Below are 115343 nucleotides of genomic sequence, written 5' to 3'. Positions count from 1 at the left end.
CGTTATCCCAGGAATATATAAGTCTTTGGTGTATTCATTACAAAGTCATCATATCAAAGTACATTTCTGCTGTCAATCACCTCTTTGGTGTATTGGCTCAGTCTTCTGCTTCCTGTGCCTTTTGCTGTTTCTTTCGCTTGGTCATCAGGCCGCCGATCCTTCCGGTCTCACTGGCAGAAAGTGCTTTCCAGCCTTCCTCCCTGACCTTGTCAGCCAGTCCGATCTCCACTGCGATCTCGTATTTTAAACGCTCATCTTCCGTCATTTCTTCGTAGGATTTTTCCATAAAATCTTTTTCTTTGGACATCATGTACTCCTTTCTTCTTATCCCTCCGGCTCTATGCCGGTCATATATTAGGATAACCAAAGAAAGGCCTAATCATTCATCTGTTCTATCACAATATGTCCTGATTCATTCTCACTTACTTTTATCTTATCTTTCACTGTTGAGATGTTTGATGTGCCTGCCAGCAACGTTGCGGCCAGGGCAAATGTTAAACTCTTCTTCATCAACTCTTCTACTGAAAGCGTTGCATTCTCTGACATGGTCATCACTCCTTTTCTTCATGTCTGATTCCTTCTTTGCTTTCCATGTCCTAATGATAACAGAGAATTGTGACTTCCCTATGCCCAGTTTCTTAAAATTAGCTGATATTATGTAAAATAATTATAAACTAATAGCCTTCCTCAGAGGAACTGAGTAAATGTAACATTCTTTGACTCTTTTTTGCTCCATCTGTTCCAGGGCTTTTTTATAATACTGCAGCTGCGTGCGGTACCTGGAAACGAGGATTTCTTCCTCTCCCGGCTTTACCCTGTCTGTCTTGTAATCCACCAGGACCAGCTCTTTTCCTTCTTTAAAATATAGGTCGATAATACCCTGAAGCACAACATAGTCATCGCTTTTGGCCTCTGGCTCCATTTCTCGGAACTTGACCCCCATGACAAACTGCGCTTCCTTATAATCTTCCTTTCTTTCCGCTGCCTTTTTGATTCTCTGTCCCAGGTCTGACTTCAAAAATGCCATGATATCATCCCTGGGGATCAAGGTCTCCATACCTTCCTCAAGTTTGCCTTCTAAAGCCCACTGATGGACTTGTTCTTCCAGCAGTTTTGGCGTATATTCCGATGAAAAATCCAGAAGCTCCATGACCTTGTGGACCGCCGTTCCCCGGGAAGCTTTAGAAATCTCTGCTTCTTTTTTTAGGAATTTCGGATAGAGCGGCTCTGTTTCCTGCTGGGGCCGATATGCTTCGGAAGGTTCTGCGGCCTGGGACATTCTCTTGATCTCCGACACAGAGTACTTAAGCCTCCCGTCTCTTTCCAGCTCATATGGATATTGGTAGGCAAAGGCACGTTTCATATCCTGGGCCTCCTCTGTCCCCGCCATGGATTCCAGTGCATCCGTCAGTATTCCCTTGTCTCTGTAGGATGTAAAGACTTCCTCCACGCTGGCCAGTGCCACATCTTCCTCTGATAAAAAGCGGATCTCCAACGGACTTTGATCCATATGTCCGGCAGCCATGAGGAGCCATTCCAGATAAGACCGTGCATTTAAAAGATCCACATAGGAGATGGCGCTCCCCTCTCTGAACTGATGCCGGCTTCCCTGGACCCCTGTCATAATCAGCTTTTCTTTGGCTCTTGTAAGAGCCACATACAGAACCCTCAGTTCTTCCCCTAAAGAATCTTTAATCAGCTGTCTTGAGATCATACCTTTCATAATGGTCGGTTGTTTCGTCCTCTGCCTGATATTTACAAGATCCGGCCCTATAAAATAGTCCGGGTGGAACAAAAGGCTTCCGCTGGTATCCCTTAGATTAAACTTCTTATGGGTTTTGGAAAGAAACACAATAGGATATTCCAGCCCCTTGCTCTTATGGATACTGGTGATGGTGACCAGATTATCATTACCATTCAGCGGATTGGCCTCGCCGAAATCCATGTTGTATTCTTTACACTGTTCCATGTAGCGAATAAAATGAAATACCCCCTTATAACGGCTGGCTTCATAAGACTTAGCCTGTTCCACCAGCATTAAAAGGTTGCCCTGGCGTTTGGCTCCCTGGGGCATAGCGCCGGCATAATGATAATATCCGGTCAAGTCAAAGGCCATCCAAAGCAGCTCATGGAGGGACAGATAGGTTTTTGCCTCCCTGAGTTTTTTAAGCACTGACAATGCCTTTGCGGCCTTTTTATGATCCTCCGGCGTCTCTTTAAGACAGTCATACAGATGTATTTTCTTCCCATCAAGTTTCAGCCTTGCCAGGTCTTCCCCTGTCATACCGATCATCGGCGAACGGAGAAAGGCGGCCATTTCAATATCCGCATACAGATTGTCCACCACTGTGAGCAGACTTAAGACCACACGGACCTCCACTGTATCAAAATATCCACTCTGACTGCTTGAAACAGCCGGGATTCCGGCGTCCATCAATACCTCCTGGATCTTTTCCGCATTTCCCTTGACAGAGCGCAGGAGAATGACAATATCCCTGTACTCTGCTTTCCGGTAGATCTCGTTGCCCTTTTCATCATGATCCAGCACCATCTGGGGTGAAGGTCCGTCCACCAGTTTCCTGATCCGGTCCGCGATCATCCTTGCCTCCAGAACATCTTTATCATCCTCAGAGGCCTCCGCCCAATCCCTGCCCACCAAAAGCAGTTCGGCGTTTCCGCCTGTACCTTCTGCCTCTTCATAAGGGAAACTCGGAACCAGTGCCACATCCTTGGTATATTCGATATTTCCAAGAGTGGTGTGCATAATCTGATAGAAGATATCATTGACGGTGTTAAGAACCTCCCTGCGGCTTCTAAAATTGTTTCTCAGTTCTATGAGCTTTGCATTCTTTCCGTCCCGCTGATAGCCGTGGTATTTTTCAATGAAAAGTTCCGGCCTTGCCAGACGGAAACTGTAAATACTCTGCTTGACATCCCCCACCATAAAGACATTATTTCCGCCAAGACTTTTCATAGACACACTCTGCAGAATCGCGTCCTGAAGAAAGTTGCTGTCCTGGTATTCATCGATATAGATCTCATGGTAATATTCTGCCTTTTCTCTGGCAATAGCGCTGACAGCCGGATTCCCCTTCTCATCAAAGCCTTCTGTCAAAAGTTCCAGAGCCAGGTGTTCCAGATCGCTGAAATCCAGCAGATTATCAAGCTTTTTCCGGTCCATAAAACGTTGGTAAAACCGCTTTGTTAGGTCTATAAAACCTTCCATAGGCTGGCGGACCATACGAATCTGGCGGATGATCTCACTTTCCGGTTTATAAAAATAGCTGCCTCTGATGGAGTCGATCAGATCATACGCCTTCTTTCTCAGTTCCTTACAGTCATCTTGAAGCCGGACGTCAATGACATCGTCCTTTTTCTTTCTCCCGTTCAGACGTGGTTTAGAAAAAGAAAGAAATACATTTCCGAATTCCTCATAAGTCTCTGCCGCCTGAAACTGCTCCATCGCTTCCAGATCTTTAGATAATGTGGGCAGATAAAAGTAAGGGCCCTGTGGTTCCGATGCCGTATCGACTGCCTCTTTTATCACCGCACAGGCAGATGCCGCCACTGCCTTGACATCTTTTAATATCTCCTTCATCCAGACTGCGTGGTGTAGTTCCTCCTTTGTGCGGATCTGAAAACCCTTCTTGGCCTCTGACAGCCAGCCTAAGGGGTCAATGTGGCTTCTGGAGCTCTCATAGAGGCCAAGGACATAGTCCTTGAGCCTGTCATCATTTTTGCCCGGAATATAGCTCTCGATAAACTCTACAAACGCATCACTCTGCTCCTCATAGGCTTCCTCCAGCACATCATCCAGTACCTCCAGCTTCATAAGTTCCATCTGGCCCTGGTCACCGATGGCAAAGTTGGGATCCAGGTCCAGTTTATAATAGTAATCTCTGATCAGGTTCAGGCAGAAGCTGTGGATCGTTGTAATCTGGGCCTTGTGGATCAGGGAAAGCTGACGGATGAGGTGCTCATTTTCCGGCTCCTCCTCCACCTTCTTTTCAATAGCTTTCCGTATTCTTTCCTTCATCTCATTGGCCGCCGCATGAGTGTAAGTTACCACAAGCAGCCGATCCACATCCACCGGATCTTTCTTGGCAGAAATCTTTTCAATGATCCTCTCCACCAGCACCGCCGTCTTTCCAGATCCTGCCGCGGCAGACACTAAAAGGCTGCAATCTCTCTCCGCTATGACCTGCTTTTGTTGTTCAGTCCAAGGCATCGTCTGTCTCCTTTCCTTCCGCTAATATCTGCTTTGCCTCAACAAGCCCAATCTTTGTAAGCTTTCTCGGTTTCGTAAGTTTCGGCTCATATGCGCATATGCTCTTAAACGCACAGTAATCGCAGGGCATTGTCTGGTATTCATAAGGTCTTATAGAAATATCCCCGTCCATCATGGCTTCCCCCATCTGCTTCATCTTTTCTTCCACCTTCTGTCCCAGATTCTTAAATTCAGTGGTATTTAACAGGGCTGAGCCCTTTTTGTAGCCTGTTTTTGTCCTGGTCACTGGCAGGGTTACGATCCCGTACGCATCCTCCTGTTCCAGATGCTCCACAAGCCCGAATTCCTCATTTACCACACCTCTTAACTGAAGATTCTTGAGGACCTCCATCTCCGGCTCCCCGTCCGTCTTCGGTGCGATCACCGGGTCATCCACATGAAAATAAAACATACCGGCCGGTATCATCCGTTTTTCAGGGTGCTTTTTCCCTTCCAGTTCCAGGATCGCATTCATATACACAACCAGCTGTACCTGCAGGCCGTTCAATATCTTGGTAAAATCAAACTGCATATTTCCGGATTTATAATCAATGATCTTCAGATAGAGATTTTCATCATCCTCATAACAGTCCACCCGGTCGATCACCCCAGTAAACTTCATTTTCGTTCCGTCCTTTAAGGCAAGATTTGCGCAGGACAGGCCGTCATCAGCAGAAAATCCCAGTTCATATTCATACGGGGTAAACTCCCCCCTCTTAATCTGCTGCTCTACCGCCCAGACCGCCCTCTTTGCCATCCTCTTGATCCGCTCCTTTGTGTACCGATTCCGGCTGCTGCTCTCAAAGATCTCTTTCTTATCCGGATCTTCATCGAGGGCCCGCTCCACTAAAGAGTCCACAAAACGGTCCCGTTCCTCGTCACTTTCCCAGTCCCAGCTCCCTTCCTCTCCCACAAACTGGAGCGTCCGGTGAAACACCTGTCCCATATCCATGGGAAGGATCTCATGGACCAGCCGTTCTCTGAGTTTCAGCCCGTACTGGAGAAAATGGGCAAAGGCACAGCCTGAAAACTTTTCCACACGGGTCACACTATTTTCCAGCTCTTTTCCATAAAGAAGCGACGTCAGATGCCTGTCCAAGTTTCCTTCCTCATTGTGATAGAAATAGGCGTCCAGATACCGGGCGGCCTGATCCATTTCTTTCAAAACCTCATAGATGGCCGCCATTTCCTGTCCAGGTTCCTGCTCATCTAAATCCTGCAGCAATTCAATAAACCTCTCTTTTGCCTCATTCACAGAATAAACTGCATCCCCGGCTGGATCATCGTCCCTTTTAAGCCTCGGGAATATTTTTTCGATTCTCCCTAAAATATAGGAAGGAGCTTTGCTGTCGCCTGACGGGTCCATGGAGGAATAAGTAAGAAAAAGTTTATCTTCCGGCTTTGCCATGGCAAGATACAGATAATACTGTTCCATATAAGCCTGGTTTGCCGCTCCGGGTGCCAGAGAAATTCCTGCTTTTAATAGCTTTTCTCTCTGGGAATCCGTCACAAGACCGCCGCCGGAGGATGGTTTCGGCACCACCCCCTCATTCACGCCTGCAAAAAATAAAACCTTCACGCCTTCCACTCTGGTCCTCTCGATATCACCTACGATTACCTGATCCAGGCCAGGAGGAATAACACCCACGCTCATCTCCGAAAGCCCAGTCTCTAGAACCGCGCAAAACTCATCAAAAGACAGCTTTTCCTCTCCAAGGATAGCCGCCATCTGGTCCATGATATTTAGGACCTCACCGTAGATCTGTTCGTAAGTTTTCGCCAGTGCCAGAAAACCTGCAAGCTCAAACTCCTCCTTCTTTTTCTCCATCTGTCCCTGGATGTCCAGGGTGAGGAAAAAGTCATGGAGGCAGGTGAGTCTTTCCAGCACCGTGATCCCCCGTATTTTGATTCCTTCCTTTAACGGTCCGGTCTCCTTCATAAAAGCATCCCTGGACTGGTTGATCTGCTTCATCTCCTCCTTGGAAAAAGCCCGGCTCTTAAAGGGCCGGTTCCATCTTGCATAGCCTCTGATGCCTGCGGCCACCACATAATTCTCTAAAAGATCCGTCTCTTCCGGGCCCAGAATAGAAAACCCGGATTTCAAATATCGGAACACCATATCATAGGAATAATCCATCTGGATCATTTTAAGGACCGACAGAATCGTCTCCACACAGGGATTGTTTCGCAGCGCCCTGTTTCCGTCAATAAAATAGGGAATGCCGGAATCGGCAAAGCACTTTTCAAGCTCGGGCTGGTAGGTCTCCATATCACCGGTCAGCACGACCATATCTTTGTACCGGTAACCCTCTTCCCGTACAAGCCGTTCGATCGAACTTAAGATAAACCGGCTTTCCTCTTTCGGATTTTTAAGCCTGCAGATCCTTATGTCCTCTGTCTCTTTTCCGTATACATGGAACGGATACCGGAACAGATTTTGTTCCAGATGGCGCAGTTCTTTAGAGCCCATGGTCTTTGGGGTTCGCACCACATCAGGCAGTACTCTGACTCCCTGCTCCTTTGCCATCTGCTTTAAATGATAGATTTCCTTCTTTGGCAGTGCAAACAGTTCATATTCCCTGTACGGCCCTCTTAATTCTTTTTCATCAATTGTAAACGCCGCCACGACTTTCTTTGCATAAGGCAGCAGCCTTTCTAACACTTTATTTTGTATGGGGGTAAACCCCGTAAATCCGTCAATATAGATCACTGCATTTTTAAGCTTCTTTGATTCAGTGATCTTCTGTGCCAGCACGTCAAGCAGCTGTTCTGACACCAGATACCGATCCTTCATATACTCTTCAAACTTGTTAAGCACCAGGACAATATCTTTCATTTTAAGCGTCAGACTGTCCTGATCCTCAAAGGCTTCCAGTGCCTTTCTAAGCTTTTCCAGAGAAACATCGTACTGATAGGTCTCCGCAAAAAAGGACTTCATCTCGTCAATAAAACCCTGCTTCTCCATGCTGGAGCCGAACACTAAAAGGTCCTTTCTGCATTCCCCCATGACCTTTCTTATGACCATGGATTTCCCCTCATCTGCCAGAAGCTCTTTTGGGATATAAGACAGCTCCTCGAACACCCGGTACGAGAGGCGGTAAAAACCAACCACATCGATGTTCATAGTACCGTGGCTGGGATGTCTTGTGACCAGCTCTCTCTGTGCGTTTAACGTAGACTGGTCCGGGACCAGAAAAAAGAAATTGTCGTTCCTGTTCTCCATGGATTCCTTTATCATCTGTTCGTAGATATAACTTGTTTTTCCTGTCCGGCCTGCGCCCAGAACACATTGCAATGCCATCGGCTACCTCCTGTCTTGTCATCTTTTTGGATGGATTCTATTATACATGAAAAACTCTGCCTGCTCCACAGACAATTCCTTCTGTTTTCTGGCGGCTGAATTCTTAACATACGAAAAATTCATATGCCACTCATAGGAGCAGGCCCGCTGTCATATTCTTATGTATGGACAAAAAAACATCGATCAAAAATATTTTATTTCTTAGATACAAATAGTTCTATTCTGCCTGTCCAGACCATATACTATAATAGAATCTTTTTAGGAGGACCCTATGTCAGCAAAAACGAAAATCGTCGTGTTTAAGGCGAAAGAACTAATCTATACCGGCATCTTTGTCTTGCTTGGAATCTTGCTAATCCTGCTTTTGATTTTTATGTTTGCTCCGTCTAAGGAACATAAGAAGAGCACGGAGACGATGGAGTACATAGAAGGGGTATATTCCTCTCCTCTTACACTGGGAGAAAATGAGCTGGAAGTGGAGGTCACAGTCAAGGACAACAAAGTTAATAATGTCGCTTTAAAGCATTTAAATAAAAGTGTCAAAACCATGTATCCCCTGATCGAGCCGGCCCTCGGTGAGATCAACAAACAGCTTCCCAAGGTAAAATCTGTCGATGACATTCAGTTTGACGACGAGAGCCAGTACACCAACACCATTTTAAAGCAATCCATCAAAAATGCCCTGAAACAGGCACAAAAATAAGGATCTTTGCTCATGGAATCCTTATCATCACATAAAAACAGCCATCACCGCAAAACCGGTCATGGCTGTTTTTACGTCCTTCCTATGTTAGTGCCCTGCGAGATACTGTCCCTTCTCCTGCCAGTGTTCCTCTCCCTTTTCGAGATCAAATACGATGATACCCTCTTCTCCTGCTTCTGATACCTTTGAGTGGTCTTCTCCGGAGCCAAGGCGGATCTCTCTGATATGGACCGTCGCTGCCGCAAGGCCGTTGCAGTCGTAAAGCTCTGCTTCCTCACCTTCTTTATGCACTCCCTTTACAAAGGATACAGACATCAAAAAGCGGCCGTTCTCTCTGTAGATTCCCTCCACATAGGAAAGACTGCCGGCCTCCTGATGGAGCCGGTACACTCTCTCTTTTCCCTCTTCGTATTCACTGGTCGTATGAACTTTGAATCTGTCTAAAAATCCCATGCTGTTCCCCCGTCTTTTTAAGTTGATTATAATACAACCAGTGAAAAACTCAACGCCCTATTTGGTTTTCCTCCAGAAATTCTCTGAAGTCTTCCACATTCCCCCCAAGTTCCTCGATCAATGGGATGATATATGAGAGTCCTGTCTTCCTCCCATGCAGAGCTTCCGAGATCCTTGGGTAGGCAATTCCCATTCTCTCTGCCAGCTGCCTCTGCGTCAACTCCTGACGGATCATCTCAATCTTCACCCATTTTTCAAAATCCCTGTACGACTTTATCATTCGCCTCTCCTTTCCCTTATCTGAATGTAAGAAACTTACATAAATTATATCTCTATACGTAGAGATAGTCAAGAAAATGGTACAATTTTCCACGGTATTTTGGTTACAACTTCGTTTACACTAAATTTTATCTATGCTACAATAGACGAGTAAATTTGTTACATAAACAGAGAGGGGAAATACATGAAGTTTGCAGAAAATTTAAATGAATATCTGGAAAGCCATGATATTTCCAACTACCGGATTTATAAGGACACTGGTCTGTCGGACAGCCTGATCGGATACTGGAGAAAAGGTAAAAAGCAGCCGACGCTAGAGAATCTGGTCATTCTTTGTGATTATCTGGATGTTTCTATCGACTATCTCGTCGGCAACATTTCCGCCAAAGAAGAAAAACTGCTCCGCTATTACCGCGCCCTGTCTCCGGAAGAGAAGGATGAAGTCGATACCTACATGAATAATTCTGCCATTGACACATAGAATGAAGTGTGGTAGATTATCATTATTAATAATTGAAATGCTTTGAAGAGGAATAGTAAGATATAGAAGGCATCCAGAGAACTGCTGTCTGGTGAAAAGCAGCTGCCCGGTATATGTGAACTCGCCTCTGAGCAGCTTGCTGAACTGTTAGTAGGCAACGCCGGTTCCAACCGTTACATTGGGAAGATATCAGTTTTTTTGACTCGTATCGGTAGTGAGTGCACGCGGTTTATGCGTGAATTAGAGTGGTACCACGGAGAGTACATAACCCTTCGTCTCTATCCAGAAATGGACAGAGACGGAGGTTTTTTATTGCATAGGAAAGCCCTGCGATCCCACTTTGTTCTTTCCGCAGCACCGCCGTATGCTGTTTCATTTTTCACATTTTATGAAGGGAGATTTTATATCTATGAATTCTAACAAATATAAACGCCAATACTTTATGCCCCCGGAAGAGTGTCTTGACTGGGCACGAAAAGAGTACATCACAAAAGCACCTGACTGGTGCAGCGTGGATCTAAGAGACGGAAACCAGGCCTTGATCATTCCCATGAGCCTGGACGAAAAGGTAGAGTTCTTTAAGTACCTGGTGAAGGTTGGCTTTAAGGAGATCGAGGTGGGATTCCCTGCTGCTTCTGAGACAGAGTATACCTTCCTGCGCACTTTGATCGAACAGGATCTGATCCCGGATGATGTGACCATCCAGGTACTGACTCAGGCAAGGGAACATATCATCAAACGTACATTTGAAGCTTTGAAAGGTGCAAAGCGCGCCATCGTCCATGTATATAATTCTACATCTCTTGCACAGAGGGAGCAGGTGTTCAAAAAGTCGAAGGATGAGATCTTAAAGATTGCCACAGATGGAGCTGAACTTCTGAAGAAACTGGCCGGAGAGACCGAAGGAAAGTTCCAGTTTGAGTACTCTCCAGAAAGCTTTACCGGGACTGAGGTGGAGTATGCACTGGAAGTGTGCAATGCCGTGCTGGATGTCTGGAAACCGTCTCCGGACTGGAAAGTAATCATCAACCTGCCTGTCACCGTACAGCTTTCCATGCCGCATGTGTACGCCAGCCAGATCGAGTACATGAGCAAACATATGAAGTACCGGGAAAACGTAGTGCTTTCCATCCACCCTCACAATGACAGAGGCTGCGGCGTCGCTGACACGGAACTTGCTCTGCTTGCGGGAGCGGACCGGGTTGAGGGAACTTTGTTCGGCAACGGAGAGAGGACCGGAAATGTGGATATCGTCACTGTGGCACTCAACATGTATTCCCACGGAGTAGATCCGAAGCTGGACTTCTCCAATCTCCCACAGCTTACAAAGACATATGAGCGCCTGACCCGCATGAGTGTCTACGACCGCCAGCCTTATTCCGGCAAGCTTGTATTTGCAGCTTTCTCCGGTTCCCATCAGGATGCCATCGCCAAAGGCATGCACTGGATTGATGACCGGGATCCGGATTACTGGTCAGTGCCTTATCTGCCGATTGATCCGAAAGATATCGGCAGGGAATACGAAAGTGATGTGATACGCATTAACAGCCAGTCCGGCAAGGGAGGCATCGGCTATGTACTGGAAGAGAACTTTGGATTCCATATCCCAGGCAAGATGAGGGAAGACGTAGGTTATACGGTTAAGGATGTATCCGATAAACAGCACCGGGAGCTGGTTCCGAAAGACATTCTGGACGTATTTAAGAAAGTCTATGTGAATATTGATTCTCCTATCGCATTAAAAGAAGTCCACTTTATCCAGAAAGACGGCGGCATTGAAGCAGAGATCTCCCTTGACAAAGCCGGTGTCCACAAGCTGTACCACGGCAAAGGAAACGGGCGCCTGGACGCGGTCAGCAATGCCATACAGCGCCACAGCGACCTGAATTATTCCATCGTAAGCTACCAGGAGCATGCCCTCAATGTAGGTTCTAATTCCAAAGCATGCTCATATGTGGCTCTCCAGCAGCCAAACGGAACTGTCGTATGGGGTGCGGGAATCCATGAGGATATCATCACTGCCTCCGTGCTTGCGCTGATCAGTGCAGTCAACCGTTTATAATACGTTCTTACAAAATAAAAAGAGCATCAGGCTAAGCCCCTGACGCTCTTTTTTCTCATTGGCCACAATGATCACTTGTTTTAGAGTTTCTTAGTTGTCTGTCACAGTATACTCGATTCCTATTTCTTCTATAGAAGCTGTTCCCCCTGACAGATCTGTCAGTTTCTTTTGGATCTGCCCACATCCGGCTTCCGGTACCAGGAACTCCATGGTCACTTTATCCGTATAATCCGTGTTTAAGACCGAAATGTCCTCTGTACCGAGAAGATACTGAATCTTTCCTGCCGTGGAATAATCACAGCTGGTCCTGAGTCTGTGCCCCAATCCCATAGTGACGGTCCCAGCCGCCTCAACTGCTTCCACAGCCGCCTTCGTATAGGCCCTCACAAGGCCTCCGGTACCGAGCAGCGTACCTCCAAAGTAACGTGTCACAACAATGATAACATTGCATAAATTATTGCCTGTGATCACTTCCAGCATGGGCTTTCCTGCCGTCCCGCTTGGTTCTCCGTCGTCGCTGGCTCTTTGAAGCGGCTGTTCAATGCCGACACAAAACGCACTGCAGTGGTGTCTGGCATCCCTGTACCTGCGCTTCTCCTCCGCTATCACAGCCAGTGCCTCTTCCTCGCTGGAAACCGGCACCGCGATCCCAATGAACTTTGATTTTTTCTCTATGACCAGAGATTCCCCAGTCTTATGAATGGTCTGATACTGTTCTTTCAATCGTTTCCCTCCAACTCCATCGCTGCGTCAACCGCCTCATAAAAAGAAATCGGTGTCACTTCATATTTGATCAGCAGCCGGACGATAGCCTCCGCCTGCGCCCTGGAGGCAAATGCCCCTCTTACCTCTTCTACTTCCAGCACCTCCGGCTTCTTGGTGGTCCTCTCCAGGACCGCACCGTAGATATCCTTCACAGAATCGTTCAGCATATAATAGGATACTACAAATCCGTCCCCATTGCCATCCTCCAAATAATTGGTTCCTAATTTCTCCTTCTTCATCTTTTGTTCCTCCTCTTTTGTAAAAATCTATAACTCTCCTTAAACGTGATTCCAATCATATCCCCCCAAAGCGTCCTGCATGACAGAACAAGGCGGAGCCCTATAAGGTATTGTTTACTTGTTATTTTTTATTTGTTATAATGCTAAACATAGGAGGTCTTACATGAACTTTAACAAGCAAAAAACAGAGCGCAAAAGGGAATCCCTGTCTTCGCCGAAATTACGGCGGGGTTCCCACCTTACGCTTTTTTTCTATAAATATGCACTGGTTGTCATCATCGCCCTGATCGTCACGGCTGCAGGCCTGTCCATCGGATTCATCCGCGGGATCCTCAACAATACCCCGAATATATCCCTGGACTCTATCCATTCAAAAGGTTATATCACCATGATCTATGATAACGAAGGCAATGTGACAAGAAAACTGTCCACCAGTGATTCCAACCGTGTCTACGTCTCTTTGGATGATATCCCGGCCAATCTTCAGAATGCGTTTATCTCCATCGAAGATGTCCGGTTCTATAACCACAACGGCATTGATATGCGCGGTATCGCCAGATCCCTTCTGCTGGGGCTGAAAGAACAGACTCTGGACCAGGGAGGCAGCACCATCACACAGCAGTTGATCAAAAATAATGTTTTAGGGATACAGCCTGAAAAAACCACAATCGAACGCATAGAACGCAAGATTAAAGAGCAATCCCTAGCTCTTGAATTAGAAAAGATCACTTCTAAACAAAAGATCCTGGAAGAATATTTAAATGCTATCAATCTAGGGGAAGGAACTTTGGGTGTGCAGACTGCATCTCAAAAATATTTTCATAAAGACGTATCAGATTTGACATTGTCGGAGTGCACCGTTTTAGCCGGTATCACAAAGAATCCAACAAAGATGAATCCGATCACCCATCCGAACAACAATGCGTCCCGGAGGATGACGATTCTCAAAACAATGCTGGAAGAACATTATATCACAAAAAGTGAATATTCGGAAGCAGTGAATGATAATGTTTATGAAAGAATCCAGAAGATCAACGCAAGGCAGCAGAAAGACTCTACCGCCAATTCCTATTTTGATGATGCGCTGATCCTCCAGGTTGTCCATGATCTGAAAGAACAGCTGGGATATGATGAGACAAAGGCCTACAATGCCATTTACAGTGGGGGATTAAAGATTTATTCCACCCAGGATTCCGGGATACAGAAAATCGCCGACAAGGTGACAAACGACCCGGACAACTATCCGGCAGGCACAAAAGTTGCTCTCTCTTATTCTCTATCAGGCACTGACAAACACGGAAAGGAAGTCAGCTACTCTGAAAATGATGTACTCAGCTATATGAAAAAACATAAACTCGGAAGCAGCCTTATATTTAAAAATAAATCTGCCGCTGAGGAGACTGCCCACAAGTACACAAACTCACTGAAGAAACACGGGGTCAATGTGATCAACGAACAAGTGTCCACCGTGATCCAGCCCCAGATTTCTATGACGGTTATGAACCAGAACACTGGCCAGGTGGAGGCTATCGTGGGGGGGCGGGGCATAAAAGCCGAAAACCTTTCCCTGAACCGTGCCACTAAAACGACCAGGCAGCCAGGTTCCACATTTAAGGTTCTTTCTACCTTTCTGCCGGCTCTGGATGCTAAAAAGATGACCCTGGCCACTGTTTATGACGATGCTCCTTATGACTACCTGGATACCGGACGCCCGGTCCGCAACTATTACAAAGGCTACCGGGGATTTTCCACCATTCGGGAGGCCATCACAGATTCCATGAACATTGTCGCCGCTAAGACCATGGCCGACGTGACGCCGGAAGTATCCTACGAATATTTACAGAAGCTTGGTTTTACCACCCTTGTGGACAATAAGATCACTTCAGACGGCAAGACATATTCTGATCTGAACCAGTCCATGGCTTTAGGCGGCCTGACTTACGGTGTGACCAATCTGGAACTCACCGGGGCTTTCTCTGCCATTGCCAACGGAGGAACTTATTACAAACCCTCTCTCTATACAAAGGTTGTGGACCAGTCCGGCAAAGTGCTGCTAAAATCTTCTTCGTCTGGTACGCCGGTGATGAGGGACACCACGTCATTCCTTCTCACGGATGCCATGAAGGATGTAATAAAGAAGGGAACCGGAAAACCTGCGGCGCTCTCATCGGGAATGCCTGCTGCTGGAAAGACCGGCACCACCTCCAACAATTATGATTTCTGGTTTACCGGATACACTCCATACCACACGGCTTCCGTCTGGATGGGCTATGACCGGAATACTTCCTTTTCTTCCGGAAAACAGCACGAAAAGATCTGGAAACTTGTTATGGATCAGGTGGTCCAAGAAAAAAAGGAAACAAAAAAAGATTTTACTCAGCCTAAAAATATAGTAAAAGCACAAATCTGCACTAAATCCGGCAAGCTGGCCGTAAAGGGTGTCTGTGACCATGATCCAAGGGGAAGTACAGTAAAGACAGAATACTTCGCTCTGGGAACGAAACCGACCAAACCATGTGATGTCCATGTGGCCGTGGATATTTGTAAGGAATCCGGTTATCCGGCTAACAGCGCTTGCCCGGCCAATCAGCTGTACCGGAAGATCTATATCACCAGGCCCAAAGGCAGCCGCGGAACAACGGATGACAGCAAATACCAGATCCCGGACCTTTATGTAAAATACATGTGCGGCCTCCATACACCAGAATAACCAAGCAGAATAGTTCAAAAATAAGAGCGTTTCCGATAGCATAACCGTTATCAGAAACGCTCTTTTATATATATAAAAAGCAATCCCGCCGCCTGGGCGGCATTACTTAGTATCAAATTCAGGCATGCGGCTATTTCTTGATCTTAGGCTGAAAGATCAGCGATGCCAGATAAGAAAAGATCAGCGCCGCGGATGTTCCCACCGCTGCTGCCGTAAATCCGCCTTCAAACAGCCCCAGGACTCCGTGTTGGTCGATGGCTTCTTTCATGCCCTTCCACAGGGAAAATCCAAAGCCTGAGAGCGGAACTGTTGCCCCGCATCCTGCAAAATCAGCAATCTTTTCATAGATCCCGAGAGCTCCCAGCACTGCTCCTGATACAACCAGGATGACCATGATCCTACCAGGCTGCAGCTTTGTATTATCCATAAGAATCTGCACCAGAATACAGATGATGCCTCCTACAATAAATGCTTTTACATATTCCATTTACAGTTCCTCTCTTTCCAGCAAAACTCCATGAGCGATCCCCGGCACGGTCTCGCCCTCGTTAAAGCTTGTTTTTGACAGCAGTGCACCTGTAGGCACAAAAAGTACTCTTTTCCAGCCGCCGTTTATCATCTTTCTTGTGATCATGGAGGAAAGCACTACCGCGCTGCAGGCACATCCTGAACCGCCTGCGTGGGTATCCTGGGTCTCGTCCTGATAGATCTCGATCCCGCAGTCCCCGTGTACCTTTGAGATATCATATCCATTGTCTTTCAGAAGTTTGATCAGAATCTCTTTTCCTACCTCCCCTAGATCCCCGGTATAGATGGCATCATAATCATCCGGTGTCATAGCAAAGTCATTAAAGTGCTGATAGATGACTTCAGCAGCAGCCGGTGCCATGCAGGCTCCCATGTTCATAGAGTCTTTTACACCGTAATCCACGATCTTTCCGGTTGTGATCCCCCGGACTTTGATCGGACTCTTTTCCTTGGAGATCACAAAACCACCGGCTCCCGTCACTGTCCAGGTTGCGGACAAAGGTCTCTGGCTTCCGTACTCCAATGGAAAACGGAACTGCTTCTCCGCACTTCCGATATGGCTGGAGGCAAGAGCCAGCGCATGATCCGCATAGCCTGCGGCAACGGTCATGGACGCCAATGAAATGGACTCTCCCGCTGTGGAACACGCGCCGTACAGTCCAAAGAGAGGAATCTCAAGATCTTTGATACCAAAGGATGTGGCCATGATCTGCTCTAAAAGATCTCCAGCGAAGGCGTACCGCACCTGATTTTTTGTGATCTCCGCCTTCTGGATCGCCAGAAGTGCTGCCTGGCGCATAAATCTTCCCTCTGCAAGCTCCCATGTCTCCTCGCCGAACAGGGGATCATCGATAACCTGGTCAAATGCCTGGCCCAGCGGTCCTTCCCCTTCTTTTTCTCCGACAACGGAGGACCATCCTTTCAGATACGGCGGATTTTCAAATTCCAGGCTTTGTTTTCCCTTCATTACTTTCATCACATAACCCCCAATCTGACTAATATCATATAGATCACTCCCAGGATAAAGGAGGATAAAATTCCGTACAGGATCACAGGACCTGCAATGGTAAAGATCTTAACCCCTATTCCGAAAACCTGTCCTTCCTTTTGATATTCAATAGCCGGGGACGCGACTGAATTGGCAAATCCCGTGATCGGTACCAACCCTCCTGCTCCTCCAAATTTTGTAATCTTAGAATACAGGTTAAATCCAGTAAGCAGCACACTCAGCAGTACAAGAGCTAAAGTGACAGTGAGCAGCGCATCTTTTTCTCCTAAATGGAGCCAGTGCATGGCTGCCCGCTTCAGCGCCTGTCCTAACGTGCAGATTGCTCCTCCTACAAAAAACGCGCGGACACAGTTCATGACACAGCTGCTGGCCGGCGTCACCTGTTCCACATATTCATTGTATTGTTCCTTTGACGGTTCATTATGCATAACAGATTTATCTCCTTTCGATATCGGGTCATGTCAAATACGTGAGTTTATACGGATGGGCTTTTTACTCCCATCCGTTTCTGCGGCAGTCGCCGCAGAGAATTTTCGCTATTATATAATCTTTTGGCTATAGTCGCTGAATCTATGCCATACTGCGTATGGCTGTGCGGGCTCGTCCTTTGACCGCTGAAAAAGCTTCCGCCTTTTCAGCGGTCAAACGCCGTTCCCTGTCCATGCATTGCATGGATATTCAGCTCTGAATGAACTGATTAATATACAGTCCCCTCCGCGGCTCGTTGCTAACGCAAAAATTGCATCCAGCATCCTGCTATTTTTCCTAGTGCTATGGAATAGATGATCAGTGGTATTCCGTCTCTTATTTTCAGTCTTCTGGAAAAGACCGGGAGACTTTTGAGCATTTCGGCCAGGGCTCCGATGAGGCAGCCTGTGAAGATCCCTCCGAATAGGCCGAATAGGATCAGCAGCGGGTATCCCAGAGGGATGTGCCAGCGGTATATGAATGCTGCGGTTCCCAATACTCCTCCCAGTGTGATGCAGGTTTCGTAGAGCATGGCGTGGGATATGGTCTTGGTCAGCCCAGCCAGTCTCGGCACGACTCCGATCATACTTAAAAAGGCTAGAAAGCTTCCGGCTATCAGTGCTCCGGCGGATAGTCCGTAGACGATTAAAAGTAAATTACGAAGAAACATCCTGCTCCTCCTTTTTCCGGCCGGCGTCAATCATTAATGTGTCGTTGACATCTCTCTCATACAGTCTCATCTGTACCTCAAACGGCGTTGGGTCGTCTGTGATCTTGATCTTTCCGGCGTGGTTAAAGAATACAATGATACCAATGGCAAGTCCAGCTGTGTATGCCAGATGAAGAACCGTAGGCCCTTTGGGAGGTGTTCCCATAACCAGCTGATAGACAGTTGCAAACAAATCGTCGATCCCCACATCTGTGTTGTAGCTCATGATGGAAAAGCTGGCTCCAAAAAATGCTACCAGGCAGACACCTGCTATCTTCAGGTAATGGGCCCATTTCTTTTCCTGGGTGACTTCCTTTAAGTAAATGATAAAATCTTCCGGTCCCATGTTGACCACTTCCGCAGTTTTATCTATTTCTTTGATGACTTCCACTGCTTTTAAGATCGATACAATCTCTCTTTCATTTCCCCGTTTCTGAAAATGAAAGAGCTTTGCTTCTTTTACTTTCTGCTCCATGTCCTTGTCGGTACAGTAAATGGATGCAACATCTTTTATTTTTACATCCGGATTATGAATACATACGCTGTCTTCCGCTTTGATATATACGGTCATGATGCTCCATCCTTTCCATTACCAAGGTCCCGTCTTTTCTCTGCTCCTCATTTGTGTCACAGAAAAGAATTACGGATAATACTGCAAGAATGACGACTAAAGCAATCACCATCCACTGTTTTCTTTGCTTCATAAATATCACCTCTCCATTTCTATGAGATAAATTAGTTGTAGTATCTGTCTTTTTTTGAATTTCATTCATGGATTCTTTCCTTGCAGGAAAAGTATCCAGATGGTATCATTTAAGAGATGCAAGTTTCATAAGGAAAGGAAGGATTGTATGGAAGAAAACGGCCTGACTTTATATAAATTAATGATTTTATTTTTGATCAAGAAGGTAGATTTCCCGCTGAGCAATTCCCAGATTTCAGAGTTTATCCTGGATAAGGGTTATACAACTTATTTTAAGCTTCAGCAGGCTTTTCACGAACTGGAAGACGAAGATATGCTGAGAACCGAACTTGTGAGAAATGCCAGCCATTATTTTCTGACAGAAGAGGGAAAAGAAGCCATCGACATGTTTGAATACCAGTTGTCAGAACCGATCCGCAACGATATTTTGACATTTTTGGCGACAAAAGAATATCAGCTCAGAGAAGAAACCAATCTGGAGGCAGATTATTTTCCTGCAAAGCGGGATGAGTACACCGTAAGGCTCAGGATCAAAGAAAAGGACAGTATGCTGCTGGAAGTGAACTTGAATGTTGTGTCCAGGGATCAAGCGATCTATATCTGCGATCACTGGAGATCCAACCATTCCGATATCTATGCCTATCTAATCAACCGCCTGCTCTTTCAGGAGCAGACCCACACAGAAGAAAAGGAGACCGATTCCTAACACGGATCGATCTCCTTTTTTGTTCCATAGGAAAGTTCTGCGAACCTCCCTATGGAAGAAAAAGCCCTGCGGGCATTATGCACACAAATGCGTGAGGAAACTATTTGACTGCGTCAAATCGCATTTGGCGCGCAAAGTTGCCAAGCCCCTCATAGAGTGAGGGGTTGGGGTGTTGAAGTGGGCTTGCCCACTTTGTTCTGCTGTTATGACTGCATGTCCTCCGCCTGTTCAGGCATGACTACTTCTTCAATGAAGTCCCAGATCTCTTCTCTTCCCTGTTTTGAGAGAGAAGAAAACGGAAAGACCGGTGTCTCTTTGTTCAGTGACAATTCTTGCCGGATCTCCTTTAAATGCTTGGAGAGCTGACTGCGCTTCAGCTTGTCGCTTTTTGTGGCGATGATAACAGGATAATAGCCGTTATGTACGATCCAGTCATACATCATCACATCGTTCTTGGAAGGCTTATGACGGATGTCAATGAGCAGGAACACAAGCTTCAGCTGTTTTGACGTGTGGAGATACCTCTCGATCATGGCTCCCCACTGCTCTTTTACTGATTCCGTGACCTTGGCATATCCGTATCCCGGCAGATCCACATAGTATAGTTCGTCATTGATATTATAGTAGTTGATGGTCTGGGTCTTTCCCGGCTGGGCTGATACCCTAGCGTAGGATTTCCGGTTCATCAGTGCATTGATCAGGGATGATTTTCCCACATTGGACTTCCCGGCAAATGCCACTTCCGGAAGCTGGTTTTGTGGAAGCTTACTGGTGATCCCGCAGACCGTTTCCAGATTGATTGATTTTATGATCATGGTAATCTCCTTATTTGAGTAATAATTGTGCTAAATAGACCGCAAAGCATACAAGCATGATAAAGCCATTGCCTCTAGTCAGTTTCCGGTCCTTGGACGAGAGCAGCCACAAGAGTAGTGCCGAGAGGATAGCCGCTGCCGCATCCGGGATGAAGCTTGTATCAAACGGAACCGGATGAATGACCGCCACCGTCCCTACGACAAACAGGATGTTAAAGATGTTGCTTCCTACAATATTGCCCACCGCGATATCGGCTTTTCCCTTAAATGCCGCAGTCACCGATGTGACAAGTTCCGGAAGAGATGTGCCGAACGCCACGACTGTCAGGCCGATGATCCGGTCAGAAACGCTTAAGGCTTTGGCGATGGAAGTTGCTGCGTCTACTGTAACATCACTTCCCAGCACAATAGCAATCAGCCCTCCTATGGTAAACACGATCATTTTGAGGAGGGACGCGTTCACTTCCTCTATGCCTTCCTCAATCCCTTCTTTTTTTGTCAGTCGAAACAAGTAGACAAAAAAACCAAAAAACAGTGCCCAGAGGATCACTCCATCCAGACGAGAAAGGCTGCCTCCGGCGATGCCCATGCCGGTGAGTATCACGGTGATCACTACAACAAACGGCATCTCCACCTTCACCGTCCCTTCCTTTATAGCCACTGTGCAGACTACTGCAGTTAAGCCCAGGATCAGCAGAATGTTCATAATATTGCTTCCCAGGATATTACCAACCGTGATTCCCACGTTTCCTTTAAAAGCCGCTGAAATACTGACTGCCGCCTCAGGAGCGCTGGTCCCGCAGGCTACGATGGTAAGTCCTATGACGATCTGCGGGATACCAAACTTAGCCGCGATCATAGAAGCTCCTTCTACAAAATAATCCGCACCCTTCATCAACAGAATAAATCCTGCAACCAGAAAGGCAATGTGTGGCAATAGATTCATATGTGTTCCTCTTTTCTAAAAAAATAAATGCTGTATCAAAATTTTACACCCCAGGACGATCAAAATCAATCCCCCCATGATTTCCGCTTTATCCTTCAGCCGGTCCCCAAACATACTGCCTATGACAACTCCCGCCAAAGATATGGCAAAAGTAATGCAGCCGATGACCGTGACTGCCTCCGCCAGATTTACATTCAAAAATGAGAATGTAACTCCCACCGCCAGGGCATCAATGCTGGTGGCCACTGCCAGTACCAGCAGTTCACGGAAAGAAAAACTGCTTTCACTGTCATCATCATCACTCCCTGAGATACCTTCTTTTAACATGTTAAAGCCGATCATCACAAGAAGGACAAAGGCGATCCAGTGGTCAATCTGCATGATGTTGCCCGCAAACTGCTTTCCAGCCAGATAACCGGCTACAGGCATCAGGGCCTGAAATCCTCCAAAGAACAGCGCGATCCAGAAAGCTTCATTTTTCCGAATCTTGCCCATGCCCAGCCCTTTTCCCACAGATACCGCAAAAGCATCCATGGAAAGTCCAATACCGATCATTACGATTTCAATTATGTTCATATCCTAACCTCATTATGTACATTATCATAACAGATGGACCAAAAGGCCAAAAGCCTTCGGTCCATTTGCCGCACTTGATAATCATTCTAAATTACCGCAATTTATTTGTCAACGGACACATGATGGATTTGCTGCGTATATTTTGTGATTGGAAGGATCTGATAGCCGTCCTTCTTTAATGTCTTGATCAGAGAGTCCAGGCTCTTAACTGTATTCTCCGCTTCTGCCAAGTCGTGCATCAGAACAATGCTAACCTTCTGCTTTTTCACATCATTTAATATATTTTTATTCAACTGCTGAGGGCTTAAATTAAAATTGATGGCATCTCCGCTCAGAGCATTCCAGTCAAAATACAAAAGTCCCTCTTTATTGATATATTCAATATAAGGCTTAATATTTCCGGCACAGGAGTTGCTGCTTCCGCCCGGAAAGCGGTAGATCGTCGGCTTTACATCCGTGATCTCGTACAGCATCTCCTGCAGCTCTTTGATGTCCTTGCCGAACGCATCCACTGAGGAGTATATCTGATCGTAGTTATGGCTGTAAGAATGCATGGCCAGGGTATGTCCTTCCAGCACGATTCTCTGGTACTGTTTTCTGGCTTTCTCCGTCTGTTTTCCAACAACAAAAAATGTTGCTTTGACTTTATTCTTTTTCAGGATATCCAGGATCTCATCGGTGTTCTCCGAAGGCCCGTCATCAAAAGTCAAATATACTTTCTTATTTGTAATTTTGCTGTCGGCCATCAACCCGCTCTCGCCCTCTTTCTGGCTGGCTATAAAAAGTCCATCAGAATGATCTGCCGCGTAACGCAGGATAAAACCGATAAAAAATAATGCACAGACAACTGCAAAATATGTTTTTCGCTTCATAAAATCGCTCCCTCACTTTCAATGATAGGATGTGAGGAAGGCAAAAAAGTATACTGGCATTTTATAGATAATTTCGGTATAATCCTTTCTATACTATATTATCTCTCCCAGTTATTATCAGATTTATACATAATCGAGTAGGAGGAATTTCTCTTAATTGAGAAATTCCGACCTCTCACACCACCGTGCGTACGGTTCCGTACACGGCGGTTCAATCAACTTAACAAAAAAAACACCTTTCAATGTAGTAATCTAACATTGAGACCAATCCAAATGAGGTTAATCTCTTGTTGCTTATTGCTTTCTGTAACCATCCATTATGGGCAGGTCTCGCATATTGATCGCCACAATAAGCGATTTTAAATGCTGCCCATCTTGGCACATCTAGCTTCATCAGATTCTTTGCTCTATTCTGTGGATTTTTCCAGTGTTTCCAAATACACATACGCAATCGGTAACGGATTCTGGAATCCATTTCTTTGCAAAGGGTCTTCATACTGCCTATCTTAAAATAGTTTATCCACCCTCTAACGAGTTCATTGAGTTTCTGTACTTTATAACCGTTACTTACTCCCCAACTTCCACAAGTTAGTTGTTTCATTCTTACTTTGAACTTCACTACTGATTTTGCATCCGGTTTTGCCTTAAACTGATGTGCTCTGCTGTCATAGTAGAAGCCGAATCCAAGATATTTAAGACCTCCTGGTCTATCTACTTTGCTCTTTGTCATATTTACTTTGAGCCCTAGTTTCTCTTCAATAAACTTTGAAAGATTCCTCATTACACGCCTCGCAGACATTTCACTCTGAACCATTATGATACAGTCATCTGCGTATCTGATAAAGTTGAGCCCTCGTTCTTCCATTTTCCCATCGAGTTCATTCAGCATGATGTTTGCTAGAAGTGGCGATAGATTTCCCCCTTGCAGTGTTCCTATTACTGATTCCTTGTATTCATCGTCTACCATAATTCCACTTACCAGAAACTTTCGAATGATTGAGATTACATCTCCATCCTTAATCGTTCTGCCGATGAGTGTCATTAACTTATCATGGTTTACTATGTCAAAGAACTTCTCCAAGTCCATGTTAACTATCCAATCCTTTCCATCATTCATCATATCAAGTGCTATAATGATGGCTTGCTGTGCACATCTGTTCGGTCTAAATCCATAACTGTGTTCATGGAACTGTTCCTCATAGATTGGGGTTAATACCTGTGCAATGGCTTGTTGTACAAATCGATCTGTTACTGTTGGCGCTCCTAGGTTTCTGACACCTCCGTCTGGCTTTGGTATCTCCACTCTCCGTATTGGTTTGAGGGTGTATTTTCTAGACCTCAACTGCTCCTTGATGATTTCGCCGTTCTTTTCAAGATATTCTTTGAGTTCTGTGTACATCATTCCGTCCACACCCTCGGCACCTTTATTCCGTACGACTTGCAGATATGCCGTATTAAGATTATCCTTATTTAATATCTGCTCCATTAGACTACTTGTATCCATGCGTTCGTTCCTTTCTGTCTCGCTTGAATTGACCATCCTTAACCCGATTGGTTACGGCAGATGTTGTCTTTTCTGCAATCGAGACTCTACTAAAACTGATTGATTGTTCCCCCCCCTTCACTCCATTTCCATTACAGAAACTTCTCCACTACTATGGGCTCGGCTGACTTCTCACAGTTCGTTGTTACTCGGCTAATGAAACCGCTGTGAGACCTCCACGCTTAAGGTGCACGCTCTTTCTCTCCATATGTCCGCCGCATTTACTCTGTTTCTACAAATGTGGTAGTTAATAGACTTTGTTGCTTCTAGCCAACTCATCTCTCGAAACCTAGCCTTATATGCGATTTCTGTCCGTCGGACCAGAGATTTGCCTTCGGCTTCCTTCAGATTTCACCTCACGATGGACACCCTTGCCGTTCGGCTATACATTTCCCACTACCTGGGCATGTTTGGGACTTGCACCCGTTAGAGCGCGCCCATGGCGCGCAAACTAAAAACAGAAGTCATACAAATATGTATGACTTCTGCAAGAATTATATGGAGTTTTCTTTTCCTGATAAGCAAATGTACTCAGGAATTGTAAATATCTAAATCTAATTCGTGTTCTTTGTAACATACAATTACGTTGGTTGCCGCATCCCCGACTACATTCAGCGTAATAACTGCCATTCCCGGCAGATAGCTGATTGCAAGAATCAGGGCATATCCCACCATGCAAAGTTCGGAAGTCAGACCGAGGCCTGACATAATAACGAAGATCAAGGTTGTCCCCGCTACCGGAATTGACGGTGTTCCCATTGCCACACAAATAGATAAAAATGCGGCTGTAATCATTTGTGCCGGTGTCAGTGTAATTCCGGCTGCTGTGGCAATAAACATAATGGATACTATATGCATGGCAGTGGTACCGTTCATGTTGATGGTCATCCCTGTAGGAAGCACAAAACTGCTGATGTCCTTGCTGCATCCAAGCTCTTCCACACAGGTCTTTGTATTCAGAGGAAGTGTCGCCGCGGATGATTGTGTCGCCGCCGCAAACATTCCTACTTTAAATATCTTTTTTGCAAACTTGAATGGATTTAATCTGGTTGTCAGGAAAATTCCGATCGGATAGATTGTAACAACCAATACCAGACTCATGATAATTGTCGCAACCATATAGGTAAAGGTTGGTTTTACATACTCAATTCCGTAGATGGCAAAAGTCCTTGCCAGCATACAAAAAATCGCAACCGGGCTGATCTTGTTGATCAGAAAATCCATGTAAATCTGAATAATGCTGCTGAGATCTTCCATCAGCTTTTTCATGGTTGACGCTTTCTCTCCCAGTGCATTCATAGCGATTCCGAGAACAGCGGCAATGACAACAACCGCAATAATACTGTTATTGGAACCAAGCACTTCCACAATGTTTGACGGCACCGCCGCCACAATCGTTGTCAGCGGATTGTATGCCTCGATGGTTGCCACACCGGACGTACTGGCCGCAGGAAGGTTCACATTGAACCATCCCATAGACTTTACGAAAAAGGAGAAACATACACTTAAGAATGCCCCGACACAATAAAAGGCAACAAAATTCAGAATTGTTTTTCCCGCAATCTTTCCAAGTCTTTTCGGATCTGCCATACTGCACATGGCAAGACTCAATGAGGACAATACCAGAGGCACAATGGCCAGCTGCAATCCTCTCATAAACAACTGCTGTATAATATATAACAATCCAAGGGAATAAAATCCCTTCTCTGCACTGATATCCTGGAAGAGAATCCGGTTGATCCATTTCCAGACTTCTTCATTCCCGTTTGCCACCAGCGTCTCACGAAACCAGAGACAAAGGCTTCCTACCAGAATTCCTCCAGCCATCGCAATCATGATCTTTTTCATAATCGGCATTTTCTTTTTTCCGTTTTCACTCATTTGGGTACCTCCGCTTTATCATACAGGGATCTCCTTCATGATGCAAACACAGATTCTTACTAAACGAATTGTTTTCTTCTAATAGATGAGCTGAATTTCATGCTGTCTGCAAAACTCTACCCATTGATCTGATGGCCTCTCATCTGTCACCAGATATGTGACCTTATTCCAGTCCATAAACTGAACAAAGGCTGTCCTGTCAAATTTGGTATGATCTGCAAGAAGAGCTACCTGCGTTGCCTGTTTTATCATCTCTGTCTTTACATCCGCTTCTCTCTCACTGGTATCCATAATGCCGTTTTCCATGTTCAGCCCTTTACAGCTTAAGAGTGCAAGATCCACATGATATCTTCTAATATTTTCCTTGGTCAGATTCCCCTGCAGAGAGAGGGAGCCCTCATTGAACACACCGCCTGCACAAATAATACCAATTTTTGATCCTGCCATCTCCCGGAAAATTTCTGTTGATACGCTAAGCAGCGTCAGATTGCAGTGATTTTTTAAAAGCCTTGTCATTTCCATAACTGTAGTACTCGCATCCGCCGAGATCGACCTCTTCGTACTGACAATGTCATAGAATGCCCGCGCAATCTTTTTCTTTTCTTCCTGCTGGATGGACATTCTTCGGTAAAAGTGAATGTGCTCTTTCTGGGACGTACTGTTGAGCACTGCACCTCCGAATGTCCGAGTCAAAAATCCTTCCGCCTCCAGTTTTTCAAGGTCTCTTCGTATGGTCTCTTCCGTTACCTTATATATTTTACTTAACTGGGATACTGTGACTTTTCTTTCATTTTTTACTTGTTCTCTAATATGTTCTAATCGATTCTTCATCGGGACTCCTCCCCTTTTCTCAATTTCATAGAATAAATACTTTTCCTTTTTTCTTTATTCTATCATTGCGAGCGTGGACTTCAAAGACCTTTTGCTAATTTTTTGCTAAATTTTTTTGATTTTCCACACTTTTTGTCTCAGGGAATCTCTTTTATTTTATTTGGAGAAGATTCCCGCCTGTACGGCGGGAGGCATTGAAACTATTTGTCAATATCTTCTGCCATCTGACGCATATCTGCCACATCGTTTGGATCTAATTCCAATTCCGCAGATTTTATATTTTCTTTGATCTGCTCTACCGTTGTAGAACCACTTAACAGATTCAGGAAGTCTCCCTGAGCAAGAATCCATCCAAGTGCCAGATTGGCAATGGTACAATTATATTTCTCGCACAATGGTTTCCAGGCATCCATCATGTCCATGGCAGCATGCATATTTTCCGGCTGGAACCATTTTTTCGGAATCTGAGCTCCTACCGGCTGGTAATCTCTTGGGAATGTACCGGATAATAATCCCATCTCCAATGGAGAATATGCCTGAATAGTCACTCCATTTTCACGGCAGCAAGGGATGATTTCATCTTCGATTCCACGGTCTAAGATAGAATATTTCGCCTGTACAATGTCCAAATCTCCCCATTTTAAGTACTCCTGAATGTGATTGATGTCCACATTGGCAGCTCCGATTGCCTTAATCTTTCCCTGTGCTTTTAACTCATTTAACACATCCATAGTCTTTTGAATCGGAACGTAATATTCACTTCCCTCGATTGCCTGCCAGTGTGTCATATATACATCAACATAATCTGTGCCAAGGCGCTCAAGAGATTCCTCGATTTCTTTCTTTACAGATTCACTGTTTAAGTTTTTGTATAACTGAATTCCGTTTACTTTGTTAAACAGATCCCCCTTCATTTCTTGATCCCATGTTACACCGCACTTTGTGATGATTACAACATCCTCACGTTTCATGCCTTCCAGTGCTTTTCCAAGGATCTTTTCACTGTTTCCGAAATTATATCCCGGAGCAGTGTCAATCAGATTGACTCCTGCCTTCGGCGCTTCTCTGATCGTATCTACCACGCCCTGAAGCTCATGGTCTCCTCCCCAGGCAGAACCTCCGCCGATGGACCATGTTCCAAGACCGATTCTTGAAATATCAATTCCTGTTTTTCCTAATTTCATTGTTTTCATTACAGATTTCCTTTCTTGATCTCTTTATAAGCCATAATCACTGTGGTATTTTGCAAGCATTTCTTCTACCATTTCCTTGTTTTTGACACCTGTGGTCGCGCCTACATGCTGTACGGATACTGCCGCCGTACAGTTGGCGTAAATTCCACATTCCCGGATATCTTTTCCCTGAAGAACCGCACTGATAAATCCGGAAGCAAAGTTATCTCCGGCTCCGATCGTGTCAATGGCAGTAATTCCTTTTGCCGCCGGCACAATCATGGTTCCTTCTTTATTCTGAATATAACATCCGCGTTTTCCAATTTTTACGATGACATTTTTGACGCCACAGTCAAAGAGTACCTGTGCCACATCTTCCACCTTGTCTTTTCCTGTCATCAAACTGGCTTCGTCAAAGTTCGGGAAGAAATAATCTACATAGCTCAATGCTTCCTTGATATCATCCAGAGTCTCTCCAAGACGAGGTTTGATCATATCGGCGCTGATGATCATTCCTTCTTTTTTCGCTTCTTTAAAAATCTTTACCAGAGCATTCCCGTCTAACAATGGGTTGTTGAAAATACTTGCCAGAGAAAGAATCCTCGCCTGCTTCATTTTGTTAAAATCAACATGATCTATACAGGTTTTCCAGAGACTTCCGTTACGGTTTGTGACAAAGGTTCTCTCCCCGTCTCCGGTTACCAGTCCCACATTCATGGAAGTGTCAATTTTTTCATCTATACAGATTCCTTCTGTGTCAATGTGATCTTTCGCACAGGAACCGAGAATAAAGTGACCTGCCGCATCATCTCCGATACAGCTTATGATTCCTGTCTTGAATCCGAGGCGGCTGATAATCGTCGCCTCGTTCATTGCATCACCGCCTACCGTCATGGCAATGCGGTCTACCGGATAGGATTCAATATCAAAAATATCTCTGGATACCGGCTGAAGAGGAATATCTACAATCGCTGCCCCAAGGCAGACTACATCTAATTTCTTCTCCACTTTATTCATCAGCCCTTCCGTCATCTCCAAATAATTTAATCTTATACATTGCACGTTCTTTCACTGCCTGTCTCACTTCACGTTCCAGCGCTAAGAACGGTTCATCCTTATGTTTGTTAATGGCTTCCATTGCAGCCTGGCAAAGCTCTGTATGTATATTAATCTTTGCGATTCCAAGAGAGATCGCTTTCTTAATATCTTCATCACCGATTCCGGAAGCTCCGTGGAGAACCAAGGGAACATCAACTTCCTCGTGAACCTTCTGTAATACATCAAAGGCAAGTTTTGGCTCAGAAGTATAAACTCCGTGAACATTTCCGATTGCCACTGCCAGAGAGTCACATCCTGTACGCTCTACGAAATCTTTTGCCTGTGCTGGGTCTGTGTAGGCATATTCTGCCAATGCTTCCTCATAGACTGTTTCATTTCCCACATGTCCAAGCTCTGCTTCTACCGGAATGTTATATGCGTGAAAGAAGTCAACACATCTTTTGACTTCCGAAATGTTCTGCTCATAAGGAAGAGCAGAAGCATCTCTCATCACAGAGTTCATACAATGATTTACCGCATTTTGAAGGATCGTCATATTGCGTCCGTGATCCCAGTGAAGAATTACCGGAACGGTTGCCTTCTTTGCCATAGATTCCATCATATAGCAGTAATCTTCAAAGGAAGTGTTTCCTGTAAATCCTGTACCGAAGGAAATAATAATCGGTGCGCGGAGTTCTTCTGCCGCGTCAATGACTCCCATTAACATTTCTGCATTCCATACATTAAAGTGAGGAATTGCGTAATGTCCTTCGGATGCTTTCTGTTCCCAATATCTGATATCTGAAATCATAATTTTCTCCTTTTCCTGTCTTAATTTTTACTCTGCTACCTTTACAACACCTTTGATCATGTCCAGTTTCTTTTCCGGATCAATGGCGTCTGTAAATGCCTGCTGTACGTCTTTGTAATCATAAATATGTGTTACCATGTCTTTGACATTGAACTTTCCTGTTGCAATCGCCTCGATTGTCTGTGGGAAGTTATTGCAGTAACGGAAGGAAGTCTGAATCGTAACTTCACGGTTGATCTTTAAGAAATCAATCGGAACAGGATTCGACTGGGTTCCGACCATCATAATCTTTCCGCCTCTTGCCACAACCTGAACTGCCTGATTTGCCGTAAATGCTGATCCTGCACATTCAAATACAAGTTCTACGCCGTGATCTCCGAATAACTCTTTGGAACGGAGAACTTCTACGGTATCTTCTTTCGCTCCGTTGATTGTTCTCGCTGCTCCCAGTTCCTTTGCAAACTCAAGTCGTTTATCCATAACATCAACTACGGTAATATCGGTTGCTCCCAAGCTTAAACAAGCCTGAAGTACCATCAGTCCGATCGTTCCCGCTCCTAAGATGACAATGCTCTTTCCAAGTCTTGCCTCTCCCATAATTGCCGCATGCATACCAACGGCTGCCGGCTCTACCAATGCAGCTTCCATCGTAGACATTCCTTCTGGAACATGATAGGTCCACTCTGCCGGATGCGTCATATATTCACATAAAGCGCCTTTGTAATTTGGCTGTGTTGCCATAAAATCTACATCAGGGCAGATGTTATATCGCCCGGTACGGCAGTATTCACAGGAATCATCCGGTACTCCCGGCTCGATCAATACCTTATCTCCCGGTTTGAAATCTGTAACCTTGGCTCCAACCTTTACAACCTCTCCTGCCACTTCATGTCCGAGACCGATCTTCTGATTTGGATCTTTCGGAGGGATAAACGGTCCGAATTCGAATCCATGAATATCAGATCCACACATTCCCACATACTCGACTTTCATTAAAATTTCATGTTCTTTCGGATCTGGAACCGGGCATTCTAAAATTTCGAATTGTTTTGGTGTCACCAGAATTGCTTCTGAATTTTTCATTGAAAAACCTCCTATTTTTCGCTTCAGGTACCTCATCGGAGATACCGGAATGTTTCATAATTCTATTCGTACGATTTAATCAATGTTTCCGATGTCCTCTACAGATTCTCCTCTTGTCTCTACACCAAAGATCAGGACGCTGACAGCGATAATTGCCGCCACAATGGAGATTAATACGAAAACTCCGCCTGCTCCCACACTGTTTGCAACATAAGTTACAAGGAATGGGAAGAAGATATTGCTGACACGACCCATGGCATTACTAAATCCAGAACCAGACAGTTTTGCAGAAGTCGGCCACATTTCTGGTACATATACGGCAGATGCGTAACATACATACATGTAAATAGCAGTGTTTAACAGGAAAGTCCAAAGGATCAATCCATTCATTGTCGTCTGCTGTCCTGTGACAATTCCGAGAGCCGCCATCAATACAAGGAGCGCAACACCCATAACTCTTCGAGGGAACTTATCCATAATCAAAGATGCGATAAAGATTCCAAACGGCGCTCCGAACAGACCGAACATCGTCATAAACTGTGACTGTGAAGTATCATAGCCTAAAGAAGATAACATAGAAGGCATCCAGTTCATTAAGGTATACTGAATTGTATTCATACCGATTAATACCAGAGATCCTACGATCGTTCTTCTTAACAATTTTCCTTTGAACAATGCGGAATACGGAAGCTGTTTTACAGCCTTTGGCTCTTCAGTTACCTCTGGAAGAGGTTTTCCGGTTGCCGCCTCGATTTCTTTTTCAATGTTTGTTAAAATTTCATCTGCCTCATCCACTCTTCCCTGAGCTTCCAGCCATCTTGGTGATTCCGGGAATTTTGTGTAAATGAAGATACATGCAAGGATGGATAATACAGAAGGAATGATATACTGTACTCTCCAGTTCATATTCATGCTGATTCCTGTAGATACAATTAAAAGTGCGATACCATTACAAATCGGATGTGCCCAGTTTCCGATGAAGGAATTTCGGCTGGACCATGTACCGCGGTTTCTTCCAGGTACATACTCTGTGAAGCCTGCAAATAATACTACCAGCAGCGCTCCCAGTCCGAATCCCTGAATCAGACGGAATAAATACAATACGTATACATTTGGAGCAGCGGCTCCGCCGATCATTGCAACAATGTGAATTGCTTCATATAATAAAATACTCTTCTTACGACCGATCTTGTCACCGATCGGTCCGCCGATCAATGCTCCGAATAACTGACCAGCTGTGTAGGTCGTTCCCCACATTGCCAGAAGGCTGGACCCAGGCTCAAGCCAGTGAATCTCATTTAACAGGATATTTTGTACCGCTCCTCCAATACCGTTTGACCAGCATACCAATAATGCAAAGGCTGTGATCAGCCACATTTTTACATGCCAGCTTGAATTCGGCAGGCGGTCAAGCCTTGCTCCGATATTTGCACTTGTTCTCTTTGACATTTGTTTTCCCCTTCCTTGTATAAAACTAAGTCTATATAACATCTCTCAATTCGTTTTCCATGATGCTCCATGCTTCCTCAAAGTCATCTGCTTTGTTCCACAGAGCCGGAGGCCCTAAGACAACCATATCTGCCCCTGCTTCATACAGCGGACGGTATACATCACGGTTCATAGATCCATCTGCTTCAATCAGGAAATGAAGTCCTTTTTCCTCCCTTAAACAAACCAGTCTGCGAATCTTATCATAGGTCTGCTCAATGACCTTCTGCCCTGAAATTCCCGCGTCTACAATCATAATGGTAACCTTGTCAAGCAGCGGAAGGTAATATTCTATGGTTTCCAAAGGAACGGATGGATTTAATGCAATTCCCGCCTTGCACCCAAGTTCTTTAATCTTGTTGATTGTCACAAAGGCATCTCCCTCAATGCAGTCTGTGTGGGGCGTAATATAAGCTGCCCCTGCCTGCGCAAAAGTCTCCAGATACTGCTGCGGATGCTTAATCATCAAGTGGGCATCCATCGGTGTTGTCACCTTGTCTTTCAGCGCCGCTAAAAATTCCGGGGCCGATACCAAAACTCGGTACATAAACACCATCTTTGATATCCATATGTAAAAAATCTGATTTTTCATCAATGATACGGACCTGACGTTCCATATCAAACAGATCACAGCATCCCATGGAAGGTGCAATCATTAATTTTCTTTTCATCTGATTTTCCTCTTTATTTGGATTTTTTAGTCTTCGTAGTCATAATGGAAGATAACTTTTACTGCCTGTTTCTTCGCCATTAAATCAAAACCTTTTTCCCACTCTGACAATCCAAGACGATGTGTAATCATCGGTTTTACCTGAATCTGTCCGGATTCTAACAGTCTTAAGCAGTTTCTCCATGTGGTAGAGTCATATGCCATATGCCCGATGATGCTCTTATTCCATGATGTAATGTCATTGATAGAGAATTCCAGAGGTTTGAATCCCATACCTGCACGAACGATCTCAGCGTTTGGTCTTGTCATTTCAATCGCCTGTTTCAGTGCAATGTTTGCTCCTGAGCATTCGATCACCAGTCCTAAATTATCTCTTCCGCAGATCTCTGTACATCTTACCACAACATCTTCTTTAGATCCGTTTACACAGTGTGTTGCTCCGACTTCCATGGCAATCGGGAATCTTGTCTCCACATCTTCTTCCAGACCAACCATAACGATGTTTACCGCACCCATTAAACGCGCTGCCTGTACAGCAAATAATCCGATCGGACCTGTTCCGAATACAACCACATCCTGTCCCGGCATTAAGTGAGCCTGCTGTACTACTGCTTTATAAGAGTTGCAGATCGGGTCCATAACACATGCTTCTTCGTAGCTTACACTTTCAGGAATCTCCCAGATCGCATGTTTATGAATTCTTAAGATCTCTCCCGGAACTTTACAGTATTTTGAAAATCCGCCGCCCCATGTATTGTTGTCTAATCCTAAGTTTACTTTTTCTTCACAGCATAAGAAATCTCCCTGCTCACATGCCGGGCATACACCACAGACATGAGCGCTGTTATCAGACACTACTCTCTGTCCGACTTTCCAGTCTTTTACTTCAGATCCGACTTCTACGATTTCTCCTGCAAATTCATGTCCTCTTACTGACTGCTGCTGATCCGGTGTAATATTTGTGTCATCATATCCATTGTCAACGCCCCAGTGTTTCATATCAGCTCCACAGATGGCTGCCGCCTTGATTTCAATAATAATATCCTCTGGTCCACAGGTCGGCTCCGGATAATTTTCCATCATCTTGTAACCACCAAAAGCTGTTCCAAAACGTTTTAAAGCATGCATAATTTCTCTCCTTTTCTTCACCTATATCCTTGCTTTCCGCAAGTATTTCTTTGTTATATCTTTATTTTAGTACATCATTATCTTTTAATCAATCATATTTTGTTTGTTTCAAAAATTTTATTTCTATTTTACAGATTTTTGGCTTGTATTTCAAAAATTTCATCTGCCTTTTGTGCAGTTTTAACAAAATAAAAAATATCCTTCGCCTATTCAACTCCCCTTTCCATCATTCTTGAGGAGATAGGAGTTTCCTTTTGTTCCTTTTTCCTCCATAATAGACTTATGAATATCTTACAAAGATGGAGAACCATAATAAAACCTGGAGTAAAATTTTTAGATTGATTCATGGTAAAAAACATACGTGAAATCACACTTATGACAGAGGGAAAGAGACAATGAAGAAGCGAACGGTCTTTGAGAAAGTCATCTCGGAGATTTTCATCAACCTTTGGGCGTGACCTCAAATGGAATCCGCATATTCACTGCCTGATTTCCGAAGGCGGTTACAGTGACGATGGTTTTTGTCGCCATATAAAACACTTCAACTACACTTATCTACGTCATTCTTTTCGCACTGCCCTTCTTAATGAATTAGCCTGCAAATAAAAAGTCAATAGAAAAGAGAGAATATTTATTAAAGTTTTATGTAGTGTTTTTTGACATCACAAAAAGACCACCGCATTACGCTGGTCCATGGAATACCAAAATGGTTGTGATTATTCTGGATTACGTAAGACCGTTAAATACTCTTTTACACGGCCATAGTAGATACGCAAAAACTTATTAGCACCGGCAGTCATATAGACATAATAGGGCTTACCTTGGGCACGCTTCTTATCAAGGAACTGATAAACGGCATCATCTTGAGGCATGGATTTAAGAAGAATACTCATAACCTGAAATAATATCTTACGTAATGTTGCTGAGCCTCATTTTGAAGCATGAATACTTTTTTGATCATATGTTCCGGATTGATTCATACCGGGATCAACACCTGCGAAAGCAGTGATGGCACCTTTGTGGGTGAAGCGTGTTACATCTCCGATTTCAGCCATCAATTGAGGGCCTAGGGATTTGCCAACGCCTTTCTTTGCCATAACAACAGGATATTCGGGCAGTTTAGATGCAGTTTCATTCATCAGAGATCGGAGTTCTTCTACAGTCTTGGATACAATATTTAATTGTTCTATGGCCTGTTTGATAAGAAGTTTTGTCAAATCATTCTTTGGAAGTACAGGGATAAGCTCTTTGGCTGTTCCATAGATTTTTTCAGCTTTGGCTTTGCTGAAGTTATACTTCTTTCGTTTACACCATTTTTGATAATGGTCTAAAAAAGCATTTAAAGACATTTTGCGGACACAGTCCACGTGCCAGTATGTAGCAGCGAAATCAACCCATTTCTGACTACCGTCATTGCGGGCGATGCTATCAAAGTAGGTATTTGCACCTGTGTAGGTCTGATCCAGGATACCGATAAGGTTGTTTTTCATAGATGTTTTATGTTTTGTGTAGAAAGTGAATTGTCGGTTCATAGATTTTAACTGATTTCGTATTTTATCCATAAGACCATACTGTTTTAGATCAGTCCAACTGTCAAGAGCATAGCGAGCAATTTTTATAGCATCCGCTTTATCTGATTTAACTTTACGGAGAGAATTATCTCCGAAATCTTTAATGAGTTTTGGATTTATGTCACTTACAAAAAGATTTGCCTGAGAAAGCTCATGAGCCAATGGCTCGTAATAGCGACCAGTATGCTCCATAACGATGCGGGATTCACCGTCGATAGATTTAATCTGCTCAATCAAAGATTGGATGTTACCGGAAATGTGTTTGATTTCAAATGGCGGAGAAACAATCTCCCCATAAGGGCGAAGGATAGCGATAACACTTTTGCTTTTAGAAACATCAATACCTACTGCGTTCATAAAATAATTCTCCTTTGGATTAATACAATGGATCAATACCATTTCTCTCATTGCTTATTCAATCTACTGTGGTGTGACTCGAACGTACTGTAGGAAAGCAGATCAACCTGCATAAAACGAATACTGCGAATGAGGAGCCGGCTGACATTCTAATTTACGGACGCGAAGTCCAAGAATTTAGCCGCCAGACCCACTGCTCCATTCATTCTAACAGTTAAGCAACAAGATGGGTATAGACACGGCTGGTTGTCATGTACTATAACCATAAAACTATTGTAGTAGAATCTAAATTGAAAAGTAAAAGCAAAATGTTATTCCGATCATAAATACGGCTTCTCTGTTTATGCAAAACCTAACAAATGCGACCCCAAACATATGACTAAATAGATTGGACGCTATTTCGGACATCCTGTCATCTCCACTTCTCGCATTGATCAATATGACGGCGAGATGCGATATGGTGGTCTTTATGCAAGACACAAAAAGATCGATTCAAAACTTCAATGTCCTGATCGCGGACATACGATGTTGATTTTGGAACTTTATTATAATCACAACAGCGTATCCCTCGAAGAACTCTATGAGAAAGCAATGCCCAAATCTCTCGGAAAGCGTTCTTCTGCATAACGTCTGTCTGTGATATGATCCTCTAAAAGGAGGAGCTGTACAATGAAACCTGATATCGAGGAATTACCCAAAAGATACACCGATAATCCCCCGGAAGGACTGACATCTAAGGACATTCGCAATATGAGCGAGGATGAACTTCCGGATATGGATTATTTCTTAAACGAAGACGATTTATTTGCCGATGAGGCCGGTGTAAAAGGCTTTTGTATCTTCTAAACAATGTTGTCTTATTCTCATGCCTACCTTTGTACAGGCTTTTTTCATTCAGGAATTCGATAAAAATCGAACTTTCCTATAAAGATTAGGGTGTCAAAAGATCCATTAAAATTAACTTGATTTTTATTTGTACTTTGAAAATTTTACACGATTTGACTTTTTTAAGATCAGAAACAGATATGTACGGTTGCATTGAGAGAGATTCTTGTTTCACTTTTATGCCGCTTTTGTTTTTGGCGCATGTTTCCCTAAACTGTTTGCATCTGTCATTGTGTTCGTCGTAATATGTGCGAATCGGCTTTTTATGATTGGCACACTCCAGCAGTGTCTGACCGGTTTCATCAAAGATGAATCCGGCGAATACATCCGAAGGTTTATATCCTGTAAAATTTGTGGTCACAAGCCGGATGTTATGCTCTTTTGCTTTCGAAACATTTCGTTCGCCGTTGTATGCGCCATCCGCAACTAAGACCGCCGGTTCTTCGTAAACCGTTTGTGCTTCCAAATGATCTTTTAAAAACTGGTTATCACTGTATATGTTCTGTTCATATGCGTAATCCGTGACCAGGCTTCCAGTTTCACCAACACTCTCTGTTATATTTCCGACATAGCCCAAATGCTTTGCTCCTGCTTTTTTGCGGAAAGTAGCTTCGGGATCCGAAGGATTCAGCAGGACTTTGGATGGTTCTTCAACTTCTTCTTTTTTCGAAGTCTCCGAACACCATCATCCCCCAGAATCGTGCGCTCCTTCAGCAGACGAATCAAAAGCTGGTATTCACTTGTGTCATCAAAATCTCCAGTGCTGTCACAAATCCCAACTAGTATTTCGGCATCCTTCATGACCAGGACCGTCTTCTGTGTGGCATCCAGATCCTTCTGGTGATAGACAAAACGATTGCCGTCATCTTTTTCTGTGTAATGCTGCACAGTTTCCGGCAGTTTTGTATCCCGCGCTTTCATGATCTTTACAAGATTGGCTACACAGGTTTAAAAGAGTTCCAGCATTGCAAGATTTCGAATACTGGCTGCGATCATAAAACTGTCCATCCGCTGCATATTTGGCGTGATTCCCATGAATTCTGAGACTTCTTTCGCCAATTTTGTTACACACTCATGGACCAGATCGATTTCTGTTTCGGTTTCATAAGCAAGGCATCTGGCACGAAATCTGCTCAGAGTCCGGTCACTTAACGGCTGTTCTTGAAAACTTGTAGTGTGGAGTGCATACTGGTAGTGGATATCAAACATGAGTGCCTGAACCAGTTCCTCATCTGTATCACCGAGTGCTTCTTTTAGGATCAAAGCTCCCACAATGACATTTACAGGGGTGTTCGGACGTGAAGCCTTGTCACTATAAAGTACGGAAAAAATATTTTCATCAATCGCCGGAAACACATGGTCAGCGAAAGTTTTTGCCCATGATTGATCCAGAAAACGCTGTTCGTGTTCTGTCAGATGAAACAGATGGTCGGTCAGTATCATTTGCTGATTCTTGTTTGGAACAAAAGCCATAGAAACCACCTCCTCTTTTTGATAAGTCCATTATATCAAAAAGGAAGTAGAACTTGAATATCGTGTTAAGCTTTCAAGGTACAAAGTTATATCAAGGATCGATGACCTTTTGACACCCGAATCCTATAAAGAAAAAAATATCCTGCCGGCGTAAATCTCCTCCGGCAGGACATCGTTAAATGTAATTCTTAAACTTCAAAGATCAAATCTCCGTAGCTTGGCATTGGCCAGTCTTCTTTTGCCACAAGCATTTCCAGCTTATCTGCAGGTTCACGGACACTGTCCATGCACGCAAATACTACATCGTGATAATAGCAAGACTGCTCGGCTGCATCTTCCATGGACTGAGCTTTATCTGTCTCTGTTTCTAGCACACCGATGGCTGCATATAATTTTTTCAGATTTTCCGTAATATCATTTAAAAGAGATTCCTGTACCGTTGTGTCCAGTCCTGTCTGTTTTAAGACTGCCACAGAATCTGCCAGAGTCTTCTGATACTTCATAACTGCAGGAACGATCTGTTTCTTGGCGATATCCAGCGTCGCAAGCGCTTCAATGTTAATGGTCTGTGCATACTGCTCATAGAGGATCTCCACACGAGATTCCAACTCTGCCTTTGTGAATACACCGAATTTTTCAAACATTTTAACAGACTTATCCTGGATCAATGCAGGGATGGCCTCAACCATGGACTTGATGTTCGGAAGTCCTCTTCTCTCAGCCTCTTTGACCCATGCGTCAGAGTATCCATCCCCGTTGAAGATGACTCTCTGGTGGTCTGTGAGCATTCTTTTCGTAATCTCATGGGCTTCCATCATCACATCCTGAAGATCTCCGTCTACCTTCTCCAACTCATCGCAGACCTCTGCCAGTGCGTCTGCCACGATGGTATTTAGCACCACGTTCGGATCTGAGATGGACTGGGTGGATCCTACCATGCGGAATTCAAATTTGTTTCCGGTAAATGCAAACGGTGATGTACGGTTACGGTCTGTGGCATCTTTTTCAAAGTCAGGCAAAGTATGTACCCCGGATGCCAGTTTGTCTCCGTGCTTAGATCTTGTAGCCTCTCCTCTTGTCACCAGCTGTTTTACCACATCCTCAAGCTGTTCTCCCAAGAAGATGGAAATGATCGCTGGAGGTGCCTCGTTGGCTCCCAGGCGGTGGTCATTTCCAGGTGTGGAGGCTGCCATACGGAGCAGGTCTGCATGTTCATCCACTGCCTTGATGATCGCTGAAAGAATCAGAAGGAACTGCTGGTTGTCATGAGGTGTTTCTCCCGGCTCCAGAAGATTCTTTCCTGTATTGGTCACAAGAGACCAGTTGTTGTGCTTACCGGAGCCGTTGATACCCTTAAATGGTTTTTCATGGAGCAGGCACTTGAGTCCCTGACGTTCTGCCACACGGCGCATGGTCTCCATCAGAAGCTGGTTGTGGTCGGTAGCGATGTTGTTGGACGCATAGATCGGTGCCAGTTCGTGCTGTGCAGGAGCTACTTCGTTGTGCTGGGTCTTTGCGGTGATTCCCAGCTTCCAGCTCTCTTCATTGAGCTCCTTCATGAACTTTCCGATTCTCTCACGGATAATACCAAAATAGTGGTCATCCATTTCCTGTCCCTTCGGCGGCATCGCCCCGAACAGTGTACGGCCTGTAAAGATCAAGTCTTTTCTCTGTAAATATTTTTCTTTATCTACAAGAAAATACTCCTGTTCCGGTCCTACGGATGTATTGACATTTTTGACATTTTTCTTTCCTAACAGATGGAGCAGTCTTGTCGCCTGGATATCCAGGGCCTGCATGGACCTAAGAAGCGGTGTCTTCTTATCCAATGCCTCTCCTGTATAAGAACAAAAAGCGGTCGGGATACAGAGGATGGTAGAATCCGGTGTCTCTTTGATAAATGCCGGTGAGGTACAATCCCATGCGGTATATCCTCTTGCCTCGAAAGTCGCTCTCAAGCCTCCTGACGGGAAGGAGGATGCATCCGGCTCTCCTTTGATCAGTTCTTTCCCGGAGAACTCAAGAAGCACTTTTCCGTCTTCTGTCGGAGTGATAAAAGCATCATGCTTTTCCGCTGTCACACCGGTCATAGGCTGGAACCAGTGGGTAAAATGGGTCGCACCTTTTTCAAGGGCCCACTCCTTCATCTCGTTGGCAACAACATCTGCGATTTCAGGATTTAGATCTGTTCCTTCTTCGATGGTCTTCTTCAGGTCTTTGTACACTGCCTTTGGAAGCCTCTCCCGCATAACGCAGTCGTTAAACACGTTACATCCGAACATTTCTGAAACACTTCTTTTTTCGCTCATAAGATATTTCTCCCTTTCCTGATATGGACTTCAAATTATACCCACAGGGCACACCGTATTTTATGCCCTTTCAGGGCTTGGCGCGCTCCGCGCGATAAGGTATACGAATGTGCATTCTGCACAGAACGTTCTACACTAGATAAAACCTGCGGTATATAAAAAAATAGACGCCAAACAATCCTCGAATCGTTTGACGCCTTTGTCATTACTCCGCTAGGTATAAGATACAATGATTCTTTTGAAAAATCAAGTATTTTTTTGTATTTTGTCAAATACAAAGCCGCCAGCTATTGTGTTATCTGATAAATGCCGCTCTCGTCTTCCTCGTAAGTGATCTTGATCTTGTCCCCGGCACTCCACTTGATCGCTTTCTCATTTTTAGAAAACTCTTCTTTATAAATATTCCCGTCCTTATCTGTAATATAGACATAGGTATTCCCTTCGATCGGGATGAAATCAATCTTCTTAACCGTGATCTCTTTTGTCGTCACAGACTCTGCGGCTGCGGCTTCTTTGGCAGAAATAATGCCCTGCTCTTTTAAAAGCCTCTTATATTCCTTCTGGACCCCGTTCTGAGTCGTGGAGGTGGCAACGATATTGTACTTTCGTACATTGACCATGGCAAACATCTTCACCAGTCCGCCCTTATCTTTCAGTATCATGACATAGGTTGGCTCTCCGTTTACATTGATCAGCGCAGGGAACGCTGCGGAATATCTAAGGTTCTGCACCTGCCCCTCAGCCGCCTTCATAGCTGACTGCTCATTGGCACCAGAAACCGCGTAATACTTAGACTCGGCCGTTCTCATATTCATGAGTACAAACGCGATATTGGACTGGTCGCCGTTTACCGAAGTGACGCCTGTGTAAGCCCAGATATCACCGTCAATGGATCGATAGCCGTAATCGTCTGTGGCAATCTTACATCCCTTTTTCCCGAATACACTGTTAATATATCCGTTTGACAGCAGTCCTTTCCAGTTATATTTCTGGAGGAGCAGCTTTCCATCATGCACGTGGTCCACCCATCTCGGAATATCCTTGGCATCATAATAGGTGCTTTTTCCGGTAACCGGGTCGCTGATGACTGCACCCTTTACATCCTTGGCACCGAACAATCCCGCGTTTGACTTCAACACCGGCCAGATATAATATGGATTTCCTTGATTGTCGATCTCAAAGTAGTATCCCTGGAAAATCGCAGTAGGATACTGGAATCTCAGATGTCTCTGAAGATTCCTTGAAAAATAAGCGGAAGGCGAATACTTCATAGGCTTTTTGAGCTTCACGTATTTTGCCTCGTTACTGATCGGATCTACCTGGACATAACCCGGGATCCCCGCCTTGCGGTTGTTAATGTACCGTATGAAGCTGGCATAGTTAAGCGGCGCCACCTTCATCGGCTGACCGTTGTAATCAATCTGTGTATAGTCATCGCTGACTTCATACTGGCTCACCACATCGGACAGAGAACCGATGGCACGGTCACCGATAATCCTTGCACCTTCTGTGTCCATCAGGGCAATATCCGTGATCGTTTCCGTCTCTTTCATATCGTTCTCAAACTTCTTATTCTCTACCTTCAGTCTGCTGGCATACTTCTTGGAGGACACCAACTGGCTTGAGAGGATCATTCCCACCACAAATATGAGAATGACGACAACAAGCAGAGTAGAAAACAGCGTAAATACCTTGGACTTCTGACCCAGCCCTTTTACTGCCGCCCACGCCGTCAGCACTCCCAACACAGCGATCAACGCCATCCAGATACCAGTCTCCTGAAAGTTAAGCGCAGGAAGTGCAACGTAAAAATACAGTCCGGCTAAAATAAGTACAGCCAGCACTCCCATGACAATTGTTTTCTTTTTCATCTTTCCGAATTTAAAATTCTTGACCCGATTCAAATCATTCATATCAAACCGAAATACCATCTAAGTCACCTTCTAATCTTGTATTTCACAGTGTTTCTGCGATACCTAGATGTTATCATATTTCACATTAAATTGGTATAAGAATTTATTTTCTGCGCTGTTTGCCCTCCGGGTCAATATAGAAGTTTTTTGTTAAGATCATCTGGGAAACCGGGACAAAACGGTATCCCTCAGACTTCAAACGCTGGATAATAACAGGCAGCGCCTGCTTGGTATAAACCGTACCGGTGTGCATCAGGATGATCGCTCCGTTTTCCATTTTTTTATTATCACATACCCGCTTTATGATATCCTGCTTTGAGATATCTTTCCAATCCAGGCTGTCCACAGACCACTGGATCACTTCATAATTCAGTTCTCTGGCCGTCTTCACCACAGTCTCGTCATAATCCCCATAAGGCGGCCTGAAAAGCACCATCTGTTCCCCTGTGACAGCCTGGACCTTACTGTGTGCCCCCAGGATCTCTTTTTTCTGCTCATCGGAAGACAGCTTGGTCATATATTTGTGGTTATCTCCATGGTTCCCGATGTCATGGCCTGCTTTGGCAATCTTTTTTACGTCTCCCGGAAAACGCTGCACCCAGTCACCGGAGAAGAAAAAAGAAGCCTTTACATTTTCTTTTTTCAGCAGCTTTAAGATCTGGTCTATATCCTCATTTCCCCATGCCGTGTCAAAGGTCAGACTGATTTCCTTTTTCTTCGTATCCACACAGTAAATAGGCAATTCCTTGTTGTCTGAAGGATTTAAGATCCTCACATTTTGATTCCAGACAGAAAGGGCCGCATTGCCTCCACCGAGCAATGACAGCCCTAAAACTATGATACATATAAAACCTGTGATCAGTTTTTTCTTGTTCAATCTGTCCATCCCCTGTTCATCTTCTATGTACTAATTATATGGGAAGAAAGATTGTCTCATGAGTTTTTCTCCATTATCTCCAGTCGACTCTGGAAAGGCCTCCTTCCGACAATGGAGAAAAACTACCGTAGTCTACTGCTTTCTATCTTTCCGTCTAATCCCTCCTGAAATCATTTAGAAAATGTCATTTCAGGCCATCGGGATATCTTCCATTTGATTTGTTATGTAATTATAGTACGAAATCTGCACACTGCATGGTCCCACTGCCGTTGCCGGCTGGAACAGTCCCGGATCATTCCGGCTGCTATACAACATAGCGTTTTCTCCAATGACTGTCATATAGAAGAAAAGTGCATTCTCCGTGTTCTCCAATCCATCTGCCTCTCCCAATGTGTACGTCAACAGATTGCTCACAGCAATACAATCCTGTTCATTGGTTATGACAAATCTTTGACTAGCTCTGTCATAATTACATGCAGACGCATCAAACGCATCCTGAAGGGAACGGTTCCACACGGAGTATCCATAGTCCAGATTTGTCTTTTCATTATAAAGAAGATCTAAAATATGATTCACATAGTATGTACAATGGTGCATATGCGTCTCGATCACCCATTCTGCGGCCTGCTGAGTCTGATCCAGCAATTCCATACTATACATCAGCCCTCTCAGATGGGGACGGTAATCATTCAACAGACTTCCTGTATCCGACTTGATACCGTTCACAACAAAATTCTGAATTTCTTCCTCCTTCATCTTCATGCGCTTAGTACTAATGATCATTCCTATGATAAATCTGAGCGTCATCGCCCGGGTTTCACTGCGTTCATGGTCAGAAGACCGGATATAAAAATTATAAAAATTCATGGCATTGACCAGACCTTGCGCCATACAGTGAAAGCTGATGCCATGGCAGAGATCATTTGCATCTCTGTGTGGAAATGAATTCATCACATCTTTGGTAAAGTCACATTTCCTTCCATTTAGATAAAATCCTATCTCTTGCCTGTAGTCGATACTGTCCATAGAAATACCTCCTTTAATTGAATGATTTTCCAGTATTTATATTATCTCACTTTTTCTGTTTTACTGTCAACTTTCTTCCCTTGTTCTTGACAGTTTTTCCGCGGAAAGGTATCCTGATAAGGATGGTGAAAATCCAAAACTATGATTAAAGAAAGGATGTGAGAGAATGGATTCGCCCCGAAGTCAATACGACATGAATGAAAAATCCAAACCTCCTGCCTTTTGTTTCTTAGATACAGGGAAGGGATTTTCGTTCATGTTTTAATCTTCAAAACTTCAGAAAAGGAGAAAGAAACATGAGAGACCAGAATATCAGAGCTTTGCTCACAGGGCGGGAGTATCCTGCCTTAAAAGTTGTGCTCAATTCTATGAACAACGTAGACTTAGCATCTTTATTAGAAAACTTTACAGAAAAAGAATACACTATTTTATTCCGCCTGATACAAAAAGAAAAAGCAGCGGAAGTCTTTACTGAAATGTCTTCTCACATGCAGGAGACATTGATCAATGCTTTTACCCGGACAGAGATCAAAGAACTGTTTGATGATATGTATATGGATGACACGGTAGATATCATTGAGGAGATGCCTGCCAATGTAGTGGAACAGATTCTGGATGTAACAGACAAGGAGACCCGCCAGACCATCAACCGGCTTTTAAAATATCCGGAGGACAGTGCCGGAAGCATTATGACGGTGGAATACATTGACCTGAAAAAGGACATGACCGTGGAACAGGCGCTGAAAAAGATCAAGCGGGTGGGAATTGACCAGGAGACCATTTATACCTGTTATGTGATCGAACAAAAGAAACTTCTTGGCATCGTGACTGCCAAAAGTCTTCTACTCAATGAGGAACATGTACTGATTCAGGATATCATGGAGACCAACCTGATCTATGTAAACACCCATGAGGATAAAGAAAATGTCAGCAAACTGTTCCATAAATATGGATTACTGGCCATTCCCGTAGTAGACTGTGAACACTGTATGGTGGGCATCGTGACCTTTGACGATGCGATGGAAGTATGGCAGGACGAAGTGGAAGAAGACATGTCCATCATGGCCGCTATGCAGCCCAATGAGGATTCCTATTTTGGTACCTCTGTCCTAAGCCATGCCAGGCACAGGATTCTATGGCTCCTAGTGCTCATGCTGTCCGCCACCATCACCGGGGCTATCATCACCAAGTATGAAGATGCGTTCCAGACACTTCCCCTGCTGGTATCCTTTATCCCCATGCTGATGGACACCGGAGGCAACTGCGGTTCTCAAAGTTCCACCCTGATCATCCGTGGAATCGCCGTGGATGAAATCCGTTTCCACGATTTCTTCAAGGTCGTATTTAAGGAATTCCGGGTGGCTATCTTAGTCGGTTTTGTGCTGGCTGCAGTCAATGGGCTGCGCATTATGCTCATGTACCACAGCTTAAGGATGGCTGTACTCATCGGCCTTTCCCTGATCGCTACGATCATCCTGGCCAAGATCGTGGGCTGCTGTCTGCCCCTGCTGGCAAAAAAGATCGGGCTGGACCCGGCCATTATGGCGGCGCCGCTTATCACGACGCTGGTGGACACCTGCTCCATCCTGATTTACTTTAATATTGCAACTCATCTATTTTCATTATAAAGGAACAACGTTGTCAAATAGTTTGCTCACGCATTGATGCACACAGTGCCGCAGGGCTTTTAGGTTCCATAGGGAGGTTCGTAGAACTTTCCTATGGGACAAAAAACAGCCATCAGTTCCGATTCTCCTTCTCTTCTGCTTTTTTATATTTTTGTTTTAAAGAGAAACTTAAAACAAGTATTTATCTCTTTATAACTTTTTATATGTCCGTAAAGCCTTATTCTATCGGCTTTACGGGCATTTTTACTATCGGTAGATACTTCACATTTCTTTTCATAAATTCTCATATTTTGCCTTTGGAAAGTGGTAAATAAGTTGTAAATTCCCTAAGCTATCATACTTATCATTTCAGCCTTTGCACCGTCCAGTGACGCATGGGGATACAGATTCAGCGTGATATTGATATTGGAATGACCCATGATGTACTGTAAGCTCTTAGGATTCAAGTTTCCCTTTCGGTACGGTGTCCGTAGCAGTAAGTTTCCATAAGTACACCGATTGCGGTACTCCAAAGGTATCTATATATTTGTATAACTATCTTTCGTCTGTTCTCTGACTCTCTCCGGTCTTTAAAATGCGGCCTTTGTTATCTCTTCTCTTTTCTGACATGCTATCATGCTCCTTTCCGCATGGGAAAGAGCCTGCCTGCATTTCTATTTTCTTCCACCAGTTTCCGCATTTTGTTTTCTCCAATGAGGAAGTAGCGTGACGCTTCTTCTATGGTCAGCGTGTAACGCTCCTATACTGGAATATCCCTGTTGCTTTTTTCTATAAGAACCACCTAATCTTTCTTTATATCATACTGCACATGGGAATATCAATTCTTCATGATCTATCCGCTGTAAATGACCTGTCAGCTTGTTGCCGAGCGCAGAACTGAATCTGACCTGTTTCAGCTTATCTTCCATCCGTTCTAAATCGTCCAACGCCTTGTTGAACTCTAATAAATGAAACGCCTTGACTGCAGATAATACGCCATCCTCTTTGAGCCAGCGCTGGGTTTCCAATAGGGTGTTGTACGGTGTTTCCATATGGAGCTTCAAAGGTTCTACAGCCCCCAAGAAGCGTTTCCAGAAATAAACGAATCCGCATTTGAAGATAAGTAAAAAGAAATTTTTAATATGACTATGATACCATTGCCAGTGTTACATAATAGCTGTATAATATCTCTATAAATTTGAAGTTGAGAAGGGGACAAATAAAATGATTGTGATAATAATTCTTACAGTGGTATTTGCAATAATGGGAATAGTGTTTGCGTTTGGTAAAGGTGGCTATCTTATCGCTGGATATAATACTGCGAGTAATGAAGATAAAGCAAAGTACGATGAAAAAAGATTGAACAGGTGTTTTTCCGTGTTTTGTTTTGGGGTGGCAATAGTGATTGGAATAACGGGATATATTGACACAGAAGCATTTGCTGTTCGTGTAGGATTACCATGTATTCTTATATTATTGCTATTAGTTTTTGTCGCTTCTGGTACATATTGTAGAAGAAATAAACAATAGACAACTTTCAGTTTGTCAGCTAAATATGCAATGTACCACAGCGGTTAGTCTATATGATTGACCGCTTTTCCCAAATAAAAAGACACCAATAAGGTGTCTAATTTGTGTAGTCATATCAAAGTTCTTTCGTAAGTGGTAAATTAGTAGTAAACTAGGCTCTAAAACTCTACATCATTGCTTATAACCCTAGTGTTTAGGCGATAATCAGCGTATCTGTTTTACATTTAAGTTAATCTCAAACAGGACAAGAAGGATACAAATCAGGGTAGCTGCGAAACCTACTTTTGAATCATCTTAAAAAAAGTTAAACAGACTAGATATATCACAGTTTGATTCCGCCTTTAACACTGAAAAAGGGCTGTTACAAAATGTAAGATTTCAACAAGCTCTGATAACCTGTATGAAACATTTCATTTTATAACAGCCTTTCCATCCGCCGCTTATGCTCTGATCGCCTTCATAAAATACTTGTTAAATAACTCCAGCTGATCGTACACAATACCGTGTCCGCTGTCATCCAGCTGTATCAGCTTGGAATCACAGATACTTTCCTGCTGGATCCTTACCAGATCATTTGACACCACAACGTCCTTTTTACCGTGGATAATCCAAGTAGGCACATGAACAGTCTTCAGATCTTCTCTTCCGTCTTCGTCTCTCAAAGAAACTGCCGCTTGAATGGTTCCCAAACCCGATGCGGAGAGAGCGATTTGCTCAAACCAGTTTATGGCAGGATCTGACTGGGGACTTGCAAACAGCTGTTCATGGCTGAAATTATAGCACAGCTGCGGCCGGTCAGTCTCTGCCAGTTCGATTAGCTCGTTGACATATTCTCTGGTCAGCCCATATGGGAAGTCTTTTCTTTTTGTCCAGGACGGTGCCGCCGCTGCCAAGAGAATGAGCTTTTTCACGCCAAAGCTTTTGAATCTTCTCATATAACGAAGGACGATCGCGCCGCCCATGGAGAATCCCACCAGCGTAAAATTCTTTAATTTCAGCCTTCTGACCACCTGGAAAATATCCTGTGACATTTGATCATAGGAGTAGCCAAAGCAGGGAGTATCCGAGTTTCCAAACCCTCTCAGATCCAGAGTTACGACCCGGTAGCCGCATTGGCATAAAAGTTCGATCTGATATTCATACATCAGGTGGGACAAGGGCCATCCGTGGATCAAAACAACAGTTTCCTCACCAAATGGATTATAATCGTAAACTGATATTTTTATTCCGTCCGTTGATCTCACATAAAACAAATCATATCCTCCTTATTTTTTAATGACCAGAGTGTCATATCCTCTTCGCTTCAATTCATTTTCAAGTTGTACTGCTTCATCTAATGTCTTAAATTCTCCCAGCTGTACGGCATAAAAGGGCTCCTGGTACACAATCTCCCCGTCAAATCCCTGGGACAGAGCTTCATTTAACGCATACTGTGCGTTGGAAAGGTTCCGGAACAGTCCGATCTGTACCCGATAGGTGCTGGCAAGCTCCTGCTGCCCTGATCCGATCGTATCAACGATCCCGTCGGCGATGGCATTCGCAATGTCATTGAACCTTGAATCAAACAGTTCATTATCCTTTTCTGTGTTGATGAAACCAACTTCGATCAAAATCGCAGGGATATTCGTCCTTCTGAGCACCGCAAGTCCGGGGCGTTCTTTCACTCCCAAATCATTAAATCCCACCTCACTCAGTCTTCGGTTTACATTCCTGGCCATCTCTGCCTTGATCCCGCTGTCATTGTACACCAACGTCTCCACACCGCTATAAGTATTTGGAAGGGGACTGGAGTTCCTGTGGATAGACACAAAAAAATCCGCTCCGCTCTCATTTCCAATCCTGGCTTTTTCCGTCGGGGACTGATAGATATCGGTCTGCCTGGTATACTGGACCGGAACTCCTCTTTCTCTCAAAGCCTCCCCTACTGCCAGGGTAAGCCTCAATGTATCATCTTTTTCTCTTCTTCCATTAAACTGGGCACCATTGTCAAATCCGCCGTGCCCAGCATCTAAAATTACGCCTGCCATAAAATTCCTCTAATCAACTTCCTTTTGCTAATATATGCAGGCAGTTAAAAAAAGTGTCCTAAAAATCTGGTTAAATTAAAAACAACGTATCCATCACATCGTACTCTATCGCATTATGGATGCGCACGGCAAATTCTTTTCCCTCTTTTTGAAAATAATTCTGCTGTCCTGAAAGTCCTGCCTGCTTGACCATAAAACCGATCATCTCCCGCAATTTATCTTCCATTTGTTCCACGGTGTCATCCAGAAAAAATCTGCGTATTTCTTCGGTGTCTGTTCTTGTCAGGATCAGGTTCGACAGCTGCTTTTTTGTGACAAAACATCCAATGGACTGGAACAGGACCAGAGAACAGATATTGCCCATATAATAGATCTCCTGCTTCTCTTCTAGGTTTCTCATCAGATCTGTTACTGCCCGTCTGTCAAAGCAGTCTAAAAACCGCTTCTCTGCTTCCACATGGCAGAGATACTCATAAATAAGGCGGACCCCGCTGTCCTCCCTGCTGCTGTTCATGGCCGGATAATCCAGTGTCAGGATGTGGTCCTGAGGGCAGAATCTGGCGTCATAGCGAAGAAAGAATTCCGGCATGCCGATGATCAATGTATCCCTGTAATTGCTGCACCCGTAGTCCTCAAAGTCCGCAGTCAGGCGGTCGTAGACAGCCTTCGCTTTCTTTGCTTTTTTTACCACCTTTTCATACCCTATTTGATAGGCTTCCATGGCACGAAGCCCCTTACCGGACCGCAGCGCGAAGCCTCCGTCTCTTTCACATTCGTTGATACAATAAATCACTGCCTCCATCAGCATCTGTGCTGTCTCATAGGTGACAGAACTGCTTTCCTTTGACGTGAACTTTTCGGCCAATCCGGCTGTAACCGGAAGTAATTCTTCCAACTGATATTCCATAGCTGCTCCCTTCCTATATCTTTTCCCCTTATTCCCAGAACATTTCCTTTAGCACATCCATATAGAGTTCACTGTCCCAGCGCTGCTCCTCGCTGAACTGTCCGTATTCACCTTTTCCCCCGCTTTTCCTGCAGCCGTCATATCCTGCCCGTATAGCCCGTGAAAATCTCTCCAGGCAGGTATTTTCCAGATAGTCCAGATCTCCGAAACACACATTCTCGTACTGCTCCCTCATGAATTCCAGCAACTCATCATCTGTCAACCGGTCCATAGATTCATTTTTAAAACGGTAAAAGATATCCTGGAGTCTTTCCAGTACTTGGGCGTAATTCCCCTGGTCTATATACTGGGAATCACAGAATACATACATGAGTTTGTCAAGAATTCCCTTGCCAAACTCCACCCGTTGATACTTTTTAAGACTTGCGTTTCTTCCTGCGATCAATTCTTTTGCCTGTTCTTGTGACAAACTCAGCCCAAATTTCTCATAAGTCTTCTCATTGCAGACTTCCATGGCCCGGAGTTCCTCAGATTCCTTTTTCTTTGTCAGCAGTTCATAAATATTTTCTTCCATAAGGTGCCCCCCTTCCTTTTGCTTGGAGACTTATTATACTGCTGCGGCTATGGGATCACAAGACTTGAAAAAACAGTCATTTTATGGTAATATAACAATAGAAAAAGGGAGCAGATAAACTAATATCTGCTCCCTTTTGGCCGTATCCCCTTGTCACTCCTTCAAAAATTCCTGGCAGAGCTTCTGTGCAAACTCTTTCTGCGGTGCTTTATAAAGAAATACCATCTCCTTTGGATCATTTGTTGTCTTGATCACAATTTTATTTTCATCTTCCAGCCTGACATTCTCAATCTTATCCCGTTTCAGGCATTTTGTCTGACGGACTTCCGGCACAGCACCCCATTCAGAATATCCGATCTGCTCGATCATTAGTTCCTCATCGGTCAAAGTCAATACATAATCATTTGTTATCCGGTCTCCGGCAGGGTCTGCCAACAGATTGGAAAACACATTTGCGATCACCTGTTTGTTTGAAATATCCTGATAGGCTTTTAATATAATTGGCATCTTCTCCCCCTGATTCTATTTTGCTAATTGATTGGAAGCTCGTTAAGTTTCGAAATAGTGTCGTACATAATACTCTGGCATTTTTCAAAATCTTCTTTTGTGACAGTATAAAAATCATCCCCCGGATACCTTGCATCATAATAAAAATCTGTTAAATATGCAAGTCCAACGGTATCGAGACTAAGTTCTGGTTTCCAGCTATTCATTCTGGATGCGATCTTTTTCATATTATGTTTCCTCAATAGATCAGACACATCTTCATCCAAAAAACATGCTTCTAAATATCCTTTTAAATATTTCTCTGCCACCTGTTGGCACTGTACTGCGAGCTGATTATAAAATGTGTTACCGCTGGCAAGAACAGATTCAAGATAAGCCAGATCATTTTTCGCAATGTCCAAATAATTGTTTTTTATCATTTAACCACCTCCAATATTAATTTTTTATCCCTGTTCATAATATTTTTAAAGACTGTATTCTCTTTTATCGATTCCTCATTGGCATAAACTACGTCTGTGGCAACACCTGACATTTCCTCATCCAAAGTCCATCTGATATCAGCAGCCAATGTCCTGTCTTCCAGCTTTTTCTCTGTGAGTATCAGTAAATCCACGTCACTTCCGCTCCGTAAATCTCCACGCGCGCAGCTTCCGAATAAGTAAACAGCTTTTAAACCTGGAATTTGTGACTTTACCAGATACTCAAGATCCATCTCTATCTTATCTACAAACCGTTTCGGCAAATACTCAAAATTTTCTCTGTGAATTTTAATGCGATTTTCCATCATTCATTGCCTCCAACTGTTCTTCTACTGGTAGTATGTCACCTTCTGTTTAACTGTCATCCTTATCCAGCAGACACTACGTCCATGTTCTACATGATTGGAGTGATGCATTCTAAGAACTGAACGGAAATCATGTGGAACATGTCATGAGTTATTCACCACTATTTCCGTTGCGCTTTTGAAATGCGCTCCTCCAATAGTGGTGAATAACTTTCGAAAAGTGGCTCCTTTTTGACAGAAGCCCTTCTCCAGCAGACATTACGTCCATTTTCTACATGATTGGAGTGAGGCATTTTAAGAGCCGAACGGAAATCATGTAGAAAATGTCATACTATAAAGGGCACCTTTTTGTTATTATATCTCGTTTCCAGATCCTTTACAATCTTTTCCTCACTCAACAATTCCTTTTTCCTTCCACTTTCCGCTCCGGTATCTTATGGTTCCGATCATGAACGCAACGACCCATCCGATCGGGATCGACCACCAGATTCCGGATGCCCCCAAAAAGTGGGCCAGAATATATGCAAAAGCCACTCTGCACCCAAAATTACACAGGGTCCCCGCCATAAAAACACCGACATCGCCTGCTCCCCTGAGGACTGCATTGACCACATTCATAAGCCCCATCAGTGCATAGAACACGGAAACCACTCTGAGATAGTCCACGCCCACGGCAATGACTTGGGCATTGACCGCTTTATCCACAAACTGAGCCACCAGCACATCTCCTTTAAAAAACAAAATGGCAGTGATCACAACAGCAATGCCGGCCGCCATCAGTCTTCCGGCTTTCAGCCCTTCTCTGATCCGCTCCGGCTTCTTTGCCCCGATATTCTGTGCTGTAAAGGTGGATACCGCATTTCCCACGTTCACCATCGGCATGATGGCGATGGAATCAATCTTTGTCGCTGCCGTATATCCGGCCAGTACAACAGAGCCGAAGCTGTTGACCAAGCTCTGGACAAACACCATTCCAAAAGAGACAATGGACTGCTGTACCATGGACGGAACTGCAATCCTGCCCATCTGGAGAAGAATCTTATAATTAAAAAGCACCGGCCTTTTTTCCGTTTTCATAGCTTTCAGACGGAACAGAAGATTGATAAAAGAAATGACCGCCGCAAGCCCCTGTGCGATCAGTGTCGCCCATGCAACGCCAGTGACTCCCATTCCAAGCTGAATGACAAAATACAAGTCCAGAACAATATTTAAAACGGAGGATCCTGCTAAAAAATACAGTGGGATCTTTGAGGCACCAAGGGAGTTATAGACCGCATTCAGAGTATTGTACATAAATAAAAATACAAGACCGAACATATAGATCCTCAGATAATCCGCCGCATCCTGATAGATATCTGCCGGTGTCCTCATGAGCACCAGGATTGCTTCTGTTCCAACTGCACCGATGATCATCAATAAAAAGCCCAGCACAAAGGTAGAGATCAGGGCCGTATAGATGGCTGTCATCATTCGGTCATGGTCCTTTGCGCCAAACAGCTGGGATATGACAACCGAATATCCGATGCTTGAGCCCGTAGCCACGGCAACAAATAAAAATACGATCGCAGTGGAGGCACCGACTGCCGCCAGCGCCTGTGCCCCAACAAATCTTCCCACCACCATGGAATCTATGATGTTATACAGCTGCTGAAACAGATTCCCCAGCACAATGGGGACCGCAAAGAAAAACAGCTTCTTTGCAGGATTTCCCACACTCATGTCATTGGTCAGTTGTTCGCTCATATTTTCCCTCAGATATAGCTCCGGTCTACTTTGATCACTGCAAAGTAATTGTCCCGATGCTTCCTGATCTCCTTTCTGATATGCGTCGTGATATCTCCCACTTCCTGGTCGTACTCATACGGCACCACCAGATCAAAAATCAAATTGTTGTGCGTTTTTCCTTCCACCATCCTGAAATCGTGAATGGACAGCTCACTTCCGCACTCATTGACAATCCGCTCCACCAGTTCTCTTGCCTCATTGGTCTCCTTGTCATCGGTGACAATCGGATCCATATGGATCGTGGCATCGCAGTTGAATTTGTGCATCAGGCGGTATTCAATATTGTCGATCACGTCATGGGCCTCCAGAATATCTACATTATAGGGAACCTCCGCATGAAGTGAGATCATCCGGCGGCCCGGGCCGTAGTCATGTACAATGATATCATGAACCCCCACGATCAGCTCATTATTCAGCACTTCATTTTGTATGTCTTCCACCAGTTCAATATCCGGTGCTGTCCCGAGCAGGGGCGAGAGAGTATCCCGGGCTGCTCCGAATCCTGCCCACATGACAAATCCAGCTACAAGGATCCCCACATAACCGTCCACATTGATTCCTGCGAACCGGAAGATGAGCATTCCGCCGAGAACTGCCGTTGTGGCCACGCAGTCACTTAAACTATCTGTGGCTGTAGCCTTCATGGTCTCTGAATCAATCAGATTGCCGACCTTTTTATTGAAACCTGCCATCCAGAACTTCACCAAAATCGACACGACAAGGATCCCTATGGAAAGTGGACGGAACATAATAGCTTCCGGGCTTAAGATCTTCTCTGCAGAGGATTTTAAAAGCTCAAACCCCATCAGGAGGATCGCTAAAGATACAAGCAATCCTGAAATATATTCGATCCTTCCGTGTCCGAATGGGTGGTCCTTGTCTGCGGGGCGTCCTGCCATGCGGAATCCCACCAGTGTAATGATGGAGGATGCCGCGTCAGACAGATTGTTGAACGCATCCGCGACGATAGAAATGGCTCCCGTCAGTATCCCTGCTGTCAGTTTGCCCGAAAATAAAAGAACATTGCAGAAAATTCCGACCGCTCCTCCCATGGTTCCATAGGCCTGGCGGACTTTATGGTTTTTCAGGTCGTCTTTATTTTTAATAAATAATGATATTAATAAGTCTGTCATAATTCCTCATCCCTTTACATGAAATATTCTTCATTGTATCACAAATTACAATTATTTTCATTTCCGTTCAACAAAATATTAATAAATTCTTTCATTGGTTCTGTTCGGTATTTATCCTTGTGGACAACGATATGATTATCGTTCTTCAGCTCGATATCTTTGATCCTGATTTTCTTTAGATTCCCTTTTGAAACTTCGTCCTCCGCCAGGCGTTCCGGCAGTACCGTGATCCCCAGGCCTTCCATGGCTGCCTGCATGAGTACCTGGGAATTAACACTGGTCCAGAATGGCTCAGCTTTCAGATCATGAAGGAGAAGTACACTGTCCAGCACATCTCTGGTCGCACTTCCCTTCTCCCTGAGCAAAAGCGGCTGTTCTAAAAGCTTCGCCAATTCCACTTCTTCCGTGTCCGCCCACGGATGCTTTGAAGAACAAAAGGCAAACAGGCGGAAGGAAGAAAAGACAGTGCTGTCCACCATTCCCTCTGACACAGCACCCTCGATCAATGCCAGATCAATCTCATTATTCTGCAGCATGGACAGTACATCGGATGCCTTGTTTACTTGGACACTCACCGGGGTATCCGGATATTTTTCCTTAAACTGTTTCATGGCTCCCGGCAGCCAGAAGTTCGAGATCGTAATGCTTGAACCCACCCGGAGTACAGCTTGTTTCTCCAAGTCATAGATTCCTTTCTCCAAGTCCTCATATAACTCCAGGATCCTCACTGTCTTTTTCAGGAACAGTTTTCCTGTCTGATTTAAAAATACCTTTTTGGATATGCGGTCAAACAAAACCGTTCCCAGCTCTTCCTCCAGCTCATGGATGACGTGGGATACCGCGGGCTGGGTCATGTAAAGCTTTTTAGCGGCCCTGGTGATACTTCCTTCCTCACATACCGTTTTAAATATATATAACCGTCTTATCGTCATAGAGTCTTCCTCCTATCATTACTATTTTAGCATGTTATCCATAAAATAATATAATTTTATTTATATATGATAAGAACGTATACTATACAAAAGGGGGAATTTCCGTTATGAATAAAAACCTATTAAAACAATACGCCTGGCTGTTCCGGGTCAATCTGACAGTCAGCGCTTTTACGTTTGGCGGCGGCTACGTGGTCGTCCCTATGTTAAAAAAATACTTTGTCACAAAACGGCAACTTATCTCGGAAGAAGAACTTTTTGATATCGCCGCAATCGCACAGTCTTCTCCTGGAGCCATTGCGATCAATCTCTCTGCTCTCACAGGCTATAAGATCGGGAAGCTTCCCGGCGCAGTCATCAGCTGTACCGCCGCGATCCTGCCTCCTTTGATCCTGCTTTCCATTATATCCGCAGGATATGAAGTATTCAGGAGCAGCCATATCGTATCCGCTGTTCTTCTTGGTATGCAGGCCGGCGCGGCGGCTCTGATCATCGACTATATTGTTGATATGAGCAGAATGATACTAAAAAAGAGATCCATCTTTCTCACTTTGATGGTGCCTGCTGCATTTTTGTCTAGTCTTCTGTTCCATATAAATGCCATGCTGATCCTGATCGTTTGTTCCGCACTCTGTCTGTTCAGAGTATGGCTTCATGAGAAAAGGAGGTGTGAAACATGCTCTTAAATATTGCCCGCCTGTTTGCAACCTTCTTTAAGATCGGCCTGTTCAGCATCGGAGGAGGTTATGCCATTCTTCCAATGATCAAGGAACAGGTAGTTCTGGCAAAACATTGGCTCACTGGACAGGAGTTTACCGATATCATTACCATCTCCCAGATGACTCCTGGCCCCATCGCAGTCAACACATCTTCTTTTGTAGGAATCCGTGTGGCAGGAATCCCCGGGGCTGTGGTGGCAACTGTGGGGTGTGTGATCTCAGGTTTTGTCATCTCCATCCTGCTGTACCGGTTCTTCCAGAAAAAGAGCGATTCTTCTTATATGTCTGCTGTACTAGACGGATTGAAGGCTTCTTCCCTGGGTCTTGTGCTGGCAGCCGCCTTTTCCATCCTGCTCTTGACTCTGTTCGGAACTGACGAGCATGTGGTGCTTTCCTCTTTCCAGCTGCCTGCGGCGATTCTATTTGGAGCCGCTGTGGTCCTGCTGAGAAAGTTTAAAAAGCCTCCGGTGTTCGTGATCATATTTACAGGGATCATCGGGCTGCTCATCTATTAGTCATTCCAGACAGAACAAAGTGGGCAAGCCCACTTCAACACCCCAACCCCTCACTCTTTGAGGGGCTTGGCAACTTTGCGCACCAAATGCGATTTGACGCAGTCAAATAGTTTCCTCACGCATTTGTGTGCATAATGCCCGCAGGGCTTTTTTATTCCATAGGGAGGTTCGCAGAACTTTCCTATTGAATAAAAACACTCCTGTAAGGACAGCTAAAATACCGCCGTTCTTACAGGAGCTTTTTGATCTTGGAAGAATAAGGATCTCAATGTTTTCTGCCAGCATAGACTTTATGTATCAACAGACAGCAGACCAAATCCCGTTTAAGATGAGATCTTTTACCAGATAGCCCGCAGAAGATCCCTCCACATAGCCGATAGAACGAAACTGATCTGCCAACACTATTTTGCCGCTACAATCTTTCCCGCAACAGCCGATGCCGCCGCTGTCTTCGGCGATCCAAGATAAATCTCCACCTTGGAAGTCCCCATCCTTCCCAGGAAGTTTCTGTTGTTGGTAGCCAGGATCTTTTCCCCGTCAGTAAGGATTCCGCCGGCTCTGCCGCAGCAGAGACCGCAGCCCGGCTGAGTGATGATCGCCCCGGCTTTGGCCAGAGTTTTCAGATACCCGGCTTTGGATGCCTCCATATAGATCTTTCTGCTGGCAGGTGTGACAATCAGCTTCACATAGTCTGCAACCTTTTTTCCATCAAGGATTTCTGCTGCCGCCTTCAAGTCTTCCAGTCTTCCGTTGGTACAGGAGCCGATAAACACCTGGTCAAGGCTGGTTCCTTCCACTTCAGATACCGGCTTGATCTTATCTACCTGGGACGGACAGGCCACAACAGGTACCAGGTCCTCTGCCTTGTAAACCACTGTCCTGCAGTACTGGGCGTCATCATCTCCGTAAATCCAATCCACATCAGAGAGGTCTACCTCAGAATATTCCGCTGTTTTTTCATCCGAAGCAAAGAGGGCTGCCTTGGCTCCCGCCTCGATGGCCATATTGGAAATGGTCATTCTGGATGCCACGCTCATCTCTTCCACCGTGCTTCCTGAAAACTCAAGGGCCTTATAGGTAGCTCCGTCAGCTCCCAGATCTCCGATGAGCCTTAAAATAATATCCTTGGATGAAACATTTTCCGGCAGTTTACCGTCAATGACAACCTTGATCGTCTCCGGAACTCTCACCCACATCTCTCCGGTACCCAGGATCGCAGCCATCTCTGTATAGCCGATGCCGGATGAGAAACATCCCACACATCCATAGGTTGTCGTATGGGAATCGGTTCCGAATACGATATCCCCCGGCTTTGCGTAACCACACTCTGTCATAAGCTGATGGCAAATCCCGTCGCTTCGATGGATATTCTTAAGACCGTATTTCTTAACAAATGCATCCCCGATCTTAAAATGTCGAATGTCCTCCACTGCGCTGGCCGGAACCAGATGGTCATAGATCAACACAACCTTATCTGGATCCCAAAGCTTCGTAAATCCCATCTCTTCAAACTTTTCAGCGACAAACGGAATAAAAATATCATGGATCATGACACGGTCCACATTTACTGTGACAATCTGTCCCGGAGCAACGGCCTCCGCTTTTGTATTCTTTTTAATGATCTTTTCAATGATTGTATTTCCCATATCTATTTCACCCCGTTCCTTTTCTTCATGGCTTCCACCAGCCCTCCGGCTTCAATGATATCCATCAGATTCTGCGGTAGTGACTGGACCGGATATTCTTTTCCATCATGGATGATCGACTGGCCCAGTGACACATCCAGCATATCCCCTTCCTTCACATGCTCCTGGATCTGATCATTTTCTATGAGCAGGAGTCCGTTGTTGATGGAATTGCGGAAAAAGATCCGTGCAAAAGATTTTGCTATGACACATTTTATTTTTAATGCCTTGATAATCTCCGGCGCCTGCTCTCTGGAAGATCCGCAGCCAAAGTTCTTCCCTGCGACGATGATATCGCCCTCCCCGATCTGTGACGCCAGCTCCGGGCGCAGCGGGGAGAATCCGTACTGTTTCATATCTTCCACCGACGGAAGTGCCAGATATTCTGTGGGGATAATGATATCCGTGTCGATATCGTCTCCAAGGACCCATACTTTCCCAGTAAACTTTTCCATATGTAAACTCCTTTATCTTCTCACGATTTTTCCTGCTATGGCTGATGCGGTCACTGTTGCGGCAGATCCCAGATATACATAAGAATCCGGATGTCCCGCGCGGCCTTTAAAGTTCCTTGTTCCGGTAGAGATCAACACCTCTCCTTCGCCGATGACGCCCTGGCAGCTTCCCCAGCAGACACTGCAGTTGCTGTTCATGACCATAGCCCCGGCATCCATAAATACATCGATCAAACCTTCATCCAGCGCCTGCATGTACACCTCATTGGAAGCAGGAGCAATAAGAAATCTCACATCCTCATGGACCTTTTTCCCTTTCAGGATCTCTGCTGCCAGACGCAGCTCATCGATGCGCCCATTATTGCAGGACCCTAAGAAAGCCTCGTCAATCTTTACATCCTTCACTTCCTCCACAGGAACCACATCATCAATCAAATGCGGTCTTGCCACAACAGGTTCAATCTCATCCAGATTAATGTGGTACACCTTTTCAAAATGGGCATCCTCATCGCTGATAAACAGATTCTCTGCTTTTCTGCCCCTGGATTCCACATATTCCACAACCTTTTCATCCGGCTCCACGATCCCTGTCTTCGCTCCGGCTTCCACTGCCAGGTTACAGAGCACCAGACGTTCGTTGATACTCAGGTTGTGAGCGCCCTCTCCTGCAAATTCCATGATCTTATAATTGCATCCGTTGGCCCCCACCATACCGATGATTGAAAGAATCAGATCCCTGGCATAAACGCCTTCTTTTAAATTTCCAGTCAGTTCAAACCGGATCGTCTCAGGCACCATGACCCAGGAAGTCCCTGTCACCATGCCGTACAAAAAGTCTGTACAGCCGATCCCTGTTCCGAAAGCGCCCAGTGCGCCGTATGTACATGTGTGGGAATCCGCTCCCATAATAAGTTCTCCCGGACAAACATAGTCCTCCACCATGATCTGATGGCAGACCCCCTTGCCCTCATAAAAAGCAATTTTGTGCTCTCTGGCAAAGTTTCTCATTTTCCTATGAGCCTCCGCAGTCTTGGGATTCTCCGCCGGGATGTTGTGGTCGATGATAAAGACCAGCTTATCCTTATCCGCGATCTTTGGATGCTTCAGATCGTTGTGAAACATATCAATGGTCAAGTGTGTAGTTCCGTCATTGCTCATGAGACGGTCCAGTTCCACTGTATGGATCTCCCCCGCCTTGACTTCCGGCACTTTGGCCGCCCTTGCAATAATCTTTTCTCCGATCGTCATTCCCATAGCCTATACCTCGCCTTCATTCAAAAAGTTGATCAATCCGCCGTGGTCCAAAATATTCTGCATATAAGGCGGAAGCTTTGTACAAGGCAATGTCTCATCCTTGGTTATGATCACTCCCTCAGTGAGATTAAGTTCGATCTCATCTAACTGTTCCACTTTGTCATACAGATCCCCGCTCACAACGACCGGAAGACCGATGTTGATGGCATTACGGTAAAAGATCCTGGCAAATGACTTTGCGACAATGGCCTTCACGCCCAGTGCCTTTAAAACACTCGGTGCCTGTTCTCTGGAAGATCCGCAGCCAAAATTCTCACCGGCCACAACAATATCGCCTTCCTGTACCTTATTTGAAAAATCCGGATCAATGGATTCAAACGCATATACTTTCATTTCCTCAATATTCGGCAGAAGCAAATACTGAGATGCTATGATCTGGTCCGTATCCACATCGTTGTGGAACTTAAATACTCGACTCATAATCGACCTCCTTGTATAAATTCTCATTTTAATAAGAATACTATAAAACAGCAAAAAAATCCATGGCGTTTTCAGAAAGGCAGGTTAAAATGAAAAAAACAGACCCCTGCGGGTCCATTCTGATTTCTTTTCTTTTTATGGAGGCTGTGTTTTATCTTACCTTTATAATATTGGATCTTACGTCGTCATTAAACGGCCTGAGCACGGCACTGAAATACTGCTCCGTTTTGCTGTGTTTTGGCTTCAGCCTGATATTTGAAAGATCTCCGGACCGCGTCCTGGTGGCGTCTGCCCTGGGGCTTACCGTCATCGCTGATGCCTTTCTGCTGCTCTTAGACAGACACTATCTGGCCGGCATTCTATGCTTCTTAGGTGTACAGATCTTGTATTATATCCGCCTCCTCAGCGCAGGAGGTTTTACTTTGCTGCCCTTTCTCCCTGTCCGCTTTCTTCTGAGCGGATGCATCTTTCCCATACTGGCAGTCCTCCATATCTGGGACTCTCTCTCGGCAGCAGCCGCCTTTTATTTTCTCCAGCTGTTGTTAAATGCGGCAGAAAGCCTTTTCCTCCGCCGCATAAACCTTCACTATACCTTGTTTTCAGCCGGTCTCCTTTTCTTTGTCTGCTGCGACCTCTGTGTTGGCCTTACCAATCTCCCGTCCCTGGCTGTTCTGTCAGTCCCGGAATCTCTGCTTTCCTTTGCACAGATTGGGATGTGGATCTTTTACCTGCCGTCCCAGGTGATGATCACACTTTCTATATATCCGAAGCCCGTCCCTTATACTTAGGGATTTTCTTAAACACTTTGGTATCTCTCCATGTGATAGGGCTTATGAGCACCAGCATCGGGAACAGCTCCAGCCTTCCAGCCAGCATGTCAAACATCAGGACCACTTTGGAAAAGTCTGAGAACATGCCAAAGTTGCTGGTGGGACCCACCAGCTCAAGTCCCGGACCGATATTATTCAGCGTGGCCGCAACTGCGGTAAAATCTGTAATCAGATCATATCCGTCCAGGGCGATCAGCAGAGTAGAAAACGAAAGGATCATCATATAAGTGATCAGAAAGATATTGATAGATCTCATAACCTCATGCTCCACCACATGCTGGTTAAATTTGATCTTCCGGATGCTCCTTGGATGTATGTAGAAATACATTTCCTTTTTTACGGTCTTTAACATCAGGATCACCCTGGATACCTTAATACCGCCTCCCGTACTTCCTGCACAAGCCCCGATGAACATCAGCATGACAAGGATCACCTTTGAAAACTCCGGCCAGGTGTTAAAATCAACCGAAGAATACCCGGTGGTAGTGATGATGGATCCCACCTGAAAGGAAGCGTGGCGGAAAGCAGATTCCAGTGTAGGAAACAGATCCCTGATATTGTAGGTGATACAGGCAATGGCTGCCGCGATGACAAACAGATAATATTTCAATTCTTCAAACTTGAACGCGTCCTTAAACTTTCTGATCAGTATGAAATAATAGACATTAAAATTTACGCCGAACAGAATCATAAACACCGTCACAGTATATTGGATGAAAGGCGAATAATCCGCAAATCCAGAGTTTAAGATGGAGAAGCCTCCGGTACCCGCGCTTCCGAAAGACAGCAGCATGGAATCAAAGAGGGGAAGGCCTCCGAACATAAGAATTACAATCTCAACCACCGTCATAAAGCAATAGATCCCATACAGGATCTTGGCAGTCTGCCGCACCTTCGGCACCAGTTTTCCTACAGACGGCCCAGGGCTCTCCGCTTTCATCAAATGGAGATTTTGTCCTCCTCCCATGGGAAGGATTGCCAGGATAAAGACCAGCACCCCCATGCCTCCGATCCAATGGCTGAAACTTCTCCAGAAGAGACTGCACTTAGCCAGCACCTCCACATCGTCCAGAATGCTGGCTCCTGTAGTAGTAAATCCAGAGATCATCTCAAACATCGCATTGGTAAAAGACGGAATATCCCCGTTAAATACAAAAGGAAGGCAGCCGAAAAAGCTCATCATGATCCAGCTCAGCGCTACCGCAACAAATCCTTCTTTTGCATAATACTGCATGCTTTTCGGTTTTTTATGGCTCATAAGAAAACCTACGAAGAGGCAGAGCAGCATGACCGCAAAAAACGGGATTCCTCTTGCCTCCCTGTATATTAATGCCACGATACACGGCAGGGAGAGAAACGCTCCCTCAAACAGCATGACCAGTCCCAATATGTACCGGATAACACCATAATTCATATTCTTTTTACTCCCATCATTCTTATTCTTTTCTCAAGATATCACTGATATCATGAAGTCCGGTCTTGGTCGTTACAACGATCACGGTGTCCCCGATCCGTATCGTGTCCTGTCCCTTTGGTATGATCACTGTTCCGTTCCGGTTGATACTGCAGATTAAAATCTGGTCCCGCAGCGGCAATGACTGTAGCGGGATACCGATAACCGGTGCGTGTTCCTCAATATGAAACTCCAGCGCCTCTGCCCGGCCGTCAACGATCTTATACAGATTCTCAATATTGCTCCCGATGGAATTCTGCTTTGCCCTTACATACTGGATGATATACTGGGCCGTGATATATTCCGGGTAGATCAGGCTTCCCAGGTCAAGGCCGTCAATAATATGATTATAGCTGACCCGTTTGACCTTCGTGATCAGCTTCGCCGGCGTCTGTCCCTTTACAAACAGGGAGAGAAATACATTTTCCTCATCAAAATTGGTCAGCGCGACAAAAGCATCTGTCTCCAAAAGGCCTTCTTCCAACAAAACTTCCTGGTCGCTTCCGTTGCCGTGAATGATGACTGCTTTGGGAAGCAGAACACTCAGCTCTTCGCACCGGTCAAAATCTTTGTCAATGATCTTTACGGAGATTCCCATCTTGAGCAGCTTTTTAGCCAGATAGTACGCTGTTTTGCTTCCCCCCACGATCATAACATTCCTGACCGGGTTCATCTGAACACCAATCTTATGAAAAAACCTGCTGGCACTTCCCGGTGAAGCTACAATAGAGATCCTGTCGTTTTCCTGCAGAACAAAGTCCCCAGAAGGTATAAAGACATCATTCTGGCGTTCTACCGCGCACACAAGCACTTCGCCGTGCATTCTCTCACCGATTTCCTTCATTCCCATCCCATTTAAAATGGAATTTTTCCTGAGAACAAACTTGAGGAGTTCCACTTTTCCTTTTGCAAATGAATTGATCTCCATAGCGGTGGGGATCCTCAAAATCCTTGACATCTCCGAAGCCGCGGCAAGCTCCGGATTGATGATCATGGAAATGCCCATCTCTTCCTTGATAAAATTGATCTCCTCAAAGTAAACCGGATTGCTGACTCTGGCGATCGTCGCACATCTGCCCGCCTTTTTTGCGATCAGACAACACAATAGATTTAATTCATCTGAATTGGTCACAGCGATCATAAGATCGGCCTCTTCCACTCCTACTTCCTTCAGAATATTATAGCTGGCCCCATTTCCCACAATGCCAAATACGTCATACATATCGACCAATGACTGGACAACATGAGCCTTTGGATCCACCACTGAAATGTCGTGATTCTCACTGCTTAACTGCTCTACCAGAGAACGGCCGACTTTTCCGCAGCCTACGATAATAATATTCATACTTCCCTCTTCTTTCCCAAAATTCGTTCTATATTTTAATCAGATATCAGTATCGTAACAACAATCGGTTCATTTTACAACATAGAAAATAAGATGTTATCAAAATCAGCTATTTCACGCCCACATATCCTGTTTTTTCCACGATATACTGTCCCTGTTCTGATAACATCCAGTCCACCAGCTTTTTCACGTTCTTCTTGCGATTGCTCTTTAAGGTAGCGGCATATATAGAAACACCCAGAGGATAACTTCCGTCCCTTATGGTCTCCTTAGACGGCTTGATCCCGTCTACAGAGAGAATTTTCACCTGAGGATTTGCAATCATCTCCTCTGTATAATAACGGAAAGAAAAACCTATGGATTTGGTATTGTTTTTATACTTTGCCACCTCCTCTATCATTCCTGACATCAAGTCTTCCACCTGATGAGTGGGCGGTTCCATCACGACCTCATCTTTCATGAACCTGAGGAAAGCAGTCTGGCTGCCGCTGTCTTCATTTCTCTGATAGGCAGTGATCTTCTCATCCTTGCCCCCTGCCTGTTTCCAGTTGGTGATCTTACCGGAATAGATATCTTTGATCTGACGCTGGGTCAGATTGTCCACCGGGTTATCCTTATTTACAAAAAAGATAAAGGCCTCCCTTCCAATCGGGGTCAGTTTACACTCCTTCCCCTCTTCCTTAAATGCAGCGAGCTGGTCCTCTGACGGGCATACACCGAAAAAAATGTCTGTCTCCCCATAAAGCAGATAGTAATATCCCTCCACTGTATTGTTATAAACAAAGGCACAGTTCTTATCGTCGACTTCTTTAAGCCTTGTACCGGATGGGTATACTGCGTTGATTACGGCTGAATAGACCGGAAACAATGCAGCCGCCCCGTCTAGCACAGGCAGATTTTTCTTAAGGCGCAGTGTTGGCTTGTCCACAAGGCGTACGATCTTAGAATTTTCGGAAAAAGGCAGATAATCTTTCGTGTTAAAATTCTTGTTCTCGGAATAGGAAATAACGGTTTCTTTGTGGTTTTTCCATAAAAACCTTCCTGCTGCGGTCACCGCCAGACAAAGGCCTGCCAGCAAAATAAAAACGACAATGTTTCTTCTCCTCTGCTTCTTCATAAGCGCTCTCCTCCCGAATGCGTATGCGTTTACGTTCTATTATTTCTATCATTGTAACATAGAATTTGGGAAAAATGTTTTTCAGAGGAAGTATTTAAAAACCGGCCGCCAGTAAAAGCCGTATAGGGGAGTTTTTCTTCATTGCCGGAAAGAGGCCTAAAGAAAAACTCCCCTATTTTACAAAAGATATCCTATGATCTGCATTAGGCTCTTTGCGGCGAAACAAACCAGGCATCCGGCAGCTGTGGGAATTAAAAATGCCGCCAATGTCCACTTGATGCTTCCTGTTTCTTTTTTAACCGTGAGAAGGGTCGTGGAACACGGCCAATGCATCAAGGAAAACAAAATCATACAAAGGGCTGTGGTCTGGGTCCATCCATTCTGTACCAACAGGCTGCGGATGGTCTCAAGGCTTCCTGGTTCAGCCAGGGTCCCCTGGGAGAGGTACGCCATGATCATCACTGGAACTACAATTTCATTTGCTGGAAAGCCCAGAATAAAGGCTGCAAGGATCACTCCGTCCAGTCCGATCAGCCTTCCGAGCGGGTCCAGCATTGAAGTGAACCCATTTAACAAAGTGACTCCTCCCACAGACACGTTTGCCAGGATCCATATGAGCAGTCCCGCCGGGGCAGCCACTGCCGCTGCCCGGCCCAGAACAAACAGTGTCCTGTCAAATACAGAACGTACGATCACTTTTCCGATCTGAGGTCTCCTAAATGGTGGCAGTTCCAGGGTAAAAGAAGCCGGTATTCCCTTCAGCACAGTTTTTGAAAGCAGTCTTGAAACAATCAGCGTCATAAAAATCCCAAGCAGGATCACGAGGGTCAACAGCAGGGCTGATCCAACGGAAGCTGCCGCTCCCTGCTTTGTTCCAATAAAAAACAGACTGATGAGAAGGATCAGCGTGGGAAACCTTCCGTTGCATGGAACAAAGGCATTGGTAAGGATCGCGATCAGCCTTTCCCTTGGCGAGTCAATGATCCGGCATCCCACGACCCCTGCCGCATTGCATCCGAACCCCATGCACATGGTGAGTGCCTGTTTTCCGCATGTACAGCAGCGCTTAAAATGACGGTCCAGATTATAGGCCACTCTGGGCAGATAACCGGCATCCTCCAAAAGCGTAAACAAAGGAAAAAAGATCGCCATTGGGGGCAGCATCACGGATACGACCCATGCAAGAACCCGGTAAACACCAGACAGCAGCATCCCATTGATCCATCCAGGCACACCTGCGGCCTGAAATACCTCGCTGAGACGGTCCTCGATCCAGAACAGTCCCTTTGAAAGAAGTTCCGACGGGTAATTGGCTCCCACGATGGTCAGCCAGAGGACCACGGCCAGAAGCCCGATCATCACAGGATATCCAGTCCTTTTGCTAGTCAATATGTAATCCAGCTTCCGGTCTTTTTTTGTATAATCTTTTCTGTGGTATACCACCGTATCTGAGCAGATGTCCTGTGCAGTATTTACCAGACCCGACACGATCATATCCTCCAGCTTTTCCGGCGGCCCTCCGTCCTTAAATAGAATGCCGTTTGCCCTGTCGACAGCCCCGGCGACCGCCGGATCCTCTGAGAATGGTCTTCCGCTCCTCTGCTCCATCTCTTTTAAAAGGGATGATGTTCCCTCCAGAAGCTTCATTCCGATCCAGCGGCTTGGGAGGTTCTCGGGAATATGTTCTGCAAGTGCAGGCTCCATCATATCCAAAGCCTCTTCTAGGCAAGGTTCGTATCGTGTCTGAAGGGCTGCCGCTTTCCATCTGCCTTCTGCCATACAGTCCACCGCTTCCATCAGCTCATCCAGTCCCTCCCCACTTCTTGCCGCTGCCGACACCACAGGAATGCCCAGTTTTTCACTCAGTTTTTCAACATCCACGGAGATTCCTTTTTTTCTCGCCTCATCCATCAGATTTACACACACCACTGTCCGGTCTGTGATCTCCAGAATCTGCAGGACCAGGTTCATATTTCTCTCAAGACAACAGGCATCGCAGACGGCGATCACCGCATCGGGCTTCTGAAAACAGAGAAAGTTCCTGGCCACTTCTTCCTCCGCTGAATGTGCCATCAAAGAATAGGTCCCCGGTATGTCAACCATCACATAGGAATTGTTTTGTGTACTACAGTATCCCTGTGCGTTTGCCACTGTTTTTCCGGGCCAGTTCCCTGTATGCTGCCTCATCCCTGTGAGATTGTTAAACACCGTGCTTTTCCCCACGTTGGGATTTCCTGCGATGGCAATGATCCTGTCATTTGGATTCTGTTTTTTCACAGTCAGTTCCATACTCTAAGTCCTCTCTTTTTACCTTCTTACAACGATATCTTTCAGGTCTTCTGAACGGATGGCGATCACTGCCCCCCGGATCAGAAAGGCTGTTGGATCTCCAGCCGGACTCCTGCCCACACATTCCACCATGGTATTCCTCACCAGGCCGATATCCAGAAGTCTCCTTCTGATGCTCCCTTTTGTCTTCAATTCTTCCACCACGGCCGTCTGGCCTGGATTTAATTCATTTAAACTGCAATTCTCACTCATAAACCGATACGCTCCTTAATAGAAATTAGGATAGGGAAACTTTATTTCACAATGCTATTATATTGAGGGACAAAATGAAACGTTACAATAACTAAGAAAAAGGAATGGTCAGATGGAAAAAAAGAAAGGGTTTTATACACTGAAGGGCTATCAAAAGGGAGAACCAGAGAGCATGACAGCCTCCATGGAGGACTATCTGGAAATGATCTGCCGCCTGCTTTTATCAGAGGAAGTCGTGCGGGTCAGCCAGCTGGCCTTAATGCTGCATGTCCAGCCTTCTTCCGCTTCCAAGATGGTTAAAAACCTAAAGGATGACGGCTATCTCTTATCTGAGAGATACGGCTATATCCGTCTGACAGACAAAGGAAAGCATGCAGGAGATTATCTTTTATTCCGGCATGACATCCTAAACCGGTTTTTGTGTCTCATCAATCAAAGTGAAGATGAATTGGAACAGGTGGAAAAAATCGAACACTTTATAAATAAAGAGACCGTATATAACATAGAAAAATTTTTGGAACAACATGAAAAATAAATGCCTTGCATCATACTTTTAACAGAAAAGAAGCGGCAGAAAAATTTTCTGCCGCTTTTTATGAAAATATTGGTTTAACAGTTTGGGCCACAATCAAAAGCAGGGTTAAACGCATAGAAGTTTTTGGAATCCAGACGTTCCTGCACTCTTCTGAGCGACTCGCCGAACCTCTGGTAATGAACGATTTCCCTTTCTCTAAGAAATGCGATCGGATCTCTGACATCTGGATCTTTGATCAGGCGCAACAGGTTATCATACGTTGTTCTGGCTTTTTGCTCCGCAGCCAGGTCCTCATGAAGGTCAGTAATAGGATCTCCTACAGACTGGAAGAAATCAGCAGTAAATCCTACTCCGCTGGCTGCCTGAGGCCAGATACCAGTTGTGTGGTCTACATAGTATTGATCAAATCCAGCCGCCTGAATCTGTTCCGGTGTGAGATCGCAGGTCAGCTGATGGACAATCGAACATACCATTTCCAAATGGGCAAGTTCTTCTGTTCCAATATCTGTGAGCACTCCGCACACTTCTTTATAAGGCATGGCGAATCTCTGGGAAAGGTATCTCATGGATGCGCCAAGCTCACCATTCGGTCCGCCATATTGAGTCATGATGACTTTTGCTATCTTTGGATCACATTTTTTGATGTTGACTTTATATTCCAAACGTTTTTCATAATTCCACATAGTCTAACATCCCCCTCTCTGCCATGGCCAACTGCTGGTTGCCCAGGTAAATGTGTCTGTGATCTCCGCTGAATCAATGGTTAAAGGCTCAAAGTATTGGGAATACTCTTTAACAGCTTTATTTCTTGCACATTGATATTGATTAAAATGACTGATGGCTTCCTGATCATCCGGATGAGTGTCCAGGTACAGCGTTGTGTCGATCAGAGCAAAGCTCACCGCGTCGATATAGCTCAAAAGTTTCTGCTGGTCATATTTGTTCATCGTCTACACCCCGCCTTCCCATAAAATGGTTTTTTTAATTCCGGGAAAATGGTGCCGCATGCTAATCCTTCTTCTGGGCAAAAGACCTGGTCCCAATGCTGCCATGGTACATAGGCCATAGCGATCGGCATGGAGTCAACACCGTCATGACGGTGACCCATATGATCATTTCTTCTCATCTTTGATCTATTACCGCAGGATCGCTCCATCTCAAATGGTGCCGGCTGTCCGCATGAGCATCTCTGCTGATTGTATTTTTCCAACGAAATATCTCCTTTCAATTCTGATAATATCAGTTTATGTGAACAATATTAGAATGTGCAGAGCCGATCCTATTTATATTATGAGATCAGAGTCATGAACGCCAAAAAAAGGATTGCCTAAATATCAGGCAATCCCGGAAATATTTATTGAATTTTAATTTTTATAAAACAGTCAGTGAAGGTGCTGTGTAAACTCTAGTCTGAAGTTCTGCGTCCAGCATATACAAGCCCTTAGGATCTGTTCCGAACATCTCATACTTCTGAACAAGGGAGTCTGTGTTGTTCTCTTCCTCCATCTGTTCTTTCACAAACCAATCCAGGAACTGCATGCTCCTAAAGTCCTTGCACTGATATGCTGCGTCATAGATAGCATTGATCAGCGATGTAACATACTGTTCGTGTTCCAGAGCTGCCTTGAGCGGATCAACCGGCTGTTCAAACACTTTGTCCGGCTGGGCCACAGCACTGAATGTCACCTTGCTGTTGTTGGCCTGGAGATATTCCATAAACAAGATCGCATGGTCTCTTTCTTCCTGAGCCTGAATCTTAAACCAGTTGGCAAATCCATCCAAATTCTTCTCCACATAGTAGTTGGACATATCTAAGTATAGGTAGGAAGAATAAAACTCCTTATTAATCTGGTCGTTCATTAATTCTGCTACTTTTTCATTTAACATATGGCTTCCCCTTTCGTTGCTTCACTTTTTTATAGCATCCCTATCATACCAAAAATATGTAAATTATGAAAGAGGCTTTCTGGCTTCCTCAAATTCTTCCTGCATTTCTTTGGTCGGTTCTTCTGTCAAAAGGCTGACTACAATGATCAGAAGGGAAGAGATGATAAATGCAGGCAAAAGACAATAGATCTCAAAGATGCCTCCAAGTTTTGCAAAGGTATAAGGCCATACAAGCGCGATTGCTCCTCCGCTGACCATTCCTGCGATTGCACCCTTTAAGTTGGTGCGTTTCCAGAACAGAGCAAACAGGATCAACGGGCCGAATGCTCCTCCAAAGCCTGCCCACGCATTTTCCACTAGTTTAAATACAGAGCTGTTTTCGTCAAGCGCCACAAGAACTCCAATGACGGCAATGGCAACGGTCGTGGCTCTTGAAATAACAAGAATCTTTTTCTCAGATGCTTTTCTCTTAAAAAAGCCCTGGTACATATTCTTTGCCACACAGGAAGAGGCGATCAAAAGCTGGGAATCGGATGTACTCATGGTCGCTGCAAGAATTCCGGACAGGATGATACCGGCAAAAAGCAGCGGGATCACTCCCTTAAACAAATGCATGGTCATATAGATAAAAATCCTCTGGTTTCCACTCCCTGCAAGCTCCTGTACATTTGGATAGAGGGCTGCTCCTGTAAATCCAATACATACTGCAACGGTCAGGGAAATGAGAACCCATACCATAGCAATATTTCTTGACTTTTTGATCTCATGGATGTTTCTGATAGCCATAAATCTTACAAGGATATGGGGAACCCCAAAATATCCAAGTCCCCATGCAAGTCCTGATAAGATCGGAATGACACCCTGGGACACCGCATGTCCTGTTGCCGGATCATGATATTTCATGACATCAAAAAAACCTTCCAAAGACTTTCCGTGTTCCACCACGTTTCCGACGCCTCCTACGGCGATGACTCCCACGATCAGTACGGTCACAATGGCAAAGGACATTAAAAGGCCCTGAATCAAATCTGTGGTACTGGCTGCAAGGAAACCTCCGATGGATGTGTAAATCACAATAACGGCTGCACACGCGATCATACTCGCCTGGTAGTTCAGCCCGAAGACTGAATTAAATAAAGTTCCACAGGCCGCAAATCCAGATGCTGTATAAACAGTAAAGCAAATAAGAATCATGACTGATGAGATGAACATTAAAATATTCTTGTCATCCTTAAACCGGTTGCTAAAAAAATCCGGCACCGTGATGGAGTTATTGGAAATCTCCGTATACCGGCGGAGTCGTTTTGCAACGATCTTCCAGTTTAAATAGGTTCCCAGGATCAGGCCGATGGCAGTCCAGCCCGCCTGGCTGAATCCAGAAGCATAGGCAAGCCCAGGAAGTCCCATTAAAAGCCAGCTGCTCATGTCGGATGCCTCTGCGCTCATGGCTGTCACCCAAGGTCCCAGACCCCTTCCCCCAAGAAAGTAGTCCTCAGATGTCTTATTCTTTTTGCTGTAAATCACTCCGATATAGACAACCACTGCCATGTAAGCGATCATGGCGATCAGAATTGGTGTTTTCATATGATTTTCTCCTCTTTGTCAAAATATAAGACCAAGCCTTTTGACTTGGTCTTTTTCGGATAATATTATAGCATAATTTCCATATCAGGCGCAATTACTATTTTCAATACCGCTTCTCTGGAATAATCACTGCCGCCACAATATAAACGACCAGACCGGTTCCGGAACATCCCAGCAACACTGCTCCCAGGCGGACCAAAGTAGGATCCACGTCAAAGTATTCGGCAATCCCTCCGCAAACTCCGCAGATCATTTTGTCATCCCTGGATTTATATAATCTTTTACTGCTCATAACAAGCCCCTCCTTATATATTGTTTAAAAAGTTTATGTCGATGTCCCCGCTTCCGCAGTTCACATCGATTGATTTGGTTCCTTTTCCCCAAGCCCCTCTTTTGTTATCGTGTTCCAGCTCATGTCCATCTAAGACCACATCTCCGCTTCCCACAGTAATATTATATCTGTAATTCTCCCTGCTGTCCCATATATTTGCCCCGATGTCTCCGCTTCCGCATTGAATGTCGATGGTCTCAGACCGGATCCCGTCTAATTTAATATCCCCGCTTCCGCATTGGATGTTCATACTTTTCGATGTGAGTTCCTCCGATGAAAAATCGCCGCTTCCCACGTCCAGGCGGAAAGTATCCAGGTTCACATCTCTTGGTATACTCAAAACAGCACGTTCATAACCATAGTCGTAAAAAAACCAATGGGTTCTTCTCGATATGGATTTGATTGTAAGCTCCTTGTTGTTTGTATCCAGTTCAGACCGGAAAAGCTTCCGTCCTCCCTCCGTTGTCAGTACAATCTGGTCTCCCTGTCCTCTCACGATGGACAAATCCTTGCTGCCCACTGTAATACTTATCCGTTTTACACTCTCTTTCGGAAATTCAAGCTTCTCTTCAACAGAATCTAGATCCCGCCTTGTATAACCATTTATTTTTTCTCTCACATAATTGTAAGAATCCGTGAATGAAAATCCCATGGCTGCCGCCGCTATAATACATCCTGCACCTGCGACAGTAAACACCAGACAAAGGATCAGACAGATTTTATAAAATCGTTTCATGATGTTTCTCCCCCCTTATGAAATATACGCTGGAACAGGTTTACGATTCCCCGGATACAAGGCGGGATCACTTTCACGAGGATCCAGACAAACAAGATGCAGAACAAAAGCCCCACTGCCATCATCAGAAGTCCACCGCCGCTCATCATCAGCCCTGTAGGAAGCTGTGTAAACATCTTTACGATTCCTGCCACAAATATGCCGAAACCTCCAGCCAGCAGCCCGACGCTCACTCCGGCCACCGCAGATACGATGCCAAAAAACACTCCGACGATGCCTATGGCGGTTCCCCCAACAGCTCCGATCAGCGGCAGTCCAAGTATGACTGCCCCGATGATCAAAAGAATGATCAGTACAAGATTCCGGTCCCGGTTCCCCCGAAAATGGAAACCTGATTTCTTTTTTGCCTTTTCAGGCATCTTTGTATTTTCATCATATCTTTGATTATGATATCCATGTTCTGTATATTCATCCTCCCCGGTCGTTCCTTTCAGAGAATCGCGGATCATCACAGCCACCTTTTCGGGACTGCCCAGTTCCTCGATTACCTGCTGTTCTCTTTCCGGTCCTGCCTCCTCAAAATAATCCACATAATATCCAATTGCATCGTCCCGTTCCTCCGGTGAAATGTCCTGAAGCAAATATGCCAGTTGGTCCAGAAATTCTTCTCTACTCATGGACTGCCCCTCCTTCAAATATTTTCGTAATCTTAAATGAGTAAGATTTCCACTCTGTCTTATATAAGTTCAGTTGAATCATACCCTGACTGGTCACTTTATAGTACCTGCGGTTTCTCCCGTCGCACTGCCTGTCGTAAACCTCCATGCAGCCTTCTTTTCTGAGTCTGCGCAACACGGGATACAAAGTAGACTCTGATACATCCAGGACTTTTCTTACATCCTGGGTAATCTTATACCCATAGGATCCTTCTTCTTCTTTTGAGACTACTGCCAGAACAATCGCGTCCAGCAAAGCAGCTCCTGTATTAAATACCATAGACACGCTCCCATATTATAAATTTATTAATACTATATGATATATAATATGCTTTTTTCTATAATAAGTCAATATAAAAACCCGAAAAAGACAAAAACGGAACTGCCACACTAATGATGATTCATTCCATCATTTAGTGCGACAGCCCCGTAACATATCATTATTTGTGTTCCTGAATCTCAAGCAGAACTTCTTTGATCTTGTCTATCGTCTTGTCTTTCCTGATTCCTGTAATAAATGATGTCACATTGATCACAGGACACTTCACCTTTTCACGGTAATTATTTGTCACGAAGATCACATCCATATCATCCTGTTTCAAAGGGATATCCGTGATAGAACATTTTGTAATCCTAACCCTGATCCCCATCTCATCAAAGATTTCCTGAATTTGCTCTGCCGCAACTGTGGAAGTCGCAATTCCGCTTCCGCATGCTACCATGGCTTCTACTGGTCTGTTCAATTCTCTTCCTCCTTTGTGACGGTACGCTGATTGATATTACTATCATAATACAAATTTAACAGCGAAGCCACAGGAGAAATCCCCCTAAACTCAAGATTAGTTCTTTTTTACAGAGCCAGGTCATGGTCTCAGCATAATTTTAAAATCTTCCCTGCTCTCTGCCTTTTGAAATGCATCTCTCCACATTTGCAGCGGATACTCTTTTCCTAAGATCTTCTCAAATTCATCCTGATACTGCTTAAGCATATTGACGGCCTCATGCCAGCCCTTTGGTGTGGAGGAACATGCCGGCAGAATCTTAATCTGCCGACTGAATACTTTCTGCATATTAACAGAATAATCCTTATTTACTTCGTCTGCCGCACCGATGATGACCCTCCCAAGCTTTCTTACCACCTGGAATGCCTGGTGAAAAACCTTTTCACTGCCCACGGCATCCACTGCGGCATCTGCCAGATCTCCAAATATTTCTTTTACCCTGTAAGCTAAGTTTTCATCATTTGTAACACATTGGATCCCTAAATCTGCAAGAATCTTCATACGATGCCCAGAGTGCTCCGTTCCCACCATCATGGGAACAGCTCCGGCTGCTTTCGCAGCCAGTGCACAGCATGCCCCAATAGGACCTGGGCCAAAGATAACGATTGTTTCTCCTCTTCTTATGTTTCCTATTTCTTCTATCATTCTGATCGAACATGCCAATGGTTCTGTCAAAGCTGCTGTCTTTAGAGATAGTTGGTCTGGAATCTTGATAGCATTTTTTGCCGGACAAATCAGATACTCTGCGAAAGCCCCGTTAATGTCGGAACCGATACCCTTTCTTTTGCTGCAGAGTCCCCAGTTTCCTGTCAGACAATATTCGCAGCATCCGCAAGGGTCTGCCATCGTATGACATACCACCCGGTCCCCCGCTTTCACATGATACACTTCACTGCCCGTCTCCCACACAATCCCGCTTGACTCATGTCCCGGGATCACAGGCGGCTTTAATTTGCTGTCAGCTTCGGAACAGTCCTTGTGAAACATTTTAATATCAGAACCACAAATTCCCGCGTAGGCAACCTTGACCTTGATCCAGTCTTTTCTTGGGATCACAGGCTCTGGTATGTCCAAAAACTTCATATCCTGCGGCCTGCTGCTGATTCTCTTTAACACTTTCATCGTGATTCTCCATTACCCTTTTGCAAGCTCGTAAATGTTTCTGATATCCTTTTCCTCAAGTTCTACAAAATGTCCTACCAGCCGGCCTCCACATAGAAAGTCCATATCTTTTTCATTGACACCAAGTTCCTCCAATGTCACCGGCATGCCAAGGGACTGGAAGAACTCTTTGGTTCTTTTGATTCCTTCCAAAGCCACGGCTTCCTGGTCAAACGGATCATTACTCACGTTCCATACTTCTGTCGCATACCGCACAAACCTTGGGATATCATGTGTATATACATACTTCATCCACGCCGGGCACACGGTTGCAAGTCCTGCCCCATGGGCAGAATCATACAATCCTCCGATCACATCCTGTATCATATGGCTTGCCAGATCAATTTCTCTTCCGACTCCACAGATATCATTATGGGCGATGACTCCTGCCCACATGATCTCTGCCCTTGCTTCATAATGATCCGGTTCTCTCAATGCTATTGGACCGTACTTGATCATCGTCCGCAGCACTCCTTCACTTAGCTGGTCGGTAAGTTCTGTTCCTCTTGTATTTGTAAAATAACGTTCAATGACATGCATCATGATATCTGTGATCCCGCACGCCGTCTGATATGATGGGAGACTGTAGGTAAGCTCCGGATTCTCGATGGCATACGTTGGCCGGAACACTTCGCTGTGCAGGCCAACTTTTATATTACGTTCTTCATCTTTTAACAGGCATGCCTCAGACCCTTCACTCCCGGATGCCGCTATGGTAACGATGGCTCCAATGGGAAGCGCTTTGGTGAAAGGAATATTCTGTTTAAAATGGGACCAGAAGTCGTCTTCACATAAAGCTCCTGCTGCAGTGGCTTTGGCCGTGTCAATACAGCTTCCGCCACCTATGGCAAGAACAGAATCAACCTTTTCCCTTTTTGCTGTTTCTATGCACTCCAAGGCATAATCAAGCCTTGGATTTGCCTTTACACCGCCCATTTCAATATAATCAATTCCTTCTCTATCCAGAGTCTCCTTTACTCTTTCAAGAATTCCTGATCTTAATTCTGGTCCGCTCATATGAAAGATCATAACTTTCCTGGACTGGATCCAGTTTAGCAAAGTTCCAAGTTCTCGTTCAGAATTTTTTCCAAAACAAAACTTCGTGGGACCGTAGAATGTAAAATTATCCATGATTCTCCTTTCCTATTTGATCCACTCGCTGCCAAGCACAGCTTCCAGCTCCTCACAGGACATGGTTTTTGCTTTTTGAAGGAATTCCCCATTTTGGACGGTACCAATGATTTTATTCAGCATCCCCAGCTGGTCGTCATTTGATTTCAGTGCCATATTAAATACAAAATCCACTTTGATCTGCCTGGAATCATCCTCCATCAGAGAGAAAGCTACCGGTCTTTTCAGTTTTAATACACAGACTGCCGGAGACTTCACATGAATGGAGTCTGTATGGGGAATCGCCACCGGAATCTCAGTTTCCAATCCTGTAGGGAACTTTTTTTCTCTCTGGATACAGCCTTCATAGAAGCTGTTTTCCACGCAGCCCTCCCCGTATAATTTTTGGAAGGTAAGCATAAGCGCCTCTTCCTTGTTTCCTGCATCTCCTTCTATCACAAACACATTTTCTATCATAAGCATTCCTCATTCTATGTATTTCCCTATTTTGAAATACCGCTGACTTCTTTAAAAATGGAAGAAGAAAACTCCATAAAATCTGCTGGCATAGGTTTTACTTTTCCCACAGAGATAATGTTTAAAAACATCCTGCAGTTTCTTTCAATGTTGTCACTGGCCAGCAGCGCCTCATCCATATTTTTCCCTACGCCGATGGCTCCATGGTTTGCCAGCAGGACACCGCCTTTTTCTCCGATTGCCTGTCTTGCAAATTCTGCCAGTTCGGGGCTCCCCGGAGGGGCGAAGCCAGCAATCTCCATATCACCTCCCAGGCCGAAGGCCGCTTCTATATCAACTGCCGGAATGTGGGTGATCCCTTCTACACTGGCCGCTGTGGTGGCATACGGAGAATGCGAATGGACGATTGCTTTTACATCTCTTCTTTCCAGGTAAATGCCCCGGTGCATGGTAAACTCAATCGACGGTTTCTTATCCCCTTCTACAATATTTCCATCCAGATCCGCCACAACCAGATCCTTTTCCTCCATGATTTGATAAGGATAACTAGATGGCGTGATGACAAACAGGTTTTCCCCTTCTACAATGGAAGATACGTTTCCCGCTGTTCCAAGAACATAACCATTTCCTGAAATGATCTTACAGGCACGGACAACTTGAGCCTTTGCTCTCTTTAATGCTTCAGACATCATTTTCCTCCTTTTCTAATCCCAGTTGATCGCATTTTTGATCCCTTCCTGTCTTCCGTGTGCTTCTACGGCATCAATCAGCTGTTCCCAAGGATATTCACCAGTAACAAAGGTATCCACCGGAATCTCTCCGTTGATGATCATGTCAACCGCCATCTGTACATGTCTTGGTGTGGTATGATAGAAGCCTGTCAAGGTCACTCCGTCATAGTGGATTCTGTGCGTATCAACGGTGATCGTTGTTCCCGCTTTACATCCTCCAAACAGGTTGACAAACCCGGCTTTCCTTACAATATTAATTGCATTTTCCCATGCCGCAGGCTGCCCGGAAGCATCGATGGCAGAATCTGCGCCTCTTCCATCCGGAGTCAAAGCCCTGATCTCTTTCACCGGATCTTCCACACCGTTCAGATCAAATACAATATCAGTTCCCAACGATTTGCTGACTTCCAGGCGTTCTGCGCTATAGTCTGCATGAATGACCTTTGCTCCCTTTTTCTTCATCAGCATTGCGATCATAAGGCCAATTGGCCCTGCTCCTAAGATCACTACATAATCTCCAAAATGCACAGGAGTCATGTCAGCGCCGTAAACTGCACAGGAGAATGGCTCTACCAATGCCGCCGCTTTGTAAGGAACTCCTTCCGGAATATGAAATAGATTCGTTCTTACGATCTGATCCGGCACCGCCACATACTGGGAATGTCCCCCTTTGATCCTCACCAGAGATTCACATTCTCCGTCATTCCTGCCGATCTTACAGTAATAGCAGCTTCCACAAGGTGCTGTATTGTGTGTTACCACACGGTCTCCCACCTTGAATCCAGTTACATCCTTTCCAACCTTTACGATTTCCCCTGAAACTTCATGTCCAAAAGTCGCACCCGGCTTTTCTCCTGGATATCCACGTTTATATGTTTTCACATCAGTTCCGCAAGTTAACGTAACCTTTGTCTTGATCAATACACCTTTATCATCAATCTCCGGTACCGGAACATCCACAAATCTTACATCCAAAGGTGCGTACCATAATGCTGCTTTCATTGTTGCTGGAATTTCGCTCATAACTTAACCTCCTAAAATTTAAATGTTTATTGATAAATATTTATCTGCATACAATAAATAATTGTTGCCTAAATCAACCCTGCAAGTTTTGCAATGATGGCAATGATCACATTATAGATGGTGTCACAGACGGTACCTACGACCTGAGTCCCGCCTGACAAATCCATAGTGCCCGCTGCTTTTACAACAAGCGTCGTCAATCCTGCCATAAAGCTCATAGCGATCATTTCATATACTGTGACTACCACTGCTGAAATTAATGTCTTCAGTACATTCCCTTTTGATGCCCAGGAAGAAACTGTTGTTGTATAGACCATTCCTCCAACCAAACCGATCGGGAAGAAGTTTACTCCCGGAACTATGAATCCTAAGGCTATGGTAATTGGAATCATGATTACGGCTGTCTGGATCGCACAAGTGTCTCCAAGTCCCAGTGCCACATCCATTCCAATATTAATGTCATACTTGTCTCCCAGTTTTTTCTGCATAAATTCAGAGGCAGCCTGTCCGATGGGGCCTAATCCTTCTAACAGTACCGCTACCATTTTCGGAAGTAGTACAATTGCTCCTGCTATAGAAATACTGATGGTCAGTGTGTTTGCCGCAGACTGTTTTGTGATGAGACATAGGATGATCCCAATCACGAAACTCATCACAGCTGTATCTCCGAAAATGCCCAGTTTTTTACTCAATGTATTTAAGTCTAATCTGGAATCTTTCACTTTAGGGATCCGGTCCAGGATCCAGTTTGTGATCTTAGCGATGGGGTATGCCGTTACCATAGCAAATTGTGTGGTAACCGCTGTTCCTTCCTGCCCAAAGTAATCCTGCCAGCTGTCTGCCGTTGCATCGGCAACTTTCAGCACAATGACCGAACATACAAGCGCGACTACCGTCCCTGCAAGCCCCGCGGCAAAAATAGATGCGCCGCCCAGTCTCATGGGATAATAGACCATACATGCAGTGATAAGAAAATGCCAGTAATTCCAAAGATCCACGTTTAATGTTTTGGTAAACCTCAATCTTACAAGGATGAAATTCAAGATAAATCCCAATGGGATCACCAGCATCGCAAATGGAGTAGACCAGCCCGCTGCTCCCAGTGCCGGCCAGCCGCCATCAATGACTGTAAAGCCGCTCCCAAGACTTTGGTAGTATCCTGAGATATTTCCCATAGCGCTGGTGAGTATCCCCAGAGCTGTATTGATGCCTAGAAAACCAATTCCGACCATCAGTCCGTTTCTAACCGCTTTTTTAATCCCTACCCTAAAATAAAGGCCCAGAACTGCGATCACAAACGGCAGCATCGCAGAAGCTCCTACATCTGAAATAAACTTTACTATTGTATTAATCAGTTCCATGTAATCCTCCTTTGTTTTTTAACCTACCCGTTGATCTTTTCATTCAGACTTACAATGATGTTTTTAATTTCTGCAATCTTTTTGTCTTTTTTAATCCCGGTCAGAAATGCTGTCACATTGACCACTGGACATGGTATCTCTTCCCGATAGCAGTTTGTCACAAACACAATATCCATCTCATCTGCCTTTTCAGAAATTTCTGGCACAGTTCCTTTTATGATCTCTACGTCTATTTCCAATTCCTGAAATATTTCATGAATTGCGTTTGCTGCAACTGTAGAAGTCGCAATTCCACTTCCACAGGCAACCATTGCTTTCATTTTTCTAGCCATACATTCACCTCCCATCTTTTTGATACTATTGTTTCATTTCTTTATCATTGATGTCTCCATTATGCTTATACTTCATAATTTTGAAATGTTTTTGTCATTTTAATGACTTGTTTAACTCAATATTACCTTCACAGTCGTACTTTGTCAACTATTTTTAAATAAATTCTTCATTTTTTTGATATTTAGATATCATTCTGAATAAGATATTGACATTTTCGTGTCATTTCATTACTATAGAACTAACATCATCTATACTTTGATCCTTATATATCTTGGGATTTCTTGCTTAGAAAGGAAAGTTTTATGACAAAAAAAGAAAAACGTTTAAATGATTTATTATCTTATATTAAAACCTATGAGTATGTACCGATCACACAGCTGCTGGATGAATTCCACGTCTCAAAATCAACGATGATCCGTGATCTCTCTACTTTAGATGAACAAAAGCTCATCGAACGCATCCATGGAGGTGCCCGTGCCCTTTCGGATGACCGGATCACAAAATTTAATATCCGCGAAAAGATGAACGAGAAAGAAAAAAATGCCATTGTACGTTCTGCAGCTAAGCTGATTAACGACAATGACACAGTATACCTTGATACCGGCTCCACTTGTTTTTTGCTTTATAAAGAGATCACTGCAAAAAATGTAACGGTCTTTACTCCAAATCTGGCAATCATTCACTATGGTCCACGGCCTAATATTTCCCGTGTTTATGCTCTTGAAGGAGAGGTCTCCACCTCCAACTACTCCCTCACCGGAAATCTGACACTGGAAAATATGAAAAGAATTTACCCAGAAAAAATATTTTTTTCTGCATTGGGTCTTCACAATCACAACAATCACGAAATGCAGTGCGCAAATGAAATCCAGATGAGCACAATCAGGATCATCTGCGAAATGGAAGGATACAAGGTTCTCATGCTTGATTCTTCTAAAATCGGCCTTCACAAAGCCTTCCAGGGCAACTCAATCCGAGATATTGACCTGCTGATCACTGATTCTAATATCCGGGAGGAAGATGCCGAAAGCATTCAAAATGATCTAAAAGAACTGCTCATTGCAGAAATATAAGTATGACATGTTCCACATGATTTCCGTTCGGCTCTTAGAATGCCTCACTCCAATCATGTAGAACATGGACGTAGTGTCTGCTGGATAAGGATGACAGTTAAACAGAAGGTGCCATCCTACGATAGTTTTTCTTCATTGTCGGAAGGAGGCCTTGCATTCGAAGGGACGTTAGTTTTTCTTCTTGAAGTAAAGACTCGTAGGCGGTGCGCATTGCGCAGTGAGGCTGCCCCCGCGTCAGCGAGTTCCGAACGGGCCGCCGAAGAGGCTTTGCTGAAAGTTAGAAAATCTTACGTCCTTGAGACAGCAAGCCGGAGAACTGGTGAAAATGGACGTAATGTCTGCTGGAGAAGGGCTTCTGTCAAAAAGGAGGCACTTTTCGAAAGTTATTCACCACTATTGGAGGAGCGCATTTCAAAAGCGCGACGGAAATAGTGGTGAATAACTCATACAAAAACCGCCAGGGTTCTGCTTCTTTATCTGCAGAACCCTGGCGGTTCTTTGGTTTCTTATTTTAAGACTGTTTTCAGCTGGTTCACAGCCTTTCTGCTGGCTTTGCTCTTTAAATCCTGGTAATCAAAGAATGCGAATCCGTCCACCTTGTACTTTCTTGCGTACTGCACCTGCTTTTTCAGCACCTTGGTGTCGCTCTTCCACTCTTTTCTCTCCGCCCGGTTCTGGCCCACATTGTGGCCTGCGCGGTAAACACCGATTCCGATGTAGAGTTTAACTTTCTTCTTTTTCGCTGCTTTTACCCAGCGTCTCGTCACCTTGTCAAAGGCTGCGGTTGGGTGCTTGAATCCCCAATATACTTGTGGACAGATATAATCCACATAAGCCGTGGAATTCAGCCACTTATAAATATCCACATAATATGAATACTTGCTTGTCAGGTTGTCGATATTTCCTGCCGGGCTGATGCCGTAGGTCACATTCGGATCTACCTTCTTAATGGTCTTTTTCATCCTTTTGACCAGATTATTGACCTGGGCCCTGCGGTAGGTATAAATGCTTTTTTTCTTCTTTTTGTAGGAAGACTTATTGTACTCTTTTGCGTCAAATGCTTTCTTTACGTTCTTTTTTGTAAAACTTGGGTAGAAATAATCATCCATATGGATGCCGTCCACATCGTACTTCTGCACGATTTCCTTGGCGCCATTAACGATCAGATTCTGGACTGCTTTTTTGGAGGGATTGTAGTAAAGGTTTCCCCCGTAGGATAACACATTCCTTCTGGTTGACTTTTTGGCATGCCATTTTCTGGCCGGATTGTTCTTGGATAGTTTATTGTAATTGGTACTGCCTTTGGTCACCCGGTATGGATTGACCCATGCCTCGATGGCCATGCCCTTTTGATGAGCCACGGACACCATGATCTTTAACGGATCATATCCTGGACTTCTGCCCTGTTTTCCTGAGATGTATTTGGACCAAGGGAAATACTTGGACTTGTAGATGGCATCGCCGAACGGTCTTACCTGTACAATGACACGGTTCATGCCAAGACTTTTTCCTCTGTTGACCACCTTGGTAAAATACTTTTTGAAGTTTGCCGCGTTGTTCTTTTTATAGGCGTCACGGTACTCATCATAATCGTAAAAAGAAAACCAAAATGCCTTGTATTCGCCTGATACCGTTGTCTTTTTCGCCTGTCTTGCTGTCTCAGTCACCGTGGTCTTTGGCTGAACCTTTGCAACCTGGTTTCTTCTCTGTGCTGCCCGCACCACCGCTTCACTGCTCAGACTGACAAACATGGCGCTGGCAACCAGCCATGCCGTCAGACGGAGTAATCTCACCCTTGTCTCGTTCATGTTCTGCGATCCTTCCCTTCCCATATATGCTTCTCTCATGTTTTGTTCGCTGCTGTCTCCATTGTATGAAGAATTTTCCAGCTTGTCAATGAGAGAATCTTATTGTCCAGACAGCATCTGTAACTGTTCATAAAAGGTTGGATATGATACGTCCACGCACTCTGCATCCTCGATCACCGTCTCTCCGTCTGCGTTAATCCCCGCAATGGAAAATGTCATAGCAATCCGATGGTCATATCTGCAGTGGATGGATGCCCCTTTGAGCGGATTTCCGCCCCGGATGATCATCCCGTCCTCTGTTGCCTCTGCGTCCACACCCATCTTGACCAGATTGTCTACCGTAAGGTCAATCCGGTTGGATTCTTTCACTTTGAGTTCTGCCGCATCCCTGATGACCGTCTCTCCCTGCGCAAACGCAGCCATCAAAGCGATCACCGGGATCTCATCGATCAATGCCGGAATCAAGTCCCCGCCTACCTCAGTTCCTTTTAAATTGCTGGTCTTTACCGTGATATCTGCCGTAGGCTCTCCACTGTCATCTTTTACATTGGACAGTACGAGATCTGCCCCCATAGCTTCACATACCTTTAATATTCCATTTCTCGTTGGATTGATCCCTACCTGCTTTAAGGTAATACAGGAATCCGGAGTCACAAGTCCTGCAGCGATAAAAAATGCAGCAGAAGAAATATCTCCCGGCACAACAATATCAGCAGCGGTCATTTCTGCTGGCGGGGTAACCTCCGCGGTAGTTCCCTGGGATGACACCTGAACTCCAAAAGACTGAAGCATCAGTTCCGTATGATTTCTGGACAAAGCAGGCTCTGTGACACTGGTCTTTCCGTCCGCATAGAGTCCTGCCAGTAAAACGGCGGATTTTACCTGGGCAGATGCCACCGGTGAATCATAGTGAACGGCTTTCAAAGGCTTCCCGATGATTTTAAGCGGAGCGCACCCGTCACCGTTGACACTTTGAATGTCCGCTCCCATCGTTGAGAGGGGCTTCATGATCCGTCCCATGGGACGCTTATTTAAAGACTCATCCCCTGACAGTGTGACATCAAAATCCTGCCCGCTTAATATACCAGAAATCAGACGGGTGGTGGTGCCGCTGTTTCCCACATCCAGCTGCTTTTCCGGTTTTTTCAGCCCATGGAGACCGTTTCCGTGGACTATGACTTCGGTCCCGTCCTGTTCAATCTCAACTCCCATTGCCCTGAAACAGTCAATGGTCGCAAGGCAGTCGGCTCCTGAGAGAAAGTTTGTGATATGGGTGGTGCCTTTTGCCAGAGATCCGAACATCACTGCCCTGTGGCTGATGGATTTATCTCCTGGTATTGCTATGGTGCCATTTAGTCCTTTTACTTTCCTAAGTTTCATTGTCAGTTCCTTTCATATACACTGTAATTTTTATCCTGCAGGATCTCCCTGGCGCGTTTTGCTGAGACATCATCATAGAGCATGATCTTTAGCACTCCCTCTTCAAACTCTCGGTTATGGATAATACCGATATTTTTAATACTGATATTATTTAACGCCAACAGGGTTGTGGTGGTAGACAAGGTTCCCGGCTCATCCGGAATATCCACAAAGATCTCGTAGGATTTCTCCATCAGTCCCACAGCGCTGTCAGGAACCGTTTCCCTGTATTCCCCTGCCTCTTTGAAATACTTGTTTAAATAGCTGTGGTCATCCCTGTCCAGGGCATCGATCATCCCCTCAATACTGCCTTTGATCTGCTCAAGGATCTCTTTTATATTTTCCTTATTGGAAAGGCTGATCTGCTCCCAAACGACAGGAGAAGAGGATGCAATCCGTGTAATATCCTTAAATCCTCCTGCTGCCAGCTGTTTTAATATACCATCCTCCGTGTCCATATCCTTCACTGTATGTACAAGTTCTGCTGCCATAATATGCGGAACATGGCTGATGGCCGCCGTGAATGCATCATGGCGTTTGGCGTCCAGCAAAATCGTCAGTGCCCCCAATTCCTCAATAAAAGCAGTAAATTCCTTTACCTTTTCTTCACTAACCTCCTCGGTTGGCGTAATAAAATAATACGCATTTTCAATCAGACGGTCAGAGCTGTAGGAAAATCCGGCTTTCTCCGATCCCACCATAGGATGTCCCCCGATAAAGCAGGACTCCATATCAAGTTCCTTGACCTTTTTATGGATTCCGCCTTTGACGCTGCCTACATCTGTCAGAATGCAGCCTTCTTTAATATATGGCTTCAGCTGTTCCAAAAACTGAAGATTATGTTGTACCGGTGCACACAAAAAGATATAGCTGCACTCGGCAAAATCACTTTTAAGCTCAGAGGCCGCCCGGTCAAGAATTCCTTCCTCAACTGCTTTCTTAAGCGCTTCTTTGTCTGTGTCATATCCGATCACCGTGTAATTAGGAAATACACGGCGTACATTCTTAGCTATGGAACCGCCGATCAGTCCAAGCCCAATAAAACCGATTGTAAAATTTGTCTCTATTGACATATAGATCTCCTTGTATTAAATGATAACCCGCATTTTATACTCTTCGGGTAAGCGTGCTTCGCACGATAAGGTTCACCCGCAGGGCATCCCGTATTCCATACCCTTCGGGTGGGCGTGCTTCACACGATAAGGTTTATTTTACCGTGCTGTTGGGTAAAAGTCAACACATCGTCACTTTAAAGTAACAAAGTGGAAAATTCCTTCATTGACCAAGAAGTGAAAATGATTTATGATAAGTATGTAAAATTGTCCGCAAAAAAGGAGAAACCCATGTTTGAAAAAGCAATTATCTTTGCAACGAATGCCCATTCCGGCCAGAAGCGTAAGGGAACAAATATTCCATTTATGATCCATCCACTGGAAGTCGCCTCGATCGTTGCCGGTATCACGCCAGATGAAGAGATGATGTGCGCTGCGGTTCTCCATGATGTTATCGAAGACTGCCGGGATGTGACCGGAGAAGATATTCGCAGGGAATTCGGGGATAAAGTAGCGGATTATGTCCTGATGGAAAGTGAAGATAAAAGCAAGTCCTGGATCGAAAGAAAGAGCCATACGATCAATTTCTTAAAACATCGGGCTAAACGCCCCGCCAAAGTTATCGCTCTGGGGGACAAGCTGGCCAATGTCCGCTCACTTGCCCGAGATTATAAACTTCTGGGGGACGAGCTGTGGCAGCGTTTTAATATGAAAGATAAGAATATGCAGGGCTGGTATTACAAGAGTATGATCGAATGTTTCGAAGAATTCTCTGAATTCCATGAATATAATGAATACTGCTATCTTGTGGAGCAGGTATTTAAGGATACCATAGATGTGGATCCGGAAGAATATACAGAAACAGGCGGGAGATAAAATCCCGCCTGTTTTTATTTCACAAGATTTTCTGAAATTCCCTATAAATCAATATCTCACTGAGATATTTTCTCTTTTCCTAAAAGCCAATGCAGACTATCCCAAAGCCACATCCAAGATCATCATGATCAGAAATCCCGCCATAACACCCAATGTCCCTGTATGGGAATGTTCTCCCAAATGGGCCTCCGGGATCAGCTCTTCCACCACCACATAGATCATCGCTCCCGCCGCAAAAGATAAAAGCCACGGCATATAGGTGCCAAGTCTTCCTGCCACAAGAACCGCCAGCACACCGAATATAAATTCCACAATCCCTGACAGTGCTCCATAGACAAAGGACTTAAATCTGGAAAGTCCTTCTCTTCTAAGTGGCAGTGAGATGGCTGCTCCCTCGGGAAAATTCTGAATCCCGATCCCAACGGCTAACGCTACCGCGCCGCTGAATCCCACGCCTCCGTGTCCGCTTGCCACAGCAAAGGCCACACCTACCGCCATACCTTCCGGGATATTGTGCAAGGTGACAGCCAGCACAAGCAGCGTGGTGCGTTTAAAGGATGAGGAAAGACCTTCCGGATTTTTCTCCCCCAGATGCAGATGCGGCATCAGCCGGTCCATCAAAAGCAAAAAAACTCCTCCGAGCGCAAAACCTCCGGCAGCCGGGATCCAGCCGATCTGCCCATTGGCTTTGGCCTCCTCGATGGCTGGGATCAGCAATGACCACACGGAGGCCGCGATCATAACTCCCGCTGCAAATCCAAGAAAAATCCTCTGCATATTTGCGTGAATATCACTTTTTAAGAAAAATACAGTGGCCGCGCCCAGTGCAGTCATCAAAAACGTAAAACCTGTTCCGGCGGCCGCCCATTTTAAAGCTTCCATAATAAGTATTCCTTTCCATAAAACTAAACGTAATAAAATAAGCCATACCCAATAGGGCATCCCTATATAGGCACGACTTATTATTTCATATTCTAGTATTATGTGCAATCCTTAGGAAAACATAAAAGCCTTTATTGGGTCAGTTTTTTCAACAGCTCCTCTAATCCCGACATATTTTGTATCACGTAGTGGGCGCCGGCATTTTTGAATGTTTCCTTCACTTTCCTGCAGGCGTTCTCCCTCTGCGAGTCTGTCATGTCTGTATATTCTTCTTCCGTCAGTCCCATCTCTGAGCTTCCTTCCACAATTCCAACAGAAATGACACCTGCATGCCTCGCCTCTTTTATATCAGAAACAGTATCACCGATCTTAACTACATTTTTCACAGATGAGATCTTTAAGGCTTCCAGATTTTTAAATATCATATATGGATACGGCCGCCCGATCCCTCCTGTTGAATCCGGTGAGAACCATGCGTCTGGCTCATACCCCTGTTCCCTGGCTCCTTTTACTACTACCTCCATCATTTCATCGGTATAACCTGTAGTGGAACCAATCTTGATCTCCTTTTCCCTGAGCATCTCCACCGTCTCCAGCACATATGGCTTGACCTTTGTAAACTGTTCCAAGATTCCCATCAGTTTAGACTCAAAGAGATCATACATCTGTCTTACGTGTTCCTCAGAAGGCTCCGTTTTGTGCTCTTTGACCCACAGATCATGAATCCTGGGCATGGAAAGCATAGTGCGGATATGGTCGATCTTCAGCATCCCCATAGGTTCCCTTACCTCATCCATCGTTGGCTCAATACCAAAATGCCTGAATACCTCCACAAAAGCCTGCACCGGAGCAAAGCACCCATAGTCCACCGTCGTCCCTGCCCAGTCAAATATCACTGCTTCTATACGTCTGTTCATCCTTTTCTCTCCTTTAAAAATTGCTCCATGATCTGAGAAAGTTTCTCAATATCGTCTGGATAGATTTCTCCAATCGTACCGATCCTGAAAGTCTCAGCTTCTGTTACCTTTCCAGGGTAAATCGCATATCCCCGCTCTTTGATATAATGATACATCTCACTGAACGTAAAGTCAGCATCTTCTGGATAATAAAATGTTGTGATAAAAGGTCCTTGGTTCCTGCTGTCAATGTACGGTTTCATTCCCATAGCTCGGAACCGCTCGATCAGGATACGGTTGTTTTCCCTGTAACGCTCTGACCGTTTCCCGATTCCACCCTCCGCCTCAAGCTCCTCCAATGCTTTGGCAAATGCCAGCACCGTATGGGTAGGTGAGGTAAATCTCCACTTTCCGTCCCGGTCCATAGTCTCCCATTGTTCATACAAATCCAGGGATAGGCTTCTGGCCTTCCCCTTGCTGTTGATCAATTTCTTTTTGTTGGCAATGATAAAAGAAAAGCCAGGCACACCTTGGATGCATTTATTTGCGCTGCTGATGAGAAAGTCGATGTTAAGCTTTCCAACCTGGATATCCACGCCTCCGAAACTGCTCATAGCATCCACGATCAATGTCTTTTCGTGTCTTTTCACCACAGAAGCCACTGAGGCGATATCGTTGAGAATCCCTGAGGTTGTCTCGCTGTGTACCATGGCCACATGAGTGATTTTTGGATCCTCTCTCAGCATCCTTTCAACCACTGCCGCAGAAGGCACCTTCCGGTAATCTTCCCTGTAGATCTTATATGAAATATTGGCATGGATCGCGATGCTCTCCATCCGCTCCCCATAAGCACCGTTGGCAACGATCAGAAGCTTACCGTTCTCATCAACCACACTGGTGATAACAGCTTCCACACCAAAGGTCCCGCTGCCCTGCATGAGGACGGCAGTATATCCATCCTCAGAGACATGAGCCAGGGAAAGCAACTGTTTTCTGATCTTCTGTGTAATATTTTTGTAATCGTCATCCCATGTACAGTGGTCAAACAGCATTTCTTTTTTTACGGTATCTGTTGTCGTCAGCGGTCCGGGAGTTAATAACTTATACTGGTTCATCTTGTACCTTCCTCTTATTTTGCACTTTCTGATAATTCCTGATGTTTTTTAAGTAGATCCAAGGTAAGTTTTTCATTAAATACTTTTGGATTTCCTGATTTATTTTCGCTGGATTCTTTCTCGCCGTTGTAGATCGGGATTGGATAAGTCTTGATCAAGTCAGCTCTTCCTTTTTTGATGATGCATTCCGCCATTTCCTGAGCCAGTTTTTTCTTGTCGCTGTCTTTTTTATCTACAACTGCCACACACTCGGTCAGAGAGAAATTTCCTTCTTTCGGATCCACATAGTCGATTGGAAGCCCGTCCTTTTTGTCTGCTACAGCCTGCTGCCTAAGCCCAAATCCGATAGCCACTTCTCCTGCACGTACCTTTTTGATCGGAGCAGACCCTGAATCTTCAATATGGTCTCCCGCGTTCTTGTAAATGTCGTGGAGAATTGATTTTGCCTCTTTTTCTCCGTACTCAGAGACCAGCCCCTGAATTAAAAGCCATGCGGTGGATGAGGCTTTCACATCCGTCACAGAGATATAACCTTTATACACAGGTTTTGCAAGATCCTTAATGGAAGCAGGTTTCGGGAGCTTTTTCTCCTTCATGACTTCTGTATTCAAAATCAAGGTTCCCTCCTGTGCGGTGATCGGTGATTCATACTTCTGGAAGTCATCTTCTTTTTGAAGATTCCGGTCAAATGTAAGATCGGCAAACATCTTATTCTTATCCTGGGCACTTTCAATATAAAAGGTACTCATAGTCACCATATCAGCCTCGATCTTCCCTCCTTCCGCCACCAGCTTCCCTCCGAGTTCGGAGGTGCCGAAGGTCTGAAGAATGTACTTTCCTTCGTATCCATTTCCATCCAGGGCTTTCTTCATTGCTTCCACTGCCTCATCATCTGCGTTGGAATAGATCACAACCTGATCCTCCTGTTTTTTACTGGAACATCCTGAGGCAAAAACTCCCGTCGCTGCCAGCATAGCAGCCATACACATCACGGACGCCCTTTTTAACCATGTCTTTCTCATAAACTTCTCTCCTTATTTTTTCTAATATGTAATTTAAAGAACTGTTTTATTGTGCCTCTTTCTGTCATCCCCGCAAGTTTTGTAAAAATAAATTTTCCTATGATATTGGTAGCGAGGATCAGAAGAGAAAGCACAAACACTTCATTAAATTTGTTATAATACTGCAACTCTTTGATCTTTGTTGTGATCACCATTGTCCTGGCCCCTACGATAAAGATCACAGCGCTGATTGTTACCATTGCGTTAATGAAATAATAGCTGAACACCTCGATGATCGTGCCCAGTGCATTGGGTGTCACGATCCTTAGGATCGTCTTGGCCCAGCTGTCTCCCATGAGCATCGCTGTGGTTTCCCATGACGCATTCATTTTTCCCAGGGAACTTTTCATCATCAAGTACGGTGTGGAAAAAAAGTGGATCACGTTGCAGACGATAATCAGCAAAAATGTATTCTGAAGGCTGGTTCCCGTAAACAGAAACAAAAATGCAAGGCCTAGCACCATTCCAGGGATCGTGTTTGTCACCAACGCAATGCCCTCGATCACGTCTTTTGCTTTGGCGCTTATTTTGCTCCTCGCTGTCACGAGAGCGCTTCCATAAGCGGCCAGGGTACCCAGTGCAGCCGTTGCCGCTGCCACAAATAATGAATTCGTATAGACATTGGAAAGGTTCGGATCCTCAAAAACACTTTTGAAATTATCCAAAGTAAAGCTCAGCCGGTATGGCCATTCCTCCACAAAAGGGATCACAAAGATAACCGCGAATATAGACAGGACACCGATCGTCAGCAGGATACCGGCTCCCCCGCACAGGACGTCCCTGGCTTTGTTTTTCTTTAATTCTATATTTGAAATTTTGTTGTATCTGATCTGATATTTTTCCAAGATCTTTAAAACAGTGATACTGATCACAGACGGAACCAGCATGACAACGGCCACCACTGCCCCATTCTGGAAATTTGGGATGCTCCCGAGCATCTCACTGTACAGCAGCGCCGCAACCGTCTGGAACTTTCCTCCCACTGCCGCCGGGATACCAAAATCCGTAAAGCTTAAAAAGAACGATTGGATCACAGATGCCGCCAGCGTGCCCAAAAGCGGGCGAAGAACAGTCATTTTAAAATTGGCAAACGCGCTGTCCCCCATGACCCTTGAGACGACCATATATTTCTTATCGATATATCCCATAGTATTGTTGATGAGCATAAATGAAATAGGGAGCGTATAAACCACGTAGCCGATCAACAGCCCGTTCAAACCATAAATATTGAACAGCTGATGTCCGAACAGGCGGGTCAGCAGCCCTTGCTTTCCAAAAGAATAAATGATGGCAAACCCGTAGGTGATGGTGGGAAGAAACATGGGAAGAACGGCCGCTGTCTTGATGAACCGTTTGATCTGTTTCGGTATATTGGTATAGTGGATCGTATAAGCCAGAAAAAATGCCAGCAGTGTGGTTAGCACAGCACTAAGCCCTGCCACGCCGAAACTGTTCCTCAGAATTCCAAAGAAGTCTTTTCCTGTGAAGACGGACTTAAAATTCTGCAGAGTCAGAGCACCCTGTTCTGTTGTGACGGACTTCAAAAGAAGCTGAATCATGGGGATTGCCAAAAATGACAGGAAAATGGCCAGGATTCCGGCAAATATTATTTTAATCTCTTTTTCTTTTCTATGTTTCATCTTCGATTTACCGCCTTACGACACAAGGCTTTCCTTTCCAGGCTGAAGATTCAGCTGATTCTTAAACAGGGTAAAGATATTGTTCTTTTTGATCTCCAGCTGGTTTAAAATGAAGTTTTTCACAAAATCATTCTGAGGAGCGTTGACGATCTGCTCCGGTTCACTGTACTGGGAAATCCGTCCCTCGTTTACGATCAGCACCCGGTCTGAAAGCGTCAGCGCCTCCTCGGGATCATGGGTCACGATCACTGTTGTGAGATGGAATTCTTTTGCTATGGTCTTGATCTTATATTTGATGGATTCCTTGATCACTCCGTCCAAGGCACTCAACGGCTCATCCAGAAGAAGAATCTTCGGTTTCATAACCAGAGTTCTTGCCAGGGCAACTCTCTGCTTCTGCCCTCCTGAGAGTTGTTCGATCTTCTTTGGAAGATGCTCCTTCAAGCCGAGCAGGCCGATCAATTCCTCCACTTCCTCCCCGGAAGAAATATCCGGCTTGTTTTTCAGCCCATATGTAATGTTCTGGTATACATTCAGATTCGGAAACAGAGCATAATCCTGGAACACGATATTAAATCCTCTTTTCTCCATCGGAGAGTCTGTGATATCCTCTCCATTAAACTCAATACTTCCGCTGTCCGGTTCTGTGATCCCCAGGATCATATTCAGAAGCGTAGTCTTTCCACAGCCAGAAGGCCCTAAAATTGATACAATCTCTCCATCCGGGATCTCCAGTGATATTCCGTCCAGCACAGTGGTGCCGTCATAAGACTTTTTTATATTTTGTAACTTCAGCATATACTTCCATTCCTTTCTTCATCGACTCAATCTCTTTGAACAAGGCTTAGTCTAGCACCGAAAGTTTGAATTCATTTGAACATCATGTTAAATGTTGGTAAAAAAACAGAAGGAAGCTCCTGTGTTAAGGTTCTTCCTTCTGTTTCATGTATGATTCTATTTTCTGCTCCATATCTTAATGGAGGATTTCATTCAGATCGCTTTCCGGATCAGTAACCGGGTGTATCCGGTATTCCTTTACAAGGATATCCAACACGCCTTCGGACAGGAATGCAGGCAGCTTTGGCCCGAGATAAATATCCTTCATTCCCAGATGCAGGAGGGTCAACAGGATACATACAGCCTTTTGCTCATACCATGATAAGACCAGAGTCAGAGGCAGATCGTTGATGCCGCAGGAAAACGCCTCTGCCAGCGCCTGAGCTGTGCGGATCGCACTGTAGGCGTCATTGCACTGGCCCATATCCATAATCCTGGGCAGTCCCCTGATCTGTCCCAGATCCATATCATGAAAGCGGTATTTCCCGCAGGCTAATGTAAGGATCACACTGTCTTTTGGAGCCTGCTTCACGAAATCTGTGTAATAGCTTCTCTCCTTATGTGCCCCGTCACATCCTCCTACCAAAAAGAAGTGGCTGATATCCCCGTCCTTCACTGCGTTCACAACGGTGTCTGCCGCGGACAATACAGCGTTATGCCCGAAGCCTGTCACTGTACTGTTTCCGCCGTTGATGCCGGTAAATTCTCTGTCCTCGCTGTATCCTCCCAGCTCTAATGCCTTCTTTATCACCGGAGTAAAATCTTTGTCCTCCCCGATGTGGACCATACCCGGATAAGAGACAACCTCTGTGGTAAATACCCGGTCCGCATAAGAAGGCTTCACAGGCATCAGACAGTTGGTGGTAAACAGAACTGGTGCCGGGATACTGTCAAATTCCTTCTGCTGGTTCTGCCAAGCAGTGCCAAAATTCCCTTTCAGGTGAGAGTACTTTTTCAGTTCCGGGTAAGCGTGGGCCGGCAGCATTTCCCCGTGAGTATAAATATGAATCCCTTGATCCTTTGTCTGCTCAAGCAGCAGCTTCAGATCATAAAGATCATGGCCTGTGATGACGATGAACGGTCCCTTTTCCACTTTAAAAGAAACGGTTTCCGGGCTTGGGTGGCCGAAGGTTTCCGTGTTTGCCTGATCCAGAAGCTCCATGCACCTCAAGTTCACTTCCCCCAGCTTCAGGGCCATGGCCAGCAGCTTATCCTGGGGCAGGTCATATCCGATCGATGCCATTCCTTCATAGAAAAATCGATTTACTTCCGGGTCTGAATAGCCGAGCACCATAGCGTGATAGGCGTAGGCCGCCATCCCCCTTAATCCAAATAAGATCAGGGATTTTAAGGAACGGATATCTTCCTGTTCCTCCCATAGGTCTGCCATATCATAGTCATCGTTTCTGCCGCAGGACGATGCACATCCGCTGCACAGAGGAACCAGCGCTTCTCTTTCTCTGTGCACAAGCCCGATCTGTTCCTTTATGGTCTCCGGGTCAAAATTCACATTGGTCACAGTTGTAAAAAGACCTGACAGCATAGCTCTGTCTGTACTTTCTGTTCTCTGGTTTCCTTCAGACGAGCGCGCCAGGCCGATCAGAGCTCCCGTCAGCTGATCCTGAAGCTCTGATGTCTGGGCATCCTTCCCGCAGACTCCGGCAGCGCCTGTACAGCCGCTGCATCCTGCCGTCTGCTCACATTGAAAACAAAACATTTTATGATCCATTGATCTATCCTCCTGATACTGATTTCTGTTGTGTCTCCTTGAGTATACAAGAGTGGATCTTTTTAATCTGTTGGATATTCAACAGATTCTCATTTAATTTTTTTTGTTTCCATGAACATCATAAAAAATACTACCAGCAGCAGCGCGGAACAGATCAGAATCGCATTGTGGGAAAGAATACGCCCCGCCGCCGTACCCAGTGCCGCCCCTATGATAAAGAACAAAATGATCCCAAAATATTTCAGGCTCTTGTTTCTCAGCTCACGGTCCTTCGTCTGGCTGTATTTAAACAGGATTTCCATGCCGCTTCTCAAATTCCCCGTACACATGGTGGTGGCATAGGCATTTCCGTGGACCTTCCTAAAGGTCTCCACCTGCATGGCGCAGACGAAGGAAATGATCACATTGGCCATCATATCCAAGTCCCCCGAAGGAATCAGTGCTACCAGGCAGATCAACACAGCTTCCATCATAACAATGATCTGTCTCCAATGGATCTTTGGGTATTGTTTAAAATACTTTTTAATGATCTCCACGACAATAACCCCTGCGGCAAAGGCAAGGATAGGTATGGCATAGTGGACTGCCCCCTGCCACTTTCCTTTTTGCAGACTGATGCCAAGCAGCACAATATTTCCGGTCTGTGCATTGGCAAATACGCCTCCCCTCAGAAGATAACTGTACGCATCCAGAAAACCGCCGATAACCGCCAGGACCGCTCCCAGCTGAAAGGCCTCAGACATCTGGATCTTGTTATGCTGTTTCACTGAACCAACCTCCCTTAACTGCGGTAAAACTCCTGTAAAACTCTGATCATATATTCCGTATCTTTTGTCCCTGCAGTCTCATACGAAGAATGCATGGCAAGCTGTGCAAGACCGATATCTACGGCCTTTAATGACACCTGACCGGTCAGGATATTTCCAAGGGTGGATCCTCCCGGCAGATCCGAACGGTTATGGAATGTCTGATACGGTACCTCTGCCCTTTCACAGAGATGCTTCATCACTGCTCCAGAATATGCATCTGTTGTATATTTTTGATTGGCGCTGTACTTGATGACGATCCCCCCGTTCATATACGGCCGGTTAGTAAGGTCTGCTTTTGCAGGCAGATTCGGGTGAACGGCATGAGCGTTGTCCGCAGAGATCATAAAGCTGTCCGCGACTGCCATGCGGTACTGCTGTGAAGTCCTCCCCAACGCTTCATTGACGCGGAACAGTACATCCATAAGGAAAGTAGACCCCGCTCCCTGTTTTGTTCCGCTTCCCACCTCTTCATTGTCAAACGCGCAGTACACATTCATATACTCACTACCCTCGCTGTTGACAAAGGCCTGCAGGGATGCGAAAACACACTGCAGGTCATCAAGCCTTGGCGCTGACAGATATTCTCCTTTGGCTCCCCATATGGTGCCCGGCATCCGGTTATATAAATATAAATCCATTCCCAGAATATCCTGCGCTTCCACGCCAGCCGCAGAAGCGGCCTCAGATAGAAATGTGTTCCCGGCATTTTCATCCCCAAACAGCGGAAGCATCTGTATCTGGGCATTTAAGGCCTCATCCTCTGCTCCCCTTTTCATATGAATCGCCAGTCTCGGGATCATAAGAAGGTCCCTGTCAATCTGGACCAGCATTTCTTTCAGATCATCCCCTTCCCTCACAACAAGCTTTCCTGCAACAGACAGAGGACGATCCAGCCAGGAATCCATCAACATTCCCCCGTATTTTTCCGTATTCAGCTTCGTATAGTGCTTTTCTACCTGGATCTCCGTGTGTTCCTTTATCTTAAATGAAGGAGAATCCGTATGGGACGCGGTGATGTGAAACCCTTTGAACTCTTTCTCCGGCACACAAAACGCGATAACGGAAGATCCGTTTCTCTGGGTAAAATACTTTCCTCCCTCCTGGATCCTCCATTCCTCCTTCTCCTTCAGTTCCAGGAACCCGTTCTCCACCAGCTCTCTTCCTATCTGAGCTGCAGCAAAATAGCTGCACGGACTTTTTTCTATAAAACGGAACAGTTGTCCGTTGATTTGATCTGACATGACCTGCCTCCTTTATGATAAACAACACAGTCTGAAATCTATTCTCTGCTATTTTAACAAAACAGAGTGTCAAAAGAAAGTCACGTGCAAATTTCTTTATAAAATTACTTTTATTATGTTTCATTAATAAATAAAGCTACTGATAAATTTATAATACAAATCATAAATAATATAATAGAAACAGGTAAAGCATTCATAACATCAAAATCATTCATGATCCATATTAATAGTATAGAAATTAAAATTAAACTTGGTATGATCAGTCTTTTTATTCCACTTTCATCTTTAGATAATTTTGTCTGGAAATATAAACTGAATATTAGTATCAATATATAAATTGCAGTAAACATAAGATTTATTCTCATATTATTAAATTTTCCTCATTTCATATAAAAATTTATTTTTTTCCTTCTAACCAAATAATTCGATGAAAAAAATAGCAGCAGGAAAGAGTTCTTTCCGCTGCATTTTCTCTTTTAAACTATTCGTTTATTCCAGCCAAATGTCTCAGTGAAGCCTTCAAAGCTTCCTGTTCCTGATGTCCCATATCCTTCAGTACAATCCTGTTAACCTCTTCCACTGTGTCCAGAATCGGTTCTTCCAAGTCATTTCCCTTATCTGTCAGAATGATCTCCACAAAACGCCGGTCTTCCTTGCTGACTTTTCGCTTGATCAGACCCTTTTTTTCCATTCTCTCAAGAACCCCTGAGATCGTAGAGTTCTCCAGTTTCAGCTCCTCCGCAATCTCCTTCGGGCTGTTTTTCTTCTTTACCCAGAGACAGTACATAACGCCGTACTGAACTGGTGTCACGTCATACTTAGCAAGCTGTGAACTCATCTCCTGAAACACCGCATGCTGCGCTGTAGTCAAAAGATAGTTGATACATTGATTCAATTCCATCGGTTCCTTATCCCTCCTACACAAAACTGCATACTGACACCACAAACTGTTAGCATGCTATATATCTCATCATATCTGTTACCCAAACTTCTGTCAAGAAGACAAAGAAATAATTGCCTGACCTAGAACAACGTTGGCAACACAAAAGGGATGCCACAAATGACATCCCCAAAAGATCCAGAGTTTATATTAGGCCTATCTGAAGATAGCTCCGCTTACAACGAGCTTCTGGATTTCATTGGTTCCCTCATAGATCTGAGTGATCTTCGCATCTCTCATCATACGTTCTACATGGTAACCCTTCATATACCCATTTCCACCTAACATCTGTACTGCTTCTGTTGTCACATGCATAGCGGCCTCTGTACAAAGGTATTTTGCCTTTGCTGCCGGGATTGAGTAAGATCTTCCCTCGTGTTTATCTGTAGCCGCTTTGTAAAGCATGTATCTTGCAGCGTCGATCTCCATTTCAAGTTCCGCCATCTTAAATGCAAGATACTGGTTTTTATATAATGGTTTGCCGAACTGTTCTCTGCTCTTTAAGTATTCTTTTGCGATCTCAAATGCGCCCTCCGCGATACCAAGCCCCTGCGCGGCAACGCCGATGCGTCCTCCATCCAAAGTCTTCATGGCCAGCTTAAATCCGTCCCCAGATGGAACGACCATATTCTCTGCAGGTACTCTGACATTTTCCAGGATCATCTCAGAGACCTGCGCAGAGCGGATTCCCATCTTATCCTCCACCTTGCCTACAGAAAATCCAGGAGTTCCTTTTTTTACTACAAAGCAGGAAAGACCCTTTGCTTTCTTCTCAGGTTCTGTCAGGGCATATACCGCTGTATAATCGGCCAAAGGTCCGTTGGTGTTAAAACACTTCATACCATTTAATATGTATTCGTCCCCATCTTTTTCAGCCACAGTGACACATCCGCCTGCGTCTGATCCGGCATTGGGCTCTGTGAGTCCAAAGGATCCGAAATGCTGTCCGGACAGTACCGGTGCTAGAAATTCATTCTTTTTCTCAACGGAAGCATCAGAGTTCATAATGCTTCCGCCATACAGAGAGGTGGAAACAGAATAGGAAATACCCACAGAGGCATCTACTTTTGAGATCTCTTCCACTGCCAGTGCATAAGAAAGATAATCGGCTCCCTGTCCTCCGACTTCTTTCGGATATGGAAGACCGATCAGGCCCATATCCCCCATCTTCTTATAAAGATCTACCGGAAACTCACTGTTTGCATCTCTCTCCAGCACACCTGGCTGCAGTTCTGTCTGAGCAAAGTTCCTTGCTGTTTCCTGAATGGCTGCCTGCTGCTCTGTTAATTCAAAATTCATAGATAGTTACTCCTTTCACCCAAAATAGACTATAAACTTGATATAAATATTATCATTTTATATCCATGTATTTGCACGCTAATATTTTGTAAGCTAAATATATCACTCTTTGTGCATACTGTCAATAAAATTTTATATTTTTTTATACTTATATACAATTTACATAAAACATATTGATAAACCATTGACAACCAGGCGAATATAGTCCATATTATAAGCATAAATAATATTTTGTATCCCAAATATTTGTGCGCCAATATGTTAATTTTCTAACGAGAACTTATCAAATGTAATCTGTATGTTATTCTAGGAGGATTTGTAATGAACAATTTATTAATGGAAGTAGAAAACGAAGTCGCAGTTGTAACAATCAACAGACCAAAATCATTAAACGCTTTAAACAGTGAAACTTTAGCTGAGTTAGACCAGTGCTTTACAGAGATTTCAGGACGCAAGGACATCAGAGTGGTGATCCTCACAGGATCAGGCGAAAAATCCTTTGTAGCTGGTGCTGATATCTCTGAAATGGTCAATGCAACTCCTGCAGAAGGAAGACAGATGGGTCTTTTGGCAAAAGAAGCATTTCTTAAGTTAGAGACAATGCCTCAGGTAACCATCGCTGCCGTCAACGGTTACGCTCTGGGAGGCGGATGCGAGATCTCCATGGCATGTGATATCCGTGTAGCTGCGGAAAACGCAAAATTCGCACAGCCAGAAACAGGACTTGGAATTCTTCCGGGATTCGGCGGAACACAGCGTCTCTCCCGTTTAGTAGGAAAAGGACGCGCAAAGGAATTGATCTTTACATGTGACCAGATCGATGCCGAAGAAGCTTACAGAATTGGTCTTGCAAACAAAGTAGTGCCTCAGGCGGAGCTGATCGATTACTGTAAGAAGATGGCTGCAAAGATCATGTCCAAAGGAAGCTACGCAATTTCCCTTGCAAAAGAAGCGATCAACACAGGAATGGACACAGACTTAAGCAGCGGTCTTACATTAGAAGCTGACTTATTCGGACTTGCATTCTCCACTGCTGACAAAAAAGAGGGTATGACAGCATTCCTTGAAAAACGTAAAGCTGATTTAAAAGATTTCTAGGAATTACATAACACCATTTTATCAAGGAGAAAGACTATGGGAAAAGTTAAAATTATCACAGCAGATCAGGCTGCTGCCCTGGTGGAGGATCATACAACGATCACAACCAGCGGATTTGTTGCCAGCGGAATGCCGGAAGCTCTCACAAAAGCTTTGGAAAAAAGATTCAAAGAAACCGGATCCCCCAAAAACCTGACTTTGTTTTATGCTGCCGCCCAGGGAAACCGTGACGGAAGCGGCGCGGATCATTTTGCCCATGAAGGTATGACAAAACGTGTCATAGGCGGACATTGGAACATGGTTCCTGCACTGGGACAGATGGTTCTGGACAATAAAATCGAAGGCTATAATCTGCCTCAGGGAACACTGGCACAGTTATACCGTGCCATCGCAGGTCACAAACCCGGCGTTATCAGTCATGTAGGATTAAATACATTTGCTGACCCACGCATTGAGGGCGGTAAATTAAATGACATTACAACCGAAGATATCGTCGATGTAGTTGAAATCCTGGGAGAAGAGAAATTATTGTACAAATCGTTCCCGATCAACATCGGATTTATCCGCGGTACATATGCAGATGAACACGGCAACGTAACTCTGTCTCACGAATGTGCCACCACAGAGGTCACAACCATGGCTCAGGCCGTAAAGAACAGCGGCGGAAAGGTCGTTGTACAGGTAGAAAAGGTCGTTTCAGACGGCACCTTAGATCCAAAATTAGTCAAGATCCCTGGAATTTATGTGGATGCCGTTGTGGAAGTAGAAGACATGAAGGATCACGAACAATGCGTGGGCTGTGATTATGATGGTTCCATGACCGGAGACTTCCGGGTTCCGTTAAGCAGTCTTGAGTACCCGCCTCTTTCCGCCAAGAAGATCATTGGACGCAGAGCAGCCATGGAACTGACAGAAAACACGGTTGTAAATCTAGGCATTGGTATTCCAGAGTACATCTCCATGGTAGCCAACGAAGAAGGCATTGGAGATTACATGACTCTGACTGTAGAGGCCGGACCAATCGGCGGTGTACCTCAGGGAGGAGCTAAATTCGGAGGCGCTGTCAATGCTGAATGTATCCTAGATCAGCCGTACCAGTTTGATTTCTATGACGGCGGCGGAGTTGACTATGCATTCTTAGGACTCGCACAGGCAGATAAAGACGGTAATATCAACGTAAGCAAGTTCGGTCCAAGGATTGCGGGCTGCGGCGGTTTCGTCAATATCACCCAGAACGCAAAACGCTGCTACTTCTGCGGAACTTTTACTGCAGGAGGTCTGAAGACATCCGTAAAAGACGGGAAACTTATCATTGACCAGGAAGGAAAATCAAACAAATTCCTGGATACCGTAGAACAGATCACCTTCAGCGGTGAATACGCAAATAAAGTCGGCCAGCCGGTTCTCTATATCACAGAACGTGCTGTATTCGAACTCAGAAAGGACGGCGTCTATCTGACAGAGGTTGCCCCTGGTATCGATATCCAGACACAGATCATCGATCATATGGGATTTGCTCCAAAGATGGAAGGAACGCCAAAGTTCATGGATGAAAGAATCTTCAAAGATGAGCTGATGGGCCTGAAGCACGATTAACGATCCACAAATAAAGGAGGGTTTTTGTGAATTTACAAATCTTAGTCTTAGTCCTGGCGATTGTCCTGTTTGGAGTTCTGGCATTTAAACAGATGAGCGCTTTGATCCTGGCTCCGCTTGTCACGATCTTTGTTGTCATCTGCTCGAAACTCCCAATTCTGGACTCGTTAAAAAATGCGTTCATGCCTGCAGCGTCCGACTACGTGACAAAGTATTTCCTTGTCTTCTTTGTCGGCGCACTGTTTGGTTCTGTTTACCAGTATACTGGAGCCGCAGAATCCATTGCCAGAGCCATCGCAGGTCTCTGCCGCGGAAAGTTCGTGGCACCGATCATCATGATCATCACCGGTCTTTTGACCTTTGGAGGAGTCAGTGGCTTTGTTGTATTCTTTGTTATCTATCCGATCGCTCTGAACTTATTTAAAGAGGCGAACCTTACGAGAAGGCTTATCCCGGCTGCAATCTCTGCCGGATGCTGGACCTGGTCCATGAGCGGCCCTGGTTCTCCTTCCATTCAGAACGTTATTGCTATGGATAACCTTGGTACACCGGCAACTGCCGCATTTGTTCCATCTCTGATCACAACGGTTGCTATGTTTTTAATGATCTTTGTATGGCTGGAAATGCGCGCAAGAAAGTTTACAAAAAAGGGATACCGCTTTATTGACAAATCTTTAAAGTATCAATTAAGTGAAGAGGAGACGGCAATTGATGAAAACAAAGATCTTCCTCATGTTGCCATCGCTATCCTTCCGATCATTGTAATCCTGGTACTCTTTAACATTGTAAAGCTGCCGGTAGAGACATCCGTATTTGCAGGCGTGGCTCTGGCTACAGTTCTGATGTTCAAGAGAGTCAAAGGCATCAACGAATGGATCAATGTCTTTAACAAAGGGGCATCTGATTCCGGTGTCGCTATCCTGAATACTGCCATTGTCGTAGGATTCGGCGGCGTTGTGCAGAAAACACAGGGGTTTACAGATCTGGTCGCTGCTCTCAAAGATATGAGCATGCCGCCTCTGGTATTTGTAATGATCACTGTGGCTGTCTGTGCAGGAGCCTGCGGTTCCGCTTCCGGCGGGATGGGCGTTGCCTTCAATGCACTGAAGTCTACCTATATCAAGATGGGAATTCCTCTGCCTTATGTACATAGGATTTCCGCAATTGCCGCTGGTACATTGGATACCCTTCCTCACCAGGGAGCGCAGATCACTCTGCTCGGCATTTGTAAAATGACCCATAAGGAAGCCTACTGGGATATTGCGGTTACGCAGATTATCATACCATTTATATCCTGCGGAATCTTTATCGTTTTAGCTTCTTTTGGACTATAAACTTATCTATAGAAGATCCGTGAAATACCGGATCTTCTTTCTATTCTCTTAGTAGTTCTCTCAATATTTTTTGGGCATCCCCGACGATCCCATAGTCGCAATAATTAAAAATTGCCGCATTTGGATTGTTATTGACTGCGATCACGGTCTTTGCCCGGACTCCGGTCATATGCTGGATCGCACCGGAAATCCCAAAAGCCAGATAGAGATCCGGTTTGGTTGTGAATCCGGTCTGGCCGATCTGCTGCTCCGGCGAGGTCCATCCTGCATCCACACATGGTCTTGTGCAGCCCACCTGGGCACCGATTTCTCTTGCAAACCGTGTAAGGAGTTCAAATCCTTCAGGCCCTTTCAGTCCCCGTCCGCCGGCTGCGATGATCTTTGAATCTTCCAGAGATATCTTGTTGCCGTCTTCTGTGATCAGCTCCAGCATCTTTTTCCGCTCTTTGATATCTTCCAGCCAGTCAGCCGCCACCATGGTGATACCGCCTCTTTTTCTTTCCGTCCTGCAGGCCTTCTCAAAAATCCCGGGCTTTACAGAAACGATCTGTACGTGGGCCTTTGGCATCGATACTATAGACATTCTTTTTCCGTCAAACGCCGGCTTGCTGATCAGAAGTTTCCCTGTTTCCTTGTCAATCTCCAGGTCAGCCGCGTCTGTCACCACTTCTGTTCCAAGAACCGCAGCCAGCATTGGCAGCAGCACCTTTCCTGACAACGTTGCTCCTCCCAGAATCATATCCGGCTCGTGCTCCCGGATCACGGCCTCCAAAACTCTGGCGTGGGTCTCCGTTTGATCCAATTCCATCCTGGGATGATCCACTGCAATGATCCTGTCTACAGGATACTGCAAAAGCTCACTTAAGATCTCCTGAATACCGCTGCCCGCTACAGCCAGTAAAAGCTTTGCGTTCAGAGAAGAGGCTATCTTCTCTCCCTCCCCTAATAATTCCAGAGTTACCGGGGCTGGCTGTCCATTTTGTATTTCTCCAATAATCAAAATCTTTGATACTCTTTCCATACAGCCTACTCCTATTTTGCTGCCGTGAACTTCGTTAATATCTGCCGGAGTTGTCCCGCCAGTTCCTGTTCATCTTTTCCGGCCAGCATCATTCCCTTCTTGTGTTTTTTGCCGGGCGTATACTGCCCAACCTGTCTAATGATCTTCTCCGGTGTATTTCTCTCTGGTTTTATAACCGGGATCACAGTGCTCCCGGCATAAGCTGACATAATATCACAGACATTGGGGTGCCTTCGTTTGTTGTCTTCCTTCACTGAGAGGACCAGTGCTGGCATACAACACTCTGTCCGTTCTGTCCCATCTTTGGACATACACCAGTTGTACAGCTTTCCGTCCGAGATCTCCATTTTTTTGGAGAAGGCAATAAGCGGGATATTTAAAAAGGACGCCGTCATAGCCGCCATATGGGCCGCATCTCCATCTATCGCCTGTCTTCCGCACAAAATTACATCAAATGTGCCTTCCGCTTCTATGGCTTTTGCTAGCACTCTTGCACTTTCCAGGATATCCCCTGTAGCCTTTCCATCCTTTAAAACCAGGACTGACCTGTCAACTCCCCAGGTCAGCGCCTCCCTTGCTGTCTTCTCTCCTGTGGACGGCCCGATGACCATGACCGTCACAGTTCCGCCTTCCTTGTCCCTCAGATTCAGTGCCTCCATTAAGACATTCTGATCACTGTCATTGATCCCCTCTGTATCCTGGTACAGATCCCGTTCTTCTTCCGGCGGTATTTCTTTTAAATAAACCAAAATTCTCATTCTTCATCCACTCCCCTCACCGTCATGTTTTTATTTTATCCAGAAAAAATTTAAGTTGACTCTTAAAAATTGCTGTGCTATGATACCCATACAAATTAATTCGCATACCATTAGTTCGTATGCTAATTAATTGATACTGTTATATTACCATTATTATTTTTATATGTCAATCATAGAAAGAGAGGATTTCGTTATGCCATTAATTCAAGTAGATCTGTTAAAACAAAATGATAAAGAAAGACTGAGAAACATCCTTGATACGATCCACCAGTGTGCCGTAGAAGCTTTTGATATACCAGAACGGGACCGCTACCAGATTGTGAACCAGCATGATCCTGAAGAAATGATCCTGTTAGACACAGGCCTTGGGTTTGAACGAACAAAGAACCAGATCGTCATCCGGGTCACAAGCAAACAGAGAACTCAGGATAAAAAAGAGCTGCTCTATTCTCTGCTTGGCCAGAGGTTAAAAGACCGATGCCAGATCGAACCCCAGGATCTCTTGGTCTCCATCGTGGAAAATGGGGATGCGGACTGGAGTTTTGGATTCGGAAAGGCCCAGTTTCTGACCGGGGAACTGTAAATTTTGTATATAACAGCGGCAGCTGGTGTTACATGTCACCGGCTGCCGCTTTCCTTCAATCCCCTTAAAGAACGAGCGGCTAGGAGATGAGATGGCTTGCCCGCTTTGTTTGTTGTAAGCTTTAAAGATAGCGCCTTACCTTTTTCATATACTGCCTGTACACTTCCCCAAATTTCTCAATGCACCATCTCTCTTCTGATAGAATGATCCAGTGGGAAGTAATCTGAAAGATAAGGACAAAACCATATAAGATCAGGGAACGCGTCAGCACAGCGCATCCTAAAAAACAAACAAAATAAGATACATACATAGGATTGCGCGAAAAACGGTAAACACCTTTATAATTTAATCCCGTCTCTGAAGGAGCCGAGAAATCCAGCATTGAAACCGCACACAGTACCAGTCCTGCTAAATAGATCACAAGACCTGCAACAAACAGCCATGTACCTTCTATCTTTACTGTGAGAAACCATAAATAGATAAAGATCGCTGCATTTGAAATCTGGTAAATCCAATATGCCGGCACTTCACTTCCGTTCATGGGCGGAAAGTACGCCGCCCGTTTTACCGCCCCTTTGCTCAAAATCGATAAAAAGCCGAATCTGATAAGCAAAAATGGGATCAATAACAAAAACCCATTGATCTTCATTCCAACACTCCTTTTTGCAGCACCTTCTGCATCTGTCTTGACTATCTTTTTACTTTTTTCGCAATGTCACGGTTCAGCTTATCGCGCCAGCGATTCGTGTATGTTTTCACATCTTTCAAAAGCTCATCTACAAACCCTGCAACATCTTCTCCTGTCACATCCAAAACATTTTTACCATCTGCCGCACAATCTTCAAACAAATCGATCAATCCATACTGCAACTCCAGCATATCATATCCATCCCCAGAAGCAAACGACCACATATGTTGTTGTATCTTTTTGAATGTGTACTGGTAGTCTTCAGGCAGCGCTTCGATCCGGGCCATCTGCTGTTTATACGCACGTTTTTCTTCCATTATATTCTTGATATTAAAATATTTATTAAAAAATTCATTCATTATGTTTTCTCCTTTAACTGTTTCATTTTTGATGTAATAAAATCCCACTTTGCCCAGAACAGCTGAAGTTCTTCATACCCTCTGTCATTTAACGAGTAAAACTTTCTGGGCGGTCCCATAGTAGAGGGCTTCTTTTCTATGCTCACCAATTTATTTTTTTCCAGCCGCACTAAAATGGTATAGACCGTACCTTCCACTACGTCTGTGAACCCAAGAGCGTTGAGCTGGCGCGTGATCTCATAGCCATAAGTCTCCTTCAGGCTGATGATCTCAAGGACACACCCTTCAAGCACCCCTTTTAACATTTCCGTTAAGTTTTCCAACTGCAGTTTCCTTTCTGTGAACACAACTAGTATCTTGTAACACTTACTATCGCTATATAATAATACAGAATAGCAAAACTGTCAAGAACGGACTATAAAAGAACAAAGCGGACAAGTCCGCTTTGCGCGCCAAATGCGATTTGACGTAGTCAAATGATTTCCTTACGCATTCTGTGTATCCTCGCGGAGCGTTTTTATGTCATATGAGGTTCCGTAGGAATTTCCTATGACATAAAAAAAGTATGGACCTAGGAGAAAAAAGGTCCATACTTTTGTAATGCAGATATTACACAATAACAATTCATTTTTGAGCCAGGTATTGGAGGGTCAGGCTCGGGGTATTTTTGTTTCATTGTTTTTATTTTTTTAGGAGTTTCAGTGGCATAAATCTGCATTGATCTATATTTAAGTACGTTAAACGCACGTACTTACTACATTGTGATTACCACAGATTGCGGTAAATTTCTTTGACATCTTCTGCTGTGATGGCTTTTCTTGTGTTGGACGGGCTTCCGCTGTCCATGGCATCGTTGGCCATTTTGTCGATCACACTGAAGAATTCTTCTTTATTGATTCCATATTCCTCTAAGGAAGGAGTTTCAAGCTCATCGCAGATATCCACAACTGCCTGAAGGAATTTCTCACTGGCTGCCTGGTCTGTGTCAGTCTCTGCCGCCACATTGATCGCTTTGCCAAGCTCGCCAAAGCGGTCATAAGCCCCGTCCAGCGCATAGATAAAGCATTCCTTCAGCAGCATGGCATTGGAAAGTCCATGTGCCACATGGAACATAGCACCGATTGGACGGCTCATTCCGTGGACTAAGGTCACGGATGCATTGTTAAATGCAATTCCTGCTTCCAGTGCTGCTATTGACATCTGTTCTCTGGCTTCAACATTCTTTCCGTCTTTGAATGCAACCGGAAGATATTTGAAGATCCTTTTAATAGCAGAAAGAGCAAATGTATCGGATAATGGCTGTGCCAGCTTTGATGTATAAGCCTCTGCCGCATGAGTCAGGGCGTCAAGTCCTGTAGCCGCAGTAATCTTAGGAGGTGCAGTCATTGTAAACTGTGGATCGATGATGGCAAGATCCGGCATTAGAACAGCGCCTTTGAGCAGCATCTTGATATCATTTTTTGTATCTGTGATGATGGTAAACTGAGTTGCCTCAGAACCTGTCCCCGCTGTGGTGGGAATGGCAACAAGTGTCGGTGTTTCCTCTGTGATCACTTTTCCCATATAATCTGAAATCTGTCCGCCGCTGGTTACAAGTGCACCAATCGCTTTCATAGAGTCAATTGGACTGCCGCCTCCGAGAGCGACAATAAAGTCACATCCTTCTTCTTTGTAAAGATTCAGTCCGCCTTCAATCATTGTGTCGGTCGGCTCACCGTTGATCTCGCTGTAGATCACATATTCAATATTCTGGTTTTTTAAAGCAGTTTCTACCTTTGCTGCATTTCCAAGATCAACCATCACCTTATCTGTGACGATCAGCGCTTTTTTGCCGAGAGCTCCTAACTTTCCTTCTGCCATATCCAGTGCACCCTCACCAGTATAAATCTGGCCCGGCGCGATAAATTCTCTTGCCATGTTCTTATCCTCCTATACTTTCTTCTGATTTTCTATCTTAGAATTCTGCGTCATGAAGCCAAACGTAGCGTTCGTCTTCATTTCTGTCTGTCTGAAGCCATGGGTTCCCTTCCAGATGACGGATCATCCAGCAAGTATACATTTGGTATCCCGGAGCCACTGCCTGAGGATGAAGTTCTCCCCCTGGAATCGCTGAGAAGCTTCCGTCTGTACTCTTAAATACCTGGTCTCCCACAAAGCTTGCCCCAAATCCTTCCGGATGGTCAAACAGGAAGTAATAAGTTTCCGGCTGCGGATGTCTGTGAGGAAGATATCCTGACCAGTTTCCGCGGTCATTTAAGACTTCACCTAATACCATGTTGGAGTATGGTGCAATGTCATGGTCAAAGATGGTATTGACACGGCGTTTAGCCACATTTCCGAACTTTCCTACACAGGAATATCCCCAAGGAGCATCTTCCGGCGCATACAATTTACTCTCAAATGTCTGGTCATTCATTGTGGACTGTACCAAGATTTCAGAGTCTGCCTTTGCTTCCACTATGACTTTGGCTCCTGTGCAGATATGTACTGCCCAAGGTCCTTCTGTAAATACATCTTTTCTTGTGACTTCTTTGGAAGTTTCATCAAATGAGAATACGACATCCCCTTTTAGTAAAAGAACCGCGGTCTCCTCTTTTTCTTTGCAGAAGGTCTTCACATCTCCCGCTTTTAAGCGGAAGACGCGGATGTCCATCAGCATTTCTTTATAATCATTGTCATATGTTGTTAAAACCTTTTCCCCGTTTACATCAAACTCAGGATAGCCGAATACTTTACCCATTGTCATACCTCTTTTCTAATACTGTCTTGCGTTTTTGCGGCCTTCCAATACTCCTTCACATGCTTTCTGCACGCTTTCTTTCACAGAAGTTGTCGCAATACCTACGTTCCACCATGATTTGTAACCGTCTGTCATTGTTTTCGGAATGACCTTCAAGTCGATCAATGTGGCAACGTCCTGTTTCTTAGCATCGATCAATGCTTCCTCCAGCTCTTTGATCGTTCTTACACTGTACGTCTTGAGTCCGTATCCTTCTCCGACTTTTGCATAGTCAACCGGGATCAGATCACCCTTGATCTCATTGTTTTCATCGCGGTATCTGAACTCTGTTGCAAGACTTCCCACTCCATGATTCATCTGAAGGTTGTTGATACAGCCAAATCCGCAGTTGTCAAATACAAGGATGTTGATCTTTTGTTTTTCCTGCATCGCTGTCATAATCTCACTGTGGAGCATCTGAAAGCTGGCATCCCCCACAACCACGTAGGATTCATGCTCAGGCTCTGCCATCTTTACGCCGAGCGCTCCCGCCACTTCATATCCCATGCAGGAATATCCGTATTCTGCGTGATATCCGCCTCGTTTGTCTGTGGTCCAGATTCTCTGCATACAGCTTGGAAGACTCCCCCCTGCTGTCACAATATTAGCGTCTTCATCAATGACCTCACGGATTTTGCACAATGCTGCAGTCTGAGTGATAAGTCCCCCTGTAAGTTTTACGAATTCAGGAATCGTACGCGGATCTCTCGCTTTGATCTCCGGCTCAAAGTCATCGCCTGTATACTCAATATTCGCAAGGCGGTCCATTTCTTTATCCCAGGCTGCCTTTGCGTCCTGGATCTCTGTTGTGTAAGCAGACTTGTATCCTTCCTCTTTCAGTCTAGCAGAAAGAGCTTCCACTGTCACTTTCGCGTCTCCGACAGCTTTTACTGCATCCATTTTATATGCATGATATTTATTGTTGTTGATCGTCACCATTTTTACATTAGGATTTTTGAACTGTCCTTTAGATCCTGTTGTAAAGTCTGAAAGTCTGGTTCCCACTGCAATGACCACATCAGCTTCATCAGCGATGGTATTGGCAGCCAGGGTTCCTGTGACGCCGATTCCTCCTAAGCAGTAAGGGTGGCTTGACTTGCAGGCACTTTTTCCTGCCTGGCTCTCTCCGAACGGGATGTTAAAGTCTTCGCAGAACTTTTCTACAGCTTCTCCTGCCTCAGAATACTTCACACCTCCGCCCACGATCACTAACGGATTTTTCGCTTCTTTAATGACTTTTACAAGGTCCTCGATCTCTTCTTTTACCGCGCAAGGTCTTGTGATCCTATGTACACGTTTTTCAAACAGATAGTCAGGGAAATCATAAGATTCTCCTTCTACATCCTGGGAGAGTGCAATGCACACAGCGCCTGTCTCTGACGGATCTGTGAGAACACGCATAGCGTTGACCATGGCTGTCATCAGCTGTTCCGGGCGGATGATCCTATCCCAATATTTACAAACCGGTTTGAATGCGTCGTTTGTTGTTGTAGAGAGACTGTCACTCTTTTCTAACTGCTGGAGCACCGGGTCCGGCTGTCTTGTGGCAAATGTGTCAGAAGGCACTACCAAAAGCGGAATATTGTTCACTGTAGCTGTAGCCGCTGCTGTCACCATATTTGCCGCTCCGGGTCCTACAGAAGATGCACAAGGAATGATCTTCCTTCTTCTATTTTGTTTTGCGTAAGCTGTCGCTACGTGGCACATTCCCTGCTCATTTCTTCCCTGAAGAACCTTTAAGCTCCCAGGATTGCTGTCCAATGCCTCTCCGAGACCAACGGCGATCCCGTGTCCGAAGATAGTAAAGAAACCTTCTACAAATTTTGTTTCTTCCCCGTCAAATTCCACATACTGATTGTCAAGGAATTTTACAAGAGCCTGTGCTACTGTCATTCTGGTTGTACTCATTTTCATATCCTCCTATACTCTCGCAATCATTTCGCCATATTTGTCTTTTGTCTCGCGGATAAAGTCTTTGACTTCCTGAGGGTTTGGAAGTTCTTCAGAACAAGAATGGCTTCTCACCATCATGGCCGCTTCCGCACTTCCGAATTCCAGACACTCGATCATATCCCATCCTTCAAATATTCCATATAAGAAGCCGGATGCATATCCGTCTCCGCCCCCAAAGCCTTTTAACGCCTCAACCGGGAACGGTTTGATTGAATAGTCATTTCCGTCATTGGTATATGCTGTAGATCCTTTTTTGCCATGTTTGATGACAACGATCTTTGCATTTTCAGTGTTCCATGCCTGTGCAGATTCTTTGTCTGTTCTGCCCGGTTTTATCAGTTTTTCTGTCAGGTCAAATTCTTCTCTAGATCCCATGATGATATCTGCTTCTCTGGCTACTAAAGAATAGTAGATTGAAATCTCATCGGAATTTTTCCAGTTGTATTCTCTATAGTCAATGTCAAAGATGATCTTTGTATCATTTTTCTTGGCAAGCATCACTGCTTTTAACACTGCTTCCCTGGATGGGCTCTGTGCCAATGCTGTTCCGGAAACCAGGATTGCTTTTGTGTTCTTTATGTATTCTTCGTCAATGTCATCCACAGATAACTGTAAGTCTGCGATGCAGTTGCGGTACATTAAGATGCTGCTTTCTTCTCTGGAAAGAATTTCTGTAAAGGTAAGTCCAAGCTTTTCTCCGTTCGTACATTTTGTAATATGGGATGTATCGATTCCCTCTTTATTGAAGAAGTCTACTACATACTCTCCGAACTGGTCATCAGAAACTTTGCCGATGAATCCGGCTTTCTTTCCGTGCCTTGTGATGCCCACTGCGATGTTTGCCGGAGATCCTCCCACATACTTCTTGAAGGTAGTGCACTCAGATAACGGGTGGAAATAATCTACCGGGTTAAAATCGATGGCTACCCTTCCGATGAGTACTAAATCCATTGGTCTTGTCTGGTCAAATTCAACATACTTCATAACTTTCACCTCAGTTTTGTTTTTTACGCACATTGCGTGTTATTTGCGTGTTTCATTATTTTTCTTGTTCTCTTTCAATGCGTTTTATGTGCTTTTCTTATGTGCTTATAGTATCACGCACGCTATTTATGTGCAAGCACTTTTTATAAAAAAGATCGTTTTTGCTACATTACACAAATGTATACACACTTCTTCGTCATTATTGCACAATTATTTAGCACGCAAGTACACGCAAAAAAAGAAGAGCAAGACACCATATGTGTTTCACTCTTCTATCAAATTAAAAGTATGACATTTTCCACATGATTTCCGTTCGGCTCTTAGAATGCCTCACTCCAATCATGTAGAAAATGGATGTAGTGTCTGCTAGATAAGAACGACAGCTAAACAGAAGGTCCCATCCTACGATAGTTTTTCTTCATTGTCGGAAGGAGGCCTTTCCAGAGCCGACTGGAGATAATGGAGAAAAACTCATACCTTATCGTGCGTAGCACGCCTATCGGAGGATATAAAATACGGTGTGCCCTGCGGGTATATTTTTTAATATTGTTTATGGATCCTGTAATTGGTGTAGGAAGCTGCAATCTGCGCCAAAGGCTTTTTGTGCTGTACCTGTTTGATGATTTGATACCTCACAAGGTCATATACTTCAAACCGTTTTCTGGTGTCCTCCGGGTTTCCGTAAACCTTCCAATACCCTGAAAACAGATAACTGTGCCCCTGATGTCGGATAAATCCTTTTACATCACACAGCGGGTATCCAAGAATCAGACCCAGTTCATGGGGAAATCCTTTTCTACCGTTTTTGTACTCCCAGTAGTTTTTACATAAAATCGTAAACATGTCATTTAGCTGAACAGAATCATATCCACAATCCCTCATAAATGTTTCATGTTCTCTTTTCATCAGATATTGTTCAAGTTCTTGTTCCCTGTACAACAGCCAGACACACCGTTTCGCATCGGCATATAACAGTCTGTATTGAATTCCAGTGTCTTTCAGCGCCTGCGTCAGGGAAAATGTTTCTTCCCTGTCCAGAGTCACCGCATTTGAAGGCTTTACTCCAGCAAACACCTGTGCACAGTGAGCCGCAATCTTCATCTGCACATCATTTTTATATGTGAACCTGCCAAGCTCTAATCGGCAATTCATCCGGCCGCTCCTTCCTTTGGTTATTAGTATAACCTTAGGATGGACACTTCCTGAACTTATTATGTATGACATTTTCACCAGTTCTCCGGCTTGCTGTCTCAGGGACGTAAGATTTTCTAACTTTCAGCAAAGTCTCTCCGGCGGCCCGTTCGGAACTCGCTAACGCTCAGACAGCCTCACTGCGCGATGCGCACCGCCTCCGAGTCTTTGCTTCAAGAAGAAAAACTAACGTCCCTTCGAATGCAAGGCCTCCGAACTGGTGAAAATGGACGTAATGTCTGCTGGAGCAGGCTGCTACAAGACAAAAGGCGCCGCCTCTAAGAGTTTTTCTTCATTGTTGGAAGGAGGCCTTTCCAGAGCTGACTGGAAACAATGAAGAAAAACTCTCATAGGATAGCACCTTTTATTTTGCGACAGCCTGAGACGGCAGAAATAATGTTTCTAATTCGTTATTCACCACTACTTTCAGTTACTTTTCCAGATATCGAAATACAGAAGGAGCCGACAACACGAGTTTTTCACCACAATCGGAAGGAGGCCTTTCCAGAGCCGACTGGAGATTGTGGTGAAAAACTCAAACATTGTATTTGTTCTTGATTTTTATATCGGTATAGATATGGTCCTTCTCCGGCATTTCTCCTTTTTGGATCATGTTATAAAGCAGGTTCGGAGGCCTGTAACCCTGTTCGTAGCCTTCCTGGTCAATCAGAAAATCATACCGGTCTTCTTTAAGGGCTTTTGTATTCTTAGGCGTAGCGTCATAGAC

116 protein-coding genes, 6 pseudogenes, 1 riboswitch and 1 other annotated feature (2 of these 124 cut by a window edge) are annotated in these 115343 nt (G+C 44.8%); of the genes and pseudogenes, 20 read left to right on the top strand and 102 right to left on the bottom strand.

From position 1 onward, the window contains the following. A riboswitch (purine riboswitch) is annotated at positions 1 to 41 on the bottom strand; it reaches 58 nt to the left of the window's first position. Between the two features lie 56 nt (positions 42 to 97). The 4 genes from AR1Y2_RS06140 to AR1Y2_RS06130 all read right to left on the bottom strand — a co-directional run bounded on the left by AR1Y2_RS06140 (position 98) and on the right by AR1Y2_RS06130 (position 7568). Then, entirely contained in the window at positions 98 to 307 is a 210-nt protein-coding gene (locus AR1Y2_RS06140) for a small, acid-soluble spore protein, alpha/beta type (RefSeq protein ID WP_137328185.1), read from the bottom strand. 68 nt (positions 308 to 375) lie between these two features. Continuing rightward, positions 376 to 546 (bottom strand): hypothetical protein, encoded by a 171-nt coding sequence (locus tag AR1Y2_RS17730; protein WP_175403543.1) that lies wholly within the window; start codon positions 544 to 546, stop codon positions 376 to 378. A 121-nt stretch (positions 547 to 667) separates the two neighbouring features. Further along, a complete protein-coding gene (gene addA / locus AR1Y2_RS06135; protein ID WP_137328184.1) occupies positions 668 to 4228 on the bottom strand; it encodes a helicase-exonuclease AddAB subunit AddA in 3561 nt (1186 codons plus the stop codon). Further along, complete coding sequence (locus tag AR1Y2_RS06130; RefSeq protein ID WP_137328183.1) at positions 4215 to 7568, bottom strand: PD-(D/E)XK nuclease family protein; 3354 nt, start codon at positions 7566 to 7568, stop codon at positions 4215 to 4217. The genes addA and AR1Y2_RS06130 overlap by 14 nt, the downstream gene beginning before the upstream one ends. Positions 7569 to 7839: 271 nt before the next feature. Here AR1Y2_RS06130 and AR1Y2_RS06125 point away from each other — a divergent pair, with 271 nt between their 5' ends. After that, positions 7840 to 8271, top strand: a complete 432-nt coding sequence (locus tag AR1Y2_RS06125) for a hypothetical protein (protein WP_137328182.1) — start codon at positions 7840 to 7842, stop codon at positions 8269 to 8271. 87 nt (positions 8272 to 8358) lie between these two features. Here AR1Y2_RS06125 and AR1Y2_RS06120 read toward each other — a convergent pair whose 3' ends face one another. Together AR1Y2_RS06120 and AR1Y2_RS06115 are read right to left on the bottom strand one after the other, a co-directional pair. Continuing rightward, on the bottom strand, positions 8359 to 8724 hold the full coding sequence (locus AR1Y2_RS06120; RefSeq protein WP_137328181.1) for a hypothetical protein: 366 nt from the start codon (positions 8722 to 8724) through the stop codon (positions 8359 to 8361). A 49-nt stretch (positions 8725 to 8773) separates the two neighbouring features. Beyond that, positions 8774 to 9004 carry a helix-turn-helix domain-containing protein gene (locus tag AR1Y2_RS06115; protein ID WP_137328180.1) on the bottom strand — a complete coding sequence of 77 codons (231 nt, stop codon included), beginning with the start codon at positions 9002 to 9004 and terminating at the stop codon, positions 8774 to 8776. A gap of 183 nt (positions 9005 to 9187) precedes the next feature. Here AR1Y2_RS06115 and AR1Y2_RS06110 point away from each other — a divergent pair, with 183 nt between their 5' ends. Both AR1Y2_RS06110 and AR1Y2_RS06105 read left to right on the top strand, forming a co-directional pair. Then, on the top strand, positions 9188 to 9484 hold the full coding sequence (locus tag AR1Y2_RS06110) for a helix-turn-helix domain-containing protein (protein WP_137328179.1): 297 nt from the start codon (positions 9188 to 9190) through the stop codon (positions 9482 to 9484). A 33-nt stretch (positions 9485 to 9517) separates the two neighbouring features. Beyond that, positions 9518 to 9767, top strand: a binding site (T-box leader). Positions 9768 to 9893: 126 nt separating this feature from the next. Continuing rightward, positions 9894 to 11546, top strand: a complete 1653-nt coding sequence (locus AR1Y2_RS06105) for a 2-isopropylmalate synthase (RefSeq protein WP_330554824.1) — start codon at positions 9894 to 9896, stop codon at positions 11544 to 11546. Positions 11547 to 11636: 90 nt separating this feature from the next. On the opposite strand, the gene AR1Y2_RS06100 is transcribed toward AR1Y2_RS06105, so the two are convergent. After that, positions 11637 to 12269, bottom strand: coding sequence for a YigZ family protein (locus AR1Y2_RS06100; protein WP_137328178.1), 633 nt, complete (start codon positions 12267 to 12269; stop codon positions 11637 to 11639). Beyond that, positions 12266 to 12550, bottom strand: coding sequence for a DUF6514 family protein (locus AR1Y2_RS06095; protein WP_137328177.1), 285 nt, complete (start codon positions 12548 to 12550; stop codon positions 12266 to 12268). The genes AR1Y2_RS06100 and AR1Y2_RS06095 overlap by 4 nt, the downstream gene beginning before the upstream one ends. Before the next feature lie 163 nt (positions 12551 to 12713). Here AR1Y2_RS06095 and AR1Y2_RS06090 point away from each other — a divergent pair, with 163 nt between their 5' ends. Further along, positions 12714 to 15260, top strand: a complete 2547-nt coding sequence (locus AR1Y2_RS06090) for a transglycosylase domain-containing protein (RefSeq protein ID WP_137328176.1) — start codon at positions 12714 to 12716, stop codon at positions 15258 to 15260. A gap of 130 nt (positions 15261 to 15390) precedes the next feature. Here the strand turns inward: AR1Y2_RS06090 and spoVAE are convergent, their stop codons facing one another. The 6 genes from spoVAE to AR1Y2_RS06060 form a co-directional block, all read right to left on the bottom strand. After that, on the bottom strand, positions 15391 to 15747 hold the full coding sequence (spoVAE, locus tag AR1Y2_RS06085; protein WP_137328175.1) for a stage V sporulation protein AE: 357 nt from the start codon (positions 15745 to 15747) through the stop codon (positions 15391 to 15393). Continuing rightward, positions 15748 to 16764 (bottom strand): stage V sporulation protein AD, encoded by a 1017-nt coding sequence (gene spoVAD / locus AR1Y2_RS06080; RefSeq protein WP_137328174.1) that lies wholly within the window; start codon positions 16762 to 16764, stop codon positions 15748 to 15750. It lies immediately after the preceding gene. Further along, positions 16764 to 17225: a stage V sporulation protein AC gene (spoVAC, locus tag AR1Y2_RS06075; RefSeq protein WP_137328173.1), complete on the bottom strand. Its 462-nt coding sequence runs from the start codon at positions 17223 to 17225 to the stop codon at positions 16764 to 16766. The genes spoVAD and spoVAC overlap by 1 nt, the downstream gene beginning before the upstream one ends. Positions 17226 to 17524: 299 nt before the next feature. After that, complete coding sequence (locus AR1Y2_RS06070; RefSeq protein ID WP_137328172.1) at positions 17525 to 17935, bottom strand: stage V sporulation protein AB; 411 nt, start codon at positions 17933 to 17935, stop codon at positions 17525 to 17527. After that, positions 17922 to 18545 carry a stage V sporulation protein AA gene (locus tag AR1Y2_RS06065; RefSeq protein ID WP_137328171.1) on the bottom strand — a complete coding sequence of 208 codons (624 nt, stop codon included), beginning with the start codon at positions 18543 to 18545 and terminating at the stop codon, positions 17922 to 17924. Before AR1Y2_RS06065 ends, AR1Y2_RS06070 begins: the two co-directional genes overlap by 14 nt. Continuing rightward, positions 18502 to 18678 carry a hypothetical protein gene (locus AR1Y2_RS06060; protein ID WP_243118875.1) on the bottom strand — a complete coding sequence of 59 codons (177 nt, stop codon included), beginning with the start codon at positions 18676 to 18678 and terminating at the stop codon, positions 18502 to 18504. The genes AR1Y2_RS06065 and AR1Y2_RS06060 overlap by 44 nt, the downstream gene beginning before the upstream one ends. A gap of 147 nt (positions 18679 to 18825) precedes the next feature. Between AR1Y2_RS06060 and AR1Y2_RS06055 the strand changes: the two genes are divergently transcribed. After that, a complete protein-coding gene (locus AR1Y2_RS06055; RefSeq protein WP_137328169.1) occupies positions 18826 to 19383 on the top strand; it encodes a DUF4364 family protein in 558 nt (185 codons plus the stop codon). A gap of 203 nt (positions 19384 to 19586) precedes the next feature. On the opposite strand, the gene yihA is transcribed toward AR1Y2_RS06055, so the two are convergent. The 16 genes and pseudogenes from yihA to AR1Y2_RS18435 all read right to left on the bottom strand — a co-directional run. Next, positions 19587 to 20198, bottom strand: coding sequence for a ribosome biogenesis GTP-binding protein YihA/YsxC (yihA, locus tag AR1Y2_RS06045; protein WP_137328168.1), 612 nt, complete (start codon positions 20196 to 20198; stop codon positions 19587 to 19589). Between the two features lie 10 nt (positions 20199 to 20208). Next, entirely contained in the window at positions 20209 to 21144 is a 936-nt protein-coding gene (locus tag AR1Y2_RS06040; protein WP_137328167.1) for a calcium/sodium antiporter, read from the bottom strand. 15 nt (positions 21145 to 21159) lie between these two features. Beyond that, positions 21160 to 21720 (bottom strand): manganese efflux pump MntP, encoded by a 561-nt coding sequence (locus AR1Y2_RS06035; RefSeq protein ID WP_137328166.1) that lies wholly within the window; start codon positions 21718 to 21720, stop codon positions 21160 to 21162. 101 nt (positions 21721 to 21821) lie between these two features. Next, a complete protein-coding gene (locus AR1Y2_RS06030) occupies positions 21822 to 22592 on the bottom strand; it encodes a polysaccharide deacetylase family protein (protein ID WP_137328165.1) in 771 nt (256 codons plus the stop codon). 220 nt (positions 22593 to 22812) lie between these two features. Beyond that, positions 22813 to 24096, bottom strand: coding sequence for a group II intron reverse transcriptase/maturase (gene ltrA, locus AR1Y2_RS06025; RefSeq protein WP_175403596.1), 1284 nt, complete (start codon positions 24094 to 24096; stop codon positions 22813 to 22815). A 570-nt stretch (positions 24097 to 24666) separates the two neighbouring features. Continuing rightward, the gene (locus AR1Y2_RS06015; RefSeq protein WP_137328163.1) at positions 24667 to 26016 is read right to left on the bottom strand and encodes a dicarboxylate/amino acid:cation symporter; all 1350 of its coding nucleotides are present in this window, start codon (positions 26014 to 26016) and stop codon (positions 24667 to 24669) included. A gap of 78 nt (positions 26017 to 26094) precedes the next feature. Next, a complete protein-coding gene (locus tag AR1Y2_RS06010) occupies positions 26095 to 26847 on the bottom strand; it encodes a DeoR/GlpR family DNA-binding transcription regulator (protein WP_137328162.1) in 753 nt (250 codons plus the stop codon). A 200-nt stretch (positions 26848 to 27047) separates the two neighbouring features. After that, positions 27048 to 28040, bottom strand: a complete 993-nt coding sequence (gene ydjG, locus AR1Y2_RS06005; RefSeq protein WP_137328161.1) for an NADH-dependent methylglyoxal reductase — start codon at positions 28038 to 28040, stop codon at positions 27048 to 27050. A 24-nt stretch (positions 28041 to 28064) separates the two neighbouring features. Then, positions 28065 to 29036, bottom strand: a complete 972-nt coding sequence (locus tag AR1Y2_RS06000; RefSeq protein ID WP_137328160.1) for a carbohydrate kinase family protein — start codon at positions 29034 to 29036, stop codon at positions 28065 to 28067. Further along, positions 29029 to 29868, bottom strand: a complete 840-nt coding sequence (locus AR1Y2_RS05995) for a class II fructose-bisphosphate aldolase (protein ID WP_137328159.1) — start codon at positions 29866 to 29868, stop codon at positions 29029 to 29031. The genes AR1Y2_RS06000 and AR1Y2_RS05995 overlap by 8 nt, the downstream gene beginning before the upstream one ends. A 27-nt stretch (positions 29869 to 29895) precedes the next feature. Continuing rightward, the gene (locus AR1Y2_RS05990; RefSeq protein ID WP_137328158.1) at positions 29896 to 30951 is read right to left on the bottom strand and encodes an NAD(P)-dependent alcohol dehydrogenase; all 1056 of its coding nucleotides are present in this window, start codon (positions 30949 to 30951) and stop codon (positions 29896 to 29898) included. A 75-nt stretch (positions 30952 to 31026) separates the two neighbouring features. Continuing rightward, entirely contained in the window at positions 31027 to 32400 is a 1374-nt protein-coding gene (locus AR1Y2_RS05985; protein ID WP_137328157.1) for an MFS transporter, read from the bottom strand. Between the two features lie 31 nt (positions 32401 to 32431). Further along, the gene (locus AR1Y2_RS05980; protein WP_282432138.1) at positions 32432 to 32986 is read right to left on the bottom strand and encodes a beta/alpha barrel domain-containing protein; all 555 of its coding nucleotides are present in this window, start codon (positions 32984 to 32986) and stop codon (positions 32432 to 32434) included. Next, positions 32898 to 33110 carry a beta/alpha barrel domain-containing protein gene (locus AR1Y2_RS18165; protein ID WP_282432137.1) on the bottom strand — a complete coding sequence of 71 codons (213 nt, stop codon included), beginning with the start codon at positions 33108 to 33110 and terminating at the stop codon, positions 32898 to 32900. Before AR1Y2_RS18165 ends, AR1Y2_RS05980 begins: the two co-directional genes overlap by 89 nt. 26 nt (positions 33111 to 33136) lie before the next feature. Next, on the bottom strand, positions 33137 to 34237 hold the full coding sequence (locus tag AR1Y2_RS05975; RefSeq protein ID WP_137328156.1) for a zinc-binding dehydrogenase: 1101 nt from the start codon (positions 34235 to 34237) through the stop codon (positions 33137 to 33139). 299 nt (positions 34238 to 34536) lie between these two features. Further along, positions 34537 to 34683 (bottom strand): annotated as a pseudogene (locus tag AR1Y2_RS18435) (IS91 family transposase); the annotation flags it as partial. On the opposite strand from AR1Y2_RS18435, the pseudogene AR1Y2_RS18315 reads away from it, so the two are divergent. Continuing rightward, positions 34682 to 34831 (top strand): annotated as a pseudogene (locus tag AR1Y2_RS18315) (transposase); the annotation flags it as partial. The pseudogenes AR1Y2_RS18435 and AR1Y2_RS18315 overlap by 2 nt on opposite strands. 122 nt (positions 34832 to 34953) lie before the next feature. Here the strand turns inward: AR1Y2_RS18315 and AR1Y2_RS05965 are convergent. Next, positions 34954 to 36165: pseudogene (locus AR1Y2_RS05965) on the bottom strand (IS110 family RNA-guided transposase). Positions 36166 to 36459: 294 nt separating this feature from the next. On the opposite strand from AR1Y2_RS05965, the pseudogene AR1Y2_RS18430 reads away from it, so the two are divergent. Both AR1Y2_RS18430 and AR1Y2_RS17725 read left to right on the top strand, forming a co-directional pair. After that, positions 36460 to 36792, top strand: a pseudogene (locus AR1Y2_RS18430) (IS91 family transposase); the annotation flags it as partial. A 42-nt stretch (positions 36793 to 36834) separates the two neighbouring features. Further along, complete coding sequence (locus tag AR1Y2_RS17725) at positions 36835 to 37011, top strand: hypothetical protein (protein WP_175403595.1); 177 nt, start codon at positions 36835 to 36837, stop codon at positions 37009 to 37011. Positions 37012 to 37096: 85 nt separating this feature from the next. On the opposite strand, the gene AR1Y2_RS05960 is transcribed toward AR1Y2_RS17725, so the two are convergent. The 7 genes from AR1Y2_RS05960 to AR1Y2_RS05930 form a co-directional block, all read right to left on the bottom strand. After that, positions 37097 to 37627 (bottom strand): hypothetical protein, encoded by a 531-nt coding sequence (locus AR1Y2_RS05960; RefSeq protein ID WP_137328155.1) that lies wholly within the window; start codon positions 37625 to 37627, stop codon positions 37097 to 37099. 50 nt (positions 37628 to 37677) lie between these two features. Next, a complete protein-coding gene (locus tag AR1Y2_RS05955) occupies positions 37678 to 37971 on the bottom strand; it encodes a hypothetical protein (RefSeq protein WP_137328154.1) in 294 nt (97 codons plus the stop codon). A 27-nt stretch (positions 37972 to 37998) separates the two neighbouring features. After that, a complete protein-coding gene (locus AR1Y2_RS05950; protein WP_243118873.1) occupies positions 37999 to 38523 on the bottom strand; it encodes a transposase in 525 nt (174 codons plus the stop codon). Between the two features lie 188 nt (positions 38524 to 38711). Next, a complete protein-coding gene (locus tag AR1Y2_RS05945; RefSeq protein WP_137328153.1) occupies positions 38712 to 40832 on the bottom strand; it encodes a glutamine synthetase III family protein in 2121 nt (706 codons plus the stop codon). Positions 40833 to 41119: 287 nt separating this feature from the next. Continuing rightward, entirely contained in the window at positions 41120 to 42763 is a 1644-nt protein-coding gene (locus tag AR1Y2_RS05940; RefSeq protein WP_137328152.1) for a hypothetical protein, read from the bottom strand. Between the two features lie 85 nt (positions 42764 to 42848). Then, entirely contained in the window at positions 42849 to 43631 is a 783-nt protein-coding gene (locus AR1Y2_RS05935) for a polysaccharide deacetylase family protein (RefSeq protein ID WP_137328151.1), read from the bottom strand. Between the two features lie 180 nt (positions 43632 to 43811). Continuing rightward, positions 43812 to 44648, bottom strand: coding sequence for a hypothetical protein (locus AR1Y2_RS05930; protein WP_137328150.1), 837 nt, complete (start codon positions 44646 to 44648; stop codon positions 43812 to 43814). Between the two features lie 296 nt (positions 44649 to 44944). On the opposite strand from AR1Y2_RS05930, the gene mgtE reads away from it, so the two are divergent. Next, positions 44945 to 46276, top strand: coding sequence for a magnesium transporter (mgtE, locus tag AR1Y2_RS05925; RefSeq protein ID WP_137328149.1), 1332 nt, complete (start codon positions 44945 to 44947; stop codon positions 46274 to 46276). Positions 46277 to 46717: 441 nt separating this feature from the next. Here mgtE and AR1Y2_RS05915 read toward each other — a convergent pair. The 3 genes and pseudogenes from AR1Y2_RS05915 to AR1Y2_RS05905 form a co-directional block, all read right to left on the bottom strand. Next, positions 46718 to 46885, bottom strand: a pseudogene (locus AR1Y2_RS05915) (integrase DNA-binding domain-containing protein); the annotation flags it as partial. A gap of 34 nt (positions 46886 to 46919) precedes the next feature. Continuing rightward, positions 46920 to 47003, bottom strand: a pseudogene (locus tag AR1Y2_RS18000) (excisionase); the annotation flags it as partial. A 70-nt stretch (positions 47004 to 47073) separates the two neighbouring features. Continuing rightward, positions 47074 to 47307, bottom strand: coding sequence for a hypothetical protein (locus tag AR1Y2_RS05905; RefSeq protein ID WP_137328148.1), 234 nt, complete (start codon positions 47305 to 47307; stop codon positions 47074 to 47076). A gap of 172 nt (positions 47308 to 47479) precedes the next feature. Between AR1Y2_RS05905 and AR1Y2_RS05900 the strand changes: the two genes are divergently transcribed. Next, entirely contained in the window at positions 47480 to 47785 is a 306-nt protein-coding gene (locus AR1Y2_RS05900) for a DUF3784 domain-containing protein (protein WP_175403594.1), read from the top strand. A 440-nt stretch (positions 47786 to 48225) separates the two neighbouring features. Here AR1Y2_RS05900 and AR1Y2_RS05895 read toward each other — a convergent pair whose 3' ends face one another. The 10 genes from AR1Y2_RS05895 to AR1Y2_RS05850 form a co-directional block, all read right to left on the bottom strand. Continuing rightward, positions 48226 to 49029, bottom strand: coding sequence for an alpha/beta fold hydrolase (locus AR1Y2_RS05895; protein ID WP_137330209.1), 804 nt, complete (start codon positions 49027 to 49029; stop codon positions 48226 to 48228). Between the two features lie 21 nt (positions 49030 to 49050). Further along, complete coding sequence (locus tag AR1Y2_RS05890; protein ID WP_137328147.1) at positions 49051 to 49812, bottom strand: N-acetylmuramoyl-L-alanine amidase; 762 nt, start codon at positions 49810 to 49812, stop codon at positions 49051 to 49053. Between the two features lie 70 nt (positions 49813 to 49882). After that, the gene (locus tag AR1Y2_RS05885) at positions 49883 to 50719 is read right to left on the bottom strand and encodes a DUF6179 domain-containing protein (RefSeq protein ID WP_137328146.1); all 837 of its coding nucleotides are present in this window, start codon (positions 50717 to 50719) and stop codon (positions 49883 to 49885) included. 28 nt (positions 50720 to 50747) lie between these two features. After that, positions 50748 to 51293 (bottom strand): DUF6323 family protein, encoded by a 546-nt coding sequence (locus AR1Y2_RS05880; RefSeq protein ID WP_137328145.1) that lies wholly within the window; start codon positions 51291 to 51293, stop codon positions 50748 to 50750. 153 nt (positions 51294 to 51446) lie between these two features. Next, complete coding sequence (locus tag AR1Y2_RS05875; protein ID WP_137328144.1) at positions 51447 to 51800, bottom strand: hypothetical protein; 354 nt, start codon at positions 51798 to 51800, stop codon at positions 51447 to 51449. A gap of 23 nt (positions 51801 to 51823) precedes the next feature. Continuing rightward, the gene (locus AR1Y2_RS05870; protein ID WP_137328143.1) at positions 51824 to 52219 is read right to left on the bottom strand and encodes a HEPN domain-containing protein; all 396 of its coding nucleotides are present in this window, start codon (positions 52217 to 52219) and stop codon (positions 51824 to 51826) included. Beyond that, the gene (locus AR1Y2_RS05865) at positions 52216 to 52587 is read right to left on the bottom strand and encodes a nucleotidyltransferase domain-containing protein (RefSeq protein ID WP_243118872.1); all 372 of its coding nucleotides are present in this window, start codon (positions 52585 to 52587) and stop codon (positions 52216 to 52218) included. Before AR1Y2_RS05865 ends, AR1Y2_RS05870 begins: the two co-directional genes overlap by 4 nt. Before the next feature lie 387 nt (positions 52588 to 52974). Next, positions 52975 to 54327 carry an MATE family efflux transporter gene (locus AR1Y2_RS05860; protein WP_137328142.1) on the bottom strand — a complete coding sequence of 451 codons (1353 nt, stop codon included), beginning with the start codon at positions 54325 to 54327 and terminating at the stop codon, positions 52975 to 52977. Positions 54328 to 54335: 8 nt separating this feature from the next. Continuing rightward, positions 54336 to 55502, bottom strand: a complete 1167-nt coding sequence (locus AR1Y2_RS05855) for a cation diffusion facilitator family transporter (RefSeq protein ID WP_137328141.1) — start codon at positions 55500 to 55502, stop codon at positions 54336 to 54338. Positions 55503 to 55540: 38 nt separating this feature from the next. Beyond that, positions 55541 to 56434, bottom strand: coding sequence for a LysR family transcriptional regulator (locus tag AR1Y2_RS05850; protein WP_137328140.1), 894 nt, complete (start codon positions 56432 to 56434; stop codon positions 55541 to 55543). A 107-nt stretch (positions 56435 to 56541) separates the two neighbouring features. On the opposite strand from AR1Y2_RS05850, the gene AR1Y2_RS05845 reads away from it, so the two are divergent. Both AR1Y2_RS05845 and AR1Y2_RS05840 read left to right on the top strand, forming a co-directional pair. After that, a complete protein-coding gene (locus AR1Y2_RS05845; RefSeq protein WP_137328139.1) occupies positions 56542 to 57120 on the top strand; it encodes a chromate transporter in 579 nt (192 codons plus the stop codon). Continuing rightward, positions 57111 to 57668, top strand: coding sequence for a chromate transporter (locus AR1Y2_RS05840; protein WP_137328138.1), 558 nt, complete (start codon positions 57111 to 57113; stop codon positions 57666 to 57668). The genes AR1Y2_RS05845 and AR1Y2_RS05840 overlap by 10 nt, the downstream gene beginning before the upstream one ends. Before the next feature lie 401 nt (positions 57669 to 58069). Here AR1Y2_RS05840 and AR1Y2_RS05835 read toward each other — a convergent pair whose 3' ends face one another. Genes AR1Y2_RS05835 through AR1Y2_RS05820 form a run of 4 tightly spaced genes read right to left on the bottom strand, consistent with a single transcriptional unit; the run spans position 58070 to position 61542 of the window. Then, the gene (locus tag AR1Y2_RS05835) at positions 58070 to 59314 is read right to left on the bottom strand and encodes a 3-isopropylmalate dehydratase large subunit (RefSeq protein ID WP_137328137.1); all 1245 of its coding nucleotides are present in this window, start codon (positions 59312 to 59314) and stop codon (positions 58070 to 58072) included. 2 nt (positions 59315 to 59316) lie between these two features. Next, positions 59317 to 59808, bottom strand: coding sequence for a LeuD/DmdB family oxidoreductase small subunit (locus AR1Y2_RS05830; RefSeq protein ID WP_137328136.1), 492 nt, complete (start codon positions 59806 to 59808; stop codon positions 59317 to 59319). A 12-nt stretch (positions 59809 to 59820) separates the two neighbouring features. Further along, a complete protein-coding gene (locus AR1Y2_RS05825; protein ID WP_137328135.1) occupies positions 59821 to 61062 on the bottom strand; it encodes a 3-isopropylmalate dehydratase large subunit in 1242 nt (413 codons plus the stop codon). Between the two features lie 3 nt (positions 61063 to 61065). After that, positions 61066 to 61542, bottom strand: a complete 477-nt coding sequence (locus AR1Y2_RS05820) for a LeuD/DmdB family oxidoreductase small subunit (protein WP_137328134.1) — start codon at positions 61540 to 61542, stop codon at positions 61066 to 61068. An 89-nt stretch (positions 61543 to 61631) separates the two neighbouring features. On the opposite strand from AR1Y2_RS05820, the gene AR1Y2_RS05815 reads away from it, so the two are divergent. Beyond that, positions 61632 to 62330: a lysoplasmalogenase family protein gene (locus tag AR1Y2_RS05815; protein ID WP_137328133.1), complete on the top strand. Its 699-nt coding sequence runs from the start codon at positions 61632 to 61634 to the stop codon at positions 62328 to 62330. Here AR1Y2_RS05815 and AR1Y2_RS05810 read toward each other — a convergent pair. From AR1Y2_RS05810 to AR1Y2_RS05790, 5 genes are all read right to left on the bottom strand, one after another. Then, complete coding sequence (locus AR1Y2_RS05810; RefSeq protein ID WP_137328132.1) at positions 62299 to 63786, bottom strand: TrkH family potassium uptake protein; 1488 nt, start codon at positions 63784 to 63786, stop codon at positions 62299 to 62301. The two genes, AR1Y2_RS05815 and AR1Y2_RS05810, sit on opposite strands and share 32 nt — an antisense overlap. Positions 63787 to 63808: 22 nt before the next feature. Continuing rightward, positions 63809 to 65170 (bottom strand): Trk system potassium transporter TrkA, encoded by a 1362-nt coding sequence (gene trkA, locus AR1Y2_RS05805; protein WP_137328131.1) that lies wholly within the window; start codon positions 65168 to 65170, stop codon positions 63809 to 63811. A gap of 109 nt (positions 65171 to 65279) precedes the next feature. Then, on the bottom strand, positions 65280 to 66287 hold the full coding sequence (locus tag AR1Y2_RS05800; protein WP_137328130.1) for a PstS family phosphate ABC transporter substrate-binding protein: 1008 nt from the start codon (positions 66285 to 66287) through the stop codon (positions 65280 to 65282). Between the two features lie 177 nt (positions 66288 to 66464). Continuing rightward, positions 66465 to 68576 (bottom strand): ferrous iron transport protein B, encoded by a 2112-nt coding sequence (feoB, locus tag AR1Y2_RS05795; protein WP_137328129.1) that lies wholly within the window; start codon positions 68574 to 68576, stop codon positions 66465 to 66467. Positions 68577 to 68594: 18 nt separating this feature from the next. After that, entirely contained in the window at positions 68595 to 68828 is a 234-nt protein-coding gene (locus AR1Y2_RS05790; RefSeq protein ID WP_137328128.1) for a FeoA family protein, read from the bottom strand. A gap of 112 nt (positions 68829 to 68940) precedes the next feature. Between AR1Y2_RS05790 and AR1Y2_RS05785 the strand changes: the two genes are divergently transcribed. Further along, a complete protein-coding gene (locus tag AR1Y2_RS05785) occupies positions 68941 to 69363 on the top strand; it encodes a metal-dependent transcriptional regulator (RefSeq protein ID WP_137328127.1) in 423 nt (140 codons plus the stop codon). Between the two features lie 74 nt (positions 69364 to 69437). Here AR1Y2_RS05785 and AR1Y2_RS05780 read toward each other — a convergent pair whose 3' ends face one another. From AR1Y2_RS05780 to AR1Y2_RS05700, 17 genes are all read right to left on the bottom strand, one after another. After that, positions 69438 to 70046: a manganese catalase family protein gene (locus AR1Y2_RS05780; protein WP_137328126.1), complete on the bottom strand. Its 609-nt coding sequence runs from the start codon at positions 70044 to 70046 to the stop codon at positions 69438 to 69440. Between the two features lie 3 nt (positions 70047 to 70049). Next, positions 70050 to 70310, bottom strand: coding sequence for a spore coat protein CotJB (locus AR1Y2_RS05775; RefSeq protein ID WP_137328125.1), 261 nt, complete (start codon positions 70308 to 70310; stop codon positions 70050 to 70052). Next, positions 70307 to 70573, bottom strand: coding sequence for a spore coat associated protein CotJA (locus AR1Y2_RS05770; RefSeq protein WP_243118871.1), 267 nt, complete (start codon positions 70571 to 70573; stop codon positions 70307 to 70309). The genes AR1Y2_RS05775 and AR1Y2_RS05770 overlap by 4 nt, the downstream gene beginning before the upstream one ends. Before the next feature lie 161 nt (positions 70574 to 70734). Beyond that, the gene (locus tag AR1Y2_RS05765) at positions 70735 to 71250 is read right to left on the bottom strand and encodes a ferritin (protein ID WP_137328124.1); all 516 of its coding nucleotides are present in this window, start codon (positions 71248 to 71250) and stop codon (positions 70735 to 70737) included. A gap of 63 nt (positions 71251 to 71313) precedes the next feature. Beyond that, on the bottom strand, positions 71314 to 72834 hold the full coding sequence (putP, locus tag AR1Y2_RS05760) for a sodium/proline symporter PutP (protein WP_137328123.1): 1521 nt from the start codon (positions 72832 to 72834) through the stop codon (positions 71314 to 71316). Positions 72835 to 72937: 103 nt separating this feature from the next. Beyond that, positions 72938 to 73126: a PspC domain-containing protein gene (locus tag AR1Y2_RS05755; RefSeq protein ID WP_137328122.1), complete on the bottom strand. Its 189-nt coding sequence runs from the start codon at positions 73124 to 73126 to the stop codon at positions 72938 to 72940. Positions 73127 to 73139: 13 nt separating this feature from the next. After that, positions 73140 to 73901, bottom strand: a complete 762-nt coding sequence (locus AR1Y2_RS05750) for a DUF4097 family beta strand repeat-containing protein (protein WP_137328121.1) — start codon at positions 73899 to 73901, stop codon at positions 73140 to 73142. After that, positions 73898 to 74578, bottom strand: coding sequence for a DUF1700 domain-containing protein (locus AR1Y2_RS05745; RefSeq protein ID WP_137328120.1), 681 nt, complete (start codon positions 74576 to 74578; stop codon positions 73898 to 73900). The genes AR1Y2_RS05750 and AR1Y2_RS05745 overlap by 4 nt, the downstream gene beginning before the upstream one ends. Further along, positions 74571 to 74897 (bottom strand): PadR family transcriptional regulator, encoded by a 327-nt coding sequence (locus tag AR1Y2_RS05740; protein ID WP_137328119.1) that lies wholly within the window; start codon positions 74895 to 74897, stop codon positions 74571 to 74573. Before AR1Y2_RS05740 ends, AR1Y2_RS05745 begins: the two co-directional genes overlap by 8 nt. A gap of 160 nt (positions 74898 to 75057) precedes the next feature. Continuing rightward, a complete protein-coding gene (locus AR1Y2_RS05735; RefSeq protein ID WP_137328118.1) occupies positions 75058 to 75360 on the bottom strand; it encodes a PTS sugar transporter subunit IIB in 303 nt (100 codons plus the stop codon). A 120-nt stretch (positions 75361 to 75480) separates the two neighbouring features. Then, positions 75481 to 76521: a zinc-dependent alcohol dehydrogenase gene (locus AR1Y2_RS05730; protein ID WP_137328117.1), complete on the bottom strand. Its 1041-nt coding sequence runs from the start codon at positions 76519 to 76521 to the stop codon at positions 75481 to 75483. Between the two features lie 12 nt (positions 76522 to 76533). After that, entirely contained in the window at positions 76534 to 77691 is a 1158-nt protein-coding gene (locus AR1Y2_RS05725) for an iron-containing alcohol dehydrogenase (protein ID WP_137328116.1), read from the bottom strand. Positions 77692 to 77703: 12 nt separating this feature from the next. After that, entirely contained in the window at positions 77704 to 78147 is a 444-nt protein-coding gene (locus AR1Y2_RS05720) for a PTS sugar transporter subunit IIA (protein ID WP_137328115.1), read from the bottom strand. 26 nt (positions 78148 to 78173) lie between these two features. Beyond that, complete coding sequence (locus AR1Y2_RS05715; RefSeq protein ID WP_243118870.1) at positions 78174 to 78839, bottom strand: class II aldolase/adducin family protein; 666 nt, start codon at positions 78837 to 78839, stop codon at positions 78174 to 78176. 12 nt (positions 78840 to 78851) lie between these two features. After that, positions 78852 to 79901 carry an alcohol dehydrogenase catalytic domain-containing protein gene (locus AR1Y2_RS05710; protein WP_137328113.1) on the bottom strand — a complete coding sequence of 350 codons (1050 nt, stop codon included), beginning with the start codon at positions 79899 to 79901 and terminating at the stop codon, positions 78852 to 78854. A gap of 68 nt (positions 79902 to 79969) precedes the next feature. Beyond that, positions 79970 to 81262, bottom strand: a complete 1293-nt coding sequence (locus tag AR1Y2_RS05705) for a PTS transporter subunit IIC (protein WP_137328112.1) — start codon at positions 81260 to 81262, stop codon at positions 79970 to 79972. 23 nt (positions 81263 to 81285) lie between these two features. Further along, the gene (locus AR1Y2_RS05700; protein ID WP_137328111.1) at positions 81286 to 81594 is read right to left on the bottom strand and encodes a PTS sugar transporter subunit IIB; all 309 of its coding nucleotides are present in this window, start codon (positions 81592 to 81594) and stop codon (positions 81286 to 81288) included. Between the two features lie 303 nt (positions 81595 to 81897). Here AR1Y2_RS05700 and AR1Y2_RS05695 point away from each other — a divergent pair, with 303 nt between their 5' ends. Further along, entirely contained in the window at positions 81898 to 82668 is a 771-nt protein-coding gene (locus AR1Y2_RS05695; RefSeq protein WP_137328110.1) for a DeoR/GlpR family DNA-binding transcription regulator, read from the top strand. Positions 82669 to 83174: 506 nt separating this feature from the next. Here the strand turns inward: AR1Y2_RS05695 and AR1Y2_RS05690 are convergent. From AR1Y2_RS05690 to AR1Y2_RS05680, 3 genes are all read right to left on the bottom strand, one after another. Then, entirely contained in the window at positions 83175 to 84476 is a 1302-nt protein-coding gene (locus AR1Y2_RS05690; protein ID WP_243118869.1) for a glycoside hydrolase family 10 protein, read from the bottom strand. 99 nt (positions 84477 to 84575) lie between these two features. Beyond that, entirely contained in the window at positions 84576 to 85856 is a 1281-nt protein-coding gene (aroA, locus tag AR1Y2_RS05685) for a 3-phosphoshikimate 1-carboxyvinyltransferase (RefSeq protein WP_137328108.1), read from the bottom strand. Positions 85857 to 85858: 2 nt separating this feature from the next. Beyond that, positions 85859 to 86968, bottom strand: coding sequence for a prephenate dehydrogenase/arogenate dehydrogenase family protein (locus AR1Y2_RS05680; protein ID WP_137328107.1), 1110 nt, complete (start codon positions 86966 to 86968; stop codon positions 85859 to 85861). 270 nt (positions 86969 to 87238) lie between these two features. Here AR1Y2_RS05680 and AR1Y2_RS05675 point away from each other — a divergent pair, with 270 nt between their 5' ends. After that, positions 87239 to 87823, top strand: coding sequence for an HD domain-containing protein (locus AR1Y2_RS05675; RefSeq protein ID WP_137328106.1), 585 nt, complete (start codon positions 87239 to 87241; stop codon positions 87821 to 87823). A gap of 96 nt (positions 87824 to 87919) precedes the next feature. Here AR1Y2_RS05675 and AR1Y2_RS05670 read toward each other — a convergent pair whose 3' ends face one another. From AR1Y2_RS05670 to AR1Y2_RS05620, 11 genes are all read right to left on the bottom strand, one after another. Beyond that, positions 87920 to 88705: a ZIP family metal transporter gene (locus tag AR1Y2_RS05670; RefSeq protein ID WP_137328105.1), complete on the bottom strand. Its 786-nt coding sequence runs from the start codon at positions 88703 to 88705 to the stop codon at positions 87920 to 87922. A 131-nt stretch (positions 88706 to 88836) separates the two neighbouring features. Beyond that, positions 88837 to 89622, bottom strand: coding sequence for a phosphonoacetaldehyde hydrolase (gene phnX / locus AR1Y2_RS05665; protein ID WP_137328104.1), 786 nt, complete (start codon positions 89620 to 89622; stop codon positions 88837 to 88839). Next, a complete protein-coding gene (gene phnW, locus AR1Y2_RS05660) occupies positions 89619 to 90716 on the bottom strand; it encodes a 2-aminoethylphosphonate--pyruvate transaminase (protein ID WP_137328103.1) in 1098 nt (365 codons plus the stop codon). The genes phnX and phnW overlap by 4 nt, the downstream gene beginning before the upstream one ends. A gap of 14 nt (positions 90717 to 90730) precedes the next feature. Beyond that, on the bottom strand, positions 90731 to 91738 hold the full coding sequence (locus tag AR1Y2_RS05655) for an extracellular solute-binding protein (RefSeq protein ID WP_137328102.1): 1008 nt from the start codon (positions 91736 to 91738) through the stop codon (positions 90731 to 90733). Beyond that, positions 91735 to 93417, bottom strand: a complete 1683-nt coding sequence (locus AR1Y2_RS05650; RefSeq protein ID WP_137328101.1) for an ABC transporter permease subunit — start codon at positions 93415 to 93417, stop codon at positions 91735 to 91737. The genes AR1Y2_RS05655 and AR1Y2_RS05650 overlap by 4 nt, the downstream gene beginning before the upstream one ends. Positions 93418 to 93432: 15 nt before the next feature. Then, positions 93433 to 94215 carry an ABC transporter ATP-binding protein gene (locus AR1Y2_RS05645; RefSeq protein ID WP_137328100.1) on the bottom strand — a complete coding sequence of 261 codons (783 nt, stop codon included), beginning with the start codon at positions 94213 to 94215 and terminating at the stop codon, positions 93433 to 93435. A gap of 175 nt (positions 94216 to 94390) precedes the next feature. Beyond that, positions 94391 to 95983 (bottom strand): hydroxylamine reductase, encoded by a 1593-nt coding sequence (gene hcp / locus AR1Y2_RS05640; protein ID WP_243118868.1) that lies wholly within the window; start codon positions 95981 to 95983, stop codon positions 94391 to 94393. Positions 95984 to 96072: 89 nt separating this feature from the next. After that, the gene (locus AR1Y2_RS05635) at positions 96073 to 96750 is read right to left on the bottom strand and encodes a YoaK family protein (protein WP_137328099.1); all 678 of its coding nucleotides are present in this window, start codon (positions 96748 to 96750) and stop codon (positions 96073 to 96075) included. A 14-nt stretch (positions 96751 to 96764) separates the two neighbouring features. Then, positions 96765 to 98033 carry a M18 family aminopeptidase gene (locus tag AR1Y2_RS05630; protein ID WP_137328098.1) on the bottom strand — a complete coding sequence of 423 codons (1269 nt, stop codon included), beginning with the start codon at positions 98031 to 98033 and terminating at the stop codon, positions 96765 to 96767. Positions 98034 to 98514: 481 nt separating this feature from the next. After that, the gene (locus AR1Y2_RS05625; RefSeq protein WP_137328097.1) at positions 98515 to 98934 is read right to left on the bottom strand and encodes a MarR family winged helix-turn-helix transcriptional regulator; all 420 of its coding nucleotides are present in this window, start codon (positions 98932 to 98934) and stop codon (positions 98515 to 98517) included. A gap of 195 nt (positions 98935 to 99129) precedes the next feature. Further along, complete coding sequence (locus AR1Y2_RS05620; protein WP_137328096.1) at positions 99130 to 100272, bottom strand: acyl-CoA dehydrogenase family protein; 1143 nt, start codon at positions 100270 to 100272, stop codon at positions 99130 to 99132. A 321-nt stretch (positions 100273 to 100593) separates the two neighbouring features. Between AR1Y2_RS05620 and AR1Y2_RS05615 the strand changes: the two genes are divergently transcribed. Genes AR1Y2_RS05615 through AR1Y2_RS05605 form a run of 3 tightly spaced genes read left to right on the top strand, consistent with a single transcriptional unit; the run spans position 100594 to position 104300 of the window. After that, positions 100594 to 101370, top strand: coding sequence for an enoyl-CoA hydratase-related protein (locus AR1Y2_RS05615; RefSeq protein ID WP_137328095.1), 777 nt, complete (start codon positions 100594 to 100596; stop codon positions 101368 to 101370). Positions 101371 to 101406: 36 nt separating this feature from the next. Further along, positions 101407 to 102966, top strand: coding sequence for an acyl CoA:acetate/3-ketoacid CoA transferase (locus AR1Y2_RS05610; RefSeq protein ID WP_137328094.1), 1560 nt, complete (start codon positions 101407 to 101409; stop codon positions 102964 to 102966). Between the two features lie 26 nt (positions 102967 to 102992). Further along, entirely contained in the window at positions 102993 to 104300 is a 1308-nt protein-coding gene (locus AR1Y2_RS05605; protein WP_137328093.1) for a GntP family permease, read from the top strand. Between the two features lie 40 nt (positions 104301 to 104340). On the opposite strand, the gene AR1Y2_RS05600 is transcribed toward AR1Y2_RS05605, so the two are convergent. Next, positions 104341 to 105321, bottom strand: coding sequence for an electron transfer flavoprotein subunit alpha/FixB family protein (locus AR1Y2_RS05600; RefSeq protein WP_137328092.1), 981 nt, complete (start codon positions 105319 to 105321; stop codon positions 104341 to 104343). 11 nt (positions 105322 to 105332) lie between these two features. Beyond that, complete coding sequence (locus AR1Y2_RS05595) at positions 105333 to 106079, bottom strand: adenine nucleotide alpha hydrolase family protein (protein WP_137328091.1); 747 nt, start codon at positions 106077 to 106079, stop codon at positions 105333 to 105335. 193 nt (positions 106080 to 106272) lie between these two features. Between AR1Y2_RS05595 and AR1Y2_RS05590 the strand changes: the two genes are divergently transcribed. Then, the gene (locus AR1Y2_RS05590; RefSeq protein WP_137328090.1) at positions 106273 to 106662 is read left to right on the top strand and encodes a tautomerase family protein; all 390 of its coding nucleotides are present in this window, start codon (positions 106273 to 106275) and stop codon (positions 106660 to 106662) included. Between the two features lie 121 nt (positions 106663 to 106783). Here the strand turns inward: AR1Y2_RS05590 and AR1Y2_RS05585 are convergent, their stop codons facing one another. The 9 genes from AR1Y2_RS05585 to AR1Y2_RS05545 all read right to left on the bottom strand — a co-directional run. Next, entirely contained in the window at positions 106784 to 107311 is a 528-nt protein-coding gene (locus tag AR1Y2_RS05585; RefSeq protein WP_137328089.1) for a methyltransferase family protein, read from the bottom strand. Between the two features lie 41 nt (positions 107312 to 107352). Beyond that, positions 107353 to 107709, bottom strand: coding sequence for a DUF1048 domain-containing protein (locus AR1Y2_RS05580; RefSeq protein WP_137328088.1), 357 nt, complete (start codon positions 107707 to 107709; stop codon positions 107353 to 107355). Next, positions 107709 to 108032 (bottom strand): PadR family transcriptional regulator, encoded by a 324-nt coding sequence (locus AR1Y2_RS05575; protein WP_137328087.1) that lies wholly within the window; start codon positions 108030 to 108032, stop codon positions 107709 to 107711. The genes AR1Y2_RS05580 and AR1Y2_RS05575 overlap by 1 nt, the downstream gene beginning before the upstream one ends. Positions 108033 to 108474: 442 nt before the next feature. Further along, positions 108475 to 109626, bottom strand: a complete 1152-nt coding sequence (locus tag AR1Y2_RS05570) for an iron-containing alcohol dehydrogenase (protein ID WP_137328086.1) — start codon at positions 109624 to 109626, stop codon at positions 108475 to 108477. Between the two features lie 37 nt (positions 109627 to 109663). Then, entirely contained in the window at positions 109664 to 110449 is a 786-nt protein-coding gene (locus AR1Y2_RS05565) for a 5-deoxy-glucuronate isomerase (protein WP_137328085.1), read from the bottom strand. A gap of 15 nt (positions 110450 to 110464) precedes the next feature. Continuing rightward, the gene (iolD, locus tag AR1Y2_RS05560; protein ID WP_137328084.1) at positions 110465 to 112402 is read right to left on the bottom strand and encodes a 3D-(3,5/4)-trihydroxycyclohexane-1,2-dione acylhydrolase (decyclizing); all 1938 of its coding nucleotides are present in this window, start codon (positions 112400 to 112402) and stop codon (positions 110465 to 110467) included. A gap of 6 nt (positions 112403 to 112408) precedes the next feature. Next, complete coding sequence (gene iolC / locus AR1Y2_RS05555; RefSeq protein ID WP_137328083.1) at positions 112409 to 113425, bottom strand: 5-dehydro-2-deoxygluconokinase; 1017 nt, start codon at positions 113423 to 113425, stop codon at positions 112409 to 112411. 540 nt (positions 113426 to 113965) lie between these two features. Next, the gene (locus AR1Y2_RS05550; protein WP_175403592.1) at positions 113966 to 114577 is read right to left on the bottom strand and encodes a DUF3793 family protein; all 612 of its coding nucleotides are present in this window, start codon (positions 114575 to 114577) and stop codon (positions 113966 to 113968) included. Positions 114578 to 115151: 574 nt separating this feature from the next. Continuing rightward, positions 115152 to 115343, bottom strand: the end of a protein-coding gene (locus AR1Y2_RS05545) for a LacI family DNA-binding transcriptional regulator (protein ID WP_137328081.1). 840 nt of this gene lie beyond the right edge of the window; only the last 192 of its 1032 coding nucleotides appear in the window; its start codon lies beyond the right edge, outside the window — the gene reads right to left on this strand; it ends in the stop codon at positions 115152 to 115154.

This window comes from Anaerostipes rhamnosivorans (assembly GCF_005280655.1).
In the GTDB taxonomy this organism is placed as follows: domain Bacteria; phylum Bacillota; class Clostridia; order Lachnospirales; family Lachnospiraceae; genus Anaerostipes; species Anaerostipes rhamnosivorans.
This window is presented reverse-complemented; position numbering and strand designations above follow the sequence as displayed.

Coding starts and splice junctions, on each gene's coding strand:
- AR1Y2_RS06140 (WP_137328185.1), bottom strand. CDS start 307: ATGTCCAAAGAAAAAGATTTTATGGAAAAATCCTACGAAGAAATGACG.
- AR1Y2_RS17730 (WP_175403543.1), bottom strand. CDS start 546: ATGTCAGAGAATGCAACGCTTTCAGTAGAAGAGTTGATGAAGAAGAGT.
- addA (WP_137328184.1), bottom strand. CDS start 4,228: ATGCCTTGGACTGAACAACAAAAGCAGGTCATAGCGGAGAGAGATTGC.
- AR1Y2_RS06130 (WP_137328183.1), bottom strand. CDS start 7,568: ATGGCATTGCAATGTGTTCTGGGCGCAGGCCGGACAGGAAAAACAAGT.
- AR1Y2_RS06125 (WP_137328182.1), top strand. CDS start 7,840: ATGTCAGCAAAAACGAAAATCGTCGTGTTTAAGGCGAAAGAACTAATC.
- AR1Y2_RS06120 (WP_137328181.1), bottom strand. CDS start 8,724: ATGGGATTTTTAGACAGATTCAAAGTTCATACGACCAGTGAATACGAA.
- AR1Y2_RS06115 (WP_137328180.1), bottom strand. CDS start 9,004: ATGATAAAGTCGTACAGGGATTTTGAAAAATGGGTGAAGATTGAGATG.
- AR1Y2_RS06110 (WP_137328179.1), top strand. CDS start 9,188: ATGAAGTTTGCAGAAAATTTAAATGAATATCTGGAAAGCCATGATATT.
- AR1Y2_RS06105 (WP_330554824.1), top strand. CDS start 9,894: ATGAATTCTAACAAATATAAACGCCAATACTTTATGCCCCCGGAAGAG.
- AR1Y2_RS06095 (WP_137328177.1), bottom strand. CDS start 12,550: ATGAAGAAGGAGAAATTAGGAACCAATTATTTGGAGGATGGCAATGGG.
- AR1Y2_RS06090 (WP_137328176.1), top strand. CDS start 12,714: ATGAACTTTAACAAGCAAAAAACAGAGCGCAAAAGGGAATCCCTGTCT.
- spoVAE (WP_137328175.1), bottom strand. CDS start 15,747: ATGGAATATGTAAAAGCATTTATTGTAGGAGGCATCATCTGTATTCTG.
- spoVAD (WP_137328174.1), bottom strand. CDS start 16,764: ATGAAAGTAATGAAGGGAAAACAAAGCCTGGAATTTGAAAATCCGCCG.
- spoVAC (WP_137328173.1), bottom strand. CDS start 17,225: ATGCATAATGAACCGTCAAAGGAACAATACAATGAATATGTGGAACAG.
- AR1Y2_RS06070 (WP_137328172.1), bottom strand. CDS start 17,935: ATGTTTCTTCGTAATTTACTTTTAATCGTCTACGGACTATCCGCCGGA.
- AR1Y2_RS06065 (WP_137328171.1), bottom strand. CDS start 18,545: ATGACCGTATATATCAAAGCGGAAGACAGCGTATGTATTCATAATCCG.
- AR1Y2_RS06060 (WP_243118875.1), bottom strand. CDS start 18,678: ATGAAGCAAAGAAAACAGTGGATGGTGATTGCTTTAGTCGTCATTCTT.
- AR1Y2_RS06055 (WP_137328169.1), top strand. CDS start 18,826: ATGGAAGAAAACGGCCTGACTTTATATAAATTAATGATTTTATTTTTG.
- yihA (WP_137328168.1), bottom strand. CDS start 20,198: ATGATCATAAAATCAATCAATCTGGAAACGGTCTGCGGGATCACCAGT.
- AR1Y2_RS06040 (WP_137328167.1), bottom strand. CDS start 21,144: ATGAATCTATTGCCACACATTGCCTTTCTGGTTGCAGGATTTATTCTG.
- AR1Y2_RS06035 (WP_137328166.1), bottom strand. CDS start 21,720: ATGAACATAATTGAAATCGTAATGATCGGTATTGGACTTTCCATGGAT.
- AR1Y2_RS06030 (WP_137328165.1), bottom strand. CDS start 22,592: ATGAAGCGAAAAACATATTTTGCAGTTGTCTGTGCATTATTTTTTATC.
- ltrA (WP_175403596.1), bottom strand. CDS start 24,096: ATGGATACAAGTAGTCTAATGGAGCAGATATTAAATAAGGATAATCTT.
- AR1Y2_RS06015 (WP_137328163.1), bottom strand. CDS start 26,016: ATGAGTGAAAACGGAAAAAAGAAAATGCCGATTATGAAAAAGATCATG.
- AR1Y2_RS06010 (WP_137328162.1), bottom strand. CDS start 26,847: ATGAAGAATCGATTAGAACATATTAGAGAACAAGTAAAAAATGAAAGA.
- ydjG (WP_137328161.1), bottom strand. CDS start 28,040: ATGAAAACAATGAAATTAGGAAAAACAGGAATTGATATTTCAAGAATC.
- AR1Y2_RS06000 (WP_137328160.1), bottom strand. CDS start 29,036: ATGAATAAAGTGGAGAAGAAATTAGATGTAGTCTGCCTTGGGGCAGCG.
- AR1Y2_RS05995 (WP_137328159.1), bottom strand. CDS start 29,868: ATGATTTCAGATATCAGATATTGGGAACAGAAAGCATCCGAAGGACAT.
- AR1Y2_RS05990 (WP_137328158.1), bottom strand. CDS start 30,951: ATGAAAAATTCAGAAGCAATTCTGGTGACACCAAAACAATTCGAAATT.
- AR1Y2_RS05985 (WP_137328157.1), bottom strand. CDS start 32,400: ATGTCAAAGAGAACAAGTGCAAATATCGGAGCAAGGCTTGACCGCCTG.
- AR1Y2_RS05980 (WP_282432138.1), bottom strand. CDS start 32,986: ATGTACCGAGTTTTGGTATCGGCCCCGGAATTTTTAGCGGCGCTGAAA.
- AR1Y2_RS18165 (WP_282432137.1), bottom strand. CDS start 33,110: ATGAAAAGAAAATTAATGATTGCACCTTCCATGGGATGCTGTGATCTG.
- AR1Y2_RS05975 (WP_137328156.1), bottom strand. CDS start 34,237: ATGCATGCTTTAAAACGTTTTGGAACAGCTTTTGGTGGTTACAAGATG.
- AR1Y2_RS17725 (WP_175403595.1), top strand. CDS start 36,835: ATGAAACCTGATATCGAGGAATTACCCAAAAGATACACCGATAATCCC.
- AR1Y2_RS05955 (WP_137328154.1), bottom strand. CDS start 37,971: ATGAAAGCGCGGGATACAAAACTGCCGGAAACTGTGCAGCATTACACA.
- AR1Y2_RS05950 (WP_243118873.1), bottom strand. CDS start 38,523: ATGGCTTTTGTTCCAAACAAGAATCAGCAAATGATACTGACCGACCAT.
- AR1Y2_RS05945 (WP_137328153.1), bottom strand. CDS start 40,832: ATGAGCGAAAAAAGAAGTGTTTCAGAAATGTTCGGATGTAACGTGTTT.
- AR1Y2_RS05940 (WP_137328152.1), bottom strand. CDS start 42,763: ATGGTATTTCGGTTTGATATGAATGATTTGAATCGGGTCAAGAATTTT.
- AR1Y2_RS05935 (WP_137328151.1), bottom strand. CDS start 43,631: ATGGACAGATTGAACAAGAAAAAACTGATCACAGGTTTTATATGTATC.
- AR1Y2_RS05930 (WP_137328150.1), bottom strand. CDS start 44,648: ATGGACAGTATCGACTACAGGCAAGAGATAGGATTTTATCTAAATGGA.
- mgtE (WP_137328149.1), top strand. CDS start 44,945: ATGAGAGACCAGAATATCAGAGCTTTGCTCACAGGGCGGGAGTATCCT.
- AR1Y2_RS05905 (WP_137328148.1), bottom strand. CDS start 47,307: ATGGAAACACCGTACAACACCCTATTGGAAACCCAGCGCTGGCTCAAA.
- AR1Y2_RS05900 (WP_175403594.1), top strand. CDS start 47,480: ATGATTGTGATAATAATTCTTACAGTGGTATTTGCAATAATGGGAATA.
- AR1Y2_RS05890 (WP_137328147.1), bottom strand. CDS start 49,812: ATGGCAGGCGTAATTTTAGATGCTGGGCACGGCGGATTTGACAATGGT.
- AR1Y2_RS05885 (WP_137328146.1), bottom strand. CDS start 50,719: ATGGAATATCAGTTGGAAGAATTACTTCCGGTTACAGCCGGATTGGCC.
- AR1Y2_RS05880 (WP_137328145.1), bottom strand. CDS start 51,293: ATGGAAGAAAATATTTATGAACTGCTGACAAAGAAAAAGGAATCTGAG.
- AR1Y2_RS05875 (WP_137328144.1), bottom strand. CDS start 51,800: ATGCCAATTATATTAAAAGCCTATCAGGATATTTCAAACAAACAGGTG.
- AR1Y2_RS05870 (WP_137328143.1), bottom strand. CDS start 52,219: ATGATAAAAAACAATTATTTGGACATTGCGAAAAATGATCTGGCTTAT.
- AR1Y2_RS05865 (WP_243118872.1), bottom strand. CDS start 52,587: ATGATGGAAAATCGCATTAAAATTCACAGAGAAAATTTTGAGTATTTG.
- AR1Y2_RS05860 (WP_137328142.1), bottom strand. CDS start 54,327: ATGAGCGAACAACTGACCAATGACATGAGTGTGGGAAATCCTGCAAAG.
- AR1Y2_RS05855 (WP_137328141.1), bottom strand. CDS start 55,502: ATGACAGACTTATTAATATCATTATTTATTAAAAATAAAGACGACCTG.
- AR1Y2_RS05850 (WP_137328140.1), bottom strand. CDS start 56,434: ATGACGATAAGACGGTTATATATATTTAAAACGGTATGTGAGGAAGGA.
- AR1Y2_RS05845 (WP_137328139.1), top strand. CDS start 56,542: ATGAATAAAAACCTATTAAAACAATACGCCTGGCTGTTCCGGGTCAAT.
- AR1Y2_RS05840 (WP_137328138.1), top strand. CDS start 57,111: ATGCTCTTAAATATTGCCCGCCTGTTTGCAACCTTCTTTAAGATCGGC.
- AR1Y2_RS05835 (WP_137328137.1), bottom strand. CDS start 59,314: ATGGGAAATACAATCATTGAAAAGATCATTAAAAAGAATACAAAAGCG.
- AR1Y2_RS05830 (WP_137328136.1), bottom strand. CDS start 59,808: ATGGAAAAGTTTACTGGGAAAGTATGGGTCCTTGGAGACGATATCGAC.
- AR1Y2_RS05825 (WP_137328135.1), bottom strand. CDS start 61,062: ATGGGAATGACGATCGGAGAAAAGATTATTGCAAGGGCGGCCAAAGTG.
- AR1Y2_RS05820 (WP_137328134.1), bottom strand. CDS start 61,542: ATGAGTCGAGTATTTAAGTTCCACAACGATGTGGATACGGACCAGATC.
- AR1Y2_RS05815 (WP_137328133.1), top strand. CDS start 61,632: ATGAAAAAAACAGACCCCTGCGGGTCCATTCTGATTTCTTTTCTTTTT.
- AR1Y2_RS05810 (WP_137328132.1), bottom strand. CDS start 63,786: ATGAATTATGGTGTTATCCGGTACATATTGGGACTGGTCATGCTGTTT.
- trkA (WP_137328131.1), bottom strand. CDS start 65,170: ATGAATATTATTATCGTAGGCTGCGGAAAAGTCGGCCGTTCTCTGGTA.
- AR1Y2_RS05800 (WP_137328130.1), bottom strand. CDS start 66,287: ATGAAGAAGCAGAGGAGAAGAAACATTGTCGTTTTTATTTTGCTGGCA.
- feoB (WP_137328129.1), bottom strand. CDS start 68,576: ATGGAACTGACTGTGAAAAAACAGAATCCAAATGACAGGATCATTGCC.
- AR1Y2_RS05790 (WP_137328128.1), bottom strand. CDS start 68,828: ATGAGTGAGAATTGCAGTTTAAATGAATTAAATCCAGGCCAGACGGCC.
- AR1Y2_RS05785 (WP_137328127.1), top strand. CDS start 68,941: ATGGAAAAAAAGAAAGGGTTTTATACACTGAAGGGCTATCAAAAGGGA.
- AR1Y2_RS05780 (WP_137328126.1), bottom strand. CDS start 70,046: ATGTGGAATTATGAAAAACGTTTGGAATATAAAGTCAACATCAAAAAA.
- AR1Y2_RS05775 (WP_137328125.1), bottom strand. CDS start 70,310: ATGAACAAATATGACCAGCAGAAACTTTTGAGCTATATCGACGCGGTG.
- AR1Y2_RS05765 (WP_137328124.1), bottom strand. CDS start 71,250: ATGTTAAATGAAAAAGTAGCAGAATTAATGAACGACCAGATTAATAAG.
- putP (WP_137328123.1), bottom strand. CDS start 72,834: ATGAAAACACCAATTCTGATCGCCATGATCGCTTACATGGCAGTGGTT.
- AR1Y2_RS05755 (WP_137328122.1), bottom strand. CDS start 73,126: ATGAGCAGTAAAAGATTATATAAATCCAGGGATGACAAAATGATCTGC.
- AR1Y2_RS05750 (WP_137328121.1), bottom strand. CDS start 73,901: ATGAAACGATTTTATAAAATCTGTCTGATCCTTTGTCTGGTGTTTACT.
- AR1Y2_RS05745 (WP_137328120.1), bottom strand. CDS start 74,578: ATGAGTAGAGAAGAATTTCTGGACCAACTGGCATATTTGCTTCAGGAC.
- AR1Y2_RS05740 (WP_137328119.1), bottom strand. CDS start 74,897: ATGGTATTTAATACAGGAGCTGCTTTGCTGGACGCGATTGTTCTGGCA.
- AR1Y2_RS05730 (WP_137328117.1), bottom strand. CDS start 76,521: ATGAAAGTGTTAAAGAGAATCAGCAGCAGGCCGCAGGATATGAAGTTT.
- AR1Y2_RS05725 (WP_137328116.1), bottom strand. CDS start 77,691: ATGGATAATTTTACATTCTACGGTCCCACGAAGTTTTGTTTTGGAAAA.
- AR1Y2_RS05720 (WP_137328115.1), bottom strand. CDS start 78,147: ATGATAGAAAATGTGTTTGTGATAGAAGGAGATGCAGGAAACAAGGAA.
- AR1Y2_RS05715 (WP_243118870.1), bottom strand. CDS start 78,839: ATGATGTCTGAAGCATTAAAGAGAGCAAAGGCTCAAGTTGTCCGTGCC.
- AR1Y2_RS05710 (WP_137328113.1), bottom strand. CDS start 79,901: ATGAGCGAAATTCCAGCAACAATGAAAGCAGCATTATGGTACGCACCT.
- AR1Y2_RS05705 (WP_137328112.1), bottom strand. CDS start 81,262: ATGGAACTGATTAATACAATAGTAAAGTTTATTTCAGATGTAGGAGCT.
- AR1Y2_RS05700 (WP_137328111.1), bottom strand. CDS start 81,594: ATGGCTAGAAAAATGAAAGCAATGGTTGCCTGTGGAAGTGGAATTGCG.
- AR1Y2_RS05695 (WP_137328110.1), top strand. CDS start 81,898: ATGACAAAAAAAGAAAAACGTTTAAATGATTTATTATCTTATATTAAA.
- AR1Y2_RS05690 (WP_243118869.1), bottom strand. CDS start 84,476: ATGAACGAGACAAGGGTGAGATTACTCCGTCTGACGGCATGGCTGGTT.
- aroA (WP_137328108.1), bottom strand. CDS start 85,856: ATGAAACTTAGGAAAGTAAAAGGACTAAATGGCACCATAGCAATACCA.
- AR1Y2_RS05680 (WP_137328107.1), bottom strand. CDS start 86,968: ATGTCAATAGAGACAAATTTTACAATCGGTTTTATTGGGCTTGGACTG.
- AR1Y2_RS05675 (WP_137328106.1), top strand. CDS start 87,239: ATGTTTGAAAAAGCAATTATCTTTGCAACGAATGCCCATTCCGGCCAG.
- AR1Y2_RS05670 (WP_137328105.1), bottom strand. CDS start 88,705: ATGGAAGCTTTAAAATGGGCGGCCGCCGGAACAGGTTTTACGTTTTTG.
- phnX (WP_137328104.1), bottom strand. CDS start 89,622: ATGAACAGACGTATAGAAGCAGTGATATTTGACTGGGCAGGGACGACG.
- phnW (WP_137328103.1), bottom strand. CDS start 90,716: ATGAACCAGTATAAGTTATTAACTCCCGGACCGCTGACGACAACAGAT.
- AR1Y2_RS05655 (WP_137328102.1), bottom strand. CDS start 91,738: ATGAGAAAGACATGGTTAAAAAGGGCGTCCGTGATGTGTATGGCTGCT.
- AR1Y2_RS05650 (WP_137328101.1), bottom strand. CDS start 93,417: ATGAAACATAGAAAAGAAAAAGAGATTAAAATAATATTTGCCGGAATC.
- AR1Y2_RS05645 (WP_137328100.1), bottom strand. CDS start 94,215: ATGCTGAAGTTACAAAATATAAAAAAGTCTTATGACGGCACCACTGTG.
- hcp (WP_243118868.1), bottom strand. CDS start 95,983: ATGGATCATAAAATGTTTTGTTTTCAATGTGAGCAGACGGCAGGATGC.
- AR1Y2_RS05630 (WP_137328098.1), bottom strand. CDS start 98,033: ATGTCAGATCAAATCAACGGACAACTGTTCCGTTTTATAGAAAAAAGT.
- AR1Y2_RS05625 (WP_137328097.1), bottom strand. CDS start 98,934: ATGGAATTGAATCAATGTATCAACTATCTTTTGACTACAGCGCAGCAT.
- AR1Y2_RS05620 (WP_137328096.1), bottom strand. CDS start 100,272: ATGAATTTTGAATTAACAGAGCAGCAGGCAGCCATTCAGGAAACAGCA.
- AR1Y2_RS05615 (WP_137328095.1), top strand. CDS start 100,594: ATGAACAATTTATTAATGGAAGTAGAAAACGAAGTCGCAGTTGTAACA.
- AR1Y2_RS05610 (WP_137328094.1), top strand. CDS start 101,407: ATGGGAAAAGTTAAAATTATCACAGCAGATCAGGCTGCTGCCCTGGTG.
- AR1Y2_RS05600 (WP_137328092.1), bottom strand. CDS start 105,321: ATGGAAAGAGTATCAAAGATTTTGATTATTGGAGAAATACAAAATGGA.
- AR1Y2_RS05595 (WP_137328091.1), bottom strand. CDS start 106,079: ATGAGAATTTTGGTTTATTTAAAAGAAATACCGCCGGAAGAAGAACGG.
- AR1Y2_RS05590 (WP_137328090.1), top strand. CDS start 106,273: ATGCCATTAATTCAAGTAGATCTGTTAAAACAAAATGATAAAGAAAGA.
- AR1Y2_RS05585 (WP_137328089.1), bottom strand. CDS start 107,311: ATGAAGATCAATGGGTTTTTGTTATTGATCCCATTTTTGCTTATCAGA.
- AR1Y2_RS05580 (WP_137328088.1), bottom strand. CDS start 107,709: ATGAATGAATTTTTTAATAAATATTTTAATATCAAGAATATAATGGAA.
- AR1Y2_RS05570 (WP_137328086.1), bottom strand. CDS start 109,626: ATGGCAAGAGAATTTATCGCGCCGGGCCAGATTTATACTGGTGAGGGT.
- AR1Y2_RS05565 (WP_137328085.1), bottom strand. CDS start 110,449: ATGGGTAAAGTATTCGGCTATCCTGAGTTTGATGTAAACGGGGAAAAG.
- iolD (WP_137328084.1), bottom strand. CDS start 112,402: ATGAAAATGAGTACAACCAGAATGACAGTAGCACAGGCTCTTGTAAAA.
- iolC (WP_137328083.1), bottom strand. CDS start 113,425: ATGAAGTATGTTGAATTTGACCAGACAAGACCAATGGATTTAGTACTC.
- AR1Y2_RS05550 (WP_175403592.1), bottom strand. CDS start 114,577: ATGAATTGCCGATTAGAGCTTGGCAGGTTCACATATAAAAATGATGTG.